The organism is Halomonas koreensis (assembly GCF_031451675.1).
Lineage (GTDB): Bacteria > Pseudomonadota > Gammaproteobacteria > Pseudomonadales > Halomonadaceae > Halomonas > Halomonas koreensis.
The window spans coordinates 1-112,329 of the sequence record NZ_JARWAK010000008.1; the positions used below are offsets into that span (position 1 = coordinate 1).

Below are 112,329 nucleotides of genomic sequence, written 5' to 3' on the forward strand. Positions count from 1 at the left end.
GGGTCGCGGCCGATAACAAAGGCAGGCGCTCCCGAGAGCCGCCTAGTAGTTGGGCCAGACCCCTGGCGTGGCCAGTTCCAGCAGATGGCCGTCGGGGTCGCGGCCGATAACAAAGGCAGGCGCTCCCGAGAGCCGCCTAGTAGTTGGGCCAGACCCCTGGCGTGGCCAGTTCCAGCAGATGGCCGTCGGGGTCGCGGAAGTACAGGCTCTCCCCACCCCGGGGCCAGTGCGTGCGGCCCTCTATCTCGATGCCGTGGTCGCGCAGCTGGGCCTCCCAGGCGCCCAGCTCGGCGGCGGCGATGGCGAAGGCCATGTGCACCCGGCCGGCCCCGTCATGCGGCGGGATGGTGCCCATGCCGTCGGGCAGGGTCACGGTCTCCAGGGTCTCGCCGCGCAGGAACAGCAGCAGCACCGAGCCGGCGCCGGCATCGAAGGCGGTGAAGCGGTGGTCCGAGGTGAAGGGCGCCAGCCCCATCACCCCCTCGAAGAAGGCCTGGGCCCGGGACATGTCCTCCACGTAGAGGGCCGTTTCCAGTACGCCGTTGAGTGCGGGCATGCGTCCTCCTCCCTTGGCCGACCTGCCTACAGCCTAGCAGCCGGGGCTCGGCTAGCCGCTGCCCCAGAACCACCAGGCGATCAGGACGATCAGCGTCAGGCCGGCGAGGTTGACGATCCAGCTCATGAGGTGGCCTCCCGGGTGTCGTCGTCGGCGAGGGCGCCGGTGTCGGCGCTGGTCTCGCCGCGGGTCTTGAACAGCCGCAGCCGGTTGGCATTGCTGACCACGGTGATCGAGGACAGCGACATGGCCGCCCCGGCGATCATCGGCGACAGCAGGGTGCCGGTGGCGGGGTAGAGCACCCCGGCGGCGATGGGGATGCCCAGCACGTTGTAGCCGAAGGCCCCCACCAGGTTCTGCTTGATGTTGGCCAGGGTGGCCCGGCTGATCTCGATGGCGTCGGCGACGCCGTGCAGCGAGCCGCGCACCAGGGTGATGCCGGCGCTCTCGATGGCCACGTCGGTGCCCTGGCCGATGGCGAAGCCGACGTCGGCCCGGGCCAGGGCCGGGGCATCGTTGATGCCGTCGCCGACCATGCCGACCACCTCGCCGTCGCGCTGGCGGCGCTCGATCTCGCCATGCTTGTCCTCGGGCAGCAACCCCGCCCGGACCTCGTCGATGCCGACCTCGGCGGCGATGGCGGCCGCGGTGTGGGTGTTGTCGCCGGTGAGCATCACCACCCGCAGCCCGTCGGCCTGCAGCCGCGCCACGGCCTCGACGGTGTCCCCGCGCAGCGGGTCGCTGACGCCGAAGACCGCGCTCAAGCGGCCGCCGACCGCCAGATGGACCACGGTGCGGGCCTGGCGCTCCAGTTCGTCGGCGATCTCCCGGCCCGCGGCCAGGTCCACCCCGGCCTCCTCCAGCAGGCGGGCATTGCCCAGCAGCAGTGCCCGGCCCTCGGCGTCGGTCGCCCGGACGCCGCCGCCGGTGACGGTGTCGAAATCGCGAATCTCGCCGGCCTCGGCGCCGCGCGCCTCCGCATGGGCCATCAGGGCGGCGGCCAGCGGGTGCTCCGAGCCGCGCTCCAGGGCGGCCACCAGCGCCAGCGCCTCGCGCTCGTCGCCGGCCAGCACCTTCGCCTCGGTGACCCGGGGCCGGCCCTCGGTGAGGGTGCCGGTCTTGTCCACCACCAGGGTGGTGAGGTGGCTGGCGGTCTGCAGGGCGTCGCCGCTCCTCACCAGCACGCCGTGCTCGGCGGCCTTGCCGACCCCGATCATGGTCGAGATGGGCGTGGCCAGCCCCAGGGCGCAGGGGCAGGCGATGATCAGCACCGTGGTGGCGGTGACCAGCATATGCAGCACCCGGGGCTCGGCGCCGACATTGAACCAGACCAGGGCGGTGATCACGGCGATGATCATCACCGAGGGCACGAAGACGCTGGACACCCGGTCGGCCAGGGCGCCGATGGGCGGCCGCGAGGCCTGGGCGCTGGCCACCTGCTCGGTGATCCGGCCCAGCCGGGTGTCGGCGCCGACGCGGGTGGCGCGATAGACCAGTCCGCCCTTGCCGTTCACCGTGCCGGCGCTGACCTCGTCCCCCGCGGCCTTGGCCACGGGCACCGGCTCGCCGGTGAGCATGGACTCGTCGATATGGCTGTTGCCCTCGGTGACCTCGCCGTCCACCGGCAGGCGCTCGCCGGGACGCACGCGAATGTGGTCGCCCTCCCGGACCTCGTCGATATCCACCTCGCGCTCCTCGCCGTCGCGGATCACCCGTGCGGTGCGGCTCTGCAGGTCGAGCAGACGCTTGAGGGCCTCGCTGGTGCGGCCCCGGGCGCGCAGTTCCAGGGCATTGCCCAGCAGCACCAGGCCGATGACCATGGCCGAGGCCTCGAAGTAGATGCCGCGCGCCACCTCCGGCAGCCAGGGCCCGAGGGCCACCACCGCCATCGAGTAGCCCCAGGCGGTGCCGGTGCCCATGGCGATCAGGGTGTCCATGTTGGCCTGGTGGTGGCGCAGGTTCTTCCAGGCGTTGACGAAGAAGTGGCGGCCGGGGAAGGCCATCACCGCCAGGGTCAGCAGGCCGATCGCCAGCCAGTACAGGCGGCCGCCGCCCTCCGGCGCCGGGTGGAAGACGAACATGCTGGCCATCAGCGGCACCGCGAGCGCCAGCGACCAGGCGCTGCCGCGCAGCCGCTGGCGGTAGGTGCGGGCGTCCTGCTCGGCGCGGGCGGCCTCGGCCTGGCGCAGGTCGACGATGGGCTCGGCGCCGTAGCCCACGTCCTTCACCGCGCGCACCAGGGCGTCGGCGTCGGCCTCGCCGTGGACCCGGGCGGTGCGGGTGCCGAAGTTGACCGAGGCCGAGATCACGCCCTCGGTGCCCTCGAGGGCCTGCTGGACGCTCCTGACGCAGCTGGCGCAGGTCATGCCGCTGATCGACAGCCGCCGGGTCGTGCCGCCGGCAGGCGACTCGGCCGGCGCCTCGGCGGGGCGCGTGCGAAGGGCGTCGTCGGTCTCGCCCTCGTCGCCCGGGACGCCGGGGGGATAGCCCGCCTCGCGCAGGGCCGCGTCCACGGCAGCCTCGCCGAGGGCGGTGGTGATCTCCAGCCGCTTCTCGCCCGGGGCGCCGACGACCTCGGCCTCGGGATCCTCGGCCTGGATGGCGCGGCGCATGGTCGTCACGCAGCCCTGACAGTTCATGTCGGGGATATGGCGTTCCCAGCGGTGTCTGGCGTTCATCGGGCCTCCTCCCCGGCATCGGGGGCGCTATCCAGGGGGGCGGGAAAGCTCTCGATCAGCCGGCACAGGCTGTGCCCGTCCGGGGTGCCGTCGGGCATCTCGGCCCAGGCGTCCAGGGCCCGTTCCATGCGCTCGGCCAGGGCCTCCAGCTCGGCGATCCGCTCGCGTATGCGGGGCAATCGCTCGGCCAGCAGGTCGCGGACCATGGGGCAGGGCGAGTCGCCCTGGTCGGCATGCTCGAGGATCTCGCGGATTTCCGCCACGCCGAAGCCCAGGGTCCGGGCGCGCTGGATGAAGCGCAGGCGATGCAGCTCGTGCTGGTCGTAGAGCTGGTAGCCGTTGTCCGGGTGGCGCTCCGGGCGCAGCAGGCCCTCCCGGGTGTAGTGTCGCACGGTCTCGGCGGTGACGCCGGCCTGGCGGGCGAGTTCGCTGACCTTCATTCCACGGCTCCTGCGGCGGGGATCCCCGGCAGTGTAAAACCTGCGTGTTACCCAAGGGTCAAGTCGGCGCGGGGCATCGCCGGGGATGGGCAAAGCAAGTGATTGAAAGCTCGGGGAATCGAACGGCCGTGCGACTAAAGCATTAGAAAAAACCGCATTAAAACGAACGTTTGGCCTTGATCGCGGCGGGGGATTCTGCAAACACTGTCGGCACTAGCCCGCACGACAACAACAGCCATCGAGAAAGGATGCCCCGCGCCATGCACAACAAGTTCAACCCCGTTACCGTCGCCGTCGCGCTGGCCTCGGCCGCGCTGATCTCCAGCCAGGCCGCCGCCTCCGGCTTCCAGGTGCGCGAGCAGAGCGCCAAGACCCTGGCCAACGCCCTCTCCAACGCCACCGCGGGCGCCGAGGACGCCAGCTTCATGGCCTACAACCCGGCCGCCATCGGCAACCTCGACGGCACCCAGGTCGCCGCCGGGGTGGCCTATATCGACGCCACCTTCAAGCTGCACGATGCCCAGGCCTCCAGTGCCAACGGGCTGGTCGACTACGACCGCGGCGGCTCCCGGGAGGGCGGCGAATCCGCCGTGGTGCCGAGCTTCGCCGCCAAGACCCGGCTGAACGAGCGCTGGGACCTGGGGCTGGCGATCTACTCGCCCTATGGCCTGGCCACCGAGTACGACGAGGACTGGATCGGGCGCTATCACGCCATCGAGACCGAGCTGAAGACGATCGACTTCCAGCCGACCCTCAACTACCGGGCCACCGAGCGGCTCAACCTGGCCGTGGGGCTGCGGGCCCAGTACGCCGATGCCACCCTGTCCAATGCCAGCGACTTCGGCTCCCTGGCGGCCCAGCAGGGAAGCCCGGTGGCCACGCCGGGGCAGAACGATGTGATCGGTGAGCTGACCGGCGACGACTGGGGCTACGGCTATACCCTCGGCGCGCTCTTCCAGGCGACCGAGCGCACCCGCTTCGGGGTCAGCTATCGCTCGGAGGTCGACCTGACCCTGGAGGGGGATCTCGACGTCAAGGGCACCGACCCGGTGTCCGATGGGGCCGTCGCCTCCGGCCAGGTCTCCGACATGGGCGGCTCCGCCGACCTGACCACCCCGGCCAGCCTGAACCTGGGCGTCCATCACCAGCTGACCGATCGCCTGACCGTGATGGCCAACGCCGAGTGGACCGAGTGGAGCAGCTTCGACGAGCTGGTGGTGGAGTTCGAGGACGGCTCCGACAGCACCACCACCGAGAACTGGGACGATACCTGGGCCTTCTCGGTGGGCGCCAACTATGCGCTGAACCCGCAGTGGCTGCTGCGCGCCGGCCTGGGCTTCGACGAGACGCCGGTGCCGGATGCCCAGCACCGCACCCCGCGGGTGCCGGATGCCGATCGCCGCTGGGCGACCCTGGGGGCCACCTGGATGCCCACCCCCGAGCTGGGCATCACCGCCGGCTACATGCACGTCTTCGGCGATGACGTGGACATCGATCAGGATGGCGCCAAGCCCGAGAACGCCGAGCGCGGCAACCTCTCCGGGGAGTACGAGGTGGAGGCCGATGTCTTCGCCCTCTCGGTGGACTATCGCTTCTGAGCCGGCCTGCAGCAGGCCTCTCACGCGAAACCCCGGCCACTGGCCGGGGTTTTTTCGTGGCGCCGGGGCGTGGCCCTCAGGCCGCCTCGTCGAGGAAGGCCGCGCGCATCAGCTCGCGGGTGTAGGTTTCCCGCGGGGCCTCGAACAGGGCCTCGGTCTCGCCTTGCTCGACCACCGCGCCCTCCTTCATCACCAGCACGGTATCGGCCAGGGCCCGGACCACGGCAAGGTCGTGGCTGATGAACAGGTAGGTGAGGTCGTGCTTCTTCTGCAGGTCGCGCAGCAGCTCGATCACCGTGGCCTGCACCGAGCGATCCAGGGCCGAGGTGGGCTCGTCGAGCAGCAGGAACTCGGGCTTGAGCACCAGGGCGCGGGCGATGGCGATGCGCTGGCGCTGGCCCCCGGAGAACTCGTGGGGGTAGCGGCGGCGCATCGCCGGGTCCAGGGCGACCTCGCGCAGCGCCTCCTGGACCCGATCATCGCGCTCGCGTCGGCCCAGTTCGGGGGCATGCACCCGCAGGCCCTCGCCGACGATCTCGCCCACCGTCATGCGCGGCGACAGCGAGCCGAAGGGATCCTGGAAGACCACTTGCATCCGCGAGCGCAGCGGCCGCATGCCGCCGCTGTCCAGGCCGTCCAGGGCGGTGTCCTCGAAGCGGATGTCGCCCCGGCTGTCGAGCAGGCGCAGCAGGGCGCGCCCCAGGGTCGACTTGCCGGAGCCGGACTCGCCGACGATGCCCACCGTCTGGCCGCGGCGGATCGCCAGGTCGATGCCGCGCACCGCCTCGAAGTACGCCGAGGGCCGGAGGAGCCGCTTCTTGAGGGGGAAGCGCACCCGCAGGTCACGGGCCTCGAGCAGCATCGGCGAATCCGCCGGCACCGGCGGCTTGCTTCCATGGGGCTCGGCGTCGATCAGCATCCGCGTGTAGGCGTGCCGGGGCGCGGCGAACAGCGCCCGCGTCTCGCCGCTCTCCACCAGCTCGCCGCGGCGCATCACGCAGACTCGGTCGGCGAAGTGGCGAACGATGCCCAGGTCGTGGGTGATGAACAGGATCGCCATGCCGTAGCGGCGCTGCAGGTCCTTGAGCAAGGCCAGGATCTGCGCCTGGACGGTGACGTCCAGCGCCGTGGTCGGCTCGTCGGCGATCAGCAGCTTGGGCTCGCAGGCCAGCGCCATGGCGATCATCACCCGCTGGCGCTGGCCGCCGGAGAGCTCGTGGGGGTAGCTGTCGAGGCGTCGAGCCGGCTCGGGGATGCCGACCTGCTCGAGCAGTTCTCGCACCCTCTCCCGAGCGGCCCGGCCCTTGAGGCCGCGGTGGCGCTCGAGCACCTCGGCGATCTGCCGGCCGATGCGATGCAGTGGATTGAGCGAGGTCATCGGCTCCTGGAAGATCATCGCGATGTCGTTACCGCGCAGCCGGCGCAGGCGCTTCGGGGTGGCGGCGAGCAGGTCCTCGCCCTCGAAGCGGATGGCGCCGCGGGTGCGGGCCAGGTCCGGCAGCAGGCCCATGGCGGCGGTGGAAGACACCGACTTGCCGGAGCCGGACTCGCCGACCAGGGCCAGGGTCTCGCCGGCCCCGAGGTGGAAGCTGACATGCTTGACGGCGGGAACGGTGCCGTCGGGCAGGGCGAAGTCGACGCACAGGTCGTCGACCTCAAGCAATGGTTTGCGCATCGTTGGGCTCCTCCTGGTGGGCTCTTAGCGCGTCTTGGGGTCCAGGGCATCCCTCAGCCCATCGCCCAGGAAGTTGAGGCAGAACAGCGTCAGCGCCAGGAACACCGAGGGCACCAGCAGCATCCAGGGGGCGGTCTGCATCATGTCGGTGCCCTCGCTGATCAGCACCCCCCAGCTGGTCAGCGGTTCCTGCACGCCGAGCCCCAGGAACGACAGGAAGCTCTCCAGCAGGATCACCTTGGGCACGGTGAGGGTGACGTAGACGATCACCGGGCCGATGGCGTTGGGGATCAGGTGGCGGGTGACGATCTTGCGGTCCCTGACGCCCAGCGCATGGGCGGCCTCGATGAACTCGCGACGCTTGAGCGCCAGGGTCTGGCCGCGCACGATGCGCGCCATGTCCAGCCATTCCACCGCGCCGATGGCGGCGTAGATCAGCAGGATGTTGCGTCCGAACACCACCATCAGCAGGATCACCAGGAACATGAAGGGCAGCGAGTACATGATGTCGACGAAGCGCATCATCAGGTTGTCGACGCGGCCGCCCAGGTAGCCGGCGACGGCGCCGTACAGGACGCCGATCACCAGGCTGACCAGGGTCGCCACCAGCGCCACCGACAGCGAGACGCGTCCGCCGTAGAGCGTGCGGGTGAGCAGGTCGCGGCCGTTGGCGTCGGTGCCCAGCCAGTGGCCGCCCTCCAGGGTCGGGGCGGCGCCGAAGGCGTTCCAGTCGACGTCGGCCAGCCCCCAGGGCGTCAGCCAGGGGCCGGCCACGCAGACCAGGGTGATCGTGCCGAGCAGCCACAGGCTGGCCATGGCGGCCTTGTTTTGCTTGAGCCGGCGCCAGGCCTCGCGGGCCAGGCTGTCGCCGGTCACGCCGGCATCGGCGTCGGCGGGCAGGGTGCGTGAGGTCATGGCATTAGTCGTCATAGCGAATCTGCGGGTCGAGGGCGGAATAGATCAGGTCGACGATCAGGTTCAGCAGCACGATCAGCGCGCCGTAGAATACCACCGTGCCCATCACCAGGGTGTAGTCGCGGTTGAGCGCGCCCTGCACGAAGTAGCGGCCGATGCCGGGGATGCCGAAGATCTGCTCGATCACCACCGATCCGGTGATGATCCCGGCGATCGCCGGGCCCAGGTAGGAGACCACCGGCAGCAGCGCCGGGCGGATGGCGTGACGCCACACCACCAGCCGCTCGCTGAGCCCCTTGGCTCGGGCGGTGCGGATGTAGTGGCTGCCCAGCACCTCGATCATGCTGGCGCGCATCATCCGCGCGATGTAGGCGATCTGCTGGATCGACAGCGCCACCACCGGCAGCACCAGGTTGGGCAGGGCGCCATCGTTCCAGCCGCCGGCGGGCAGCCAGCCGAGCAGGACCCCGAAGACCAGCGCCAGCAGCGGGGCGACCACGAAGTTGGGGACCGCGATGCCGGCCAGGGCGGTGCCCATCACCGCGTAGTCGATGGCGCTGTTGCGCCGCAGGGCGGCGGCGATACCCAGCGGCAGGCCGAGGGCCAGCGCCAGCAGGATGGCCAGGCCGCCGATCTCCAGGCTGACCGGAAAGCCCTGCAGGATCAGTTCGGTGACGCTGAAGTCCTTGTACTTGAAGGAGGGGCCGAAATCCCCCTGCAGCAGGTTGCCGAGATAGCGCAGGTACTGCTGGGGCAGCGGCTCGTCGAGGTGGTAGGCGGCCATCAGGTTGGCCTCGATCTCCGGCGGCAGGGCGCGCTCGCCGTCGAAGGGGCCGCCGGGGGCCACCCGCATCAGGAAGAAGGCGATGGTGATGACGATCAGCATCGTCGGGATCGCCTGCAGCAGGCGCTTGAGGGAGTAGCTCAGCATGGCGGCAGGCTCCGGGAACGGTGTCGGGGGCGAACGGGCATGGGGCGTCTCCTCCTGTGGCGCACGTCACAGGGCATGCGGGCCTAGGCAATGTCTGAAGAGTGCTTGCGCTCGGCTATACGGCGTTAAAAATCGGCTCGTGCGCGAGCCCGGTCAAAGTACTCATTTGCTACCTGTAAACTCCGTCTTTTCACCGATTTTTGCCTTGTCTAGCCTTCGCTCACCGACTTTTCAGACAAAGCCTAGCGGGAGCGTCAGGCCGGGGCGGCGGGGCCGTCCCCGGCGACGGCGGGCTAGTCGGCGAAACGGATCCAGCGCGAGGGGTGGTCGTCCTCGATGTTGTCCTGCCAGCCCGCCAGGTCCGGGTTCACCAGGTTGCGCGAGACGTAGTAGAGCATCGGGATCAGCGCATCGTCTTCCAGGGCCAGGGCCTCGGCCTGCTGGAGCAGCCGCTGGCGCTCGTCGAGGTCCAGGGTCTCGGCGGCCCGGTCGAGCAGGGCGTCGTATTGCGGATTGGAGTAGGCGCCGTAGTTGTTGCCGACCCCGGTATGCAGCAGGGTGAGGAAGTTCTCGGCGTCGTTGTAGTCGGCGATCCAGCCGGCCCGGGCGATGTCGAAGTCGCCCTCGGCGATGGTCTGGTAGTGCACGGTGGCCTCGGCGTTGATCATCTCGACCTCGACGCCCAGCGGACGCCACATGGCCGCCATGGCGACGGCGATCTTCTTGTGCTCGTCGGTGGTGTTGTAGCGCAGGCGCAGGCGCAGCGGATTGTCGGGGCCGTAGCCGGCCGCCTCGAGCAGCTCGCGGGCGCGAGCCAGGCGGGCGTCCATATCGCCCTCGAGGGCCATCTCCTGGACGTCGTAGTGGGCGATCCCGTCGGGCACGAAGGATCGCGCCGGCTGGAAGGTGCCGTCCATGATCTGCTCGGAGATCACCTGGCGGCGGGCCGCCAGGTTGAGCGCCTCGCGCACCCGCGGGTCGGTGGTGGGGTGGCCCTCGCGGTGGTTGAAGACGTAATAGTAGCTGCCGAGGTAGGTGCTCATGTGGGTGGCCTCGGGCAACTCCTCCTCGAGCAGGTCGTACATGCTCGAGGAGTACTCGCGCATGATGTCGAGCTCCCCGGCGCGGAAGCGCGAGACCCCGGCGTTGCGATCCTCGATGGTGTGGTAGGTCACGCCGTCGAGCGTCACCGCGTCGGCGTCGTAGTACGCGGGGTTGGGGCGCACGTCGATGTGCGACTGGGACACCCACTCCACGGGCGTGAAGGCGCCGTTGGTGACGATGTTGTCGAGCTTGACCCAGTCGTCGCCGTAGCGCTCATGGGTGTGCTGGGGCGCCGGATAGGCGGTGTAATGGGTCAGCTGCTGCAGGAAGTAGGGGGTCGGGGCCTCGAGGGTGACCCGGAAGGTGCGGCCGTCGTCGAGGGAGGCCACGCCCAGTGCCTCGGGGGGTCGCTCGCCGATGTTGACCGCCTCGGCCCCCGCCACCGGGTAGAGCATGTAGGCGTACTTGGAGGCGTTGGCCGGGTCGAGCAGGTGGCGCCAGCCGAACACGAAGTCCTCGGCGGTCACCGGCTCGCCGTCGGACCAGGCCGCGTCCTCGCGTAGGTGGAAGGTATAGGTCAGGCCATCCTCGGAGACCTCCCAGGATTCGGCCATGCCGGGCAGCAGCTCGCCGTCCGGGGCCTTCTTCACCAGGCCTTCGTAGACATCCATCAGGATCTGGGACTCCCAGATGCCGCCGGAGACCTGGGAGGTGTCGAAGGAGGCGAGTTCGCCGGTGACGCCGATGTCGAGGGTCGCGGCGAAGGCGGAGGGGGCGAGGCAGGTCGAGGCCAGCAGCAGGCTGCCGGCGAAACGGCGCGTCTTGCGCATGGTGCACTCCTTGGCTTGTGATTGTTGGAGTCGTTTGGATGCTAAACGGCTGGACCTCACCATCGCCGAGACCCCAGGCGTGGTCCATTAGAAATTGCGCATGACGCCATCCAGGAATTCGATATTCCCGGCCTGCGGCGCCGGACGGGATGGCCGCAGGCGCCGCGGTTCGCTACAATGCCCGTCTTTTCTCCGCCGCCGGCCGGGTCGGCCGGCGCGCGCCGCATTCCTTTCAGATTCAGGCGAATGCCATGCTGGAAACCAATCCGATCAACCACCTCATCAAGGACCTGTCTGAGCGGACAGATGTCCTGAGGGGGTACCTTTGACTATGCCGAGAAGAAGGACCGGCTAGAGGAAGTCACCCGCGAGCTCGAGGATCCCGACGTCTGGAGCGATCCGGACTATGCCCAGAAGCTGGGCAAGGAGCGGGCGACCCTGGAGACGATCGTGTCCACCATCGACGAGCTGGAGCAGGGGCTGGCCGACAGCGCCGACCTGCTGGAGCTGGCCGAGATGGAGGAGGACGCGGGGACCGTCGAGGAGGTCCAGCGCGAGCTGGACGGCCTGCAGGCCAGCCTCGAGAAGCTCGAGTTCCGGCGCATGTTCTCCGGCGAGATGGACGAGAACAACGCCTATCTCGATATCCAGGCGGGCTCCGGCGGCACCGAGGCCCAGGACTGGGCCAACATGCTGCTGCGCATGTACCTGCGCTGGGCCGAGCACCACGGCTTCAAGGCCGAGATTACCGAGCTCTCCGCCGGCGAGGTCGCGGGCATCAAGTCGGCCTCGGTGCACGTCCAGGGCGAGTACGCCTTCGGCTGGCTGCGCACCGAGACCGGGGTGCACCGCCTGGTGCGCAAGAGCCCCTTCGATTCCGGCGGCCGCCGCCACACCTCCTTCGCCTCGGTGTTCCTGTCGCCGGAGGTGGACGACAGCTTCGAGATCGAGATCAACCCCTCGGATCTGCGGGTGGATACCTACCGCTCCAGCGGGGCCGGCGGCCAGCACGTCAACACCACCGACTCGGCGGTGCGGATCACCCACGAGCCCACCGGGATCGTGGTGGCCTGCCAGAGCCAGCGCAGCCAGCACGCCAACCGCGACTTCGCCATGAAGCAGCTCAGGGCGAAGCTGTGGGAACACGAGATGGAGAAGCGCAACGCCGCCAAGCAGGCCGCCGAGGACTCCAAGGCCGACATCGGCTGGGGCAGCCAGATCCGTTCCTATGTGCTGGACGACCAGCGTATCAAGGACCTGCGCACCGGCGTGCAGTCGAGCAGCTGCGACAAGGTGCTGGACGGGGATCTGGATCAGTTCATCGAGGCCAGCCTCAAGCAGGGCCTCTAGCCTCTCGCGGCGGGCGACGCGTCGCGAGCGACGGGCCAGGCGCCCGTGTCCCACGCTCGCGGCGCGTCGCGCGTTGTCCGTAGCCCATTTTCACAGGTAGCGACATGGCCAACCAGGACACTTCCCAGGACGAGAATCGCCTGATCGCCGAGCGGCGCGGCAAGCTGGCCGAGCGCCGCGAGCGGGCCGCCGGCGGCGGCGACAGCGCCTTCCCCAACGACTTCCGTCGCGACAGCACCGCCGCGGAGCTGATCGAGGAGCTGGGCGACAAGGACAAGCCCGAGCTCGAGGCGCTGGCCCGCCCCGCCGCCGTGGCCGGGCGCATCATGCGCAAGCGCGGCCCCTTCATCGTCATCCAGGACGCCAGCGGCCAGATCCAGCTCTACGTCGACAAGAAGGGCCTGCCGGCCGAGGTGCTCGAGGACATCAAGGGCTGGGACATCGGCGATATCGTCGCCGGCCGCGGCCCGGTGCACAAGTCGGGCAAGGGCGACCTCTACGTGATGATGGAGGAGGCCCGGCTGCTGACCAAGAGCCTGCGGCCGCTGCCCGACAAGTTCCACGGCCTGACCGACATGGAGGCGCGCTACCGCCAGCGCTACGTGGACCTGATCATGAACCCCGAGTCGCGGGACGTCTTCAAGGCCCGCGCCGGGGTGATCAGCGCCATGCGCCGCTTCTTCGAGGATCACGGCTTCATGGAGGTCGAGACGCCGATGCTGCAGCCAATTCCCGGCGGCGCCACGGCCCGACCCTTCGTGACCCACCACAACGCGCTGGGCATCGACATGTACCTGCGCATCGCCCCGGAGCTGTACCTCAAGCGGCTGGTAGTGGGCGGCTTCGAGCGGGTCTTCGAGATCAACCGCAACTTCCGCAACGAGGGGCTGTCGACCCGGCACAACCCCGAGTTCACCATGATCGAGTTCTATCAGGCCTATGCCGATTATCAGGACCTGATGGACCTCACCGAGGCCATGCTGCGCGAGGTCACCCGGCGGGTGCTGGGCACCACCACCGTGACCAACACGGTGCGCGACGCCGAGGGCGAGGTGCTGGAGACCTACGAGTACGACTTCGGCCAGCCGCTGCGCCGGCTCAGCGTGTTCGACGCCATTCTCGAGTACAACCCGGACATCCACGCCGAGGCGCTGGCCGACGAGACCGCCGCTCGGCAGATCGCCGAGCGCCTGGACATCGACGTCAAGGACGGCTGGGGCCTGGGCAAGGTGCAGATCGAGATCTTCGAGAAGACCGTCGAGCACCGCCTCCAGCAGCCGACCTTCATCACCGACTACCCGACCGAGGTCAGCCCGCTGGCCCGGCGCAAGGACAGCGATCCCTTCGTCACCGAGCGTTTCGAGTTCTTCGTCGGCGGCCGAGAGATCGCCAACGGCTTCTCGGAGCTCAACGACGCTGAGGACCAGGCCGAGCGCTTCGCCGCCCAGGTGGCCGAGAAGGAGGCCGGCGACGACGAGGCCATGTACTACGACGCCGACTATGTCCGCGCCCTGGAGTACGGCCTGCCGCCCACCGCCGGCGAGGGCATCGGCATCGACCGGCTGGTGATGCTGCTCACCGACAGCGCCTCGATCCGGGATGTGCTGCTGTTCCCGGCCATGCGCCCTTCTGGAGACTGAAGGCGCTGCGCGTCGGCCAGGCGGCGTTGCGCGGGGACTCGCTTTGCTCATGTACAAACGTGTACATTCCGCCAGCGAATCCCCGTGCGCCTAGCCTGGGCCTAGCTCGCCGCCTTCCGCTGGCTTCGCGGGTGACCGCTTAGCCCCACATCCGGCAGGTTGGTCGGGAAGTGTTGGTAAGGGGCGCCCCGAGCGCCCATAATGGCAGCGTTTCGACGTCGAGGAGACCGTGATGAAACTGCTCAACCGCTCCGCCCTGAGCGTCAGGCCGACCCAGCATTTCGTCGACTGGATCAACGCCCTGGAACCCACCGTGGGTGATGACGACCTCTCGCTCGCCGATGTCGAACGGGAAAGCACCATCTACCTGATTCCCGAGATGGATGCCCCCGAGGCCCTCGAGGCCTTCGTGAGGGAGCGCTACCTGGAGATCCTCGAGACCGAGCTGCGGGCCTGGGAGGAAGACGAGCGCCAGTGGCCCGAGACCCTCGACTGGGCGCTGTTCCAGCGCTTCCTGCACTTCGAGCACAGCTACCTGGCGATCGACCTGGACGACGAGGCGGCCCTGGAGGTCGCCGAGGTCGACGACAGCCTGCTGCTGGAGACCGACCAGGACTGAGCGTGGCGCCCCGCCCTCCGTCCCCCAGAAACCGGCCGCGGCCGGTTTTCTTTTGCATCGCGATTGCCCATGAGCCGACTCTTCTCGACCCGCCCCGGCGATGACGGCCTGCCGGGCCCGGAACGCCGCCTGGCCGTCATGGCGCTGATCCTGGGCACCACCATGGCGGTGGTGGACACCACCATGGTCAACCTGGCCCTGCCCGCCATCGCCGCCGACCTCCGAGTGCCGGCGGCCGAGGCGGTGTGGGTGACCAACCTCTTCCAGGTGACCTGCGCCGCCTTCCTGCTGGTCTTCGCCGCCCTGAGCGAGCTGGTCGGCCGGCGGCGGCTGTACGCGGCGGGGCTGGCGCTGTTCGCGGTGGCCGCCCTGGGCAGCGCCCTGTCGCGCAGCCTCGAGACCCTGCTGGCGTTCCGCGCCCTCCAGGGCGTGGCGGCGGCGGCCACCCTGTCCATCGGCCCGTCGCTGTACCGGGCCATCTTCCCCTCGCGGCTGCTGGGCAGCGCCCTGGGGCTGAGCTCGCTGGTGGTGGCCACCGGCTATGCCGCCGGGCCGGCCCTGGGCGGCACGCTGCTGTCGGTGGCCAGCTGGCCCTGGCTGTTCGCCCTGCCGGTGCCCCTCGGGGCCGGCGCCGTGATCCTGGCCTGGCGGGCGTTGCCCCGGGAGCCGCGGCGCTCGGGAGGCTTCGACGGCTGGGGCGCGCTCTGCGCCATGGCCGCCCTGGCGAGCCTCTTCCTGGCCCTGGATGGCGCCGGGCGGGCGGCGGGCGGCGGAGGCTGGGCCTGGCTGGCCGTCGCCCTGGTCGCCGGGGCCGCCTTCATCGCCCGCCAGCGCCGGGCGGCGTACCCGCTGCTGCCGCTGTCGCTGTTCCGCGAGCGGCGCTTCAGCCTGGCGGTCGCGGCCCAGGGGCTGGCCTTCGTCGGCCAGGGCCTGGCCTTCGTCGCCCTGTCCTTCCTCTACCAGCGGGAGATGGGCTTCACGCCGCTGGAGACCGCCTGGCTGTTCACCCCCTGGCCGCTGACCATCATGGTGGCGGGGCCCCTGGCCGGCCGGCTGGCCGACCGGCTCAACCCCAGCCTGCTGAGCTCGGCGGGGTTGGTGCTGCTGATGGCGGGGCTGGCCAGCCTGGCCCGGCTCGAGGCCGAGGCCGGGGTGATCGACGGCCTGTGGCGCACCGCCCTGTGCGGCCTGGGTTTCGGGCTCTTCCAGCCGCCCAACAATCGCGAGCTGATGGCCAGCGTGCCCGCCGAGCGCAGCGCCAGCGCCTCGGGCGTGATGAGCACCACCCGCACCATGGGCCAGTCGCTGGGCGTGGCGCTGGTCGGCGCCGGCCTGGCCGCCGGGGCGCCCGTCCAGCTCACGCTCTGGGCGGGCGTGGCGGCCACGGCGCTGTCGCTGCTGGCCAGCCTGGCCCGGGTCCCGCTGGCCGGCGAGGCGCTGCGCGCCCGTCGTCGCGCCGCGGCCGAACGCGTACAATGAGGCCGTCACTCACCAGCGGAACGCCGAGATGAGCATCCAGTCGACCATCGAGCACAAGCTCCAGGCCCTCGAGCCCGTCCATCTGGCGGTGGAGAACGAGAGCCACCGGCACAACGTGCCGCCGAACTCCGAGACCCACTTCAAGGTGACCCTGGTGTCGTCGCGCTTCGCCGGCATGATGCCGGTCAAGCGCCACCAGCAGATCTATGCCCTGCTGGCCGACGAGCTGGCCGGCCCCGTGCATGCCCTGGCGCTGCACCCCTACACCCCCGAGGAGTGGCAGGCCCGCGGCGAGGGGCGGCCGGACTCCCCGGACTGTCGGGGCGGCGGCGGCTCGTGACCACCGAGCCCCAGCGGCTGCAATACCTGGAGGCCATGGGCCTGACGGCCTGGACGGCCCGCTATCGCCTGCCCAATGCCCGGGAAACCGAGGCCTGCGAATGGGCGCTGCCCGAGCCCGAGGCGTCGGCTCGCCAGGCGCCCGGCGAGCGCCTGCATGCCCTGCTCGACGAGCCGGGCGAGGCTCCCGCGCCCGCGGAGCCGGAGCCCCGTGCCCAGGCGCCGGCGGGCCCCCGCAAGGCGCGCGCCCTGCTGGGCGACCTGGTGCCCGAGGAGGCCCCGGCGGCCGACCCCGAGCCCGCCTCCGAGGCGCCGACGGCCGTGGCCGCGCCCGGCGAGGCGCTGCGTTTCACCCTGCAGGTGGCCTGCCTGGACGGTCGCTGGCTGCTGATGGTGCCGGGGGAGGCGCCGCCCTCCCGGCAGGCGCAGCGGCTGCTGGTCAACCTGCTGCGCGCCGCCGGGGTGACGCCCGAGGCGCCGCCGGCCTTCGAGGCCTTCCACTGGCCCCAGGTCGAGGGGCTGCCGGTCCAGGCGCCGCTGGACGAGGCGCGTCAGGGGCTGCAGGCGTTCCTCGCCGGCCGGGCGCGCCGCGGCTGGGCCGCGGAGCGGCTGCTGGTGTTCGGCGAGGACCAGGCCCTGGCGTCGGTGCTGGCCATCGAGGCCGAGCGCAGCTCGGCGCTGGGGCTGCCGGCCTGGCAGGGGCCCGACCTCGAGGCGCTGGCCGGCAGCGCCGAAGCCAAGCGGGCGCTGTGGCCCTGCCTGGCCGGCTGGCGCGAGGCCTGGCATGGCGGCGGCGATGAGGCCTAAGGGGCGGCTGCGCCGCCTCGGCGTCGGCGACCTCGAGGCCCTGGTGGCCCTGGAAGCGGCGGGCCAGGCCCAGCCCTGGTCGCCCGCCCAGCTCCGGGCGGCGCTGGCGTCGCCGGATCATGCCGTCTTCGGCGTGGAGGCGGGGGGCGAGCTGGTGGCCCATGCGGTGGTGGCGCGCGGCCCCTTCGACGCCGAGCTGGAGGCCATCCTGGTGGCGCCGGCGCGGCGCGGGGAAGGGCTGGCGACCCGGCTGATGGACGAGGCGAAGGCCGAGGCGCGGCGCTGGGGCAGCGAGCGACTGCTGCTCGAGGTGCGGGGAGGCAATGCCCCGGCGATCGCCCTCTATCGGCGGGCGGGGCTCCGGGTCGACGGGCGCCGGCGCGGCTACTACCCGCCGCAGGCCGGCGCCGACCGGGAGGATGCGTTGCTGATGTCCGGCCCCCCGGGGGGCTGAGGCGTCAGCCGGGCTGGTGTTCGGCTTCCCCGGCGCCGGTCTCGACCTCGTCGAACTTGCTCAGCAGGCCGGACAGGCGTCGCTCCCAGTCCTCGCGCTCCTGCTTCAGGCGAGCGTTTTCCTCGCGCAGCTCCTCGGCTTCCATCTTCATCAATTCCAGGGCCTCGACGGCGCTGGTCACCTTCTGTTCGAGCTGGTTGAAGAGTTCGATGCTCATCCGTTTCTCCTGACGATGTCCGGCGGGGCCCGTGATGGGCGTCCTGCAGCGGCAGCGTAACGCCGCCGTGGGGGCTCAGCAAGCGTCGCCGTCGGGCGACTCCCCGGGCGTGCTGCGACGGCGATAGAGCCGTCCCGTGCTGTCCCCGGCGCGGACCTCGCGATGCAGCGACCAGCCGGCCGGCACCTCGGGGTCGAGCTCGCTTTCCGTCTCCACGTAGATCCAGGCCTCGTCGTCCAGCCAGCCGGCCTCCAGGGCCTCGCAGCAGGGCCCGGCCAGGCCCTGGCGGAAGGGCGGGTCGACGAAGGCCAGGGTCGCCGCGCGGGGCGGGCCGGCGAGATGGCGCAGGGCGTCGTCCACCACCACCTCGGCGCGGGTGATGTCCAGGGTCGCCAGGTTGTCGACCAGCGCTCTGGCCACCCGGGCATCGCGCTCCACCAGCACGGCGCCGGCGGCGCCCCGGGACAGCGCCTCCAGCCCCAGTGCGCCGGTGCCGGCGAACAGATCCAGCACCCGGGCGCCGGGCGTCACGCCGGAGAGCCAGTTGAACAGGGTCTCGCGGACGCGGTCGGGGGTGGGGCGCAGGCCGGGGCTGTCCAGCACGGGCAGCCGCCGGCGGCGGTGCTCGCCGCCGATCAGGCGCAGTTGGCCGGGGCGGCGGGCGGGTTTCTTCGGGGCTCGGGAGGCGGGGCGTCGTCGGCTCATGGGGGCCGATTGTAGCGGGCGCCTTGTCCACAGTCATGGTGCGCGATGGTAGGATGTGGCGATTCGTTCACCCGCGAGGCTGAATCCCCCCATGTTCGGTTTTTTCAAGCGCAAGAAGAAGCAGGAAGAGCAGCAGCAGGACCCCGAGGCGACGCCGGACGTCCCGGCCGAGGACGCGCAGGGGGAGGCGGCCGACGACGCCGAGGCGCCGGCGGCCGAGACGCCGCCGGCGCAGGACGATACGCTTGCCGAGCCGGAGCCGGAGCCGGAGCCGGAGCCGGAGCCGGAGCCGGAGCCGGAGCCGGAGCCGGAGCCGACGCCAGAGCCAGAGCCAGAGCCAGAGCCAGAGCCAGAGCCAGAGCCAGAGCCAGAGCCAGAGCCGGAGCCCGAGCCGACGCCCGAGCCGACGCCCGAGCCAGAGCCGGAACCCCGGGCGAGCGTCGAGGCGCCCCCCACGCCGGCGAAACGCGCGCCCCGGGAGAAGCCCAAGGCCGAGAAGAAGGGCTGGTTCGCCCGCATGCGCGAGGGCCTGGGCAAGACCCGCTCCAACCTGACCGAGGGGCTCGCCGGCCTCTTCCTGGGCCGCAAGCAGATCGACGACGACCTGATGGAGGAACTCGAGACCCAGCTGCTGATGGCGGACGTGGGCATCGAGGCCACCACCGAGATCATCGATCGGCTCACCGAGCGGGTCTCGCGCAAGGAGCTCAAGGACCCCCAGGCCCTCTACGGCGCCCTGCAGGACGAGCTGGCGACCCTGCTCGAGGGCGTCACCCGGCCCCTCGAGCTGCCCCCCAAGGGCCAGGGGCCCTTCGTGATCCTGGTGGTCGGCGTCAACGGCGTCGGCAAGACCACCACCATCGGCAAGCTCACCCAGCGCTTCCAGCGCGAGGGGCGCAGCGTGATGCTGGCCGCCGGCGATACCTTCCGCGCCGCCGCCGTGGAGCAGCTCAAGGTCTGGGGCGAGCGCAACGAGGTCCCGGTGGTCGCCCAGCACACCGGCGCCGACAGCGCCTCGGTGGTCTATGACGCCCTGGCCGCGGCTCGGGCGCGCGGCGTCGACGTGCTGATCGCCGACACCGCCGGCCGGCTGCACAACAAGGCTCACCTGATGGAAGAGCTCAAGAAGGTGCGCCGGGTGATGGCCAAGCTCGACGACCAGGCGCCCCACGAGGTGATGCTGGTGCTCGATGCCGGCACCGGCCAGAACGCGCTGTCCCAGGCCGCCACCTTCAACGAGGCGGTGCCGGTCAGCGGCATCACCCTGACCAAGCTCGACGGCACCGCCAAGGGCGGCATCATCTTCGCCCTGGCCCAGCAACTGGCCACGCCGATCCGCTTCATCGGCGTCGGCGAGACCCTCGACGACCTGCGGCCCTTCGAGGCCCGGGAGTTCGTCGACGCCCTCTTCGATCGGGACGACGCCTCGGCATGATCGCCTTCGAGCACGTGGGCAAGCGCTACGGCGGGCGCTTCGAGGCGCTCGCCAACCTCGACTTCCGCGTGCGTCGCGGCGAGATGGTCTTCCTCACCGGCCATTCCGGCGCCGGCAAGAGCTCCCTGCTGCGGCTGCTGATGCGCCTGGAGCGCCCCAGCCGGGGGCGCATCCTGGTGGCCGGCCACGACATCGATCGCCTGCATGCCAGCCAGGTGCCCTTCTATCGGCGCCAGATCGGCGTGGTCTTCCAGGATCATCAGCTGCTCTTCGACCGCTCCGTGTTCCACAACGTGGCCCTGCCGCTGGAGATCCAGGGCGCCGAGCCCCGCGAGGCGGCGCGTCGGGCCCGGGCGGCGCTGGACAAGGTCGGCCTGCTGCACCGCGAGCAGGCCCTGCCCATCGAGCTGTCCGGCGGCGAGCAGCAGCGGGTGGGCATCGCCCGGGCGGTGGTCAACAAGCCGGCGCTGCTGCTCGCCGACGAGCCCACGGGCAACCTGGATCCTCAGCTCTCCGCGGACATCATGGCGCTGTTCGAGGACTTCCATCGCATCGGCACCACGGTGATGATCGCCAGCCATGACCTGGCGCTGATCGCCCGCCTGCGCCACCGCACCCTGCGCCTCCGGGAGGGACGCCTGGTGGCCGACGAGGAGGCCGCATGAGCCGCGAGACGACCGCCCGGCGCGGCGCCCGGGCCCGGCAGGCCACCGCCGGCGGCCGCGGCCGCGGCTGGCTGCGCCATCACCGAGCCATGGCCCTGGACAGCGCCCGCCGCCTGCTGCGCCACCCGGTGGGCAGCCTGCTGACCATGCTGGCCATCGCCATCGCCCTGGTGCTGCCCGCGGGGCTCTGGCTGGCCCTGGACGGCGCCCGGTTGCTGGATGCCGAGCTCGATCGCAGCGCCAGCCTCACCGTCTACCTGGAGGAGCGCGTCGACGCCGTCGAGGCCGGCCGCATCGAGCAGGCCCTGGCCGCCCGGCCCGGCGTGGCGGAGACCCGCCTGATCTCCGCCGCCGAGGGCATGGCCGAGTTCCAGCGGGCCCTGGGGCTGGAGGAGGCCCTGGCGCGGCTGCCCGACAATCCGCTGCCGGCCAGCGTGGTGCTGCGCCCGGCCGATCCGGAACCGGCGGCGGTCCAGGCCCTGGCCGGGGAGCTCGCGGCCGTCGCCGGCGTCGACGAGGTGCGCCTGGACCTGGCCTGGCTGGAGCGCCTGCGCCACCTGGCCGAGCTGGGGCGCCGGGTGGGGCTGGGGCTCGCCGCGCTGTTCGGTCTGGGGGTGCTGCTGGTGGTGGGCAACACCATTCGCCTGGCGGTGGAGAACCGCCGCCAGGAGATCGAGGTGGTGACCCTGATCGGCGCCACCCACGCCTTCGTGCGTCGTCCCTTCCTCTACAGCGGGGCCTGGTACGGGCTGGGCGGCGGCCTGCTGGCCTGGGGGCTGCTGACGCTGGGCAGCGACTGGCTGGCCGCGCCGATCGCGGCGCTGGCGGCCAGCTACGGCGCCAGCTTCCAGCTGCCCGCCCTGGGGGCGGCGGGGTCGGCAACCCTGCTCGGCTGTAGTACACTGTTGGGCTGGCTGGGTGCCTGGATCGCCGTGAGCCGCCACCTGGCGCAGATCCGGCCCCGCTAGGGCGGCACCCCCGGCGCTCGCGCGCCATGGGTGCTATGCTGGCCGGGCCGCCGAGGCCTCGGCGGCCGGTCAAGGAACCGACACGGTGTTTCGCCGTCTAAGGCGGCGACTGCGGATACCACACACGGGTTTCGATGGAGACATCCTGCACATGAGCACCAGTCTTCTGCCGGTGGGCCACCTTTCCCCGGGCCACGACCTCAATGGCTATATCCAGGCGGTGAACGGCATCCCCATGCTCACCGTCGACGAGGAGCGTGAGCTCGCCCACCGCCTCCACGACGAGGGCGATCTCGAGGCGGCGCGCCGTCTGGTGCTGTCGCATCTGCGCTTCGTGGTGCATATCGCGCGCAGCTACGCCGGCTATGGCCTGCACCAGGCCGACCTCATCCAGGAGGGCAACGTCGGCCTGATGAAGGCGGTCAAGCGCTTCGACCCCCACCAGGGCGTGCGCCTGGTGTCCTTCGCCGTGCACTGGATCAAGGCCGAGATCCACGAGTTCGTGCTGCGCAACTGGCGGATCGTCAAGGTCGCCACCACCAAGGCCCAGCGCAAGCTGTTCTTCAACCTGCGCAGCGCCAAGAAGCGCCTGGCCTGGCTGAACAGCGACGAGGTCGAGGCCATCGCCAAGGATCTCGACGTCAAGCCGGAGGTGGTGCGCGAGATGGAGGGCCGCCTGTCCGCCCACGATGCCGGCTTCGATGCCGCGCCGGGCGACGACGAGGAGTCGGCCTACCAGGCGCCGGTGCACTACCTGGACGACGCCAGCCAGGATCCGGCCACCCAGCTGGAAGACAGCGACTACGAGGCCGATGCCACCCGTCGCCTCCAGCAGGCGCTCGAGGGGCTCGACGAGCGCTCCCGGGACATCCTCCAGCGGCGCTGGCTGAGCGACGACAAGTCGACCCTGCACGAGCTGGCCGACGTCTATGGCGTATCCGCCGAGCGCATCCGCCAGCTCGAGAAGAACGCCATGAAGAAGATTCGCCAGCAGATCGGCGACACCCTGGCTGCCTGACCCCGGGCGCAGGCCCGACAGCGAACGCCCCGGCCCGTCGGCCGGGGCGTTCGCGTTTCCGGCCCCCGCCTCAGGCGGTCTGCGGCGCCTCGCGCAGCAGACCGGCCGAGAGCGCCGGCCACTGGTCGTCCCAGTGCTCGGTGGGGCGGCGGCGGAAGTCGCTGCGCACGTACTGGGCGATGCGCCCCTCGGCCTGGGCGACCAGCAGGTTGGCGGCGGCGGGGATCGGCAGGCCGGGGCGGCGCCCCTCGCGCAGCTCGGCCTCGCGCAGGACCTGCTTGAGCTGGGTCTCCAGGCGCTCGAAGAGCTGGTGGATGCGCTGGCGCAGCCGCGCCGTCTCGCCGGTCAGGACATCGCCGCCCAGCAGCCGCGACAGGCCGGGGTTCTTCTCGGCGAAGGCCAGCACCAGGGTGAGGATCTGGCCGCAGCGGGGCACGGCCTCGGGCACCTCCTCGAGGATGCGGGCGATGCGTTCGAACAGCGTCTGCTCGATGAACTCGATGAGCCCCTCGAACATCCGTGCCTTGCTGGGGAAGTGCCGGTAGAGGGCGGCCTCGGACACGCCGACCTGGCGGGCCAGGGCGGCGATGGTGATGCGCTTGCCGCTGTCCTCCTCCAGCATCAGCGCCAGCCCCTGGAGGATCTGCTCCCGGCGGCTGGGGGTGGGAGTTGCCTGCGTCATAGTGGTTCTTTTCGTGTCGGTCCTTGAAGGCAACCGGTCTCAGCCGGCTGATTCGTCGCTTCTTGCGTTGGTGATCAGGGTGCCCACGCCGGCATTGGTGAAGATCTCCAGCAGGGTGGCGTGGGGCACCCGGCCGTCGACGATATGGGCGCTGGATACGCCGCCCTTCACGGCATCCAGGGCGCAGCGGATCTTGGGCAGCATGCCGCCATGGATGGTGCCATCGGCGATCAGGGCGTCGACTTGAGCGGTGGTCAGGCCGGTGAGCACCTCGCCTTCGGCGTTCATCAGGCCGGCGACGTTGGTCAGCAGCATCAGCTTCTCGGCGTCCAGGGCCTCGGCCACCTTGCCGGCCACCAGGTCGGCGTTGATGTTGTAGCTGCGTCCGGTCTCGTCGACCCCGATGGGGGCGATCACCGGGATGAAGTCCCGGGCGGCGAGCATCTCGATGAGGTCGGTGGAGATGTGCTCCACCTCGCCGACATGGCCGATGTCGATGATCTCCGGGGCGGTCATCTCCGGGCTCTGGTGCTCGACCTTGAGCTGGCGGGCGCGGATCTGGCCGCCGTCCTTGCCGGTCAGGCCGATGGCCTTGCCGCCGCACTGGTTGATCAGGTTGACGATGCCCTTGTTGACCAGTCCGCCCAGCACCATCTCGACCACGTCCATGGTCTCGGCGTCGGTGACCCGCATGCCGTTGACGAAGCGCGACTCGATCTTGAGCTTCTCCAGCAGCTCGCCGATCTGCGGGCCGCCGCCGTGCACCACCACCGGATTGATGCCGACCTCCTTCATCAGCACCATGTCGCGGGCGAAGGAATCGATCAGGGTGTCCTCGGTCATGGCGTTGCCGCCGTACTTGACCACCACGGTCTTGCCGGAGAAGCGCTGGATGTAGGGCAGGGCCTCGGAGAGCACCTCCACCACCTGGCGGGGGTCGCGGGTCTGTTCGGTCATGTCATCTTTCCTTGTTCGGGGCTCGACGGTCGGCTCACAGCGAGATCTCGAGGTCCGGGGCCACCTGGCGCAGGGCGTCGGCGAAGCGTTCGCGGATGCGCGCAAGCGCCGCCCGGGTTTTGCCCTCGAAGCGCAGCACCAGCACCGGCGTGGTGTTGGAGGCGCGGCACAGGCCCCAGCCGTCCGGGTAGTCCACGCGGATGCCGTCCAGGGTGGTCTTGACGCCATCCTCGCCGAAGTCGCCCTCCCGGGCCAGCCGGTCCACCAGGGCGAACTTGGTGTCGTCGGTCACCGTGACGTTGATCTCGGGGGTGCCCAGATCCTGGGGGTAGCGGTCGAAGAAGGCGTCGGCGTCGCCGGCGTCCCGGTCCAGGTGGCGCGACAGCACCTCCAGCAGGCGGGCCGCACCGTAGAGGCCGTCGTCGAAGCCGTACCAGCGCTCCCGGAAGAAGATGTGTCCGCTCATCTCGCCGGCCAGCTGGGCGCCGGTCTCCTTCATGCGCGCCTTGATCAGCGAGTGCCCGGTGCGCCACATCTCCGGGGTGCCGCCGGCCTCCTCGATCACCCGCGCCAGGTTGCCGGTGCACTTGACGTCGAAGATCACCCGGGCGCCCGGCTGGCGCTCGAGTAGGTCCTCGGCGAAGGCCATCATCAGGTGATCCGGATAGATCAGCTCGCCGCGGGGCGTGATCACCCCCAGGCGGTCGCCGTCGCCGTCGAAGGCCAGGCCGATGTCGGCGCCGGTCTCCTGCACGGTGCGGACCAGGTCGCGGAGGTTCTCCGGCTTGCCGGGATCCGGGTGGTGGTTGGGGAAGGTGCCGTCGATCTCGGCGAACAGCGGGATCGTCTCGGCGCCCAGCCGCTCGACGAGCCGGGGGCCGAGCTCGCCGGCCACGCCGTTGCCGCAGTCCACCACGGCCTTGAGCGGGCGCGCGAGGGTCACGTCGCCGAGGATGCGCTCGAGATAGGCCTCGCGGACGTCCTCCTCGATCACCCGGCCCGCGCCCTCGGTCAGGTCGCCCTCCTCGAGTCGGCGGTGCAGGTCGGTGATCGCCTCGCCGGACAGGGTCTCGCCGCCCAGCACGATCTTGAAGCCGTTGTAGTCCGGCGGGTTGTGGCTGCCGGTGACCATGACGCCGGAGGCGGTGCCGTCCAGCAGGTGGGTGGCGAAGTAGAGCACCGGGGTCGGCACCATGCCGATGTCGACCACGTCGCAGCCGCTGGCGTTCAGGCCGCGGGTCAGGGCGGCGAGCAGGCGGGGGCCGGAGAGGCGGCCGTCGCGGGCGACCACCACCCGGGATTCGTCCCGGGCCCGGGCAGCGCTGCCGATGGCGCGGCCGATGCCCTCGACGCCGGCCTCGGTCAGGGTGTCGTCGACGATGCCGCGGATGTCGTAGGCGCGGAAGATGCTGGCGGGGGCGTGGGCTGTAGTCATGGTGTCGTCTTCCTCGTCAGTGGCGGCCGGAGCTGCCGAAGCCGCCGGCGCCGCGGTCGCTGTCGGCGAAGTCGTCGACTACCTCGAGCTCGGCCTGGACCACCGGCACCAGCACGTATTGGGCCAGGCGCTCGAAGGGCGACAGGGTGAAGGCGGTGGTGCCGCGGTTCCATACCGAGACCATCAGCTCGCCCTGGTAGTCGGAGTCGATCAGGCCGACCAGGTTGCCGAGCACGATGCCGTGCTTGTGGCCCAGGCCCGAGCGGGGCAGGATCATGCCCGCCAGGCCCGAGTCGGCGATGTGGATGGCCAGGCCGGTGCGCACCAGCTCGCAGTCGCCGGGCTCGAGCGTCAGGGGCGCGTCGAGCAGGGCGCGCAGGTCCATGCCGGCGGAACCGGTGGTGGCGTAGTGGGGCAGGTGGTCGCGCATCCGCTCGTCGAGCAGCTTGACGGCGAGGCGGGGGCGGTCGGGAAAGGTCGGCATCGGGTGTCTTCCAGGGTATCCAGGGGGAGCGTGTCAGGGGCGGTCGGCGCGCAGCCGCGCCAGGGCGCGGCGCACCACGGCCAGGGCCAGCTGGGCCTTGGGCTGGGGCGGCAGGTCGGCCCGGCCCTCGCCGTCGGCCTCGCGCCACAGCAGCAGGGCGGCGTTGTCGTCGGCGCCGAAGCCCAGGCCGTCGCGGGACACGTCGTTGGCCACCACCATGTCGAGGCCCTTGCGGGCGAGCTTGTCCCGAGCGTAGGTCTCCAGGTCCCGGGTCTCGGCGGCGAAGCCCACCACATAGGGGCGGTCGGGGCGCGCGGCGACGGCGGCGATGATGTCGGGGTTCTTGACCAGGCGCAGGGTGAGGCCGTCCTCGCCCTCGCGCTTCTTGAGCTTGTGCTCGGCGGGGGTCTCGGCGCGATAGTCGGCCACCGCGGCACAGCCGATGAAGAGGTCGCCGTCGGCGGCCAGGCGCTGGACGGCATCGTGCATCTCCCGGGCGCTCTCCACATCGAGGCGTTCCACGCCGGGGGGCGTGGGCAGGGACACGGGGCCGCTGATCAGCCGGACCCGGGCGCCCAGGGAGGCGGCCGCGGCGGCCAGGGCGAAGCCCATCTTGCCGGAGCTGTGGTTGGACAGGTAGCGCACCGGGTCCAGCGGCTCGCGGGTCGGCCCGGCGGTGATCACCACCGTCAGGCCTTCCGCTTCGCGCTCTTCCTCGCGCGCCAGGGCGGTGACGATGGTCTCGGGTTCGAGCATGCGGCCCGGGCCCACGTCGCCGCAGGCCTGGTCGCCGCTGTCCGGGCCCAGCAGCCGCCAGCCGTCCTCGGTGAGGCGCTCGGCGTTGCGGGCCGTGGCCGGGTGACGCCACATGGCCTGGTTCATGGCCGGCGCCATCACCTTCTCGGCGTCGCTGGCCAGGCACAGGGTGGTGAGCAGGTCGTCGGCATGGCCCTGGGCCAGGCGCGCCATCAGGTCGGCGGTGGCCGGGGCGACCAGGATCAGGTCGGCCCAGCGGGCCAGCTCGATATGGCCCATGCCGGCCTCCGCCTCGGGGTCGAGCAGCGAGGTGCGCACGGCCTCTCCCGTCAAGGCTTGTAACGTCAAGGGCGCGATGAAGGCCTGGGCGCCCTCGGTCATCACCACGCGCACCTCGTAGCCCACCTGCTTGAGCAGGCGGGCCAGCTGGGCGCTCTTGTAGGCGGCGATCCCGGCGCTGATGCCGAGCAGGATGCGTCGAGGGGCGAGGCCCCGGAAGCCGGAGGGTGTCGACATGGCGGTATCCGAGCGTGAATCCGGTCGCCTACCTTACCATTCGCCCGCCACCTTGCGTAGCCGAGGCGTCGGCCGCTCGCGACAGGGGCGGCTACACTGAGGCCAGGACGAGCCGGGCGAGGCAAGGAGGCCGAGATGTCGATCCGCGACTGGCCGGAGGGCGAGCGCCCCCGGGAGAAGCTGCTGGCGCTGGGCAGCGAGGCGCTGTCCGATGCCGAGTTGCTGGCGATCTTCCTGCGCGTGGGGGTCACCGGCCGCTCGGCGGTGGACCTGGCCCGGGACCTGCTGTCGGCCTTCGGTGGCTTGCGCGCCCTGCTCGAGGCCGATCGCGCGCGCTTCTGCGCCGAGCGCGGCCTGGGGGAGGCCAAGTACGTACAGCTCCAGGCCGTGCTGGAGCTGTCCCGCCGTCACCTGGCCAGCCGGCTGGATCGCGAGGGGGCGCTGACCTCGCCTTCCCTGGTGCGGGCCTACCTGGCCTCGCGGCTGCGCCACCTGGGGCACGAGGAGTTCGCCGCGCTGTTCCTCGACAGCCAGCACCGGGTGATCCGCTTCGAGTCGCTGTTCCGCGGTACCCTGGACAGTGCCTCGGTGTATCCCCGGGAGGTGGCGCGCCGCGCCCTGGAGCTGGGCGCCGGGGCGCTGATCCTGGCCCATAACCATCCCTCGGGCGTGGCCGAGCCCAGCGACGCCGACCGGCGCATCACCGAACGCCTGCGCGAGGCGCTGGGGCTGTTCGAGATCCGGGTGCTGGACCATTTCGTGGTGGGCGACGGGGAGGTGGTGTCCTTCGCCGAGCGCGGCCTGATATAATGCCGCTCGATCATCGCAGCGACAGTCCCACGCCCGCCTCCGGCCGCCCCCGCGCCGGCGAGGCGCGCGGCTTATCGCTGCGTGTCGCTTGTCTGGCAGCGTTGACTCTGGTATAAAGTGCAGCCTTTGAATTCCCTTGGGTCAAATGACAACGGGGTCGTCCCGGTTTGCCCGACAGGTTTTGAACACTCAGGTATCCCTACCTGGCCAAGCGGTTGGAGGCTCTACATGTCCAAAGTATGTCAGGTTACCGGCAAGCGCCCGGTGACTGGTAACAACGTTTCTCACTCCCAGCGCAAGACGCGTCGTCGTTTCGTGCCCAACCTCCACAGCCACCGTTTCTGGGTGGAGTCCGAGAAGCGCTTCGTCAAGCTGCGCGTCTCCTCCAAGGGCATGCGCATCATCGACAAGAAGGGCATCGAGGCGGTGCTCAGCGATATCCGCAAGCGCGGCGAAGCCGTCTAAGCGACCCCACAGGGAGAAGACTCATGCGTGACAAGATTCGAATGGTGTCCAGCGCCGGTACCGGCCACTTCTACACCACCGACAAGAACAAGCGGAACACTCCGGACAAGCTCGAGATGAAGAAGTACGATCCGGTCGTCCGCAAGCACGTGATGTACAAGGAAGCCAAGATCAAGTAACCGGGATCCCGCGGTTCCCGTGATCGCTTCCGCCGCAGGCCTCGGCCTGTCCGCAAGAACCCGGCCCCCTGGTCGGGTTCTTGCGTGCTGATCGTCCCCGTCAGGTAGCCCCATGCCCGAGTTGCCCGAAGTCGAGACCACCCGGCGCGGCATCGCCCCGCACCTGGAGGGCCGCGAGATCACCGAGGTGATCGTCCGCCAGCCGCGCCTGCGTCGGCCGGTGCCCGAGGACCTGGTCGACCGGCTGGTGGGCGCGCGCATCGGCCCCCTCTCGCGGCGCGCCAAGTACCTGCTGGTCCCGGTCGCCGGCGAGGGCACCCTGCTGTGGCACCTGGGCATGTCCGGCAGCCTGCGCATCGTCCGGCTCGGCGAGCTGCCCAGGAAGCACGATCATGTCGACCTGGTGCTCGACGACGGAGCCGTGCTGCGCTATCACGATCCGCGCCGCTTCGGCTTCGTCGACTGGCTGAGGGGCGGGCTCGAGGAGGATTCCCGCCTCGCCCGCCTGGGCCCCGAGCCGCTGTCCGAGGCCTTCGACGGCGCGCGCCTGTACGCCCTGTCCCGGCGGCGGCGCCTGGCCGTGAAGCCCTTCCTGATGGACAATGCGGTGGTGGTGGGCGTCGGCAACATCTACGCCGCCGAGGCGCTGTTCCTGGCCGGCATCGACCCGCGCCGCGCCGCCGGGCGTATCGGCCGGGAGCGCTACGACCGGCTGGCGATCGCGATCCGCGAGGTGCTGGCCGCCGCCATCACCCAGGGCGGCACCACCCTGCGCGACTTCGTGAGCGGCACCGGCGAGCCGGGCTACTTCGCCCAGCGGCTCAACGTCTATGGTCGCGACGGCGAGCCCTGCCGGCGCTGCGGCGCCGAGCTGCGCCTGGTGACCCTGGGCCAGCGCGCCAGCGTCTTCTGCGGCGAGTGCCAGACCTGAGCGCGCCGCCGCGCCGATTTCGATGCCCCGCCGGCGCACGCGCCGGCGGCATCCCCTGAACGTTCGAGAGTCCCCACATGACCGCCCTACGCTCCCTGCGCCTGAAGAAGAACGCCGATCGCCGCCTCAAGGCCGGCCACCTCTGGCTCTACTCCAACGAGATCGACACCGCGGCCACGCCGCTCAAGGCCTTCGCGCCCGGCGAGCAGGCGGTGGTGGAGGCCGCCAACGGCAAGCCGATGGGCGTGGCCTACGTCAACGCCCACTCGCTGATCTGCGCCCGCCTGGTATCCCGGGAGCCGGCCCAGGGCCTCGATCGCTCGCTGCTGGTGCACCGCCTGAACCAGGCCCTGGCGCTGCGCCAGCGCCTGTTCGACCAGCCGTTCTATCGGCTGGTGCATGGCGAGGGCGACCTGCTGCCGGGGCTGATCATCGATCGCTTCGGCGACGTGGTGGTGATCCAGCTCAACACCGCCGGCATGGAGGCGGTGCTGGAGCCGCTGCTCGACGCCCTGGACAAGGTGCTCGCCCCGAGCGCCGTGGTGCTGCGCAACGATACCGCCGGCCGCCGCCAGGAAGGGCTCGACAGCGAGGTCGAGGTGATCAAGGGCGTGCTGCCCGAGGCGGTGGAGCTCGAGGAGAACGGGGTGCGCTTCGTCGCCCCGGTGCTCGACGGCCAGAAGACCGGCTGGTTCTACGACCACCGCGCCAACCGCGCCTGGCTCAACGGCCTGGTGGCCGGCAAGCGGGTGCTCGACCTGTTCAGCTACGTCGGCGGCTGGGGCGTGCAGGCCGCCGCCCACGGCGCCAGCGAAGTGCTGTGCGTGGACGCCAGCGCCCCGGCGCTGGAGCGGGTCGCCGAGAACGCCGCCCTCAACGGCCTGCACGAGCAGGTGGCGGTGGGCGAGGGCGACGCCTTCGAGGCCCTGGCCGCGCTCAAGGCCGACGGCGAGCAGTTCGACGTGGTGATCCTGGATCCGCCCGCCTTCATCAAGAAGCGCAAGGACATCCCCGCCGGCGAGCGCGCCTACGGCAAGCTCAATCGCGAGGCCATGCGCCTGCTGGGCCGCGACGGCCTGCTGCTCTCCGCCTCCTGCTCCATGCACCTGGCCCCCGAGCGGCTGGTGGATGCGGTCCGCGGGGCGGCCCGCCACCAGGACCGTCACGCCCAGGTCCTCTATCAGGGCCATCAGGGGCCGGACCATCCGGTGCACCCGGCGATCCCCGAGACGGCCTACCTCAAGGCGCTCGGCGTGCGCGTCTTCCGCGACTGATCCCGCTTCCGCGACCGCGGGGCGCGTCGTCCGGCGTGCCCCGCCACGAGCTGCCATGAACGACTTCGCCTTCGTCCGCGTCTTCGCCCACGCCAACCCGCTGCTGGTCGGCCACGTGGCCAACCTGCTGGAGGCGGCCGGCATCCCCGTCGAGCGGCGCAACCTGACCCTGGGCGGCGGCGCCGGCGAGCTGCCGCCGGGGGAGTGCGAGCCCGAGGTCTGGGTGGCGCCCCACAACCGGGCCCGGGCCGAAGCGCTGATCCGCGACGCCCTGGCCGAGGATCGGCGTCCGGCCTGGACCTGCCCGGGCTGCGGCGAGCGGCTCGGCGGGGCCTTCGACGCCTGTTGGCAGTGCGGCCATGCCCGCCCCTGAGCGCGCCGCGCCCCCGGCGCAAGGAGTCCGCCCGTGTCCTGGGACCTGCCCGAGCCCTTTGTGATCGAGATCGAGGTCGAGGCCGCCCACATCGATGCCTTCGGCCATGCCAACAACGCCGAGTACCTGCGCTGGGTGGAGCGCGCCAGCTGGGCCCACTCGGCGAGCCTGGGGCTGACCCTCGAGCGCTATCGCGCCCTCGACCGGGCCATGGCGGTGCATCGCCACGAGCTCGACTACCTGGCCCCGGCCCTCGAGGGCGACCGCCTGCGGCTGGCCACCTGGATCGTGGCCTGCGATGGCCGGTTGAGCCTGACCCGGCGCTTCCAGCTGCGCCGTCCCGCCGACGGCGCCACCCTGCTGCGTGCCCGTACCCGCTTCGCCTGCATCGCCCTGTCCAGCGGTCGCCCCCGCCGATTGCCCGAGGCCTTCCTGTCCGGCTACGGCCGCGCGATGATCGCGGAATGATCGTTTGCCGGATAAAATTCGGTTTTCTTTCTAATTCTCGGTAAATGATCTTGTCGATCAGGCAAATGCTCTAAGGATTTCACGTTTTTGCCGCGTGGATTCATCGTGATTGTTCTGTTGTGCTGTAATGAGGCCGTGAGTCAGCCTCATCCAACAAGCCAGCAGCGGAGGACCTCCCATGCAGATCGCCGTCCCCAAGGAAATCAAGAACCACGAGTATCGCGTCGCCCTGACGCCCAGCGGCGCCCGTGAACTGGTCGGTCGCGGTCACGCGGTGACCGTCCAGGCCGGGGCCGGCGAGGGCGCCGGCTTCAGTGATGCCGACTTCGAGGCCGCCGGCGCGCGCCTCGAGGCGGACGTGGCCAAGGTCTGGAGCGAGGCCGAGCTGATCCTCAAGGTGAAGGAGCCGCAGCCGGAGGAAGTGGCGCGGCTGTCCAAGGGCCAGACGCTGTTCACCTACCTGCACCTGGCCGCCGAGGAAGACCTGACCCGCGGCCTGATGGAGAGCGGCGCCACCTGCATCGCCTACGAGACCATCACCGCGCCCCAGGGCGGGCTGCCGCTGCTGGCGCCGATGAGCACCGTGGCCGGCCGCATGGCGGTCCAGGCCGGCGCCCACAGCCTGGAGAAGGCCCAGGGCGGCGCCGGCGTGCTGCTGCCCGGCGTGCCGGGCGTGGCGCCGGCCAAGGTCACCGTGATCGGCGGCGGCGTGGTCGGCGAGAACGCCGCCCGCATGGCGCTGGGCCTGGGCGCCGAGGTCACCGTGCTGGACAAGTCCATCCCGCGCCTGGAGACCCTGGACGATCGCTACCAGGGCCGCATGAAGACCGTCTTCTCCACCGCCGACGCCCTGGACGAGGCGATCCGTGAGTCCGACCTGATCATCGGCGCCGTGCTGGTGCCGGGCGCCGCCGCGCCCAAGCTGATCACCCGCGCCAAGCTGGCCGAGATGAAGCCGGGCAGCGTGCTGGTGGACGTGGCCATCGATCAGGGCGGCTGCTTCGAGACCAGCCGGCCCACCACCCATGCCGAGCCCACCTACGTGGTCGACGGCGTGGTGCACTACTGCGTCGCCAACATGCCGGGCGCCGTGGCGCGCACCTCCACCCAGGCGCTGACCAACGCCACCCTGCCGTTCGTGGTGGCGCTGGCCGACAAGGGCTGGCAGCAGGCGCTGGCCGACGACGCCCACTTCGCCGAGGGGCTCAACGTCCACGAGGGCCAGGTCACCTACCGGGCCGTGGCCGACGCCTTCGGCCTCGACTACGTGGAGGCCGCCCGGCTGATCGGCTGATCCCCGCCGCCGGTCGCTCTGAGGACGAGTGAGGGAAAGGGGGGAGGTGATAAGTGAGGAGTAAGGCGTAAGGGGACGCATGATCGATCCCGTTCACCTCGCTCCTCGCCCCCTCGCCCCCTTCCTTGCGCCGGTCGCCTTGGCCGGGGCGCCGCGTTACCATAGCGGGCATTCGAGAGTCAGCAGAGTCCCGCCTTCATGACCGTATCATCCGACAAGACCCGTGTGCTCACGGGGATCACCACCACCGGCACGCCCCACCTCGGCAACTACGTCGGCGCCATCAAGCCGGCCATCGAGGCCAGCCAGGACCCCAGCGTCCAGTCCTACTACTTCCTGGCCGACCTGCACGCCCTGATCAAGTGCCAGGATCCCAAGCGCGTTGAGCAGTCGCGCCTGGAGATCGCCGCCACCTGGCTGGCGCTGGGGCTGGATACCGACAACGCCGTCTTCTACCGCCAGTCGGACATCCCCGAGATCCCCGAGCTGACCTGGATGCTGTCCTGCGTCTGCGCCAAAGGGCTGATGAACCGCGCCCATGCCTACAAGGCGGCGGTGGCCGAGAACGAGGAGGCCGGCAACCAGGATCCCGACCGCGGCATCACCATGGGCCTGTTCGGCTATCCGGTGCTGATGGCCGCCGACATCCTGATGTTCAACGCCAACCGGGTGCCGGTGGGGCGCGATCAGATCCAGCACATCGAGATGGCCCGGGACATGGCGGGGCGCTTCAACCATCTCTACAAGGGCCAGTACTTCGCGCTGCCCGAGGCGGCGGTGGACGAGCGGGTCGAGGTGCTGGGGGGCCTGGACGGCCGCAAGATGTCCAAGAGCTACAACAACACCATTCCGCTGTTCGTCTCCGAGAAGAAGCTGCTCAAGCTGGTGCGCAAGATCAAGACCAACTCCCTGGAGCCCGGCGAGCCCAAGGACCCGGACACCTGCACCCTGTTCCAGATCTACTCGGCCTTCGCCGGCGCCGAGGAGGCCGCGGCCCTGCGCACCGAGTATGCCAACGGCATCGGCTGGGGCGAGGCCAAGAACCGGGTCTTCGAGTACCTCAACGCCCACCTGCGCGAGCCGCGGGAACGCTACCAAGCGCTGATGGAGGATCCCGGCCACATCGAGGCGGTGCTGCGCCAGGGGGCCGAGCGCGCCCGCGCCGAGGCCGCCCCCTTCATGGACCGGCTGCGCCAGGCGGCGGGCCTGGGCCGCTTCGTCTGAGCCCCGTCGGGTTCCCTCGTCGGCTCGCGGCGCCCCGTGTCCATGCCCGGGGCGTCGTCGTGGTAGAGTAGCGCCCAAAGGTGCCGGCAGAGCACCACGGCCCGCACACCCGATTCAGCACGAGACGAACCCATGACCAGTGAAGCCAAGCGTCCCCTCTATGTGCCCTATGCCGGCCCGCCCCTGCTCGAGATGCCCCTGCTCAACAAGGGCAGTGCCTTCACCCACGAGGAGCGCCGCGATTTCAACCTGATCGGGCTGCTGCCCCAGAACGTCGAGACCATCGAGGAGCAGGCCGAGCGGGCCTACCGCCAGTATCGCCAGTGCCAGACCGACCTGGATCGCCACATCTACCTGCGGGCCATCCAGGACGACAACGAGACCCTCTACTTCCGCCTGGTCTCCGAGCATCTCGAGGAGATGCTGCCGATCATCTATACCCCCACGGTCGGCAAGGCCTGCGAGGAGTTCTCCAACATCTACCGCAACCACCGCGGGCTGTTCATCTCCTACCCCGACCGGGACTACATGGACGACATCCTGCGCAGCGCCACCAAGGACAAGGTCAAGGTGATCGTGGTCACCGACGGCGAGCGCATCCTCGGCCTGGGCGACCAGGGCATCGGCGGCATGGGCATCCCGATCGGCAAGCTGTCGCTGTACACCGCCTGCGGCGGCATCAGCCCCGCCTACACCCTGCCGATCACCCTGGACGTGGGCACCAACAACCAGGCACTGCTCGACGACCCGATGTACATGGGCTGGCGGCACCCGCGGGTCTCCCAGGAGGAATACGACGCCTTCATGGCCGAGTTCATCGCCGCCGTGAAGCGGCGCTGGCCGAACGTGCTGCTGCAGTTCGAGGACTTCGCCCAGGCCAATGCCCTGCCGCTGCTCGAGCGCTATCGCGACGAGCTGTGCTGCTTCAACGACGACATCCAGGGCACCGCCTCGGTCTGCGTGGGGACCCTGATGGCGGCCTGCCAGGCCCGCCGCGAGGACGTCGCCGACCAGCGGGTGGTGGTCGTGGGCGCGGGCTCCGCCGGCTGCGGCATCGCCGAGCAGATCGTAGTGGCCATGCAGGCCGAGGGGCTGTCCGAGGCCGAGGCCCGCAGGCGGCTGTACATGGTCGATCGCGAGGGCCTGGTTACCGAGGACCAGGACTGGCTGCGCGACTTCCAGCGCCGCCTGGCCCATGATCCGGCGCGGGTCGCCGACTGGGACGGCCAGTCGCTGCTGGAGGTGGTCAAGCGCGTCAAGCCGACCGTGCTGCTCGGGGTCTGCGGCCAGCAGGGCATCTTCACCGAGGAGGTGATCCGCGCCATGCATGCCGGCTGCGACTCGCCGCTGGTGATGCCGCTGTCCAACCCCACCTCCCGCGCCGAGGCGGTGCCGGAGGACGTGATCCGCTGGACCGACGGTCAGGCCATGGTCGCCACCGGCAGCCCCTTCGAGCCGGTGGAGCACCAGGGGCGTCGCTATCCCATCGCCCAGTGCAACAACGCCTACATCTTCCCGGGCATCGGCCTGGGCGTGGTGGCGGCCGGCGCCAGCCGGGTCACCGATGCCATGCTGATGTCCGCCTCCAGGGCCCTGGCCCGCGAGGCGCCGGTGGCCAAGACCGGCCGGGGCGCGGTGCTGCCGGCGCTGTCCGAGATCCGCGAGCTGTCCAAGGCGATCGCCTACGAGGTCGCCGCCCAGGCCCAGCAGGAGGGCGTGGCCCTGCAGACCGACGGCCCGACCCTGCGTGGGGCCATCGAGCGTCATTTCTGGACCCCGGAGTATCGGCGCTATCGCCGCCGGTCGTTCTGAGGATGAGTGAGGGGTAAGAGGTAAGAGGTAAGGGGCAAGGAACGAGGTGCGAGGGGCAAGAGGTAAGGGGGCAAGGAGCGAGGCGCGAGGGGCAAGAGGTAAGGGGGCAAGGAGCGAGGCGCGAGGGGCAAGGAAACCCCTTGGCTCGCTCCCTGTGGGCTCTCATCCTGTCTGCCGAACCTCGAACCTCGAACCTCGAACCTCGAACCTCGAACCTCGAACCTCGAACCTCGAACCTCGAAGCCCAAACCCAGCAGGCCCCGCCGGTCACCCGGCGGGGCCTGTTGCTGCCAGAGCGCTTAGGGCCGTCAGGTCAGGCCGAGCCGATCATCTTGCGCAGCACATAGTGCAGGATGCCGCCGTGGCGGTAGTAGGCCAGCTCGTTGGCGGTGTCGATGCGGCACAGCGCCTCGAGGGTCGTCTCGCCGCCGTCGCCCTCGATGGTCACCTCGACCTTGCCGCCCGGGGTCAGCGCGGAGAGTCCCTTGATGGAGACCCGCTCGTCGCCGGTCAGCCCCAGGGTCTGGCGGGTCTCGCCCTCGGGGAACTGCAGCGGCACCACGCCCATGCCGATCAGGTTGGAGCGGTGGATGCGCTCGAAGGATTCCGCCAGCACGGCGCGCACGCCGAGCAGCCGGGTGCCCTTGGCGGCCCAGTCGCGGCTGGAACCGGTGCCGTATTCCTTGCCGGCGATCACCACCAGCGGCGTGCCTTCCTGCTGGTAGCGCATGGCCGCGTCGTAGATGGCCATCTGCTCGCCGGAGGGCACGTGGCGGGTCTCGCCGCCGACCACCCCGTCGAGCATCTCGTTTCTGATGCGCACGTTGGCGAAGGTGCCGCGCATCATGATCTCGTGGTTACCGCGCCGCGAGCCGTAGGAGTTGAAGTCCACCGGCTTCACGCCGCGCTCCTGCAGGTAGCGTCCGGCCGGGCTGTCCGGCTTGATGGCGCCGGCCGGCGAGATGTGGTCGGTGGTCACCGAGTCGCCGAGCATGGCCAGCACATGGGCGCGGTCCACGTCCTCGACCTCGGCGGGCTCGCGGCCCATGCCCTCGAAGAAGGGCGGGTGCTGGATGTAGGTGGACGCCGCGTTCCACTGGTAGACCTGGCTCTCGGGCACCTCGATGGCCTTCCACACCGCGTCGCCTTCGAAGACCTCGGCGTATTCCTTGCGGAACATCTCGGTCTTGACCTTCTCGACGGCCTCGGCGATCTCGGCCTGGGAGGGCCAGATGTCCTTGAGGGTGACGGGCTGGCCGTGGCGGTCGACCCCGAGCGGGTCCCGGGCGAGGTCCTGCTGGACGTTGCCGGCCAGGGCGTAGGCCACCACCAGGGGCGGGGAGGCCAGCCAGTTGGTCTTGACCAGCGGATGCACGCGACCCTCGAAGTTGCGGTTGCCCGACAGCACCGAGGCCACCGCCAGGTCGCCCTCGGTGATGGCCTGCTCGATGGGCTCGGGCAGCGGGCCGGAGTTGCCGATGCAGGTCGTGCAGCCGTAGCCCACCAGGTGGAAGCCCAGGGCGTCCAGGTCGTCCTGCACGCCGCCGGCGGCCAGGTAGTCGGTGACCACCTTGGAGCCGGGCGCCAGCGAGGTCTTGACCCAGGGCTTGGTGACCAGGCCCTTCTCCCGCGCCTTGCGGGCCAGCAGGCCGGCGGCCATCATCACGCTGGGGTTGGAGGTGTTGGTGCAGGAGGTGATGGCGGCGATCACTACCGCGCCGGGGTCGAGGCGGAAGGCCTGGCCGTCGAGGTCGACCTCCTGGCTGTCATGATGCTCGTAGCTTTCTTCGACGCCCACCGCGGTCTGGCCGCCCTCGGAGAACAGCCGGCCCTTCTCCTCGGACGAGGTCGGGGTCTTGCCGTCGTCGTCCATCACCTTGGCGAAGGCCCGGGGCATGTCCTGCAGGGCGACCCGGTCCTGGGGCCGCTTGGGGCCGGCCAGGCTGGCCTCGACCTCGCTCATGTCGAGGGCCAGGGTGTCGCTGAAGATCGGCTCGTGGCCGGGCTCTCGCCACAGCCCCTGAGCCTTGCAGTAGGCCTCGACCAGGGCGATCTGCGCTTCGTCGCGGCCGGTCAGGCGCATGTAGTGCAGGGTCTCGTCGTCCACCGGGAAGAAGCCGCAGGTGGCGCCGTACTCCGGCGCCATGTTGGCGATGGTGGCGCGATCGGCCAGCGGCAGGTCCGCCAGGCCGTCGCCGTAGAACTCGACGAACTTGCCGACCACGCCCCGGCTGCGCAGCATCTGGGTCACCGTCAGCACCAGGTCGGTGGCGGTGATGCCCTCGCGCAGCTTGCCGGTGAGCTTGAAGCCCACCACCTCGGGGATCAGCATCGACACCGGCTGACCGAGCATCGCCGCCTCGGCCTCGATGCCGCCCACGCCCCAGCCGAGCACGCCCAGGCCGTTGATCATGGTGGTGTGGGAGTCGGTGCCGACCAGGGTGTCCGGGTAGGCGAGCGTCCTGCCGTCCTCCTCCTTGGTCCATACCGCCTTGCCCAGGTATTCCAGGTTGACCTGGTGGCAGATGCCGGTGCCGGGCGGCACCACGCGGAAGTTGTCGAAGGCCTGCTGGCCCCAGCGCAGGAATTCGTAGCGCTCCCGGTTGCGCTCCATCTCGATGGCGACGTTGTCCTGGAAGGCGCTCGCGTCGCCGAAGTGGTCGACCATCACCGAGTGGTCGATCACCAGGTCCACCGGCGACAGGGGGTTGATGCGCGACGGCTCCTCGCCGAGGCGCTCGACGGCGGCGCGCATGGAGGCCAGGTCGACGACCCCCGGCACGCCGGTGAAGTCCTGCATCAGCACCCGGGCCGGGCGATAGCCGATCTCGCGATCGGACGAGGCCGTCTGCTGCCAGTCGACCAGGGCCTGCATGTCCTTTCTGTCGATGCCTTCCCGGTCGGCGAAGCGCAGTTGGTTCTCCAGCAGGATCTTCAGCGTCATCGGCAGCCGGTCGATGTCGCCCAGCGCCTCGGCGGCCTTCGGCAGGCTATGATAGTGGTAGGTGGTGCCGGCGGCCTCGAGGGTCTGCAGGGTAGTCGGCAGGGAGTCGGTGCTCATTGCTGTCCTCCTGTCGCGGGGGAGTGGTCGAACCATCCTGGTCCTGCGGTCTTACATGGTCATGATAGATGGCCTTTTCAATGACCGGTCGCGCCGGGCGATCGCGCCCGCCCTTGATAATGCCTCCGGCCGTCCCCATTTCCCCCGTTCGGCGACATCGGTCCCGGGAGGTTCCGTGAACGAGGAGACGCTCGACAGTCGAGGGGTCCGTTGCCCCTACTGCGATACGGCCTTCGACCTTCAGGTCGACGCCTCCCAGGGCAGCCATGCCACCTGGGAGGACTGCCCGCGATGCTGCGCCCCCATTCAGCTGCGTATCGAGGTGTCGCCGGTCAGCGGCGAGCTCGAGTCGGTCGAGCTGGGCCGCGACGACGACGTGCTGTGAGCCGGTGACCCCGACGGCGGGCGCCGGCGACATCGATAGCGATTGTCTATCCGTGCCATTGATTCGGCCTAATGGCGCGGCGAGAATGCCTGACCTAGGTTAGGCATCTGCTTTCCACTCACCCCGAGTGTTATCCACGACTGCAAGGAGTTTTGCATGAGCGTACTGGTTGGACGTCAAGCCCCCGACTTCGAAGCCGCGGCCGTCCTGGGCAACGGCGAGATCGTCGAGAACTTCAAGCTCTCCAGCGGGCACGGCAAGCTGCGCGTCCTGTTCTTCTGGCCGCTGGACTTCACCTTCGTGTGCCCGTCCGAGATCATCGCCCACAACAATCGCCTGGAGCAGTTCAAGGAACTGGGCGTCGAGGTGATCGGCGTGTCCATCGACTCCCAGTTCACCCACTACGCCTGGCGCCAGACCGCGCCGGAGAAGGGCGGCATCGGTGAAGTCGGCTTCCCGATCGTGGCCGACGTCAAGCACGAGATCACCCAGGCCTACGGCATCGAGCATCCGGAAGCCGGCGTCGCCATGCGCGGCTCCTTCCTGATCGACGAGGACGGCGTCGTCCAGCACCAGGTGGTCAACAACCTGCCGCTGGGCCGCAACGTCGACGAGATGCTGCGCATGGTCAAGGCCCTGAAGTTCCACCAGAAGAACGGCGAAGTCTGCCCGGCCGGCTGGGACGAAGGCCAGGAAGGCATGAAGGACACCGCCGAGGGCGTCGCCAAGTACCTGGAGTCTCACTTCAACGAGCTCTAAGCGACCGCGGTATCGACCGGGGCGGCCTGCGGGCCGCCCCGTCCGGTCCAGGGGGCTGGGCCATGCCGACGGCTCGCCGGCATCGCCGAGCCCGCTTCCTTCCCATCCCATGCACTGCGAGGTCTCCATGAGCGACGCGCGCCACGAACGCCTGATCATCCTCGGCTCCGGCCCGGCCGGCTATACCGCCGCCGTCTACGCGGCCCGGGCGAACCTCAAGCCGCTGTTGATCACCGGCATGCAGGCCGGCGGCCAGCTGACCACCACCACCGACGTGGACAACTGGCCGGGCGACGACACCGGCGTCCAGGGCCCCGAGCTGATGGAGCGCATGAAGCGCCATGCCGAGCGCTTCGACACCGAGGTGCTGTTCGACCATGTCCACGAGGTGGAGCTGCGTGAGCGGCCCTTCACCCTCAAGGGCGACAATGGCACCTACACCTGCGATGCGCTGATCATCGCCACCGGCGCCAGCGCCCGCTACCTGGGCCTGGAGTCCGAGCAGGCGTTCATGGGGCAGGGGGTATCCGCCTGCGCCACCTGCGACGGCTTCTTCTACCGCAACCAGGAGGTCGTGGTGGTGGGCGGCGGCAACACCGCCGTGGAGGAGGCGCTGTACCTGTCCAACATCGCCTCCAAGGTGACCCTGGTGCATCGCCGGGACAGCCTGCGCGCCGAGAAGATCCTCCAGGACAAGCTGTTCGAGAAGGCCGAGCACGGCAACATCGAGCTGGTATGGAACCACACCCTGGACGAGGTGCTGGGCGACAACACCGGCGTCACCGGGGCGCGGCTGAAGTCCACCGAGGACGGCAGCACCCGCGAGATCGGTGCCCCGGGCGTGTTCATCGCCATCGGCCATAGCCCCAACACCGGCCTCTTCGAGGGCCAGCTGGACATGGCCGGGGGCTACATCAAGGTCCGCTCCGGCCTCGAGGGCAACGCCACCGCCACCAGCGTGCCGGGCGTGTTCGCCGCCGGCGACGTCATGGACCATGTCTATCGCCAGGCGGTGACCTCCGCCGGCACCGGCTGCATGGCGGCCCTGGATGCCGAGCGCTTCCTCGACGAGCTGTGACCGGGCTTCGCCCGGAGCTGTAAGCGATAAGCTTTTAAGCGGTAAGACAAACCGTTGCGGTTAGCGAAGCCGTAGCCAGTATCTCGGCTTACGGCTTACGGCTTACGGCTTACGGCTTACGGCTTACGGCTTCAATAGTGCGGCGGCACCTCGTCCTCGGGGCGGGGTGTCGTCGTGTCGGCCTCCCGCAGGGCGCGGTGCTGCTCCCGGAGCTTGCGCTGCATGGCCTCGCCGAGGCGCTCCAGCTGCATCAGCCGCCGTTCCTGGGCGGCGACCGCCCGGTCCAGGGTGTCCAGCCAGTGTTCCTGATGGGCCAGGCGGCTCTCCAGGGCCTCCAGCCTCGCCTCCGCGGCGTCGCGCGGGTCGTCGTCGTGCATGATAGACTCCTGATGTCAGGTCACGCCTCAGGCGTGACGGGCCTGCCCAAGGGCAGTCGGGTCGGGGGCGGCGTCGCGCCGTCGGGTACCTCGGCCCCTTTACACTCCTCCTCAACGACAAGAGAGCATCCGAGATTCATGAATCGTAAGGTCGTGTTACGTTGCAGTATCGTCAGCCTGCTGCTGGCCGCGCCGGCGCCGTTGCTGATCGCCCTGTTCGTCCATCTCACCGGCGGCGTGCTGTCCCGGGAGCTGTTCGCCAGCCTCGAGGTGGGCGGCGTGGCGGCGGTCTATGTCGCCGCGGCCCTGGCGGTCTTCCTGTTGTTGCTGGTCGCCACCCTGGCGATCAACGCCCTGACGCCGCAGCTGGCCAACATCGCCGAGGTCGAGGACGACGATCGCGAGATCGGCGAGGTCAAGTGGTTCAACGTCAACAAGGGCTATGGCTTCATCACCCGCGACAGCGGCGAGGATGTCTTCGTCCATTTCCGGGCGATCCGCGGCCGCGGCCATCGCACCCTGGCCGAGGGCCAGAAGGTCAAGTACCACGTGTCACGCAATGATCGGGGATTACAGGCCGACGATGTCACCGTGATCACTTGAATCGAAGCGGCTGAGCATGAGCGCGGCTACGCCGCTATAAGAAGGAAGTACGGCGCTTCGCGCCTTGAAGAGGGAAGAAGAACCCCTATCCTGGCTTCCCTCTTCCCTCTTCCCTCTTCCCTCTTCCCTCTTCCCTCTTCCCTCTTCCCTCTTCCCTCTTCCCTACTGCCCCGAGTCCGGCCAGTCGATGGTGGCCTCGCTGCCGTCGGCCTTGACCTGCAGGAAGCGGTCGGGGTCGTCGCCGGGCTGCCAGCCACCCAGCGAGCAGCGCACCTCGCAACCCAGGCGGGCGGCCGCCTCCCGGGCGCAGTCCGCGTCGGCGGCCCAGGGGGTCTCGGCGCTGTCGAACCACAGGCTGGCGAAGCCGTCGGCGGCCTTCTCCACCATCAGCACGGGAATCTCGGCCCCGTCATGATAGCCCCGGGTGCGCCAGCGGTGCTTGCCCGCGGCGGCCAGGGGCGGGGCGTCGAGGGCCTCGCCGAGCCAGGCGTCGACGGCGCCCGGCTCGACCCGGGCCAGATAGATCTCGATATCGGGGTAGCGTTCCATGGCGTCCTCAGGGGCGGGCCGTGCCGTCGACGAACAGCCGCGCCAGGATGGTCTCGTAGACCCGGCTGAGGTCGTCGAGGTCGGCGGCGCGCACTCGCTCGTTGACCTTGTGGATGGTGTCGTTGCGCGGCCCCAGTTCCACCACCTGGCTGCCCAGGGTGGCGATGAAGCGGCCGTCGGAGGTGCCGCCCGCCGTGGAGAGGGCCGGCCGATGCCCCAGCGCGTCCTCGACGCCGCCGACCGCGGCGTCCACCAGCTCGCCTTGCGCGGTCAGGAAGGGCTCGCCATTGAGGGTCCAGTCGATGTGGAAGTCCAGCTCGTGGGCGGCGAGGATGGCCTCGGTGCGCCGCTTCAGCGTCTCGTGGTCGAGCTCGGTGGAGTAGCGGAAGTTGAAGACCACCTCGACCTCCCCGGGGATCACGTTGGTGGCCCCGGTGCCCGAGCGGATGTTGGAGACCTGGAAGCTGGTCGCCGGGAAGAAGGCGTTGCCGCCGTCCCAGTGCTCGCGCACCAGGGCGTCCAGGGCCGGCGCCACCTGGTGGATGGGGTTGCGCGCCAGGTGGGGGTAGGCCACGTGGCCCTGCACGCCCCTGACGTGGAGCACCCCGCCCAGCGAGCCGCGGCGGCCGTTCTTGATCACGTCCCCCAGGTACTCGGTGGAGGAGGGCTCGCCGACGATGCAGTAGTCCAGGCGGTCATGGGCCTCGCGCAGGTGCTCGACCACGGCGCGGGTGCCGTCCACCGCCGGGCCCTCCTCGTCGGAGGTGATCAGGAAGGCGAGGCGCCCCGGATGATCGGGGTGGGCGGCCACGAAGCGCTCCACGGCGGTGACCATGGCGGCCAGGCTGCCCTTCATGTCGGCGGCGCCGCGCCCGCACAGCATGCCGTCGTCGTCGATGCGCGGCTCGAAGGGCGGGTATTGCCAGTGCACGTCGGGGCCGCTGGGCACCACGTCGGTGTGGCCGGCGAAGGCCAGCACCGGCCCGTGGTGGCCGCGTACGGCCCAGAAGTTCTCGACGTCGCCGAACGGCAGGCGCTCGACGGCGAAGCCCAGGCGCTCCAGGCGCTCGATCATCAGCGTCTGGCAGCCCAGGTCGTCGGGAGTCACCGAGGGGCGGCGCATGAGCTCCATGGCGAGCTCGAGGGTCGGGGATAGCGAGGAATCGGAAGTGGTCGAGGTCATTCGGGGGTCCGGCGGGCCGGACCCCGGCGCCCGCGGGCGCCGGGGCCAGGCTCAGTTGTGGGCGTGAAGCGCTTCGTTGAGGGCGATGGCGCTCTTGTTGGTCAAACACTCGATGCGGCCGTTCTGGGAGTTGCGGCGCAGCAGCAGGTCGTCCTGGCCGGCCAGCTCGCGGGCGGCCACGGTGTCGGCCACCTGGCCCTGGTCGTCGAGCACGGTGACCTTGGCCCCGGCGGTGATGTAGAGCCCGGCCTCCACGGTGCAGCGGTCGCCCAGCGGGATGCCGATGCCGGCGTTGGCGCCGATCAGGCAGCCCTCGCCGACCTTGATGACGATGTTGCCGCCGCCGGACAGGGTGCCCATGGTCGAGCAGCCGCCGCCCAGGTCGGAGCCCTTGCCGACCATCACCCCGGCGGAGATGCGGCCCTCGATCATGCCCGGGCCTTCGGCGCCGGCGTTGAAGTTGACGAAGCCCTCGTGCATCACGGTGGAGCCCTCGCCGAGATAGGCGCCCAGGCGCACCCGGGCGGTGTCGCCGATGCGCACCCCGGCGGGCACCACGTAGTCGGTCATCTTGGGGAACTTGTCGACGCAGTCCACCGACAGGGGGCGGCCTTCCAGGCGGGCCTTGAGGCGACGCGCCGGCAGCTCCTCGATGTCGATCGCGCCCTCGTTGGTCCAGGCGATGTTGCGCAGCAGGCCGAACATGCCGGTGAGGTCGACGCCGTGGGGCTTGACCAGGCGGTGCGACAGCAGGTGCAGCTTGAGATAGACCTCCGGGGCGCTCTGCGGCGGGGTGTCCTCGGCGATGAAGGTGGCCACCAGCGGGCGCCGGCTGGCCGCCAGGGCCTCGGCGAGTTCCGCCTGGTCGGCGTGACCGGCGGCCTTCAGGGCCTCGGCCAGCTCGGCGCACTGCTCGGGCAGGAAGCTGATCGCGGCATTGCCGGCGGGGGCGTCGAGCACCCTGGCGGCGGCCTCGACCAGGGCGGCGTCCGGGGCCAGCAGCGGCGCCGGGTAGTAGATCTCCAGCCAGTCGCCCTGGGTGTTCTGGGTGCCGATACCGAGTGCAAAGCTGTGCATGATGTGTCCTCTCGCGTCGTGGAAGGGGGCGGGTCTCGGGCCCGCCTAGAGGTTGTCGTAGTCGCCGTCGCGGTAGCCGACGCGGATCTCGTCGCCGGTGTCCAGCAGCGGGCGCTTGAGCAGGGTCGGATGGGCCAGCATCAGGTCCCGGGCGCTGTTGGCGTCGATGTCCGCCTTGTCCTCGTCCGGCAGCTGGCGCCAGGTGGTGCTGCGCTTGTTGAGCAGGGTCAGCACCGGCACCTGCTCGAGGATGTGCTCGAGCAGCGGCGCGGAAAGGCCGTCCTCGCGCAGGTCGTGGAACTGGAAGGGGATGCCCCGGGCGTCCAGGGCCTTGCGGGCCTTGCGGCAGGTGTCGCAGTTCTTGATCCCGAACAGCGTCATCATGGCGTCCGTCTCCCGTCTTGGTGTCGGGTGAAGCGTTCGAGGTGGCGGCGCAGCCGGCGGGCGGCCTCGGCGGTGGCCTCGGGGGTATCCACCAGGGCCAGGCGCAGGCGCCCGGCGCCGGGGTTCGTGCCGTCGGCGCCGGGCCGGCCCATGTAGCGGCCCGGCAGCACGCTGACGTGCTCCTCGGCGTAGAGCGAGCGGGCGAAGGCCTCGTCGTCGCCGCCGGGCACCGCGGGCCACAGGTAGAAGCTGGCCTCGGGGGCGGGGAAGTCCATCACCGGGGCGAGGATCTCGGTCACCGCGGCGAACTTGTCGCGGTAGGCGTCGCGGTTGGCGCGCACGTGGGCCTCGTCCTGCCAGGCGGCGATCGAGGCGTGCTGCAGCGGCAGCGACATGGCGCAGCCGTGATAGGTGCGGTAGCGCCGGAAGGCGGCGATCAGCCCGGCGTCGCCGGCCACGAAGCCGGAGCGCAGGCCGGGCAGGTTGGAGCGCTTGGACAGCGAGTGGAATACCAGGCAGCGCCGGTAGTCGTGGCGGCCCAGCTCGGCGCAGGCCTGCAGCAGCCCCGGCGGCGGGGCGGCCTCGTCCAGGTAGAGCTCGGAATAGCACTCGTCGGCGGCGACGATGAAGTCGTGTTCATCCGCCAGCCGAATCAATTGCTTGAGCTCGTCGAGCGGGGTCACCGCCCCGGTGGGATTGCCCGGCGAGCAGACGAAGACGATCTGCACGTCGCGCCAGGTCTCGGCCGGCACGGCGTCGAGGTCGGGGCGGAAGCCGTGCTCGGCGCGGCAGTCCAGTGTCAGCGGCGTGCCGCCGGCCAGCAGGGTCGCGCCCTCGTAGATCTGGTAGAAGGGGTTGGGCACCGCCACCCGGGCCGGCCGGGTGCGGTCCAGGGCCGCCTGGACGAAGGCGAAGATCGCCTCCCGGGTGCCATTGACCGGCAGCACCTGATGCTCGGCGTCCAGCCCCGCGAGCGCGAAGCGTCGCCGTGCCCAGCTGGCGATGGCCGCGCGCAGCGCGGGCAGGCCCGCGGTGGCCGGGTAGCGGGCCAGCTCGCCCAGATGGTCGCCCAGCGCCGCCAGGGCGCCGGGGTAGGGCGGGTGGCGCGGCTCGCCGATGGTCAGGGCGATGGGCTCGAGGCCCGCGGGCGGGGTCACGCCGTCGCGCAGGGCGGCGAGCTTCTCGAAGGGGTAGGGCTGCAGGGCGTCGAGATCGGGGTTCATGGGCGTCCAGTCGGGCCTTGGCCGGCGTCGTTGTCGTTGCGGGGAAGCGGCGGGCGCTTCCTCCTGTTGTCTGCGGGCAAGACGCCGATTATAGGGAAGCCGGGTGGGGGCCTCAAACGGGCCCTCAGCCGCTGACGTCGAGGACCTCGATCAGCCGTTCGCGCAGCCGGCCCTGGCGCTCGGGATCGGTGAGCGGGCGACCGGCCTTGTCGGTGATGAAGAAGACGTCCTCGACCCGCTCGCCCAGGGTGGCGATCTTGGCCGCCGAGAGGGCGATGTCCTGCTCCATGAAGATGCGCCCGACCCGGGCCAGCAGGCCGGGGCGGTCGGGGGCGGTGAGTTCCAGCAGGGTGCGCTCGTTGGCCGGGTCCTGCTCGATGGTGACCTCGGTGGGCACCCGGAAGTGCTTGAGCTGGCGCGGGGTGTGCCGGGTGACGATCTGCGGGTAGTCGTCCGGGTCGTCGAGCTCCTCGACCAGGTGGCGGCGGATCTCCTCCAGGCGGTTGGCCTCGCGGATGGCGCGGTCGTGGTCGTCCAGCACGATGAAGGTGTTGAGCGTCCAGTCGTTGCTGGAGGTGGCGATGCGGGCGTCGTGGATCGACAGGCCCAGCTGCTCCATGGCCGCCGAGGTGGCGGCGAAGAGGTCGTCCACCGAGCGGGTGTGGATGAACACCTTGGTGCCGCCCTCGGCCATGTCGTCGGTGGGGGCGCTGATCATCACCAGCGGCAGCTCGCTGCCCTGGTGGGCGAGGATGCCCTGGGTCTGCCAGGCGATCTCGCTGGGCGCGTACTGCAGGAAGTAGTCCTCGCCCAGCGACTCCCAGAGGCGGTCCACCCGCGCCATGTCGGCGCCCACCGTGGCCAGCAGGGAATGCGCCTCGCCGCGGGTCTCGCGCACCGAGTCGTCGCGCTCCAGGGGGTTCTCCAGGCCGCGGCGCAGGGCGCGCTTGGTCTCGGCGTGCAGCTGGCGCAGCAGCGAGGCCCGCCAGCCGTTCCACAGCGTCGGGTTGGTGGCGGTGATGTCGGCCACCGTCAGCACGTAGAGGTAGTCGAGCCGCGTCTCGTCGCCCACGCTGCGGGCGAACTCGCTGATCACGTCCGGGTCGCTGATGTCGCGCTTCTGGGCGACCATCGACATCAGCAGGTGATGCTCCACCAGCCAGACCACCAGCCGGGTGTCGCGCTGCGACAGGCCGTGGCGCTCGGCGAAGGCTTCCACGTCCCGGGCGCCGATCAGCGAGTGGTCGCCGCCGCGGCCCTTGCCGATGTCGTGGAAGAGGCCGGCGATCCACAGCAGCTCCAGCTTGGGCAGCTGCTGGATCAGCGCGGCGGCCACCGGATAGCGCTCCTGGGCCTCGGCCTTGCGGAAGCCGTGGATGCACTTCAGCAGCCGCAGGGTGTGGGCATCCACGGTGTAGATGTGGAAGAGGTCGTGCTGCATCAGCCCCACCGCCTGGCCGAAGGCCGGCAGGTACTTGCCGAGCACCCCGTAGCGGTTCATGCGCCGCAGCTGGCGGGCGACGTTGCCGCCGGAGCGCAGCAGCGCCATGAACAGCCGCTGGTGGCGCGGATCCTCCCGGAAGCGGTCGTCGATCAGGTGGCGGTGGTCGCGGATCAGGCGGATGGTGTCGGCGCGCACGCCCTCGATCTCCGGATGCTCGGCCATCAGCAGGAACAGCTCGAGCAGCGCCGAGGGGTGCTCGCGGAACACCGCCCGGGAGCGGGCCTGGATGTAGCCGCCCTTGATGGCGAAGCGATCGTTGAGCGGGGTGGTCTCCAGCGCCTCGCCGCCACGCAGGATGGCCTCGTCGAAATGCTGCAGCAGCATATCGTTGAGCCCGGCGAGCGCGGTGACGTGCCGGTAGTAGCGCTTCATGAACTGCTCGACGGCGAGGCGCTCCGGGGTGTCGTGATAGCCGAACAGCTCGGCGATGGTGCGCTGGTGGTCGAACAGCAGCCGGTCCTCGGCGCGGCCGGTGAGCATGTGCAGGGCGTAGCGCACCATCCACAGGAAGGCCTGGCCCTGGCTGAGGATGCGCAGCTCGGCGTCGTTCATGAAGCCGCCGGCGACCAGGTCCTCGTAGCGCTGGGTGCCGAAGTGGCGCTTGGCCACCCAGCCGATCATCTGGATGTCGCGCAGCCCCCCGGGGGAGCTCTTGATGTTGGGCTCGAGGTGGTACTCGGAGTTGTTGAAGCGGTAATGGCGCTTGATCTGCTCCTGCCACTTGGCCTCGAAGAAGTGGTCCGCCGGCCACAGCCGGTCCGCGGCGATGCGCGTCTTCATGGCCTCGCGCAGGCGCTCCGGCCCGGCCAGGGTGCGCGACTCGAGCAGGTTGGTGATCACCGTGACGTCGGCGGCGGCCTCGCGCTCGCAGTCGGCCAGCGAGCGCACGCTGTGGCCGATCTCCAGGCCGATGTCCCAGAGGAAGGTGATGAACGCGGTCAGCGGTTCGCGGAAGGGCTCGTCGTCGTCGTGCTCGAGCAGCAGCAGCAGGTCGACGTCGGAGTGGGGGTGCAGCTCGCCGCGGCCGTAGCCGCCCACGGCGAGCAGGGCGATGCCCTCGGGCCAGGCGTGCTGCTGCCAGGCGATCGCCAGCAGGTGATCCAGGCACCAGGCGCGCCCGTGCACCAGGTCGCGGATGTCGCCGCCGGCATGGAAGCGCGCGTCCAACCGCGCCTGGATGTCCGCCAGCGCGGCCTTGAACGGCGCGATGGGCGATCGGCTGCCGCTCAGCTCGTCCCGGAAGGCCGCGACGTCGAACAGGGCCTCGTCGGGCGTGAAGGCGTAGTGATGCAGCAGCATGGCGGCCGACTCAGCGGGCGAGGAAGGAGAGGTCTTCGTCGCTGCGCGCGGTGAGCACCTCCACCCCGTCGCCGGTGACCAGCAGGGTGTGCTCCCACTGGGCGCTGAGACGCTTGTCCTTGGTCACGGCGGTCCAGCCATCGCGCAGCACCTTGGTGCGATGGTCGCCGATGTTGATCATCGGCTCGATGGTGAAGCACATGCCTTCCTCCAGGGCGATGTCCGCCTCCGGCGCATAGCCATCGTAGTGCAGCACCTGCGGGTCCTCGTGGAAGCCAGCGCCGATGCCGTGGCCGCAGAAATCGCGCACCACCGAGTAGCCGTTGGCCTCGGCATGCTGCTGGATGACCCGGGCCAGCTCGGAGAGGCGCGCGCCCGGGCGCACCAGGGCGATGCTCTTGTAGAGGCACTCCTGGGTGACCCGACACAGCCGCTCGCCCTGGATGGTCTCGCCGACGATGAACATCACGCTGGAGTCGCCATGGTAGCCGTCGGCGGTCTTGACCGTGACGTCCAGGTTCATGATGTCGCCCTTCTTCAGCTTCTTGCCGTCGTCGGGGATGCCGTGGCAGACCACGTGGTTGATCGAGGTGCAGACCGACTTGGGGAAGCCGTGGTAGTTGAGCGGGGCCGGGGTCGAGCCCAGCTCCTCGACGATGTAGTCGTGGCAGCGCCGGTCGATCTCGCCGGTGGTGATCCCGGCCTGGACGTGGGGGGCGATCATCTCCAGCACGCTGGCGGCCTGGCGGCCCGCCTCGCGCATCTTCTCGATCTCGTCGGGCGTCTTGATGGGTACGTTCATGGGGTCTCGGCAATCAGGGTGGTGTCGCCGCGGTGCGGGAGGGATCGGGCGTCGGCGACTTCATCTCGAAGGGGATCCATGGTATAAAGCTGCGCGCTTTCCTGCAATCGCCGATCCCCGTGCCCCCCAGGGCCCGGCGGAGCCGCGGGCGGGAGGGCCGTTAACCCTAGCAACGCCTTGAAAACACACATGCACCGGCACATGGTCCCGGGTGCCGTCGGCGCGTTCGACGGTCGGATCCATGGGGTGCATGGAGGCCTAACCCGATTTTCCAGGAGTCATCCATGGCACACGTCAACATGCGTGACCTGCTGAAGGCAGGCGCCCACTTCGGTCACCAGACCCGTTACTGGAACCCGAAGATGAGCAAGTACATCTTCGGCGCCCGTAACAAGATCCACATCATCAACCTCGAGCATACCCTCCCGGCCCTCAACGAGGCCATCGAGGTGGTCGAGAAGATGGCGGCCGCGAACAACAAGATCCTGTTCGTGGGCACCAAGCGCAGCGCCAGCAAGATCGTCAAGGAAGAGGCCGGCCGCGTCGGTCAGCACTTCGTCAACCACCGTTGGCTCGGCGGCATGCTGACCAACTACAAGACGATGCGTCAGTCCATCAAGCGTCTGCGCGACCTCGAGGCCATGCACGAGGACGGCACCTTCGAGAAGCTGACCAAGAAGGAAGTCCTGATGGCCACCCGCGAGCAGGACAAGCTCGAGCGGTCCGTGGGCGGCATCAAGAGCATGGGCGGCCTGCCCGACGCGCTGTTCGTGGTCGACGTCGATCACGAGCGCATCGCCATCAACGAGGCGAACAAGCTGGGCATTCCGGTCATCGGCGTGGTGGACACCAACTCCGACCCGGACGGCGTCGACTACGTGATCCCGGGCAACGATGACTCCATCCGCGCCATCCAGATCTACGTCAAGGCCATCGCCGACGCCTGCGCCCGCGCGAAGGAAGGTCGTCCCGACGAGTTCGTCGAGGTCACCGAAGACGACAGCGCCAGCGACGCCGCCGCCGCAGAGTGATCGTCGGCCCGTCCGGCCCGGCGTGACGCCGCCAGCGACTGGCGGCCGGCCGTCGAGCCGACAGGAGGGGGCCGCGGCCCCCTCCTGTGCGACAGGGCGGGCACACGGATTCGCCGGACCCCGATCCGGCGCCTATATTCCAGGTCGAACCATTCAGAGGTAACTACCATGGCAGCTATCAGCGCCTCCCAGGTCAAGGAACTGCGCGAGCGCACCGGGCTCGGCATGATGGAGTGCAAGAAGGCCCTCACCGAGGCCGGCGGCGACATCGACACCGCCATCGAGAACCTGCGCAAGAACTCCGGCCTCAAGGCCGCCAAGAAGGCCGGCCGCACCGCCGCCGAGGGCGCCATCGTCACCCGTGTCGCCGAGGACGGCAGCTACGGCGTGATGGTTGAGGTCAACTCCGAGACCGACTTCGTCGCCCGCGACGACAACTTCACCGCCTTCGCCAGCAAGGTCGCCGACGCCTTCTTCGCCGCCAAGAGCGAGGACGTCGCCGCCATCATGGAAGGCGAGCTGGAAGCCGCCCGCGAGCAGCTGGTGCAGAAGATCGGCGAGAACATCAGCGTGCGTCGCAGCGTCGTCGTCGACGCGCCGGAAGGCGGTCGCGTGGGCGAGTACGTCCACGGCGGCCGCATCGGCGTGCTGACCGTCCTCCAGGGCGGCACCGCCGAGGCCGCCAAGGACGTCGCCATGCACGTCGCCGCCATCAACCCGGCCGTGGCGCTTCCCGAGAACATGCCGCAGGACAAGCTGGACGCCGAGAAGGCGATCATCCTGGCCCAGCCGGACATGGCCGGCAAGCCGGAGAACATCGCCGAGAAGATGGTCCAGGGCCGCCTGAAGAAGTACCTGGCCGAGAACAGCCTGACCGAGCAGGCCTTCGTCAAGGACCCGAACCAGACCGTCGCCGAGTACGTCAAGGCCGCCGGCGGCGAGGTGCTCGGCTTCACCCGCTTCGAGGTGGGCGAGGGCATCGAGAAGGAAGAGGTCGACTTCGCTCAGGAAGTCATGGAACAGGCCAAGCGCAGCTAAGGCCGACGGTTCCAGTGTGAAGATGGCGTGCGCGGAAGCGCACGCCTTCGCGTATCCGGCCGGTGCACCCGGCCATCCAGATTCGTCGAGTTTCCGGGAGACACGCCATGAGCAGTGCCGAGCACGCCCCCCCCAAGTCCGACAAGCCCCGCGCCGAGGTGTCGAAGTACAAGCGCATCCTGCTCAAGCTGTCCGGCGAGGCGCTGACCGGCGATGCCGAATTCGGCATCGATCCCAAGGTGCTGGATCGCATGGCGCTGGAGATCGGCCAGCTGGTCGGCATCGGCGTGCAGGTCGGCATCGTGGTGGGCGGCGGCAACCTGTTCCGCGGCGCCGCCCTGCACGAGGCGGGCATGGAGCGCGTCACCGGCGACCACATGGGCATGCTGGCCACGGTGATGAACGCCCTGGCCATGCGCGATGCCCTGGAACGCTCCAACATCCGCTCGCGGGTCATGTCGGCGATCCCCATGAGCGGCGTGGTGGAGCACTACGACCGTCGTACCGCCATCCGCTACCTGACCTCCGGCGACGTGGTCATCTTCTCCGCCGGCACCGGCAACCCCTTCTTCACCACCGATTCCGCGGCCTGCCTGCGCGGCATCGAGATCGACGGTGACGTGGTGGTCAAGGCCACCAAGGTGGACGGGGTCTACGACAAGGATCCGGTCAAGCATCCCGAGGCGGTCAAGTACGAGCAGCTGTCCTACGACGATGCGCTCGACCAGAAGCTCGGGGTCATGGATTTGACCGCCATCTGCCTGGTGCGGGACCATGACATGCCGGTTCGCGTGTTCAACATGAACAAGCCGGGAGCGCTGCTGAACCTGGTGGTGGGCGGCCGGGAAGGCACGCTGATTGACAGAGGGTGAGATCGTGATTGACGACATCAAGAAGGACGCGGAAACCCGCATGAAGAAGAGCCTCGACGCTCTTCACCACAACCTCAACAAGATCCGCACCGGCCGGGCGCACACCAGCATCCTGGACTCGGTGACCGTCGACTACTACGGCGGCCAGGTGCCGATCAACCAGGTGGCCTCGGTGAACGTCGAGGACGCCCGCACCCTGACCGTGGTGCCCTGGGAGCAGCAGATGGTGCCCAAGGTGGAGAAGGCCATCATGACCGCCGAGCTGGGGCTCAATCCCGCCAGCGCCGGCAACGTCATCCGGGTGCCGATGCCGATGCTCACCGAGGAGACCCGCAAGGGCTACATCAAGCAGGCCCGCCAGGAGGCCGAGAACGCCCGGGTCGCGGTGCGCAACGTGCGGCGTGACGCCAACGGCGACATCAAGGCGCTGCTCAAGGACAAGGACATCTCCGAGGACGAGGCGCGCCAGGGCGAGGACGCCATCCAGAAGCTCACCGACGCCATCGTCGCCGAGATCGACAAGACGCTGGAGTCCAAGGAGCACGACCTGATGCAGGTCTGAGGACGGTGGGGCGGCACCGCCCGGTGCCGCCCTCCATGGAATGATCCCGTCCCACCCGCCACGCGAGACACCATGACGTCACCGCAGCCTCCCGAGCCCCGCGCCGACGGGGATACCCTGCCACGCCACGTGGCCATCATCATGGACGGCAACAACCGCTGGGCCAAGGCCCGCGGCCTGGCCGGCGTGCGTGGCCACCACGCCGGCGTCGAGGCCGTCCGCGCCGTGATCCGGCGCGCCGCCGAGCGCGGCATCGAGACCCTGACGCTGTTCGCCTTCTCCAGCGAGAACTGGAAGCGTCCGCCCGCCGAGGTCAACGCCCTGATGGAGCTGTTCCTGATGGCGCTGAAGCGCGAGGTCAAGAAGCTCCACCAGCACGACATCCGGCTCTCGGTGATCGGTGACCGTGCCGGCTTCTCCGCCGCCATCCAGAAGCATATCGCCGAGGCCGAGGCGCTGACCGCGGAGAATCGCGGCCTGCACCTGGTGATCGCCGCCAATTACGGCGGCCGGGGCGACATCGCCCAGGCCGCCCGCCGGCTCGGCGAGCGGGTCGCCGACGGCGAGCTCGCCCCCGACGCCATCGACGAGGCGGCGCTGGAAGGCGAGCTGGGCCTGGCCGACCCGGTGGACCTGTGCATCCGCACCAGCGGCGAGCGTCGCATCTCCAACTTCCTGCTCTGGCAGCTGGCCTACGCCGAGCTGCATTTCTCGCCGGTGCTGTGGCCCGACTTCGACGGCGAGGCCTTCGACGAGGCCCTGGCCGACTTCGCCGGGCGCAAGCGGCGCTTCGGCATGACCGACGAACAGGTCGAGGCGCGAGGTGCTTAGGCAGCGCATCCTCACCGCCGCCTGGCTGGCGCCCCTGGCGCTGGTCGGCCTGTTCGGCCTGTCCGGCGGGCCCTTCGCCGCCTTCACCGCCTGTGTCGTGCTGCTCGGCGCCTGGGAGTGGGCCAACCTGGCGGGGCTCGCCGAGGGCCCGCCCCGGCTGGCGCCGGTGCTCGGCCTCGGCGCGGTGCTGGCGCTGCTGTTCCTGGCCGACATGACCCAGGCCCAGTGGCCGCTGTGGCTCGGTGCGCTGGGTTGGGCGGTCAACCTCTACTGGGTCGCCGGCTATCCCGGGCGCGTCGCCCAGTGGCAGGCCACCGGCACGCGGCTGGCGATGGGGCTGTGGGTGCTCGCGCCGGCCTGGGTCGGCCTCAACGTGCTGCGCGAGGCCGGGGCGGCCTGGCTGCTGTTCGTGCTGCTGCTGGTCTGGGGCGCGGACATCGGCGCCTACTTCGTCGGCCGGGCCCTGGGGCGGCGCAAGCTGGCGCCCAGCGTCAGTCCCGGCAAGACCTGGGAGGGCGTGGCCGGCGGCCTGGCGGTGACCACGCTGCTGGCCCTGGGCTTCGCCGCCTGGCGGGACCTCGGCGCCGGCGACACCCTGGTGCTGGTGGTCGCGACCCTGGTCGTGACCCTGGCCTCGGTGGTCGGCGACCTGCTCGAGAGCATGCTCAAGCGCCACCGCGGCATCAAGGACTCCAGCCGGCTGCTGCCCGGCCACGGCGGCGTGCTGGACCGCATCGACAGCCTGACCGCCGCGGTGCCGCTGTTCGCCCTGCTGCTCCAGGGAGGGCTGGGCGGATGAGCGAGCGGCCACAGACCGTCACCGTGTTGGGGGCCACCGGCTCCATCGGCACCAGCACCCTGGATGTGCTCGCCCGCCATCCGGAGCGCTATCGAGTCCATGCCCTGACCGCCCACCGCGCCCGGGAGGCCCTGCTGGCCCAGTGCCGGGCGCATCGTCCGGCGCTGGCGGTGATCGATCGCGAGGAGGACGCCGCCTGGCTGCGCGAGCGGCTGCGCGAGGCGGGGCTCGCCACCGAGGTGCGCGCCGGCCCGGAGGCCCTGGTGGAGGTCAGCGAGGCCCCCGAGGTCGACGTGGTCATGGCGGCCATCGTCGGCGCCGCCGGCCTGCTGCCGACGCTGGCCGCGGTGCGTGCCGGCAAGCGGGTGCTGCTGGCCAACAAGGAGGCGCTGGTGATGTCCGGCGGCCTCTTCATGGACGCCGTGGCGCGCTCGGGGGCGACCCTGCTGCCGATCGATTCCGAACACAATGCCATCTACCAGTGTCTACCCGTCGAGCATCGCGGCGGGCTGGCGCGCCACGGCGTCACCCGGCTGCTGCTGACCGCCTCCGGCGGCCCCTTCCGGGGCTGGTCCCGGGAGACGCTGGCGGCGGTGACGCCGGATCAGGCCTGCGCCCACCCCAACTGGTCGATGGGGCGCAAGATCTCGGTGGACAGCGCCACCCTGATGAACAAGGGGCTGGAGCTGATCGAGGCCTGCTGGCTGTTCGACGCCCGCCCCGACCAGGTCCAGGTGGTGGTGCATCCGCAGAGCGTGATCCACTCCATGGCCGCCTACAGCGACGGCTCGGTGCTGGCCCAGCTGGGCAATCCGGACATGCGCACCCCGATCGCCTATGGCCTGGCCTGGCCGGAGCGCATCGCGGCAGGGGTCGAGCCGCTGGACCTGTTCGCCGTGGCGCGCCTGGACTTCGAGGCCCCGGACGAGGAGGCCTTCCCCTGCCTGCGGCTGGCCCGGGAGGCCATGGCCGAGGGGGGTACCGCCCCGGCGGTGCTCAATGCCGCCAACGAGGTGGGCGTGGACGCCTTCCTCGACGGACGCCTCGGCTTCGCCGGCATCGGCGAACTGGTGGCGCGGGTGCGCGAGGCCTGCCCCGTGGAGGCGGCCGGGGAGCTCGAGGGCATCCTCGCCGCCGACGCCCGGGCCCGCCGCGAGGCCCGGGCCTGGCTGGCGCGCCGCTGAGCGCCCGGTGTCGTCAACCTCCAGGAGACTGTCATGGGTCTGATCCAGAACGTGCTGGCCGTCATCGTGGTCCTCGGCCTGTTGATCACCTTCCACGAGTTCGGCCATTTCTGGGTCGCCCGCCGCTGCGGCGTCAAGGTGCTGCGCTTCTCGGTGGGCTTCGGCAAGCCGCTGTGGTCGCGCCTCGATCGCCACGGCACCGAGTTCGCCGTGGCCGCGATTCCCCTGGGCGGCTACGTCAAGATGCTCGACGAACGCGAGGGCGAGGTGCCCGCCGAGGAGCGTCACCGGGCCTTCAACCGCCAGAACGTCTGGGCCCGCATCGCCATCGTCGTCGCCGGGCCCCTGGCCAACTTCCTGCTCGCCCTGGTGGCCTACTGGGTGCTGTTCGTGGCCGGCACCACCACCGTGGTGCCGGTGATCGGCGAGGTGGCGCCCGATTCTCCGGCCGCCCGGGGCGGCCTGGCCGCGGGCCAGGAGATCACCGCGGTCCGCGGCGAGCCGGTGCGCTCCTGGGAGGAGATCAATCTCGAGCTGGTGGCCGCCATCGGCGCCAGCGGCGAGCTGACGGTGAGCGCCCGGGACGAGGGCGACAGTGCCGCCCGCCAGCACCGGCTGCCGGTGGAGGACTGGCTGGTGCGCCAGGATCCGCCCCAGCCCCTGCCGAGCCTGGGCATCACGCCCTGGCGACCGCCCCTGCCCGCCACCCTGGGCCAGGTGGTGGACGGCGAACCGGCCGCCGCCGCGGGCCTGCGGGCCGGCGACGAGATCCTCGCCGTGGACGGCGAGCCGGTGGCCGGCTGGCGCGACTTCGTGGAGCGGGTGCGGGCCCGCCCCGGCGAGCCCCTGGCGCTGAGCGTCCGGCGCGGCGAGCGGCGCCTGTCGCTGAGCCTGACGCCCCGCGCCAATGCCCTGGACGACGGCACCACCATCGGCTATGTGGGCGCCGGCGTCGAGCCGGTTGCCTGGCCCGAGGCGTACCGCCGCGAGATCCGCTACGGCCCCCTGGCCGCCGTCGGCCAGGCGGCCGCCCGCACCGGCGAGATGACGGTGCTGACCCTGGATGCCATCCGCAAGATGGTGGTCGGGCTGATCTCGCCCTCCAACCTCTCCGGGCCCATCACCATCGCCCGCATCGCCGGCGACACCGCGCGCTCCGGGCTGGAGAGCTTCATCAGCTTCATGGCGTACCTGTCGATCAGCCTGGGCGTGCTGAACCTGCTGCCCATTCCGGTCCTCGACGGCGGCCACCTGATGTACTACCTGGTCGAGGCGGTGCGGGGGCGGCCGGTATCCGAGCGGGTCCAGGCGCTGGGCCTGCGCATCGGCCTGGCGCTGGTCGGCACCCTGATGCTGATGGCGCTGTATTTCGACCTCATGCGGCTCTGACCGGCCGCATGCCGGCTTGTCAGTTACCCGTGCGAATGTATAAGGTGCCTGTCTGGACAGGTAGGCAGATCAACGCGAGCGAATCGACTGCATGAAGATCAAGACCATCGGACTGGCGGCGCTGCTGCTCGCCGGTGCCGGCACCGGCACGGCACAGGCGGAAACCTTCGACGTAACGGACATACGAGTGGAGGGCCTGCAGCGCGTGTCGGCCGCCTCCGTCTTCAATGCCTTCCCTGTCAACGCCCCGGATCGCGTCGACGAGCGCGAGCTGGCCGAGGCCGCCCGGGCGCTGTTCGCCACGGGGCTGTTCGAGGACGTGCGCCTGGCCCGCCAGGGCGGCGTGCTGATCATCGAGGTGGAGGAGCGCCCGACCATCACCCGCCTCAACATCGAGGGCAACAGCCAGATCCCCGAGGAGGAGCTGCGCCGCGGCCTGCGCGAGGCGGGGCTCGACGAGGGGCAGGTGCTGGAGCTCTCCACTCTGGAATCGATCCAGCGCGAGCTGTCGGGCGTCTACCAGGCCCAGGGGCGCTACAGCGCCCGCATCGACACCCGGGTCCAGGAGCTCGGCCAGGGCCGCGTCCAGGTCGACATCGACATCGACGAGGGGGCGGTGGCCAAGATCCGCCAGATCAACATCGTCGGCAACCAGGCCTTCGACGACGAGACCCTGCGCGATGTCTTCGAGCTGGAGGATCGCCCGGGCTGGTTCTTCGGCTGGTTCTCCAGCGACGAGTATTCCCGCCAGGCGCTGTCCGGCGACCTGGAACGGCTGCGCTCCCACTACCTGGATCGCGGCTACGTCAACTTCACCATCGACTCCACCCAGGTGGCCATCGCCCCCGACAAGTCGAAGATCTTCGTCACCATCAACGTCACCGAGGGAAGCCGCTATCGCCTCGGCGATATCCGCTTCGCCGGTGATCTGCGCATCCCCGAGCGCGAGGCCCGGGAGCTGCTCGAGGTGGAGCGCGGCGAGACCTTCTCGCGCAGCGACGTCACCGCCTCGGCGGAGGCGCTGCGCTCGCGGCTCGGCGCCGAGGGGTTCGCCTTCGCCAACGTCGACGGCATTCCCGAAACCCGCGACGACGGCGAGACCGTCGACCTGACCTTCCGGGTGGACGCCGGGCGCCGCGCCTACGTGCGTCGCGTCGAGTTCGTCGGCAACACCACCACCCAGGACGAGGTGCTGCGCCGCGAGATGATCCAGATGGAGGGCGCGCCGGCCTCCACCGAGTCGATCAGCCAGTCCCGCGAGCGCCTGCAGCGACTGGGCTTCTTCAAGCAGGTCGAGGTGCAGACCGAGCCGGTCGCCGGCTCCCCGGACCAGCTGGACGTCACCTATACCGTGGAGGAGCAGCCCTCCGGGTCGATCTCGGCGAGCATCGGCTTCTCCCAGAGCGCCGGGGTGATCTATGGTGCCTCGCTGTCCCAGAACAACTTCCTGGGCACCGGCAACCGCGTCAACATCGGCGCCCAGCGCAGCGACACCTACACCAATCTGAACTTCGGCTTCACCGATCCCTACTGGACCCTCGACGGCATCTCCCGGGGCTATAACCTCTTCTACCGGGAGACCGACTACGAGGACTCGGACATCTCGACCTACTCCACCGACGCCTACGGCGGCGGGATCAGCTTCGGCTACCCGATCAACGAGCTCACCCGGCTCAACTTCGGCGCCGACGTCGAGGACCTGACGATCGAGACCTACAGCGACACCGCCTCCGAGATCCAGCGCTACGTCGACGACCAGGGCGACAACGCCCAGGCCTTCAAGCTGTCCGCCAGCTGGACGCGCAACGACCTCAATCGCGGCATCATGCCCACCGCCGGCAACTACCAGCGGCTGTCGCTGGAGACCACGGTGCCCGGCAGCGACGCCGAGTACTACAAGCTGCGCGCCCGGGCCCGGCACTTCTTCCCCTTCGACGAGGAGCAGACCTGGTCGCTCAAGCTGCGCGGCGAGGTGGGCTACGCCGACAGCATCGGCAACGATCCCTACCCGTTCTACGAGAACTTCTTCTCGGGCGGCCTGGGCTCGGTGCGCGGCTTCACCGGCAACACCCTGGGGCCGAACACCACGCCGCCCGTGGACGGCGACGACGACGAGGATCGCACCCTGGGCGGCAACGTCCTGGTCGAGGGCGGCGTCGAGCTGATCTTCCCGATGCCCTTCGTGGAGGACAAGCGTTCCGTGCAGCCCTCGCTGTTCGTCGACGGCGGCAACACCTACCTCACCGACTGCTACGCGGTGCGCGACGACGAGGCCGGCCAGTCCAGCTGCGAGTCGGGCGTCGACCTGGGCGAGCTGCGCTACAGCGTGGGCCTCGGCGTCTCCTGGCTGACGCCGGTGGGCCCGCTGACCTTCAGCATCGCCGAGCCGCTCAACGCCAAGGACGACGACGACACCCAGTTCTTCCAGTTCTCGCTGGGCCAGACCTTCTGACCCGGCCTCGACAAGGAGCATCCCCATGCGCACCCTGACCGCCGCTCTCTGCCTGGGGCTCGCCGGGCTGGTCGCCCTGCCGGCCCAGGCCGCCGAGGTGGCCGTGCTCGACTGGCGCCAGGCCCTGATGGAGACCGAGGCCGCCCAGCGTTCCATGAACCAGTTCCGCAACCGGGTCCACGACCGCCAGCAGGAGGCCGAGGCCCTGGGCCAGGAGCTCCAGGGCATGCAGCAGCGCCTCCAGGAGGAGGGCGAGTTGATGGCCGAGGCCGAGCGACGCAGTACCCTCGAGGCCTTCCGGCAGAAGGGGCAGCGCTTCGAGCAGCTGCGCCAGTCGCTGCTGCAGGAGCGCCAGCAGGCCGAGCAGGCCTTCCTGGAAGAGGCCGAGCCCAAGCTGGACCAGGCGGTCCAGCGCATCATCGAACGCCATGACGTCGAGGTGCTGGTCAACCCCCGGGGCGTGGTGCACGCCGAGGGCGATCTGCCCGACCTGACCGGGGAAGTCACCGAGATCCTCGACTCGCTCTACTGAGCGCCCCCGCCCTGGAGGCGCCGGGGCCGGGAAGGCGCTTGCCGCGCCGCCCCGGCGCCTTCGTAACCGACACCGGGTTCCCCATGACGCAAGACTCTCCTTCTCTGACGCTGGCCGAGATCGCCGCCCGCCTCGGTGCCGTCCTCCAGGGTGACGGCGAGCGGGCCGTGCGTGGCCTGGCGACCCTGCGCGACGCCGGGCCCGATCAGGTGGCCTTCCTGGCCAACCGCGCCTACCTCAAGGACCTGCCCGGCACCCGCGCCGCGGCCGTGCTGCTGCATCCCGATCATGCCGGGACCTGTCCCACCGCCTGCCTGACCCTGGACAACCCCTACCTGGGCTATGCCGAGCTGTCGCGACTCTTCGACCCGCTGGCCGGGCGCGAGGCCCCGGGCGTGCACGCCTCCGCGGTGGTCGCCGAGGACGCGCGGCTGGGGGAGGGCGTGGCCGTCGGCCCCCAGGCGGTCATCGAGGCCGGCGCCGAGCTCGGCGACGGGGTGGTGGTCGGTCCCGGCTGCGTGGTTGGCGCCGACACCCGCATCGGCGAAGGCTCGCGCCTGCATGCCAACGTCACCGTCTACCACGGCGTGGTGATCGGCGCGCGGGTGATCCTGCACAGCGGCTGCGTGATCGGCGCCGACGGCTTCGGTTTCGCCCACGATGGGCGGCGCTGGCACAAGATCGCCCAGCTGGGCGGCGTGGTGATCGGCGACGACGTCGAGGTGGGCAGCGGCTCGAGCATCGACCGCGGCGCCCTGGGCGACACCGTGATCGGCGAGGACGTCAAGATCGACAGCCAGGTGCAGATCGCCCATAACGTCCAGATCGGCGATCACAGCGCCCTGGCCGGCTGCGTGGGCATCGCCGGCTCCACCCGGGTCGGCCGGCACTGCATGCTCGGCGGCGGCGTCGGGCTCTCGGGCCACCTGACGATCTGCGATGGCGTCCAGGTCACCGGCATGAGCCTGGTCACCAACTCGATCCACGAGCCGGGCGTCTACTCCTCCGGCACCGGCGCCATGGACAATGCCCAGTGGCGCCGCAACGCGGTACGCTTCAAGCAGCTCGACGACATCGCCCGCCGCCTGCATCGCCTGGAAAAAGCCGGGCGGGGTGGTTGAGGCCCGGTTGCGGGGCGGTATAATCCCCCGCCCGTCCGTCGGCCCGGCGCCGACGGTCGTGCCCGCGCCGCGGGCATCCTGTCATTTCAGAGGTCGCTACGATGGTAATGGACATCAACGAGATTCGTGAATATCTGCCCCACCGCTACCCCTTCCTGCTGGTGGACAGGGTGACGGAGCTCGCCCTCGGCGAAACCATCGTTGCCTACAAGAATGTCAGCATCAACGAGCCGTTCTTCAACGGCCACTTCCCGCATCATCCGATCATGCCGGGCGTGCTGGTGATCGAGGCCCTGGCCCAGGCCTGCGGCATCCTCGGCTTCAAGACCGTCAACAAGCTGCCCGCCGACGGCTACGTCTACTACCTGGTGGGCAGCGACAACGTGCGCTTCAAGCGCCCGGTGATGCCCGGCGACCAGCTGGAGCTGCGCGCCGACGTGATCCGCGAGAAGCGCGGCATCTGGAAGTTCGCCTGCAAGGCCACCGTGGCCGGCGAGGTGGCCTGCGAGGCCGACATCATCTGTGCCGAGAGGAAGGTCGCTTGATTCATCCCACCGCCATCGTAGACCCCGGGGCGCGCCTGGCCGACGACGTCGAGGTCGGGCCCTTCAGCGTGATCGGCGCCGACGTGGAGATCGGCGCCGGTTCGCGGATCGGGCCGCACGTGGTGATCCAGGGTCCCACGGTGCTCGGCGAGCGCACCCGCATCTTCCAGTTCGCCTCGGTCGGCGAGGAGTGCCAGGACAAGAAGTACGCCGGCGAGCCCACCCGCCTGGTGATGGGCGACGACAACGTCATCCGCGAGGGGGTGACCCTGCACCGCGGCACCGTCCAGGATCGCGGCGAGACCACCATTGGCTCGCGCAACCTGTTCATGGCCTATGTGCACGTCGGCCACGACTGCGTGATCGGCGACGACTGCATCCTGGCCAACCAGGTGACCCTGGCCGGCCACGTCAAGCTGGGCGACTTCGCGATCCTCGGCGGCCTGTCCGCCATCCACCAGTTCTGCCACTTCGGCGACCACGCCATGGCCGGCGGCGGCTCGATCATCACCAAGGACACCCCGGCCTACGTGATGATCAACGGCAACCCCGCCCAGGCTCACGGCCTCAACCTGATCGGCCTGCGCCGCCGCGGCTTCTCCAAGGAGGCGATCCAGGCCCTGGGCGAGGCCTACAAGCTGGTCTATCGCCAGGGCATGACCGTCGAGCAGGCGCTCACCGAGATCCGCACGCGCTACTCGCTGCCCGAGACCGAGGCCTTCGTCGCCTCCATCGAGGCCTCGACCCGCGGCATCGTGCGCTGAGCGGGGCGCGACCATGACGATCGCGCGCGTCTACCTGGTCGCCGGCGAGCTGTCCGGCGATATCCTCGGCGCCGGCCTGATGCGCGAGCTCAGGGCTCGCCACCCCGGCGTCGAGTTCCGCGGCATCGGCGGCCCCCGCATGATCGCGGAGGGCATCGACAGCCGCTTTCCCCTGGAGACCCTGTCGGTCATGGGGCTGGTCGAGGTGCTCAGGCACCTGCCCGGGCTGGTGCGCGTGCGCCGCACCCTGCGCGAGGACGCCCTGGCATGGCGGCCGGACATCGTGATCGGCATCGACGCCCCGGACTTCAACCTGGGCCTGGAACGCCAGCTGCGCGAGGCCGGCCTGACCACTGCCCACTATGTCAGCCCCTCCGTCTGGGCCTGGCGCCAGGGACGGGTCAAGGGCATCGCCCGCTCGGTGGACGCCATGTTGACCTTCCTGCCCTTCGAGGCCGCCTTCTATGCCCGCCACAGGGTGCCGGTGGCCTTCGTCGGCCACCCGCTGGCCGACGAGCTGCCGCTGGTCAACGACCGCGCCGGTGCCCGGGAGGCCCTGGGTCTGCCCGGCGAGGGGCCGCTGCTCGCCGTGCTGCCGGGCTCCCGGGCCAACGAGATCCGCTTCCTGGGCGCGACCTTCCTCGACGCCGCCGAGCGGCTGTGCCGCGCGCGCGCGGCGCTGCGGGTGGTGATCCCCGCCGCCACCCCGGCGCGGCGCGCCGAGCTCGAGGCCCTGCTCGAGGGCCGCGAGGCCCTCGCCGAGCGGGTGATCCTGGTCGACGGCCGGTCGCGGGAGGCCATGGTGGCCGCCGATGCCGTGCTGCTGGCCTCCGGCACCGCTGCCCTGGAGGCCATGCTCTGCCACCGGGCGATGGTGGTGGCCTATCGCATGGCGCCGATGACCCACTGGCTGGCCAGGCGGCTGGTCAGGACCGAGTGGATCTCGCTGCCCAACCTGATCGCCCGGGAGACCCTGGTGCCGGAGCTGATCCAGGACGACGCTCACCCCGAGGCGATCGCCGAGCGGCTCGGCGGGCTGCTCGACGACGCCGAGGACCGCGCCGCCCTGGAGGCACGCTTCGCCGAGATGCACGCCGGCCTGCGGCGGGGCGCCAGCCGCCGCGCCGTCGATGCCGTCGAGGCCCTGGTGGCGGGGCGGGCGCTGCCCGCCTCGGTGGCCCCCGAGGCGGGGGAGGGCGCGTCGTGAAGGGCGAGGACTTTCCGCCGCTGGTCGTCGACTACCGGGGCGAGCGGCTGGCCGGGATCGACGAGGTGGGCCGCGGCCCCCTGGTGGGCCCGGTGGTGGCGGCGGCGGTGATCCTCGATCCGCGCGATCCCATCGACGGGCTCACCGACTCCAAGAAGCTGACCGCCAAGCGCCGCGAGGCCCTGGACGGCGAGATCCGCGCCCGCGCCCTGGCCTTCGCCGTGGCCGAGGCCGGCCCCGAGGAGATCGACGCCCTCAATATCTACCATGCCACCCACCTGGCCATGCGCCGGGCCATCGATGCCCTCGCGCCGGCCCCGGAGCACCTGCTGGTGGACGGCAATCGCCTGCCGGGGCATCATGTGCCCGGCCAGGCGGTGGTCAAGGGCGACCTGCGCCACCCGGCGATCGCCGCCGCCTCGATACTGGCCAAGGTGGCCCGGGACGCCGGCATGCTGGCCCTGGATGCCCGGCACCCCGACTACGGCTTCGCCCGCCACAAGGGCTACCCGACCCGCGAGCACCTGGCCGCCCTGGAGCGCCTCGGCGCGCTGCCCGAGCACCGTCGCTCCTTCGCGCCCGTCAAGCGCCAGCTGAGCCTGCTGTAGTCCCTCGCCCGCGAGCAGCGGGAGGGAGGCCGTTGCTCCGGCCCGCGATCGCGTCGTCTTATCCATCATCACCAAGCCCGAGTCCGCCATGACCACGCCCTTCGTTCATCTCCGCGTCCACAGCGAATTCTCCCTGGTCGACGGCCTGGTGCGTCTCAAGCCGCTGATCAAGACGGCGGTGGCCCAGGGAACCCCGGCGCTGGCGCTCACCGACGAGGCCAACCTCTTCGCCCTGGTCAAGTACTACACCGGCGCCCAGGGCGCCGGGCTCAAGCCGATCATCGGCAGCGACTTCTGGCTGGCCAATCCCCATGACGCGGCGCACCCCTACCGCCTGACCCTGCTGGCGATGAACGACACCGGCTACCGCAACCTCACCGAGCTGATCTCGCGGGGCTGGGTGGAGGGCCAGCGGGACGGCCAGGCGCTGCTCGACAAGGCCTGGGTGCTGGCGCAGAGCGAGGGGCTGATCGCCCTGTCCGGCGGCCACGAGGGCGAGATCGGCCGCCACCTGGTCACCGAGCACCATGCCGAGGCCAGGGCGCTGCTCGAGGAATGGCGGGCCGCCTTCCCGGGGCGCTTCTACCTGGAGCTGAGCCGTGCCGGCCGCCCGCTGGAGGAGGAGTGCGTACACCTCTCGGTGGACCTGGCGGTGGCGACCGGGACCCCGGTGGTGGCCACCAACGACGTGCGCTTCCTCGAGCGCGAGGACTTCTGGGCCCACGAGACCCGGGTGGCCATCGGCGAGGGCAAGGCGCTGGACGACAAGCGCCGCGAGCGCCGCTACACCGAGGAGCAGTACCTCAAGAGCCCCGAGGAGATGGCCGAGCTGTTCTCGGACATCCCCGAGGCGCTGGAGAACAGCGTGATGATCGCCGCGCGCTGCAACGTCGACGTGCGCCTGGGCGAGATTTTCCTGCCGGAGTACGAGATCCCCGAGGGCATGACCCAGGACGAGTTCTTCCGCAAGATCTCCCATGACGGCCTCACCGAGCGCCTCGACTTCCTCTACCCGGCCGACCGCTATCCCCGCGACGGCGCCGAGTATGCCGAGATCGACGCCCGCTACCGCAAGCGGCTCGACTTCGAGCTCGACATCATCGTCCAGATGGGCTTCCCGGGCTACTTCCTGATCGTGATGGACTTCATCCAGTGGGCCAAGGACAACGACGTCCCGGTGGGCCCCGGGCGGGGCTCCGGCGCCGGCTCGCTGGTGGCCTATGCCCAGAAGATCACCGACCTGGATCCGCTCGAGTACGACCTGCTGTTCGAGCGCTTCCTCAACCCGGAGCGGGTCTCGATGCCCGACTTCGACGTCGACTTCTGCATGGAGAAGCGCGACCGGGTGATCGACTACGTGGCCGACCGCTATGGCCGCGATGCCGTCTCGCAGATCGTGACCTTCGGCACCATGGCCGCCAAGGCGGTGGTGCGCGACGTGGCCCGCGCCCAGGGCAAGCCCTACTCGCTGGGCGACAAGCTCTCCAAGCTGATCCCCTTCGAGGTCGGCATGACCCTGGAGAAGGCGATCGAGGACGAGCCCCAGCTCCAGGAGTTCCTCGAGGCCGACGAGGAGGCCCAGGAGATCTGGGACATGGCCAGGAAGCTCGAGGGCATTACCCGGGGCACCGGCAAGCACGCCGGGGGCGTGGTGATCGCCCCCACCAAGCTCACCGACTTCTCGCCGCTGCTCTGCGACGAGGATGGCAGCGGCCTGCGCGTGCAGTACGACAAGAACGACATCGAGGACGCCGGCCTGGTCAAGTTCGACTTCCTGGGCCTGCGCACCCTGACCATCATCGACTGGGCGCTGGAGATGGTCGACAAGGTGCGCGCCGTCGAGGGCCAGGGGCCGCTGAACATCGATGCCATTCCGCTCGACGACGTGCCCACCTTCGACATGCTCAAGAAAGCCGAGACCACGGCGGTCTTCCAGCTCGAATCCCGCGGCATGAAGGAGCTGATCAAGCGCCTGCAGCCGGACTCCCTGGAGGACATGATCGCCCTGGTGGCGCTGTTCCGTCCCGGCCCCCTGCAGTCGGGCATGGTCGACGACTTCATCAACCGCAAGCATGGCCGGGCGGAGATCTCCTATCCCCACCCGGACTATCAGCACGAGCTGCTCAAGCCGGTGCTGGAGCCGACCTACGGCATCATCCTCTACCAGGAGCAGGTGATGCAGATCGCCCAGGTGATGGCCGGCTATAGCCTGGGCCAGGCCGACATGCTGCGTCGCGCCATGGGCAAGAAGAAGCCCGAGGAGATGGCCAAGCAGCGGGTCGGCTTCATGGAGGGCTGCGCCGCCAACGGCATCGACAAGGACCTGGCGGGCAACATCTTCGACCTGGTGGAGAAGTTCGCCGGCTACGGCTTCAACAAGTCCCACTCGGCGGCCTACGGGCTGGTCTCGTACCAGACCGCCTGGCTCAAGGCGCACTATCCCGGCCCCTTCATGGCCGCGGTGATGTCCACCGAGATGGACAACCTCGACAAGGTGGTGCCGCTGATCGAGGAATGCCGCCATATCGGGCTCACGGTGACCCCGCCGGACGTCAACGTCGGCGGCTACAAGTTCACCGTCGACGACGAGGGCCGGGTGGTCTACGGCCTGGGCGCCATCCGCGGCGTGGGCGAGGGGCCGATCGGCGCCATCGTCGAGGCGCGGGGGGAAGGCGGCGCCTTCCGCGACCTGTTCGACTTCTGCAAGCGGGTCGATCCCAAGCGCATGAACAAGCGCACCCTGGAGGCGCTGATCCGCTCCGGGGCGCTGGACACCCTGGGGCCGAGCCGCGCGGTGATGGCCGCCTCCCTGGAGGCGGCCCTGAAGGCCGCGGCGCAGAACCAGGCCAACCAGAACCTCGGCATGATGGACATGTTCGGCGAGGCCTTCGCCGCCTCGGACGAGGAAGAGGCCGCCGACGTCTACGCCGACTATCGCCGGGTGCGCGAGTGGACCGACAAGGAGCGCCTGGCCGGCGAGAAAGACACCCTGGGCCTCTACCTGACCGGCCACCCCATCGACGAGTACGAGGGGGAGCTCGCGCGCTTCGTCTCCACCCGCATCGTCGACCTCAAGCCGTCCCGGGAGCCCCAGCGGGTGGCCGGCCTGGTGGTGGGGCTGCGCACCATGAAGTCCAAGCGCGGCGACACCATGGCCTTCGTCACCCTGGACGATCGCACCGGGCGCATCGAGGCCTCGCTGTTCGGCGAGCTGTTCGAGGCGGTGCGCGGCCGGCTGGACACCGACCAGGTGCTGATCGTCGAGGGCGAGGTCTCCACCGACGACTACTCGGGGGGGCTGCGCCTGCGCGGCAAGGAGATCACGCCCATGGTCGATGCCCGCGCCCGCTACGGCCAGGCGGTGGAGCTGTCTCTGGACGGCGAACGGGTCAACGGCCGGCTGGTGGACAGTCTGCGCGACAGCCTGACGCCCTTCCGGGACGGCGATGGCCTGCCGGTGCGGCTGCGCTATCGGCGCCCCGAGGCGGCGGGCTGGCTGGAGCTGGCCGACGACTGGCGGGTCATGCCCTCCGACGAGCTGCTGATCGCCTTGCGCGAGGTCGAGGGACAGGACGGCGTGCGCCTGCGCTATCGCTGATGACGCCGGCCCGGCCGGGCCGGGAATGTGCACTCGGCCGGCCGCGCCTTGCGTGGCCCTGTCAGGGTGCGATAATGCTCACCATTTGACGCTCCCCCGGTCGTCCCGCGGCCGACGAGAAAGGCTAGCCCATGAATCCCAACTACCTAGACTTCGAACAGCCCATCGCCGAGCTCCAGGCCAAGATCGAGGAGCTGCGTCTGGTCGGCAACGACAGCCAGGTCAATCTCAACGACGAGATCGGCCGGCTCGAGGAGAAGAGCCGCAAGCTGACCGAGTCGATCTTCAAGGACCTGTCCTCCTGGCAGGTGTCCCAGCTGTCGCGCCACCCGCAGCGGCCCTACACCCTGGACTACCTGGAGCACGTCTTCACCGACTTCGACGAGCTGCACGGCGATCGGCGCTTCGCCGACGACGCCGCCATCGTCGGCGGCGTGGCACGCCTGGACGACAAGCCGGTGATGGTCATCGGCCACCAGAAGGGCCGCGACGTCAAGGAGAAGGTGCGCCGCAACTTCGGCATGCCGCGCCCCGAGGGCTACCGCAAGGCCTGCCGGCTGATGGAAATGGCCGAGCGCTTCGGGATGCCGGTGCTGACCTTCATCGACACCCCCGGCGCCTATCCGGGCATCGACGCCGAGGAGCGCGGCCAGTCCGAGGCCATCGCCCACAACCTGGCGGTGATGTCGCGCCTCAAGACCCCGATCGTCGCCACCGTGGTGGGCGAGGGTGGTTCCGGCGGCGCCCTGGCCATCGGCGTCTGCGACGAGCTGGCCATGCTGCAGTATTCCACCTATTCGGTGATCTCCCCGGAGGGCTGTGCCTCCATCCTGTGGAAGAGCGCCGACAAGGCCTCCGAGGCGGCCCAGGCCATGGGCATCACCGCCGAGCGCCTCAAGGAGCTGGGCCTGGTCGACACCCTGATTCCCGAGCCCCTGGGCGGCGCCCATCGCCAGCCGGTGGACACCGCCGAGCGCATCCGCACCGCCCTGACCGAGAGCCTCGATCGCCTGAACGGCATGGACATGGAGACCCTGCTGGAGCGGCGGTACGAGCGCCTGATGAGCTACGGCGCCCCCGTTTGATATCGGGCCTTTCTGCGTTCGATCTGGCAGTGTTGGAGAAGACCTCATCCTGCTCATTTAGCCGCAAGTAAACTCCGCGGCTTCGGTCTTCTCCGCCTAGCCAGATCGTCGCTCGAAGAGGCCGCTGGCTGGGTGGCGATGGCTCTGCCAACTCGATGTCCCAGCGGTCTTCCTGCCCATGAGCCCCGCGTCCTCTTCCCTGCAAGCCGTGATCGACGACGCCCTGGCGGCGACCCCGCCGGGGCGCGCCGTCTGGGTGGCGCTGTCCGGCGGCCTCGATTCCTGCCTGCTGCTGACCCTGGCCGCGGATGCCTGCCGGCGACACCCCCGCCCGCTGCGGGCGTTGCACGTGCACCACGGCCTCCAGGCCGCCGCCGATGACTTCGAGGTCCACTGCCGGCGGCTGTGTAGCCGCCTCGGGGTGCCGCTGTTCGTGGCGCGCGCCGTCGTCGATGCCGCGGCGGGGCGGGGCCTCGAGGGCGAGGCCCGCGCCGCCCGCTATGCGGCCCTGGCTCGCCGGGTCGGCTCGGGCGAGAGCCTGTGGCTGGCCCAGCATCGCGACGACCAGGCCGAGACCTTCCTGCTCGCGGCCCTGCGCGGCGCCGGGCCCCGGGGCCTGGCGGCCATGCCCCGGGAGCGCGGGCTGGCCGGGGCGCGGCTCGCGCGTCCGCTGCTCGCGCACTCCCGCGCCGAGCTGGCGGCCGAGGCGGCCCGCCGGGGCCTGGCCTGGGTGGAGGATCCAACCAATGCCGAGACCGTGCAGGAGCGCAACTACCTGCGCCACCGGGTGCTGCCGACGCTGGCACACCGCTGGCCCCATGTCGGCGACGCCCTGACCCGCAGCGCTCGGCTTTCCGGCGAGGCGGACGACCTGCTCGAGGAATTCGCCGCCGAGGACCTGGCGCGGCTCTCCGGCGACCCCGGGCGCCTGCCCGTCGCCGGCCTGGGGGCGCTGTCGCCCCCGCGCCGGCGCCTGCTGATCCGCCATGGCCTGGATCGTCAGGGGCTGCCGCGGCCGCCCGCCGCCCGGCTGGCGGCGCTGCTCGAGCAGCTCGAGGCGCGCCGCGACGCCGAGGTGCGCGTCGCCTGGGCGGGGGCCGAGGCCCGCGTCTGGCGCGGGGCGCTCTACCTGCTGGCGCCGCCCCGGGCGCTGCCGGATGGCTGGGCGGCCGACTGGGACGGGCGCGCGCCCCTCGAGACCCCGCTGGGGCCTGTCGCGGTCGGGCTCGAGCGGGACGACGGCGCGCCCGCCCGCCTGCGCCTGGCGCCGCGGCAGGGCGGCGAACGGCTGCGACTGGCCGGCCGGGGCGGCCGGGACCTCAAGCGCCTGCTGCAGGAATGGGCGCTGCCGCCCTGGGAGCGGGCCGGCCTGGTGGTGGCCTGGCACCGCGACCGGCCGGTGGCGGTGGGACGGCCCTCGGGCTGGCTGGCCTGCGCCGAGGGCTGGCGGATCAGGCGGTGATCAGCGACAGGTCCAGGTCAGCCGCCTGCTGGTAGGCGACCTCCTGCTCCAGGTCGGTGAGCAGCAGGCTCGGCGCCTCCTCCGCCAGGCGCAGGCGCAGGGCCTCGCCCTTCACCGACAGCTCGGGCAGGGCGGGGGGCTGCTCGGGGCGGGAGTGGTTGAGGATCACCGCCAGCCGCAGCAGGCGGGCCAGGCGGGCGTGGGAGCCGCGCTCCGCGGCGGGCAGGGCCTGCCACTCCTTGATCGGGAACTTGCGGCGATGGGCGCGCACCAGGAAGGCCAGCAGCCGCTGCTCGGGCCGCGAGAAGCCGGCCAGGTCGGAGTGCTCCAGCAGGTAGGCGCCGTGACGGTGGAACTGGCTGTGGGAGATGGCCAGGCCCATCTCGTGCAGCCGGCTGGCCCACTCGAGGAAACGGGCCTGGTCGTCGTCCAGCGACCAGGCGTCGCGGACCTGCGCCAGCAGCCCCAGGGCGGTGGCGGCGACGTTGTCGGCCTGTCGGGCGTCGACGCCATAGGTCCGCTCGAGGCTGGCCAGGGTCTTGAGCCGCGAGTCCTCCGGGCTGTTGCGGCCCGCCATGTCGTAGAGCACCCCCTCGCGCAGGGCGCCATCCGAGTAGCGCATCGCCTCCAGCTCGAAGGCCTCGAAGATGGCGCCGAGGATCGCCACCCCGGCGGGGAAGATCGGTGCCCGGTCGGTCTTGAGGCCTTCCATGGCGATCTTGTCCAGCCGCTTGCACTTGATCAGCCGCTTGCGCAGGTCATGTAGCCCCTTGCGGGTGATCACCCCGGCGGGGCCCTTGCCGGCGGCGGCGATCACCGCGGCGACGGCCTTGATGGTGCCGCTGGAGCCCACCGGGTCGGACCAGCCCAGGGTCTGGAAGGGCCGCTGGATGTTGGCCAGCTCCGAGAGGGCGGCCAGCTCGGCGCGGCGCATGCGCTTCTCGGTGATCTCGCCGGTATCGAAGAAGCGTCGGGTGAAGGTCACGCAGCCCATGCGCAGGCTCTCCAGGGCCAGGGGCTCGAAGCGCTCGCCGACGATGAACTCGGTGGAGCCGCCGCCGATGTCGACGATCAGGCGGCGTCCTTCCTCGGCCACCGCGTGGGCGGCGCCCAGGTAGATCAGGCGCGCCTCCTCGCGGCCGGCGATGATCTCGATGCGCGTGCCCAGCAGGGCCTCGGCCCGGTCGATGAAGTCCTGGCTGTTGTCGGCGTCGCGCAGGGCGTTGGTGCCCACCACCCGCAGGTCCCGCGGCGCGATGCCCTCCAGGAAGGGCGCGAAGCGGGCCAGGCAGTCCAGGGCGCGGGTCATCGCCGCCTCGTCGAGCAGGCCGTCCTCGTCCAGGCCGGCGGCGAGCTGGACCTTGTCGCCCTGGCGGGCGACGACCTGGAGGCGGTCGTCCTGGTAGTTGGCCACCAGCAGGTGGAAGCTGTTGGAGCCGAGGTCGATGGCGGCGAGGCGCCGCGGCGCGGGGGCTTGGTCGACGCTGCCGGGGGGCGGGGCGTGCCGGTCCGTTGAGGCGGTCATGGCGGGTCCTTCGGGATGACTGGCCAAAGGTTGCGGGCGCCTCCCGGCCTTGTCAATCGCGAGGGGCGGGGTGTTGCGTTTCCCGCCGGCCTTGACTAGTATCGGGGCGTTCGCCTGTTCCGAATGCTTCCCGACCGCTCACGGCGACTGCGCCGCGGTCAACTCCAAGTCGTCAGATAGCCCACTGCAATCAGCCCGCAACCCTGGCCGCTGGCCACGAGCCGCTGATTCAGGCGAAATGAACCTGCTCCCTCGCTCCCGAGACTGGCCCGGCATCCCCCACAGTGCGGTTGCCCCCTCGGCCATGATCCGCATCCGACGAGAGGCAGCCTGTCCGGGCTCTGAACGCATCCACGCGGCGTTAATGTCTCGCCTCCTGTCTCATCACGGCGCATGACTTGCCCGGCTTTCACGAGCAACTTCTGAACACACCGATGAATCTTACCGAACTCAAGCAAAAGCCCGTGCCGGAACTCCTGGAGATCGCCCGCGGGATGGGCATCGACAACCTGGCACGCTCCCGCAAGCAGGACATCATCTTCGCCATCCTCAAGAAGCATGCCAAGAGCGGCGAGGCCATCTACGGCGATGGCGTCCTGGAGATCCTGCAGGACGGGTTCGGCTTCCTGCGCAGCGCCGACAGTTCCTACATGGCCGGCCCCGATGACATCTATGTCTCGCCCTCCCAGATCCGGCGCTTCAACCTGCGCAAGGGCGACTCCATCTCCGGCAAGATTCGTCCGCCCAAGGAAGGGGAGCGTTACTTCGCGCTGTTGAAGGTCAGCGAGATCAACTTCGACAAGCCGGAGAACGCCAAGCACAAGATCCTCTTCGAGAACCTCACGCCGCTGTTCCCCCAGGAGCGGCTGCGCATGGAGATCGGCAACGGCTCCACCGAGGATCTCACGGCGCGGATCATCGATCTGACCGCCCCCATCGGCAAGGGCCAGCGCGGCCTGCTCGTCTCGCCCCCCAAGGCGGGCAAGACGCTGATGCTGCAGAACATCGCCACCTCGATCACCCGCAACAATCCCGAGTGCCACCTGATCGTGCTGCTGATCGACGAGCGGCCCGAGGAGGTCACCGAGATGTCGCGGACGGTGCGCGGCGAGGTGGTGGCGTCCACCTTCGACGAGCCGCCGGCCCGTCACGTCCAGGTGGCCGAGATGGTGATCGAGAAGGCCAAGCGCCTGGTCGAGCACAAGAAGGACGTGGTGATCCTGCTCGACTCCATCACCCGCCTGGCCCGGGCCTACAACACCGTGGTGCCGAGCTCCGGCAAGGTGCTGACCGGCGGTGTCGACGCCCATGCCCTGGAGAAGCCCAAGCGCTTCTTCGGCGCGGCGCGCAACATCGAGGAGGGCGGCAGCCTGACCATCATCGCCACGGCGCTGGTCGACACCGGCTCGAAGATGGACGAGGTGATCTTCGAGGAGTTCAAGGGCACCGGCAACATGGAGGCCCACCTGGACCGCAAGCTCGCCGAGAAGCGCGTCTACCCGGCCCTCAACATCCGCCGCTCCGGCACCCGCCGCGAGGACCTGATCGCCTCCGAGGAAGAGATGCAGCGCATGTGGATCCTGCGCAAACTGCTCAACCCCATGGAGGACGTGGCGGCCACCGAGTTCCTGATCGATCGCCTGAAGGATTCCAAGACCAATATCGAGTTCTTCGAGGCCATGAAGCGACGCTGATCGGTGCTATTGCGCTTGCGGATACGGCGTTGAATCCTCGCTCGGCCTGCTCATGTACGGCTCGTACACTCCGCGGCCCTCGCTCGGATTCGCCTTGTCTCCGCTGCGCTCATGACGCGCCGATGGCCAGCTAACCGAGCTCGACAGGTCAGAGGTCGGGCTCATGGCGGCCAGGCGCAGCATCCTCGAGGGGCGGCATGCTATGCTGCCCCTTTCGTCGTTCAGGGAAGCGAGAAACCGCATGAAGTACCGGGACTTGCGCGAGTTCATCGCGGCACTCGAAGCGCAGGGCGAGCTCAGGCGCGTCACCGCCGAGGTGGATCCCTATCTGGAGATCACCGAGATCTGCGATCGCACCCTGCGGGCCGGCGGGCCGGCGCTGCTGTTCGAGAACGTCAAGGGCCACGACATGCCGCTGCTCGGCAACCTCTTCGGCACCCCGAAGCGGGTCGCCCTGGGCATGGGCCAGGAGTCGGTGGATGCCCTGCGCGAGGTGGGCGAGCTGCTGGCCTTCCTCAAGGAGCCGGAGCCGCCCAAGGGCTTCCGCGACGCCCTGGACAAGCTGCCGGTCTACAAGCAGGTGCTGAGCATGGGGCCCAAGACGCTGCGTCGCGCCCCGGTGCAGGAGCTGGTGTTCGAGGGCGACGACGTCGACCTCGACCGCCTGCCGATCCAGCACTGCTGGCCCGGCGATGCCGCGCCGCTGGTCACCTGGCCGCTGGTGATCACCAAGGGCCCGCACAAGAAGCGCCAGAACCTGGGGATCTACCGTCAGCAGAAGCTTTCGCGCAACCGCCTGATCATGCGCTGGCTGTCCCATCGCGGCGGCGCCCTGGACTTCCAGGAGTGGTGCCGCGAGCACCCCGGCGAGCCCTTCCCGGTGGCGGTAGCGCTGGGCGCCGATCCGGCGACCATCCTCGGCGCCGTGACGCCGGTCCCGGACAGCCTCTCCGAGTACGCCTTCGCCGGGCTGCTGCGCGGCTCGCGCACCGAGCTGGTCAAGTGCGGCCACGCCGACCTCCAGGTGCCGGCGTCCGCCGAGATCATCCTCGAGGGCTTCCTCTATCCGGACGACACCGCTCCCGAGGGGCCCTACGGCGACCATACCGGCTACTACAACGAGGTGGAGACCTTCCCGGTGTTCACGGTGACCCGCATGACGATGCGCCGCGACGCCATCTACCACTCCACCTACACCGGCCGCCCGCCCGACGAGCCGGCGGTGCTGGGGCTGGCGCTCAACGAGGTCTTCGTGCCGATCCTGCGGCGCCAGTTCCCGGAGATCGTCGACTTCTACCTGCCCCCGGAAGGCTGCTCCTACCGCATGGCGGTGGTGACCATGAAGAAGCAGTACCCCGGCCACGCCAAGCGGGTGATGATGGGGGTGTGGAGCTTCCTGCGCCAGTTCATGTACACCAAGTTCGTGGTGGTCCTCGACGACGATGTGGACGCCCGGAACTGGCAGGACGTGATCTGGGCCATCACCACCCGCATGGACCCGGCCCGGGATACCGTGCTGGTGGAGAACACCCCCATCGACTACCTGGACTTCGCCTCCCCGGTGGCGGGGCTGGGGTCCAAGATGGGCCTGGATGCGACCAACAAGTGGCCCGGCGAGACCGACCGCGAGTGGGGCGATCCCATCGTCATGGACGCCGCCGTCAAGGCGCGCGTCGGCGAGCGCTGGGCCGAGCTGGGCATCGACACCCCTGACATCGACAAGAGGCATTCATGACGGCAAGGACCCTGACCTGCCAGGTCGTCGAGGTCGAGGACCTCACTCCCGACGTCTTCCGGGTGCGCCTGGAAGGCCGCGCCGAGGCCATGGCCCATGTGCCGGGCCAGTACCTGGAGATGCAGCTGGACCCCGAGACCTGGGTGCCCTTCTCCATCGCCAACGCCCACGGCGGCGACGGCCGGCTCGAGCTGCATATCCAGCACTGGCCGGAGCGGGGCAACTCGGCGAAGCTGCGCGAGCTGCTGGTGGAGGCGCGGCAGCTGACCCTGCGCCTGCCCGGCGGCGACTGCGTGCTCGACCCGGACAGTACCCGGCCGCTGCTGCTGGTGGCCGCCGGCACCGGTTTCGCCCAGATGAAGGCCATCGTCGAGGCGGCGCTGCACGCCGACCCCGAGCGCGAGATCGCCCTGTGGTGGGCGGCCAAGGAGCGCCGCGAGCTCTACCTGGAAAGCCTGGCCCGGGAGTGGGCGGCGACCCATCCCGGCCTGACCTTCCACGGGGTCAGCGAGCAGGGCATGGACGCCTCCTTCGATGCCGAGCGCATCCAGGGGCACCGGGGACGCATCGACGAGGTGCTCGGCGAGTGCCTGGACGACGTGGCCGGCCATGACGTCTATCTCTCCGGCTCGCCGGGCATGGTCTATGCCTGCGTCGACGTCCTGGCCTCGCTGGGGCTCGAGCCGACGCGGGTGTTCTCGGACGTCTTCGCCTACGCCCCCCGGGATCCGCTGGTGCCCACGGTGGGCAGCCTGGTGAAGGAGCGGCGGGCATGAGCGTCTCGCCGATCCTGATCACCGGCGGCGCCCAGCGCCTGGGCCGCCACTGCGCCGAGCGACTCGTCGACGAGGGGCATCCGGTGATCGTCAGCTATCGCCGCGAGCGCGAGGAGCTGGCGGCGCTGCGCGAGCGGGGCATCGTCACCCTGCAGGCCGACTTCGCCGACGAGGCCGGCATCCGCGACTTCCTGGCCCGGCTGCGCGCCGAGACCTCGTCGCTGCGGGCCATCGTCCACAATGCCAGCGACTGGGCGCCGGACTCTGATGCCGAGGACGCCGGGGAGAATTTCGAGCGTCTGTTCCGGGTGCACATGCTGGCGCCCTACCTGATCAACCAGGAGGCCCGCGACCTGCTCGAGGCGTGCACCGAGCCGATGCGCGACATCGTCCACATGACCGACTACGTGGCGCGCCATGGCTCCCGCAAGCACGCCGCCTATGCCGCCACCAAGGCGGGGCTGGAGAGCCTGACCCTGTCCTTCGCGGCGATGTACGCGCCCTCGATCCAGGTCAACGCCATCGCCCCGGCGATGATCATGCTCAACGAGGGCGACGACGCGGCCTACGCCGAGAAGGCGCGCGCCAAGTCGGCCATGGAGCTGATCCCCGGCCCCGGGGTGATCCACCAGAGCCTGCGCTACCTGCTCGACAACCGCTACGTCACCGGCGTCACCCTGCCGGTCGATGGCGGTCGCCATCTTCGCTAGAATGCCGGGATCCTGACGACAACACCGAGAGGACACCTTCCCATGGCAGGACACGACGAGAACTTCAAGGACGACAGCGGCCTGCTGTCGGTCTTCCTGGGCCTGGCGGTGCTGGTGGGCATGAGCGCCCTGCCGGCCACCATCGGCTGGGTGCAGCTGGCCACCGGTTGAGCCCCGCCCTTGCCATCCGGCCCGCGACACGGCAGGATGTCCGGAGACACAGGAGACGACCATGACGCCGACCCCCTTCGCCACAGCGAGCCAGCCTCCCGCCCCCGCGGCGGCGTTCGCCCGTGGCCGCGAGGCGGCCGTCGGCGTGGCATCCTATTGGTACTGGTTTAGCGCCGGCGTGCCGGCGGCTGGCGCCTGACACCGCTCAGGACGACGCCGCGAGGCACGCCCCGACCAGGGTTGCCTCCGACATGCAGAACCCCCGGACGGCAACCCCGCCCGGGGGTTCTGCGTTTCGGCCCCCTGACACAGACGAGGAGATGACCCATGACCGCATTCGACCGCGCCTACGCCGCCTTCCGCCTCTCGGGACGCGACTATTACGGCTATGGTTGGCGATTTAGCGATGCGCGGTCGGGTCAGTGCGCCACCTCCGACCGTGAGCGCAACGGTGGCATGACGCCCAGCCGATGTTCCCGCTCACGGAGTTGATGCCCCATGAACGCCCCCGTATCCCTTGCCTGTTCCACCGAGCCCGCCATGGCGCGCCGGACCGACACCTCCCTGCCCACTCCGGCGGCGCTGCGCGAGGCGCTGCCGCTGTCGCCGGGCCTGAGCCGCCGCATCGCGGTCCAGCGCCAGGCTATCCGCGATATCCTCGCCGGCCGCGACGACCGCCTGCTGGTGGTGGTCGGGCCCTGCTCGATCCATGATCCCGAGGCCGCCCTGGACTATGCCCGCCGCCTGGCCGCCCTGGCGCCGGCCATCGAGGATCGCATCCTGCCGGTGATGCGCGTCTACGTGGAGAAGCCGCGCACCACCGTCGGCTGGAAGGGCCTGGCCTACGACCCCGACCTGGACGGTCGCGGCGACCTGGCCCGGGGCCTGGAGCTCTCGCGCTCGCTGATGCGCGAGATCGCCGAGCTGGGCCTGCCGGTGGCCACCGAGCTGCTGCAGCCGATGCTGGCCCCCTACCTCGACGACCTGCTGAGCTGGGTCGCGATCGGCGCCCGCACCACCGAGTCCCAGTTGCACCGCGAGCTGGCCAGCGGCCTCGAGGCGGTGGTCGGCTTCAAGAACGCCACCAGCGGCGACCTCCAGGTGGCGGTGGACGCCATGCGCGCCGCGGCCCATTCCCACCAGCACTTCGCCATGGCCGCCGACGGCCGCCCCACGGTGCGCGAGACGCCCGGCAACCCCCATACCCATGCGGTGCTGCGCGGCGGCCACGGCGAGCCCAACTACCGGGCGCCCCAGGTGGCGGCGGCCCGCCGGGCCCTCGAGGCGGCCGGCCAGACGCCGCGCCTGATGGTCGACTGCAGCCACGCCAACGCCCGCAAGGATCACCGTCGCCAGAGCGAGGTGATGCTCAATGTCCTCGACCAGCGGCTGGCCGGCGACGCCTCCCTGGTGGGGCTGATGCTCGAGAGCCATCTTCACGAGGGCAAGCAGCCGCTGGCCCCGGGCAAGCTGCGCTACGGCGTCTCGGTCACCGACGCCTGCATCGGCTGGGAGACCACCGAGCACCTGCTGACCAGCGCGGCGGAGCGGCTGCGGGACGTGGACGCCGATCCGAGAGACTAGCGCCCGCGACGGCCAGCGCCGGCTGTACCCGGAGCGGGGATGTCGGGATAATCCCGGCATCCCCCGCCGTCCCGGAGCCGTCGCCGCATGTCCTTCCGCCTGGAATCCCACGACCCCGATACCTACCGCCGCACCTCTCGCCGCGTCGCCCTGGCCATGGCCGGGCAACTGATCGTCTTCGGGCTGGTGTTCACCCAGCTGCTGGCGGCCACGGTCGGCGCCGGCTTCTGGATGAACGCCCTGGGCGTGCTGCTGGGACTGCTGGCGACCAGCCTGGTGGTGATGCTGCTGCGCGACCGTCCCTGGATGGGGCCGGTGCGCTACGGCTGGCAGCTCAAGCAGGCGTTGTCGCGGGTCAGCGGCTACCTGCCGGCGCTGCGCCGGGGCATGGAGGAGGGCGACCCGCGGGCCCTGGCGGTGCTGGCCTTCTATCACCGGGGCATGGCCCAGCTCGCCGAGCTGGAGGGACGCACCCTGGACGACGATGCCGAGCTGCTCGCCGAGCGCCAGCGGGTGCGCCTGGCCCGGCAGGCCCAGGGCCTGCCGGAGCGGGTCGAGGGACTCGAGGACGCGGATCTGGCCGCCTTCAAGCGCGGTTAGTAACCCGGCAAGGTTGTATGTCGGGTTAATCGCGGCACAGGGAAGTGCCGCCGCCGGCCGCCAGGCCGGCGCGGGCGACAATCAAAGAGATCATCCTGATCTCTTTGATTGCCAAGTTAATAGGAGCAGCTAGGCCCGGGCCGCATAGGCATAGAGCAGCGTCTCCTGGGCGCTGATCGGGGCCGCCTCGCCGGGGTTCTGCTTGACGTAGGTGCCGTCGGGACGCAGCAGCCAGCTCTGGCAGTTGTCCACCAGGTAGGTCTCCAGGTCCTTGCGCACCTGGGCCGCGAGCTTCTTGTCCAGCAGCGGGAAGCAGGTCTCCACGCGGTGGAACATGTTGCGGGCCATGAAGTCCGCGCTGGATCCCCAGGTCTCGGGCTTGCCGTCGTTGTGGAAATGGAAGACCCGGGTGTGTTCCAGGAAGCGGCCGATGATCGAGCGCACCCGGATGGTCTCGGAGATGCCCGGGACCCCGGGGCGCAGGCAGCACTGGCCGCGGATGATCAGGTCGCACTCCACGCCGGCCTGGGAGGCCCGGTAAAGGGCCTGGATCAGCTTGGGCTCGGTGAGCGAGTTGCACTTGATGATCAGGTGGGCGCGCTTGCCCTTGCGGGCGTGCTCGGCCTCCCGGTCGATCATCGCCACCAGCCGCTCGTGCAGGGTGAAGGGGGCATGCAGCAGCTTCTCGATCTTGCGCGCCCGGCCCATGCCGGACAGCTGCTGGAAGACCTTGTGCACGTCGGCGCACAGCACCGGATCGGCGGTGAGCAAGCTGTAGTCGGTGTAGAGCTTGGCGGTCTTGGAGTGGTAGTTGCCGGTGCCCAGGTGGGCGTAATGCCGCAGCTGGCCCTTCTCGCGGCGCACCACGTGCATCATCTTGGCGTGGGTCTTGTAGGCCATCACCCCGTAGATGACGATGGCGCCGGCCTCCTGCAGCCGCGAGGCCAGGGCCAGGTTGTCGGCCTCGTCGAAGCGCGCCCGCAGCTCGATCACCACCGTGACTTCCTTGCCGTTGCCGGCGGCCTCCACCAGGGCGTTGACGATCGGCGAGTCGGCGCCGGTGCGGTAGAGGGTCTGCTTGATGGCCAGCACTTCCGGATCCCGGGCCGCCTCGCGCAGCATCTCCTCCACCGGCGAGAAGGAGTGGAAGGGGTGGTGGAGCAGGATGTCGCCCTCGGTCATCGCCTGGAGGACGCTGTCGCGCTTCTTCAGCGCCTTGGGCAGCCCCGGGGTGAAGGCCCGGTAGGTCAGCTCGGGACGATCCGCATCGCCCAGCACCGACATCATCCGGGTCAGGTTCACCGGGCCGTTGACCCGATAGAGGTCGGCTTCCTCGAGCTCGAACTGTCGGAGCAGGAACTCGGCCAGGTCGTCGGGGCAGTTGTCGGCCACCTCCAGGCGCACGCCGCTGCCGTAGCGCCGCGAGAGCAGCTCGCCGCGCAGCGCCGAGGCCAGGTCGGAGACGTCCTCCGGGTCCACCGAGAGGTCGGCGTTGCGGGTCAGGCGGAACTGGTAGCAGCCGCGCACCTTCATGCCGGGGAAGACCTCCTCGGCATGGGCGTGGATCATCGATGACAGGAAGGCGTACTCGGTGAAGCCCGCCTCGCAGAGCTCGCCGGGCAGGGCGATCACCCGGGGCAGCGAGCGCGGGGCCGGCAGGATGGCCAGGCCGCCCTCGCGGCCGAAGGCGTCCTTGCCCTCCAGCTCGACGATGAAGTTGAGGCTCTTGTTGACCAGCCGCGGGAAGGGGTGCGAGGGGTCCAGGCCGATGGGGCTGATCACCGGCATGATCTCGGCCTCGAAGTAGTCGCGCACCCAGGCCTGTTGGGCCTCCGTCCAGTCGCCGCGGCGCCGGAAGCGGATGCCTTGGGCCTCCATGGCGGGGATCAGCGCCTCGTTGAGGATGCGGTACTGGCGTTCCACCTGCTCATGGGCGATCTGGGCGATCTCGGTCAGCACCGAGCGTGGCGAGCGCCCGTCGCTGCCCGGCGTCGCGTCGCCGAGCATCACCTGGTTCTTGAGGCCGGCGACCCGGATCTCGAAGAACTCGTCCATGTTCGACGAGAAGATCAGCAGGAACATCAGCCGGTTGAGCAGCGGGTGAGCCTCGTCAAGGGCCTGCTCCAGCACCCGCACGTTGAACTGCAGGTGCGACAGCTCGCGGTTGAAGTACAGGCCCGGGTCCGTGAGGTCGGCCTCAGGGTCCGGCAGCGCCTTGGGCTTGATCCCGGTGCGCGTCTGGTTCAGCCGCGGCGCCGGCGGCTCGCTGGGGGCCTCCCCAACGGGCAGTGGTTCCCCGCTGACGGGGGTGTCGGGGCTGCGCGATTCGTCCATGGGTGTTCCCTGTCGTCGGCCGGAAGGGGCACCCCGTCCGGCGGTTAGTCCGCGAGCAGTTTCGCCGCTCGCTTGGCGAAATAGGTCAGCACGCCGTCGGCGCCGGCGCGCTTGAAGCACATCAGCGACTCGAGCATCACGGCGTCGGCGTCCAGCCAGCCGTTGTCGAAGGCGGCAATGTGCATGGCGTACTCGCCGCTCACCTGGTAGGCGAAGGTCGGGACCTTGAGTTCGTCCTTGATGCGCCGCACCACGTCCAGGTAGGGCATGCCCGGCTTGACCATCACCATGTCGGCGCCCTCGGCCAGGTCCAGGGCCACCTCGTGCAGCGCCTCCTCGCCGTTGGCCGGATCCATCTGGTAGGTGGACTTGTCGGCGCGGCCGAGGTTCGCCGCGGACCCCACGGCGTCGCGGAAGGGGCCGTAGTAGCGCGAGGCGTACTTGGCGCTGTAGGCCATGATCCGGGTGTTGTGCAGCTGCTCCTGCTCCAGCACCTGGCGGATGGCGCCGATGCGGCCGTCCATCATGTCCGAGGGAGCGACGATGTCGGCGCCGGCCTCGGCGTGGGACAGCGCCTGCTTGAGCAGGGTCTCCACGGTGCGGTCGTTCTGCACGTAGCCGTCCTCGTCGAGGATGCCGTCCTGGCCGTGGCTGGTGTAGGGGTCGAGGGCCACGTCGGTCATGATGCCGAGTTCGGGCACCGCCGCCTTGAGGGCGCGCACGCTGCGCTGGACCAGCCCGCTGGAGTTGTAGGCCTCCTCGGCCAGCTCGCTCTTGCGCGAGGCGTCCACCACCGGGAACAGCGCCAGCACCGGGATACCCAGGTCGCGGGCCTCCTTGGCCTCCTCGATCAGCAGGTCCAGCGACAGGCGCTCCACGCCGGGCATCGAGGGCACCGCCTCGCGCTGGTTCTCGCCCTCGAGCACGAACACCGGCCAGATCAGGTCGGCGGCGGTCAGGGTGTGCTCGCGCATCAGCCGGCGCGAGAAGTCGTCGCGGCGCATGCGGCGCATGCGGGTCGCCGGGTAGTGTCGGGAGGTCGTGAAACTCAAGGCATCTTCTCCGAAGGCGGTGACCGGAGCCGCCAGCTTCGAGTCTGGCGGCCATTGATGACGAAACGATGACAATGGACCGAGTATATCAGGGCACACGGCCCCCGAAAGACGCGCCTTGTCGCACCCCCAGCGACTCTCTACAGTGATGGCTCACCTTTACCCACCCTGCCGCCATGGGCAGGCAGACGCGTTCGAGGAGTACGAGACAATGAGCAAACAGGTGGCGGTCATTCTGTCGGGGTGCGGCGTCCAGGACGGCTCGGAGATCTACGAGACCACCCTGACCCTGCTGCGCCTGGACCAGCTGGGGATCGGGTATCGCTGCTTCGCCCCGGACATCGACCAGCATCATGTGGTGGATCACCGCACCGGCGAGCCGGTGGCGGGGGAGACCCGCAACGTGCTGGTCGAATCGGCGCGGCTGGCCCGCGGCGAGGTCTCGCCGCTGGATGCGCTGGAGGCCGACGAGTTCGATGCCGTCATCCTGCCCGGCGGCTTCGGCGCGGCCAAGAACCTGTCCAACTACGCCCAGGCCGGCGCCGACATGGTCATCCAGGAGCAGCTCGTGGAGGCCGTCTCGGCCTTCCACGAGGATCGCAAGCCCATCGGCCTGATGTGCATCGCCCCGGTGATGGTGCCGCGCCTGCTGGGGCCGGGCATCGCCGTGACCATCGGCCACGACCCGGGGGTGGCCGGGGCGATCAGCAGCATGGGCGGCCTGCATCGCAGCTGCGGCGTGGAGGACATCGTGGTGGACTTCGAGCACCGGGTGGTCACCACCCCGGCCTACATGATGGCGACCCGCCTCGGCGAGGCGGCCAACGGCATCTTCAAGCTGGTGGATCGCATCGACGAGCTGATGGACCTGTAGCCGCGAAGCGGCTCAGGAAGAACGCGGCTGCGCCGCTTCAAGAGGGAAGTACGGCGCTTCGCGCCAGAGGAAGCGCGGCTACGCCGCTATAAGAAGGAAGTACGGCGCTTCGCGCCTTGAAGAGGGAAGAAGAACCACTATTCTGGCTTCCCTCTTCCCTCTTCCCTCTTCCCTCTTCCCTCTTCCCTCTTCCCTCTTCCCTCTTCCCTCTTCCCTCTTATTGCTCGTCCTCGTCGGCGGCATCCCGGTCGCGCTTGCGGCGCACCAGGCGGCCGAACAGCAGGCCGACCTCGTAGAGCAGATACATGGGCACCGCCAGCAGGCTCTGGGAGACCACGTCCGGCGGGGTCATCAGCATGCCCACCACGAAGCAGCCCAGCACCACATAGGGGCGCTTCTTCGACAGGCTCTCCACGCTGGTCGCCCCGGTCAGGATCAGCAGGAAGGTGGCGATGGGGATCTCGAAGGCCACCCCGAAGGCGAAGAACAGCTTGAGGACGAAGTTCAGGTACTGGTTGATGTCGGTCATCACCGCCACGTCCTCGGGCCCGGTCTGGGTGAAGAACTGGAACAGCAGCGGGAAGACCACATAGTAGGCGAAGGCGGCGCCGGCGTAGAACAGCGCCACGCTGGAGGCCAGCAGCGGCATCGCCAGGGCCTTCTCGTTGTCGTACAGCCCCGGGGCGACGAAGGCCCAGGCCTGGTGCAGCACATAGGGCACGGCGATGAACACCGCCACCACCAGGGTCAGCTTGAACGGGGCCAGGAACGGCGAGGCGACCTCGGTGGCGATCATCCGCGAGCCTTCCGGCAGCAGCGCCATCAGCGGCTGGGCCACGAAGGCGTAGATGTCGTTGGCGAAGGCGTAGAGCCCCAGGAAGATCACCAGCACGGCGACCACGGCGCGCAGCAGGCGCGAGCGCAGCTCGACCAGGTGCTCGATCAGCGGGGCCTGGGCCGGTTCGGGGCCCCGGGAATCGTCGGAGTGGCTCATCGGGCGGCGGAGTCCTCGTGGGCGTCGGTATCCGTGTCACCGGGCTGTCGCGCCCGGCTCAGGGCGTCGTCCAGGCGGCGCTCCGGGGTCGGGGCGGCGGTATCCTCGGCGGGCGCGTCCTCGACCGAGCGCTCGACGTCGCGCTTGACCCGGTCGAGTCCCTCGTCCAGCTTCTTCTGCTGCTCGTCGAGCTTCTGGCGAAGCTCCTCCGCCTCGAGCTGGGCGCTGATGTCGCGCTGCATGCCGGACACGGTGCGCTTGATGCGCCCGACCCACAGCCCGGCGGTGCGGGCGGCCCTGGGCAGGCGCTCGGGGCCCAGCACCAGCAGGCCCACCACGCCGAGGATCAGGAGTTCGAGAAAGCCGATGTCGAACATGGCGGCTTACTTGCGTTCTTCCTGTTCCTCAGGCTTGCGCTCCGCCCGGACGTCGTAGGTCTCGCCCTCGTCGTCATGGCGCACCTGCGCCTGGGGCTTGTCGCTCTCCGCCTCCTTGTCGTCCTCGTGCATGGCCTTCTTGAAGCCCTTCACGGCGCCGCCCAGGTCGCCGCCGACGTTGCGCAGCTTCTTGGTGCCGAAGATCAGGATGATGATGCCGAGGACGATCAGGAGTTGCCAGATGCTGATACCGCCTAACATAGGGTGTTCCTCTGGTTGGGGCGCCGGGCGAGGGCCCGGAGGTGCGTCTATCGTTGCCGCGCGGCCTTCTCGTCGTGGCCGGACAGGCCGAAGCGTCGGGACAGCTCGTCGAGGACCTGGGCATGGTCGAGCCCCAGGTGCGAGAGCATCACCAGGCTATGAAACCACAGGTCGGCCGTCTCCGCGATCAGCGCCTGGCGGGCGTCGTCGCCGCCGCGCTCGGCGTCCTTGGCCGCCAGCAGGGTCTCGGTGGCCTCCTCGCCGACCTTCTCGAGTATCTTGTTCAGGCCCCGGTGATGCAAGCTGGCCACGTAGGAGGTCTCGGGATCGGCCTGGCGCCGGCTTTCGAGGACCTCGTCGAGGCGATCGAGTATATCGCTCATATGAGACGGTTCCGTTGCAGAGGGTGATCAGTTCCAGACCAGCAGCAGGCCACCGAGGGCCGCCGCCGCCAGCACCGGCCAGGGCTGTCCGCCTGCCCATTCGACCAGCGGCTGCCAGGCGAGTGCCGTCGCCAGAAGCAGCAGCCCCAGGCGCAGCCGTCGCTGGCCGCCGGCGCGCCGGTCGAGGCGTCGGCGGATCGCGCCGATGGCCTCGCCCTGGCGGCGCTGCTGCTGGTGGCCGTGCTCGGCCCGGGCCAGGGCCTGGTGGGCCAGCACCGGCAGCTCGGGCAGCTGGCGGGAAAGCTCCGGGGCCTGGCGCTTCATGGACTCCCAGAGCCCCCGAGCCCCGGCGCGCTCCTTCATCCACTCTTCCAGGAAGGGCTTGGCGGTGCTCCACAGGTCCAGGTCCGGGTAGAGCTGGCGGCCCAGCCCCTCGATGTTGAGCAGCGTCTTCTGCAGCAGCACCAGCTGGGGCTGGACCTCCATGTTGAAGCGCCGGGCGGTCTGGAACAGGCCCAGCAGCACCTGGCCGAAGGAGATGTCCTTGAGCGGCTTCTCGAGGATCGGCTCGCACACGGTGCGCACCGCGGCGGCGAACTCGTTGGCCCGGGTGTCCTCGCCGACCCAGCCCGACTCGATATGCAGGGCCGCCACCTCGTAGTAGTCCTGGTGGAAGAAGGCCAGCAGGTTGCGCGCCAGGTAGTCCTGGTCCTCCCGGGTCAGGCTGCCGACGATGCCGCAGTCGATGGCGATGTACTGCGGGTTCCAGGGCGCCTCCCGGGAGACGAAGATGTTGCCCGGGTGCATGTCGGCATGGAAGAAGTTGTCGCGGAACACCTGGGTGAAGAAGATCTCGACCCCGCGCTCGGCGAGCTTGCGCAGATCGGTGCCTTGAGCCTCCAGGGCCGCGGTGTCGGCCACCGGCACCCCGTGGATGCGTTCCTGGACCATCACTCGGCGGCGGGTCAGCGACCAGTGGATGGCCGGCACGAACAGCAGCGGCGAGCCCTTGAAGTTGCGCTTGAGCTGGGAGGTGTTGGCGGCCTCCTTGGTCAGGTCCAGCTCGTCGAACAGGGTCGACTCGTAGTCGCGGACCACCTCCACCGGGCGCAGCCGGCGCGCCTCGGGGATGCGCGCCAGCACGGCGGCGAGCCGGTAGAGCAGCGCCATGTCCTGGCGCATCACCCGCTCGATGCCGGGGCGGATGATCTTGACCACCACCTCCTCGCCGCCGGGCAGCCGGGCGGCGTGGACCTGGGCCACCGAGGCCGAGGCCAGCGGCTCGGCGGCGAACTCGGCGAAGGCCTCGGCCAGGGGCATGTCCAGCTCCGCCTCGACCAGGCGCCGGGCCGTCTCGCCGGGGAAGGGCGGCACCTGATCCTGGAGGCGGCGGAGCTCGTCGGCGATGTCCTCGGGGAAGAGGTCGCGCCGAGTGGACAGCACCTGGCCGAACTTGACGAAGATCGGGCCCAGGGTCTCGAGGGCCAGGCGCAGCCGCTGGCCCCTCGGGCGGGGGCCGACGGGCACCAGGCGCAGCGGCGACAGGGCGAGCAGGCCGCGCAGCCACCAGGGCAGCCGCTCCTTGGGGATCAGGGTGTCGAGGCGGTAGCGAGTGACGACCCAGGCGATGCGCGCCAACCGGGGGATCATGCGTCGCCTCCCCGTTCCAGGCGGCGACGCAGGCGCGCCAGGCGCGCCTCGAGGCGGTCGGTGGCCACCTCCAGCTCGGTGAGGTGGTCGCGCAGGCCCTCGAACTGGTGGCGGCCGGGCAGCAGGCGCGCCTCCTCGAAGACGTACTCGGCCACGTCGGCGCACAGCTCCTGGCGGGTGCGCAGCCCCCAGCGCCCCAGGTGGCGGACCCCCTCGGCCAGGCTGTGGGCGGGGACGTCGCCCAGCCAGCGGGCCAGCTCGCCCTCCCAGTCCAGGTCGAGGTCCATCAGCAGGTCCCGGGTCGCTTCCAGCAGGTGGATGCGACCGCGCACCGCCAGCTTGCCCTGGAACATCAGGCGCTCCAGCGGTGCGCCGCCGAGCAGCTCGCCGAGGGTCTCGGCGTCGGCCTCGACCACGGCGTCGAAGGCGGTCTCGGGCTCGTCGTCGGGCCGCAGCAGATCGATCCCCTGGGGGTGGAAGGCCATGGCCAGGGTGAGGGCGGGGCGCTCGAGGCGCAGCAGGATGCGCTGGCCCGCCAGGCGCGCCAGCCGGCCGGGCGCGGCGGGGTCACGGGCGAGCAGGGCGTTCAGGCCGCGTTCGAGGCCGCCCAGCAGCAGGGTCGGTGTCAGCGCCATCATGACCTCACAGCTTGATGCCGCGGTGCAGGGCGACGATGCCCCCGGTCAGGTTGGTGTACTCGACGCGCTCCAGGCCGGCGGCCTGCATCATGCCCTTGAGGGTCTCCTGGTCGGGGTGCATGCGGATCGACTCGGCGAGGTAGCGGTAGCTGTCGGCGTCGCCGGCCACCAGCTGGCCCATGCGCGGCAGCAGATGGAAGGAGTAGTCGTCGTAGGCCCGGTTGAGCAGCGGATTGCCGGGCTTGGAGAACTCCAGCACCAGCAGCCGGCCGCCGGGCTTGAGCACGCGGGCCATGGAGCGCAGGGCGGCGTCCTTGTCGGTGACGTTGCGCAGGCCGAAGGCGATGGTGATGCAGTCGAAGGTGTTGTCCGGGAAGGGCAGCGTCTCGGCGTTGGCCTGGACGTACTCGACATTGCCGCCCACGCCGCGGTCGAGCAGCTTGTCGCGGCCCACGCGCAGCATGGACTCGTTGATGTCGGCCAGCACCACGCGGCCGCGGGGGCCGACCAGGCGCGAGAACTTCGCGGTCAGGTCGCCGGTGCCGCCGGCGATGTCCAGCACGCTGTGGCCCGGCCGCACCCCGGCCCGCTCGATGGTCAGGCGCTTCCACAGCCGGTGGATGCCGAAGGACATCAGGTCGTTCATGACATCGTAGCGGGCGGCCACGGAATGGAAGACGTCGGCCACCCGGGCGGCCTTTTCCTCGACCGGAACGTCCTGGTAGCCGAAGTGCGTGGTGCGCTTGTCGCTGGAGGTCATGCGAGGGTGGCTCCCGAATCCGCTGCACAGTAGGGGCGAGGCCCGGCGGCCTCGCGCGATGGGCCATTGTAGCGTCCCGCGGTGACCCTTGTCTTGACGCCGGTCGGGGCGCACGGGGCCATCGCCTAGAGTTGCTTGATCTCGATGCCCAGCGGCTCACGGGAGGCGCCGGCGTCTTCCAGGCGTTGCAGGTAGTCGGCCCAGTAGGCCTCCCGGTTGACGATCAGCTCGTGCAGGTAGTCCCAGCTGTAGAGGCCGCTGTCGTGGCCGTCGTCGAAGTGCAGCTTGAGCGCATAGCGGCCGGCCGGGGTGATGTTGGCCAGCCCGACGTGCTTCTTGCCGACCTGCAGGGTCTCCTGGCCGCGGCCGTGGCCGCGCACCTCGGCGGAGGGCGAGAAGACCCGCAGGTATTCCACCGACAGCCGGTGACGCTCGCCGTCCTCGTAGGTCAGCTCGAGCTCGCGGGCCTGCTTGTGGTAATGCACCTTGACGGGAATCGGGGCGGACATGGGCACCTCCGGTGAGAGGAAAGGCGGAAGAGGGAAGAGGGAAGAGGGAAGAGGGAAGACAGGCTATGCTCATTCCTTCCCCCTTCAAGGCGCGAAGCGCCGTACTTCACTCTTTTAGCGGCGTAGCCGCGCTTCCTCAGGCGCGAAGCGCCGTTCTTCCGGCTTCGAGCGGCGGAGCCGCGTCTTAGAGAATGTAACGCGACAGGTCCTCGTCCACCGCCAGCTCGCCGAGCTGGGAGTCGACGTAGGCGGCGTCGATGGTCAGCGGGCTGCCGATATCCGAGCCCTGGTAGGAGGCCTCCTCGAGCAGGCGTTCCATCACGGTGTGCAGCCGCCGGGCGCCGATGTTCTCGGTGCCCTCGTTGACCTTCCAGGCGATCTCGGCGATGCGCTCGATGCCGTCCTCGGTGAAGGTCACCTCGAGGCCCTCGGTGGCGAGCAGCGCCGCGTACTGGCGGGTCAGCGCCGCCGACGGCTCGGTGAGGATGCGCTTGAAGTCGTCCGGGGTCAGGGCGTCGAGCTCGACCCGGATCGGCAGCCGGCCTTGCAGCTCGGGGATCAGGTCCGAGGGGCGCGACAGGTGGAAGGCGCCGGAGGCGATGAACAGGATGTGGTCGGTCTTCACCATGCCGTGCTTGGTGGACACGGTGGAGCCCTCGATCAGCGGCAGCAGGTCGCGCTGCACGCCCTCGCGGGACACCTCGCCGCCGCTGGACTGGCCGCCGCCCTTGGCCACCTTGTCGAGCTCGTCGAGGAAGACGATGCCGTGCTGCTCGACCGCCTCGATGGCGCGCTGCTTGATGTCGTCCTCGTTGACCAGCTTGGCCGCCTCCTCGTCGCGCAGCAGCGCGAAGGCGTCCTTGACCGCCACCCGGCGGGTCTCGGTCTTCTGCTTGCCCATGCTGGAGAACAGGTTCTGCAGCTGGCTGGTCATCTCCTCCATGCCCGGCGGGGTCATGATGTCGACGCCCTGGCTCTGGGGCGTGACCTCGATGTCGATTTCCTTGTCGTCCAGCTGGCCCTCGCGGAGCTTCTTGCGGAACGACTGGCGGGTGGCGTTCTCCGTGCGCGGCTCGTTCTCCTGGCCGCGGGGCGGCGGCAGCAGGGCGTCGAGGATGCGGTCCTCGGCGGCGTCCTCGGCGCGATGGGCGACCTCTTCCTTGGCCTGCTCGCGGACCAGCTTGATGGCCGCCTCGGTGAGGTCGCGGACGATCGACTCGACGTCGCGGCCCACGTAGCCCACCTCGGTGAACTTGGTGGCCTCGACCTTGAGGAAGGGGGCCCGGGCCAGCTTGGCCAGCCGGCGAGCGATCTCGGTCTTGCCCACCCCGGTGGGGCCGATCATCAGGATGTTCTTGGGCGTGACTTCCTGGCGCAGCTCCTCGTCGAGCTGGGTCCGCCGCCAGCGGTTGCGCAGGGCCACCGCCACGGCACGCTTGGCGTCCTGCTGCCCGATGATGTACTGGTCCAGGGCGTGGACGATCTCGCGGGGGGTCATCCGGGTCATGATCAGAGCTCTTCCAGCGTGATGTGGTGGTTGGTGTACACGCAGATGTCGCCGGCGATCTCCAGCGACTTCTCGGTGATCTCGCGGGCCGACAGCTCGGTGTTCTCGAGCAGGGCCCGGGCGGAGGCCAGCGCATAGTTGCCGCCGGAGCCGATGGCGATGATGCCGCGTTCGGGCTCCACCACATCGCCGTTGCCGGTGATGATCAGCGAGGCGTGCTTGTCGGCCACCGCCAGCAGCGCCTCCAGGCGGCGCAGGGCGCGGTCGGTGCGCCAGTCCTTGGCCAGCTCCACGGCGGCCTTGACCAGGTTGCCCTGGTACTTCTCGAGCTGGGCCTCGAAGCGCTCGAAGAGGGTGAAGGCGTCGGCGGTGCCGCCGGCGAAGCCGGCCAGCACCTGGCCGCGGTAGAGGCGGCGCACCTTGCTGGCGTTGCCCTTCATCACGGTGTTGCCCAGCGACACCTGGCCGTCGCCGGCCAGCGCCACCTGGTCGCCGCGACGCACGGAAACGATCGTGGTCATGGAGGGGACTCTCCTTGTGGGAGCGCTCGGCTCCCGATGACTTTGGAATGGCGGAGCACGGGGCGCGGGCGAGACAACGCTTGGCTCGCCGAACCGTGCAGCGATTCCCTTTGCGGCGCCGCGGGCGACGCCGTGACATGAGTTTCAGGGGAGGTGCGGGCGGGTGGCCCGGAATTCAAGCGGCGGGCGTCACTGCAGCTGGATCAGCAGCGGCTCGATGCCCTGGGTGGCCATCAGGTCCCGGGCGCGGTCGAGCTCGCGGCGATCGCTGTAGGGGCCCACCTGGACGCGGTGCCAGGTGGCGCCGTCGCCGGTCTGGACCTCGCTGATCTTGGCCAGCAGGCCGAAGTCCTGGAGCCGGCCGGCCAGCTGGCGGGCGTCGCCGGGGGCCCGGAAGGAGGCGGCCTGCAGCACGTAGCGGCCGTCCGCCTCGGCCGTCCGGGGCGCCTCCTCCACCGGGGCGCTGTTGGCGGCGATCACCCGGGCGATGGGATCGTCCGCGGGGGCGGACGGCTCGGCCGGCGCCGCGTCCGCCTCGTCGCGGCGCGGCGGCGGGGTCGCGGTGGAGGCCTGGTCGCCCGGGGCGATCACCTCGGATTCCGGCAGCAGGGTATAGAACTCGAAGGTCGGCATGGGCGGCTCCTCGCGCGCCGGGGGCGCCGCCTCGTCCTCCGCTGGCGGCCTGGCATCGGGCCCGGCCACCGGGGGCGGGGGAGCGGTCTCCGGGCCGTCCTGCCAGGGCGCCGTGCCGTGCTGGTGCTGGGAGATCAGGAAGCCGGCCACCAGGCCGCCAAGCCCCCATAGCCAGCCCGGCAGGCCGCGGCGCGGCGGCTTGGCCGGGCGCTTCCTGCTGCTGGTGGCGCCGCGCTTGCGGTTGGCGGCAGGCTTGCGGCTGGCCATGGCTTACATCTCCTCGGGGGCGCCGACGCCCATCAGGTCCAGGCCGTTGCGCAGCACCTGGCGGGCGGCCAGGAACAGCGCCATGCGGGCGTTGCGCAGGGCGTCGTCCTCGACCATCACCTTCACGGCGTTGTAGCAGGAGTGGAACTCCGCGGCCAGGTCCAGCAGGTACTGGGCGATCTGCTGGGGCTCCCGGGTGGCGGCGGCGTGCTCGACGACCTCCGGATAGCGGGCCAGGCGGTTCATCAGCGCCTTCTCCTGCTCGGCCTCCAGCCGGCCCAGGCTGTCCGTCGCCAGGGCGGCCTCGAAGGGCTGGCCGGCGGCCTCGGCGCGGCGCAGCATGCTGCACACCCGGGCATGGGCGTACTGCACGTAGTAGACCGGGTTGTCGTTGGACTGCGAACGCGCCAGGTCGATGTCGAAGGTCAGCTGGGAGTCGGCGCGGCGCGCGGCCAGGAAGAAGCGGGTGGCGTCGCGGCCGACCTCGTCGATCAGGTCGCGCACGGTGACGTAGCTGCCGGCGCGCTTGGAGAGCTTCACCTCCACCCCGGAGCGGGTGACCATCACCATCTGGTGCAGCACGTAGTCCGGCCAGCCCTGGGGGATGCCGGCCTCCAGGGCCTGCAGGCCGGCGCGGACCCGGGTCACCGTGGAGTGGTGGTCGGCGCCCTGCTCGTTGATCACGGTGGTGAAGCCGCGCTGCCACTTGTCCAGGTGATAGGCCACGTCGGGCAGGAAGTAGGTGAAGTCGCCGTCGGACTTGCGCATCACCCGGTCCTTGTCGTCGCCGAAGTCGGTGGTGCGCAGCCAGGTGGCGCCGTCCTGCTCGTAGGTGTGGCCCTGCTCGGCCAGGCGCGCGGCGGTGGCCTCGACCTTGCCGTCGCGGTACAGCGAGGACTCCAGGAAGTAGACGTCGAACTCCACGCCGAAGGCGCGCAGGTCCAGGTCCTGCTCGCGGCGCAGGTAGGCCACGGCGAAGTCGCGGATGGCGTCCAGGTCCTCCGGGTCGCCCTTGGCGGTGACGTGACGGTCGTCGGCGTGCACCGCCTCCCGGGCCAGGTAGGCGTTGGCCACGTCGATGATGTAGCCGCCCCGGTAGCCATCCGCCGGCCAGCCCTCGTCCTCGGGGTCGATGCCCTTGGCCCGGGCCTGGACGGACAGCGCCAGGTTGGTGATCTGGGCGCCGGCGTCGTTGTAGTAGAACTCCCGGGTGACGTCGTGGCCGGTGGCCTCGAGCAGGCGGCAGAGGCAGTCGCCGATCGCCGCGCCGCGGCCGTGGCCGACGTGCAGGGGGCCGGTGGGGTTGGCGGAGACGAACTCTACCTGCACCTTCCGGCCCTGGCCGGTGAGGCTGCGGCCGAAGGCGTCGCCGGCGTCCAGCACCTGGCGCACGACCTGGGCGGCGGCGTCGGTGGCGGCGAAGAAGTTGACGAAGCCGGGACCGGCGATCTCGACCCTGGCCACGGCGTCGCTCTCCGGCAGCGCCGCGACCAGGGCCTCGGCCAGCTCGCGGGGCTTCTTGCCGGCGGGCTTGGCGAGCATCAGCGCCAGGTTGGTGGCGTAGTCGCCGTGGGCCTTGTCCTTGGTGGGGTCGACCTTGATGGTCGGGGCGAGGTCGGCGGGCAGCACGTCCTGGCGCTTGAGCTCGGCCAGGGCGCCTTCCAGCAGGGAGATGATGGTGTCTTTCATGGGGAATCTGATGTCCTGTGGCGCGGGCGGGTCAGTCGCCCGTCGGCGGGCATTTGGCCGCATATTATCGACAATCGGGCGCGGGCTTTAAACCCCGACCCCGCCTCGGCTTCGCCGGGGCGGGGAGCTGTAAGCCACGAGCCGTAAGCGGCAAGCAAGACCTCGGAGCGGGGCTTGTGAAAAGAAGGATGGCCTCGAGGCTGCCCCTCGCCCCTCGCCCCTCGCCCCTCGCCCCTCGCCCCTCGCCCCTGTCAGGCCAGCGTCTGCGGATCGATATCCAGCGACCAGCGCACCCGGCGCGCCGCCGGGTCGGCCTCCAGCCAGGCGACCAGCCAGGCGCCGGCCTCGTGCAGCCGGCTGCGGCGGTCGGCGCCGAGCATGACCTGCAGGTGGTAGCGGTTCTGGCGCCGCTCCATGGGGGCGGGGACCGGCCCCAGGCAGTCGACGTCCAGCCCGCGCGCGTCGAGGTGGGCGCGCAGGGCCTCGGCGGCGCGCCGGCCCAGGTCGTTGACGGCCTCCTCCGCGGGCGCCTCGAGGCGCAGCAGGGCCAGGAAGCGAAAGGGGGGCAGGGCGGCGGCGCGGCGCTCCTCCAGCAGGCGCTCGGCCAGGGCGTCGTAGCCTCGGGCCGCCAGCAGCCGCAGGTTGGGGTCGTCGGCATGCAGGGTCTGCACCAGCACCCGGCCGGGATGGGCGGCGCGTCCGGCGCGTCCGGCGACCTGCTCGAGCAGCTGGGCGCTGTGCTCCAGGGCGCGGAAGTCGCTGGAGTAGAGGCCGGCGTCGGCGTTGACCACCACCACCAGGGTCACGTGGGGCAGGTGATGGCCCTTGGCCAGCATCTGGGTGCCCACCAGCAGGCAGGGCTCGCCGCGGCGGACCTCGGCGAGGGTCTGTTCCAGGGCGTCCCGCCGCCGGGTGCTGTCGCGGTCGATGCGGTGCACCGGGGTCTCGGGGAAGCGTTCGGCCAGGGTCTCCTCGGTGCGCTCGGTGCCGCTGCCCAGGGGGCGCAGGTCGCCGCTGCCGCACTCGGGGCAGGCGTCGGGCAGGCCGCGCCGCCGGTCGCAGTGGTGGCAGGCCAGCAGCGGCGGCTGGCGATGCAGGGTGAGCCGGGCGTCGCAGTGGTCGCACTCGGCCATCCAGCCGCAGGCGTGGCAGCTCAGGGTCGGCGCGAAGCCGCGCCGATTGATGAACACCAGCACCTGGTGCCCGGCGGTCAGCGTCGCCTCGATGGCCTCGATCACCGGCGGGATCAGCCCGCCCCGGCGGGGCCGGCCGCGCAGGTCGACCAGCTCCAGGCGGGCCGGCGCATGGCGGCTGGCCCGCTGGGTCAGGCGCAGGTGCCGGTAGTCGCCGGACAGGGCGCGCTGCAGGCTCTCCAGCGACGGGGTGGCGCTGCCCAGCACCAGCGGCACGCCGTGATGGTGGGCGCGGGCCACCGCCAGGTCCCGGGCGTGATAGCGCAGCCCTTCCTGCTGCTTGAAGGAGCCGTCGTGCTCCTCGTCGACGATGATCGCCCCGGGCCGGGCCAGGGGGGTGAAGATCGCCGAGCGGGTGCCGATGACGATCGGCGCCCGGCCGCTGGCCGCCGCCTCCCAGGCATCCAGGCGCTCGTGGTCGGTGAGGCCGGAATGCAGGGCCACCACGGGCACCCGGAAGCGGCGCCGGAAGCGGGCCAGGGTCTGCGGGGTCAGGCCGATCTCGGGCACCAGCACCAGGGCCTGGCGGCCGCGATCGACGACCGCCTCGATCAGCTGCAGGTAGACCTCGGTCTTGCCGCTGCCGGTGACGCCGTGGAGCAGGCAGGGGTGGAAGGCGTCCAGGCCCTCGTGGAGGGCGGCCAGGGCGGCGGCCTGCTCCCGGTTGAGCGGCAACGCCGGCTCGGCCAGCCGCGCGGCCGAGGTCGTGTCGCCGGCGGTGCGTGGCTCCTCGTGGCGCTCGGCCAGGCCCTTGGCCGCCAGCGCCCGCAGCTGGTCGCGGGTGAACGACTGGGCGAGGATCGCCTGGGTGACCAGCCCGTGGGGGTGCTGGCGCAGCATGCTCAGCAGCTCGGCCTGGCGGGGCGCCCGGGTCAGGCTCGCCGGCGCCTCGTCCCGCCCCGCCGGCGTGATGCGCCAGCGTTCCCGGGTGCGGGGTTCCAGGGCGCGCCCCTGGCGCAGCAGCACCGGCATCGCCTGATGCAGGGTGTCCCCCGGCGCGTGCTGGTAGTAGCGGGCGGTGAAACGGCACAGCCACAGCCAGTCCGGGGGCAGCGGGGTCTCGTCGAGGCGCTCGTCGATCGGCTTCAGCCGCGACAGCGGCAGGTCGCTGGCTTCGCGGCACTCGAGGACCACGCCCACCACCCGGCGGCGGCCGAAGGGCACCCGAACCCGCAGCCCCGGCTGCCAGCCCCCCGCCGGGGGCGCGCCGGCGGGGCGGTAGTCGAACAGGCGGCGCAGCGGCGAGGGCACGGCGATGCCCAGCACCGCGGGCGCCGGGGGGGAATCGGACAATTGGCCTCCGGGGACGGCTCTGCTAGAATGCTCGGCCGCCGCGTCACCCTGGGTGGGGCGGCGCCCGGTTTGAACGTTCAGACAACCCGTATGCGGTGCCTGGCACGGGATCAGGTGGCGGCATACAGCGCAACGAGGCTCAAGATGAAACAAGGTATCCATCCGAATTACAAGACGGTCAGCGCGACCTGTTCCTGCGGCGCCACCTTCGAGGTCGGCTCCACCGCCGATCAGGACCTGTACCTGGACGTCTGCTCGCAGTGCCACCCCTTCTACACCGGCAAGCAGAAGCAGGCGACCACCGGTGGCCGCGTCGAGCGCTTCAACAAGCGCTTCGGTGCCGCGCTCAAGCGCTGATGCGTGCGCCGGCGGTCGGCCGCCGGCCCCGACATCGCTCGAACGAAGAACCCGCCCCTCGTGGCGGGTTCTTTGTTGGTGCCCGGTGTGTCGATAAGGGATTGTTTATACCTATCGCCTTGAGCATAAGTTTTGGCAAATAGTATCGAACGTCGGCAAACGGGCGTCTTCCGTGGCGTAATCTTACTAAGTTGAGAAATGGAAGTTTTTTTTATATTCTGGATTTTCTCAACATCACTCGAGACCGGATCCTGAGCATGACTGACGCGAAGAGACAGGCGGCACTGGACTATCACGCGAAGCCCATCCCCGGGAAGCTGTCGGTGGAGCTGACCAAGCCCACCGCCACCTCTCGAGATCTCGCCCTGGCCTACAGCCCGGGCGTGGCGGAGCCGGTTCGCGAGATCGCCCGTGACCCGGAGCATGCCTATCTCTATACCGGCAAGGGCAACCTGGTGGCCGTGATCTCCGACGGCAGCGCCATCCTTGGCCTGGGCAACCTGGGCGCGCTGGCGAGCAAGCCGGTGATGGAAGGCAAGGGCGTGCTGTTCAAGCGCTTCGCCGGCATCAACTCCACCGACCTGGAGGTCAACGCCGAGAGCCCCCAGGCCTTCATCGACACCGTGGCCCGCATCGCCGACACCTGGGGCGGGATCAATCTCGAGGACATCAAGGCGCCGGAGTGCTTCGAGATCGAGCGCGCCCTGGTCGAGCAGTGCAACATCCCGGTGTTCCATGACGACCAGCACGGCACGGCCATCGTCACCGCGGCCGGCATGCTCAACGCCCTGGACATCGCCGGCAAGTCGCTCGAGGACGCCCGGATCGTCTGCCTGGGCGCCGGGGCGGCGGCCATCGCCTGCATGAAGCTGCTGGTCTCCTGCGGCGCCAAGGCCGAGAACCTGGTGATGCTGGATCGCAAGGGGGTGATCCACAGCGGCCGCGAGGACCTCAACCAGTACAAGGCGATGTTTGCCGTCGATACCGACAAGCGGACCCTGGACGATGCCATCGAGGGCGCCGACGTCTTCGTCGGCCTGTCCGGACCGGGCCTGATGACCCCCGACCACATCCGCAAGATGGCCGACAATCCGGTGGTCTTCGCCTGCACCAACCCGGATCCGGAGATCCATCCGGACCTGGCCCGGGAGGCCCGGCCCGACGTGATCATGGCCACCGGTCGCTCCGATTATCCCAACCAGGTCAACAACGTGCTGGGCTTCCCCTTCATCTTCCGCGGCGCCCTGGACGTGCGCGCCACGCGCATCAACGAGGAGATGAAGGTCGCGGCGGTGCACGCCCTGAAGGACCTGGCCCGGGAGCCGGTTCCCCAGGCGGTGCTGGACGCCTACGAGAAGGAGAGCATGACCTTCGGGCGCGACTACATCATTCCCACCCCGGTGGATGTGCGGCTGCTGGAGCGCGTCTCCTCGGCGGTGGCCCAGGCGGCGGTGGACTCCGGCGTGGCCCGCAAGCCCTATCCGTCCCACTACCCGCTGAAGACCGTGGACGACGTCTATGGCGGCTGATCGCCTCGGCTTCGCGACCGCTGACGACGCCGGCCCTCGGGCCGGCGTCGTCGCGTCCGGACTACCAGTCGTAGTGCAGCGAGACGCCGGTCACGCGGTCCGCCTTGGCCGTGGCCTCCGCCGGCGGGTGCGAGGTGTACTCGATCTCGTGGGATAGCTTCAGGGCCAGGTGATCGCCGAGCGGCGCGCGGATCGAGGTCTGGCTGCGCACCGTGAGGTTGGCCTCGGTCTGCTCCAGGGCCAGCTCCTGGCCGAGCGTCGCCGCCTCGTTGAGCCGGCGGCGATAGTCCAGGGCGCCGTAGAGCACGCCCAGGCGCCGGTCCGCTTCGTCGATCACCGCGTCGTGGCGATAGCCGGGGCCCGCCTCCAGGGACAGTTCCTGGTCATCGCCGCTCAGCAGGCGGCGGCCGTAGCCGGCGATCGCCGCGAGCTGGTGGTCGTAGCCGCCGAAGCGGTCCTTGTCCCAGCGGGCGAAGCCGAAGGCGTAGTGGGGGCCGTCGATGTCGTAGCGCTCCCGCGCCACCAGGCGGTATCGCTCGGTTCGGGTCCGGTCGTCTTGCGTCACGTGCCGGACCTGGCCGCCGAGGCTGTGGGTCAGGTCGCCGGTCAGCCAGGTGAGCTTGCCCTTGGCCGCCAAGGTACGGCTGTCGGTGTTGCCGGCCAGGCGGGTGAAGCCGAGCTCGGCCTCGCCGCCCCAGGCCGGGGCGTCGGCCTCGGGGGCCGGCGGCGCGTAGAACGGGGAGGCCTGAGCCTGAAGGGCCGGCGCCAGCAGGCCCGACAGGACGCAGGCCGCGAGCCTTGCCTCGAGACGCATGGCGTTCCTCTCGCGGGTGTCGGGGCGTGGGCGACGCGGGGTGACCGGCGGCCACCCCGCGGGCGCTGGGGTCAGAAGATGGCTTCGTAGGCGGCGGTGCCCTGGGAGCCGCTCTCCTGCTCGACGGCCGAGTCGGCGCGCCGAGGCTGGTAGCCGGGCAGGTGGTCGGCGCGGAACAGTTCCTGGATGCCGCCGGGCTGACCGTCGTGCAGCAGCCGGCCGGTGTCCGGGTCGACGCGGCGGGCCACCACGCCCTCGGGGCGTTCGGGCCAGTGCTCCGGCCGGTCGGCCAGGGCGCGCCCCATGAAGTCGATCCAGATCGGCAGCGCCGCCTGGGAGCCGTACTCCGCGATGGAGGTGTTGTCGTCCATGCCGACCCAGACGGTGGTCGCCAGGTCGGTGTTGAAGCCGGCGAACCAGGCGTCGCGCTGGTCGTTGGTGGTGCCGGTCTTGCCGACGATGTCGTCGCGGCCGAGGGCCAGGGCGCGTCGTGCGGTGCCGTGCTCGACCACGTCGCGGAGCATGTCGCGCAGCAGGTAGACCGCCGCCGGATCGGCGACCCGCGGGGCCACCCGGTAGGTGGTGCCGTCGCGCTCCACGGTGTCCTGGTCGGGGGCGCACTCGCGGCAGGCCACCCGGGGGTCGGCCTCCTCGACCGGGGCGCCTTCCTCGCCGCGGGTGATGCGCTGGATCAGCCAGGGCTCCACGGCGAAGCCGCCGTTGGCCAGGACCGCATAGCCGCGGGTCATCTCCAGCGGCGTCAGGCTGGTGCTGCCCAGGGCCAACGCCAGGCCGTGGGGCAGGCGCTCGGGGTGGAAGCCGAAGTCCTCGAGGAAGCCGATGGTCCGCTCCAGGCCCATGGTCTTGAGCAGGCGGATGGTCACCAGGTTGCGGGAGCGGGCCAGGCCGACCCGGGCGCGGGTCGGGCCCAGGAAGTCGCCGCTCGAGTTGTTGGGCCGCCACAGCTCGTCGCTGCCGTCCTCCATGACCACCGGGGCGTCGTTGATCACGCTGGCGGGGTTGATCTCGCCGCTGTCGAGGCCCGCCAGGTAGATGAACGGCTTGAAGATGGAGCCGGCCTGGCGGCGTGCCTGGGTCGCGCGGTTGAACTTGCTGGCATCGAAGTCGAAGCCGGCCTGGAGGGCCAGGATGGCGCCGGTGCGGGGCGCCATGACCACCAGCGAGCCCTGGGCCTGGGGCTGCTGGGACAGCCGCCAGTCGCCTTCCTCGCGCTGCAGGATGCGCACCAGGTCGCCGGGGCTGGCGATATCGGCGGCCGAGCTCGGCGCGGCGCCACGGTAGCGGGCGTTGCGGTAGGGCTGGGCCCAGTCGAGGCCGTCCCAGGCCAGGGTCCGGACCTCGCCGCCGCGCGCCAGGACGCGCATCTCGCGGCCCTCGGTGGCGACCACGATGGCCGGCTCCAGCGGCCCCAGCACCGGGGTGCGCTCCAGCACCTGGAGCCAGTTGCTGACGTCGCCCTCGATGCCCTCGACCTCGGTCTGACTGCGCTCGGCCGCCCGGCGGGCGGTGGCCATCACCTCCGGCGACTCGGCCAGTTCCTCCTCGAGCCCCGTCCGGTCCGTGCGCTCCTGGGCCTCGGCCAGGCTGCGCGGGATATCGGTCTGCTCCGGTCCCCGCCAGCCGTGGCGGGTGTCATAGGCGATCAGCCCCTCGGCCAGGGCGCGGCGGGCCTTGGGCTGCAGCGCGCTGTCCAGGGTGGTGGTGATGCGATAGCCGCCGGTGTAGGCGTCGTCGAAGCGCTCGACCGCGTACTGGCGGGCCATCTCGGCGACATAGTCGGCCTGGACCTCGGCCTTGGCCACATGGCGGCGGGCGGTGATCGGCGCCTGGACGGCCGCGTCGTAGGCGTCGCCGTCGATGAAGCCCAGCTCGCGCATGCGGAACAGGATCCAGTTGCGGCGGATCAGGGCTCGCTCGGCGTTGGCCAGCGGGTTGAAGGCGGAGGGGGCCTTGGGCAGGCCGGCGATCATCGCCTGCTCGGCCAGGGTCAGCTCCGCCAGCGGGCGGTCGTAGTAGACCTCGGCGGCGGCGGCGATGCCGTAGGCCCGGTGGCCGAGGAAGATCTTGTTGACGTAGAGCTCGAGGATCTCCTCCTTGCTCAGTATCTGTTCCATCTCCAGGGCCAGCAGGATCTCGCGGATCTTGCGGGTGAAGGTCCGGTCCAGGGTCAGCAGGTAGTTGCGCGCCACCTGCATGGTGATGGTGGAGCCGCCGGACTGGATGTCCCCGCCGCTGGCCGCCAGCTCGACGGCCGCCCGGATCAGCCCCTTGGGATCGACCCCGTGGTGGTCGAAGTAGGCGGCGTCCTCGGCGGCCAGCAGGGCCTTGACCATGCCTTCGGGGATCTCGTCGAACGCCACCGGCATCCGGCGTTCCTCGCCGAACTCGCCGATCAGCTTGCCGTCGCGGGTGAAGATGCGCAGCGGCGTCTGCAGCTCGAAATCCTGCAGCTGGCGCACGTCCGGCAGCCCGGGGGCGAAGTAGAGGGCGGCGCCCACCACGGCCAGCAGCGAGGCGGACGACAGCGAGACCAGCAGCCAGAATGCCGAGAAGACCAGGGTGCGGAAGAACTTCATGAAAAGGCGGTATCCATGCTGAGAGCGGGAGCGAAGTCGAGGCGACGGAGCGGGTCGGCGACGCGACGGCCATTATAGGAACCCGCTTGCGTGACCACCAGCGTTGACGCCCGGCGACACCCGCTTCGTGTGAGATCAGGCAATATCATGTAACCTCGAATTACAGGATCCGGACGAGGCGGCTTGCTACCTCCGACCGGGTCGACGTGGGGGATGAAAAGAGCGGCTTACCGCCAGGATCAGTCGGGGGCATGACCTAGATGCGATTTGGGGCGTCCGGTAAGGGGCTCATCGGCGTCGATATCACGTCGGCGACCGTCAAGCTCATCGAACTCAAGCGGGCCGGCGGCGGCTATCAGGTCGAGAGCTACGCCGTCAGGCCACTCCGGGAAGGCGCCGTGGTCGAGCGGCGCATCCGCGACATGGGGGAGGTGGTCGATGCCCTCAAGCGCGCCGTCGACCATGCACGGCCCTCGAGCCGGCGGGTCTCGGTGGCGGTGCCGGCCAGCGCGGCGATCACCAAGACCCTGACCCTGCCGGCCTCGCTGGCCGACGAGGAGATCGAGACGCGCATCCAGCTCGACTCCGACAAGCATATTCCCTTCGCGTTCAGTGAAGTGGCCTTCGATTTCCAGCGACTGGGGCTCAACGCCCGCTACGGCGACCAGCAGGACGTGCTGCTGGTCGCCTGTCGCCAGCAGGACGTCAGCCAGCTCACCGAGGCCGTTCGCCAGGCCGGGCTGACGCCGGCGATGGTCGACGTCGAGACCTTCGCCATGGAGCGCGCCTACACCGAGCTGGCCTCCCAGCTGCCGGCGGCGGCCGGCGAGGAGGACTGTGTGGCCCTGGTGGACATCGGCGCCAACATGAACGCCTTCCACGTGTTGCGCGACGGGCGCATCACCTACAGCCGGGACACCGTCTTCGGCGGTCGGGCGCTGACCGAGGAGATCCGCGATCGCTATGGCCTGAGCCTCGAGGAGGCCGGGCTGGCCAAGAAGCGCGGCGGGCTGCCGGAGGACTACCAGCGCAGCGTGCTGGATCCCTTCCTCGATACCTTGGTCCAGCAGGTCGGGCGCTCGCTGCAGCTCTATTACACGGCCGGGCGCAAGCAGGAAGTGCGGCGCATGATCCTGGCCGGGGGCACCAGCGTGCTGCCGGGGCTGGCGGACCGCCTCGCCGAGGAGAGCGGCATGGAGGTGGTGATCGCCAACCCCTTCCGGCGCATGAAGGTGAATCCGCGGATCGACGTCCAGACCCTGGCCGGCGACGCCCCGGCCATGCTGACCGCCTGCGGGCTGGCGATGAGGGTGCGCTCATGACCATCGAGATCAATCTCCTGCCCTGGCGCGAGGAGCAGCGCCAGCGGCGCAGCAAGCGCTTCTACGTGGCTCTCGTGCTGGTGGCCCTGGTCGGGCTGGGCGGCGGCTACGGCGCGACCTGGTACTACGACCAGCAGCTGGTGGCCCAGCAGGAGCGCCACCGGCTGATTCGCGACCGCATCGCCCAGCTCGATCGCGACATCCGTGCCGTCAGCGACTACGAGGCGCAGATCGCCACGCTCAAGCGACGCATCGGCGTCTTCCAGCGCCTCCAGGCCGAGCGCCCCCAGACCGTGCACGTCTTCAATGCCCTGGCCGCCAGCCTCGAGGAGGGGGTGCACTACGCCAACCTGGTGCGCCAGGGCGACCGGCTCAGGCTGACGGGGCTGGCCGAGGACAACCGTCGGGTCTCCGATCAGCTGCGCTCCCTGGAGGCCTCGCCGGTGTTCGACGTGCCGGTGCTGTCCGAGGTCGAGTCCACCGGGGAGCGGCGGCGCTTCAACCTCAGCGTCGGCCAGCACATGCCCGCGGCCCGCAAGAAGGAGGTGGCGCCATGAGCCTGTCGACCGAGCTGCGTCGCCTGAAGGAACTGGACTGGGGCGAGCTGGACATCAAGGAGGCCGGCGGCTGGCCGCTGCTGCTGCAGGTCTTCTGCTGCCTGCTGGCCCTGGGGCTGACCTTCGCCGGCATGTACTGGTACCTGGCCGCGCCCAAGGCCGAGGAGCTGGGTCAGGCGCGCCAGGAGGAGCAGCGCCTGCTGCGCGACTTCCGCAGCAAGGCGGCCCAGGCGGCCAACCTGCCGGCCCTGCGCGAGCAGGTGGAGGAACTGGACGGTCGCCTGGAGAGCCTGGTGACCATGCTGCCCAGCGGGCCGGAGATTCCGTCGCTGATCGACGACATCAGCGAGTCCGCCATCGACAACCAGCTGAGCATCGACTTCATCCGGCTGCGCAGCCCCGCCAGCCAGGAGTTCTACGTGGAGCGGCCCTTCGATATCCGGGTCCGCGGCGACTACCATCGGATCGGCTCCTTCATCGCCGCCGTCGCCGATCTGCCACGCATCGTCACCCAGCATGATTTCGAGCTGAAGCCCGCCTCCAACGGTCGCCTGGCGTTGTCGATGCTGGCCCGCACCTACAGCTATCGGCCGCCGGAGGCGACGCCGGAGCAGGAGGGCGCGCAATGAACACCTGGCTTCGCATCGGGGCCGTGCTGCCCCTGGCGCTGTGGCTCGCGGCCTGCCGCGACCACGACATCGACGGCCTGGAACGGGAGCTGGCCCGCCTGCGGGCCGATCCCGGCGAGCTCACGCTCGAGCCGCTGCCGCCGATGCCCGTCTATCGCTCGGTGGACTATCGCTTCGCCGACCAGCGCAGCCCCTTCCGGGCCCGGGTCCCGGAGGCGCGCGCCCTGCCCGTGGGCGACGCCGGCCTGGCGCCGGACGATTCGCGGCCTAAGGAGCCCCTGGAGGCCTACGACCTGGGGCGCCTCGACCTGGTGGGCACCCTGACCGTGGGTGGCCAGCCCTCGGCGCTGATCAAGGCACCGGACGGGACCGTGCATCGCCTGCGGGTCGGCGACCACATGGGGACCGATCACGGCCGCATCGTCGGCATCACCGGCGCCTCGGTGCAACTGGTGGAGATCGTGCCCACCGGCCGGGGCGGCTGGATCGAACGCAGCACCCGCCTGTCGCTCGACGGCGAGGCCTAGACAACGACGAAGCCGCGCCCGGTACCCGAGGCGCGGCGGTTCGAGGGGAGAGGGGAACCATGAAATCGATGACACGTGCGCTCGCGGCCCTGGCCATGCTGATGGTGTCCGCCTCCGTCATGGCGGCCTCGACGCTGACCGACCTGTCCTTCCGCCAGGGCACCGGCGGCGAGCTGGAAGTCGACCTCGCCTTCGACGGCCCGGTGCCCGAGGTGCGCGGCTATCGGCTCGACGATCCGGCGCGCCTGACCATCGACCTGATGGAGACCGCCAGCGCCCTGGAGCGGCGTCGCCAGGAGCTGGGCATCGGCGGCGTCCAGCGGGTCACCGCCCTGGAGGCGGGCCAGCGGACCCGCCTGGTCTTCGATCTCGATGGGCCCCTGCCCTACGACACCGCCCAGCGGGGCGGTGGGCTGCGCCTGTCGATCGGCGGCGCCGTCGCCGCGCCGTCGACGCCCGCGGCCGAGTCGGGCGGGACGTCCTCCCGCCAGCCGGCGGCCGGGCCCAGCGTCACCGACATCGACTTCCGTCGCGGCGAGGGCGGCGCGGGGCGCCTGGTGGTCACCTTCGACCGCACCGGGGTGGACGCCCGGGTCCGCGAGCGCGGCCGCGAGGATATCGTCGCCCGCCTCGACGGCGTGAGCCTGCCGGCCGACCTCGACCAGGTCTACGATGTCACCGACTTCGGGACGCCCCTGCGGCGCATCACCCCCCGCGTCGGCCGCGACGGCGTGACCCTGGAGATCGAGGGCAGCGGCGATTTCGCCATGCTCTCCACCCAGACCGGGCGCCAGCTGACGATCTCGGCCCAGCCGGTCAGCCGCGAGGAGCGCGAGGCGCAGGTGCGCGAGCAGTTCCCCTACACCGGCGAGCGCATCACCCTGAACTTCCAGGACATCGAGGTGCGCTCGGTGCTGGCGATCATCGCCGACTTCACCGGCCTCAACCTGGTGGCCAGCGACAGCGTGTCCGGGCGGGTGACCCTGAACCTCCAGGAGGTGCCCTGGGACCAGGCGCTGGACCTGGTGCTCAAGAGCCATGGCCTGGCCAGCCGCCAGGAGGGCAATGTCATCGTGGTGGCGCCGGCGGAGGAGCTGGCCCGCCGCGAGCAGCTCGAGCTGCAGACCCGCGAGCAGCTCGAGGAGCTGGCGCCGCTGGAGACCGAATACATCCAGGTCAAGTACGCCAAGGCCTCGGACCTGGCCGGGCTGATCCGCGGGGAGGGCGGCTTCGGCCTGCTCACCGAGCGGGGGCGCGTCGCCGTGGATCCGCGCACCAACACCCTGCTGGTGCAGGACACCGCCGAGCAGATCGATTCCCTGATGGAGACCCTGGAGCGCCTCGACGTGGCGGTCCGCCAGGTGCAGATCGAGGCGCGCATCGTCATCGCCCGGGACAGCGCCACCCGCGAACTGGGCGTCAGCTGGGGGCTGTCCAACAACGAGGGCGACCCGGCCAATGGCCTCAACGCCGGCGGCGCGTCCAGCGGCATCGCCGACAACGGCGGGCTGGCGGTTGATCTGGGCGAGGCCGAGAACGCGGCCACCGCCTTCAGCTTCGGCTACCTGTCGGGCGATGTGCTGCTCGACCTGGAGCTGCGCGCCCTGGAGAGCGAGGGCAAGAGCCAGACCATCTCCCAGCCGCGGGTGATCACCGCCAACCAGAGCACGGCGCTGATCAAGCAGGGCCAGGAGCGGGCCTTCCAGGAGGCGACCTCCAGCGGGGCCACCAACGTGGAGTTCAAGGAAGCGGTGCTGTCGCTGGAGGTGACGCCCCAGATCACCCCGGACAACCGCATCATCATGGACCTGGCCATCACCAACGACACCTTCGGCTCGATTCCCGAGGGGGGCGGCGAGCCGCCCATCGACACCAACGAGATCGAGACCCAGGTGCTGGTCGACAACGGCGAGACCGTGGTGCTGGGCGGCATCCTGACCACCGAGCAGGTGCGCAGCCTGTTCAAGACCCCCTTCCTCGGCGACCTGCCGGTGCTGGGGAATCTCTTCCGCTATACCGAGGACACCAACGATAAGGTAGAGTTGCTGGTATTCATCACGCCCCGAATACTGGATGACAACCTGGCGATTCGCTGATGCCGGCAATACCCAACCTGATACTGATCGGCCCCATGGGGGCCGGGAAGAGCACCATCGGCCGCCTCCTGGCGGCCGAGCTGTCACGAGACTTCTTCGACAGCGACCACGAGATCCAGGATCGCTGCGGCGCGGACATCCCCTGGATCTTCGACGTCGAGGGCGAGGCGGGCTTCCGCGACCGCGAGACCCAGATGATCCGCGAGCTGGCCGCCCGGGAGGGCGTGGTCATCGCCACCGGCGGCGGCGCCGTGCTCCGCGAGGAGAACCGCCGGGTGCTGCGCGACAGCGGCACGGTGATCTATCTCTTCACCACCGTGGAGCAGCAGCTCAAGCGCACCGCCAAGGATCGCAACCGCCCGCTGCTGCAGCGCGACGATCGCGACCAGGTCCTCGAGCGCATGTTCGACGAGCGCGATCCCCTCTACCGGGCGACCGCCGACATCGTGGTGCGCACCGACCGTCGCGGCCCCCGCTCCGTGGTCAACGAGATCGTCCGCCGCGTCGAGCGGATGGTCGACCCCCTCCACTGCAAGGCCTGATCCATGACCCGACCCGATGATGCCCTGAGCACGCTCAGCGTGGCCCTGGGCGAGCGCAGCTATCCCATCCACATCGGCCCCGGCCTGCTGGGCGATCCCCAATGGCTGACGCCGCACCTCGCCGGTCGCCAGGTGATGGTGGTCACCAACGAGACGGTGGCACCGCTGTACCTGGAGCGGCTCAAGGCCGGCCTGCCCGAGGAGCTGACGGTGCGCGAGCTGGTGCTGCCGGACGGCGAGGCGACCAAGACGCTGGCCAGCGTCGAGCGGATCTGGGACGCCCTGCTGGAGGCCGGCTTCAACCGTCGCTGCACCCTGGTGGCCCTGGGCGGCGGGGTGATCGGCGACATGGTCGGCTTCGCCGCCGCCTGCTACCAGCGGGGCGTGGCCTTCATCCAGGTGCCCACCACCCTGCTGTCCCAGGTGGACTCCTCGGTGGGCGGCAAGACCGGGGTCAACCATCCCCGCGGCAAGAACATGATCGGCGCCTTCTGGCAGCCGCGGGCCGTACTGATCGATACCGACACCCTCTCCACCCTGCCGCCCCGGGAGCTCTCCGCCGGCCTGGCCGAGGTGATCAAGTACGGCCTGATCCGCGACGCGAACTTCCTGACCTGGCTGGAGGCGAACATGACGGCGCTGCGCGGCCTCGAGGCCGCCGCCCTGACCCGTGCCATCGAGCGCAGCTGCAGCCTCAAGGCCGAGATCGTCGCCGAGGACGAGACCGAGCAGGGGGTGCGGGCGCTGCTCAATCTCGGCCACACCTTCGGGCATGCCATCGAGACCCATCAGGGCTATGGCCGCTGGCTGCACGGCGAGGCCGTGGGCACCGGCATGCTGATGGCCGCGGAGCTCTCCCGGCGGCTCGGCTGGCTCGGTGCGGCGGAGGTGCGGCGCACCCGCGCGCTGCTCGAGGCCGCCGCCTTGCCCCTCGAGGCGCCGGCCGACATGACCGCCGACGACTTCCTGTCGCTGATGCGGCTGGACAAGAAGAACCTCGACGGCCGCCTGCGGCTGATCCTGCTGGAGGCCCTGGGGCGCGCCTGCGTCCACGACGGGACGCCCGCGGAGCGCCTCGCGGCCCTGCTCGAGGACTTCCCCCGCCGCTGACGCTCCCCGTCCCGTTCCCGGCTCCCCCCCCGACGCCCGCTGCTCGCAGCGGGCGTCGTCGTTTGCGGCCCTTGCCCGGATGGTCGAGGCGGCGCCTGGGGTGTCAAGAATTCTGGGATTTGCATGCCATATGCAGCATCGGTATGGGGGTGAGCCGCTTATCGCGACTAAAGTCTAGTGCCGTCGGGCGGCGGCCTCGTCGGCTCGAGGGGCGATCGCAAACCCTTGAGATAAAGCGGATTTTTTATTGAATGTCTCGCCAAGTCTCGGATTTGACGACGCTTTTCGGGGGCGGGTGGCGTCGTGAGCATTGCGCGGCGTGCCGGGGGGTGGCTATGCTGGAAAACCTTTTGCCGTGCAGTCCCGACGCCCGAATCGAGGCGTCAAGTGAAAAGAAAAACTTTTCAATATACCAAAAATAACTGCGAATAACACCCTTTTGAAACCTGAGGCACGCCCATGAACCAAGGTCTTCACCAACCCGGAGAGTTCCGTGACAACTGCGGGTTCGGCCTGATCGCCCATATGGAGGGTCAGGCCAGCCACGACCTGCTGCAGACCGCCATCGAGTCTCTGACCTGCATGACCCATCGCGGCGGCATCGCCGCCGACGGCAAGACCGGCGACGGCTGCGGCCTGCTGCTGAAGATGCCCGAGGCCTTCATGCGCGAGGTGGCCCGGGAGTCGCTGGGCGTGGAGCTCGGCGAGCGCTTCGCGGTGGGCGCGATCTTCCTGCCCGACGACGACGCCCGCGAGGCCCATGCCCGCGACACCCTGGAGGCCGAGCTGCGGGCCAGGGGCCTCGAGGTGCTGGGCTGGCGCGAGGTGCCGGTGGATGCCGGCGTCTGCGGCCCGATGGCGCTGGAGTGCCTGCCGCGGATCCGCCAGCTGTTCGTCGCCCCCGGCGAGGCCGGCGCCGAGACCTTCGACGTCGACCTCTTCATGGCCCGGCGCCGCGCCGAGCAGGCCCTGCGCGACGACGAGGACTTCTACGTCTGCTCGCTGTCCGCCGAGGTGGTCTCCTACAAGGGGCTGGTGATGCCGGTGGACCTGCCGGCCTTCTACCGGGACCTGGGCGATCCGCGCCTGGAGACCGCCATCTGCGTCTTCCACCAGCGCTTCTCCACCAACACCGCGCCGCGCTGGCCGCTGGCCCAGCCGTTCCGGCTGATGGCCCACAACGGCGAGATCAACACCATCCAGGCCAACCGCGGCTGGGCCAACTCGCGCAAGGAGAACTTCGCCAGCGAGCGCCTGCCGGACATCGCCGAGCTCGACGAGATCGTCAACACCACCGGTTCCGACTCCTCGAGCATGGACAACATGCTCGAGGTGCTGCTCACCGGCGGCATGGACCTGCACCGGGCGGTACGCATGATGGTGCCGCCGGCCTGGCAGAACGTCGAGATCATGGACGGCGACCTGCGCGCCTTCTACGAGTACAACTCCATGCACGTGGAGCCCTGGGACGGTCCCGCCGGGGTGGTCATGACCGACGGCCGCCAGGCGCTGTGCATGCTCGACCGCAACGGCCTGCGCCCGGCGCGCTGGGTGATCACCCGCAACGGCTACATCACCCTGGCCTCCGAGATCGGCACCTACGACTACAAGCCCGAGGACGTGGTGGCCAAGGGCCGCGTCGGCCCGGGGCAGATCCTGGCCGTGGACACCGAGACCGGCGAGGTGCTGCACACCGAGGACATCGACTCGCGCCTCAAGTCCGCCTACCCCTACAAGCGCTGGCTCAAGCAGGAGGCCAGCTACCTGGAGTCCGCGCTCACCGAGCTGGCGCGCTTCCAGAACATGGATGCCGACGCCCTGGCGGTGCAGCAGAAGATGTTCCAGGTCAGCTTCGAGGAGCGCGACCAGGTGCTGCGCCCGCTGGCCGAGAGCGGCCAGGAGGCGGTGGGCTCCATGGGCGACGACACGCCCATGGCGGTGCTGTCCGGCAAGCACCGGCTGCTGACCGACTACTTCCGCCAGAAGTTCGCCCAGGTCACCAACCCGGCCATCGACCCGTTGCGCGAGTCGATCGTGATGTCGCTGGAGAGCTGCATCGGTGCCGAGCGCAACGTCTTCAAGGCGACGCCGGAGCATGCCCACCGGCTGATCCTGACCACCCCGGTGCTGTCGCCGCGCAAGTTCAGCGCCCTGGTGACCCACGAGGATCCGGCCTTTGTCAGCCACACCCTGTCGCTGGCCTACGACCCCGAGGTCACCGGCCTCAAGGGCGCCCTCCAGGCGCTGTGCGCCGAGGCCGAGCAGGCCGCCCGCGACGGCAAGGTGCTGCTGGTGCTCTCCGACGCCGAGTTGCAGAAGGGGCAGCTGCCCATCCATGCCGCCCTGGCGGTGGGCGCCGTCCACCATCACCTGGGTCGCCTGGCGCTGCGCCCGCGGGTCAACCTGATCGTCGAGACTGGCTATGCCCGGGACGCCCACCAGATGGCGGTGCTGTTCGGCGTGGGCGCCACCGCGGTCTACCCGTGGCTGGCCTACCAGGTCATGGCCGACATGCATCGCACCGGCGAGCTGGTCGGCAACCCGGCCGACGCCCGGGAGAACTACCGCAAGGGCCTGCAGAAGGGGCTGTTCAAGATCCTCTCCAAGATGGGCATCTCGACCCTGGCCTCCTACCGCGGCTCGCAGCTGTTCGAGGCGGTGGGCCTGGCCTCCGAGGTCATGGAGATGTGCTTCACCGGCATGGCCTCGCGCATCGAGGGCACCGGCTTCGCCGAGCTGCAGCTGCAGCAGGAGCTGCTGGCCAAGACGGCCTGGACGCCGCGCAAGGGCATCTCCCACGGCGGCCTGATGAAGTACGTCCACGGCCACGAGTACCACGCCTACAACCCGGACGTGGTCAAGGCTCTGCAGGAGGCGGTGCAGGAGGGCGACTACGCCAAGTGGAAGAAGTTCGCCGCGCTGGTCAACGAGCGCGACCCGGCCACCATCCGCGACCTGCTGCGGCTCAAGCCCGCCGAGACGGCGCTGTCCCTCGACGAGGTGGAGCCCGTGGAGGACCTGCTGCCGCGCTTCGACAGCGCCGGCATGTCCCTGGGCGCCCTGTCGCCGGAGGCTCACGAGGCCCTGGCTCAGGCCATGAACGAGGCCGGCGGTCGCTCCAACTCCGGCGAG

General features: G+C 70.2%; 105 protein-coding genes (1 of these 105 only partly in view). 64 read left to right on the forward strand and 41 right to left on the reverse strand.

Features of this window, described 5'->3' with window-relative positions; translation table 11 throughout:
• Positions 1–136: 136 nt before the first annotated feature.
• From QC818_RS10105 to QC818_RS10115, 3 genes are all read right to left on the reverse strand, one after another.
• Positions 137–556 (reverse strand): VOC family protein, encoded by a 420-nt coding sequence (locus tag QC818_RS10105; RefSeq protein ID WP_309652736.1) that lies wholly within the window; start codon positions 554–556, stop codon positions 137–139.
• A 122-nt stretch (positions 557–678) separates the two neighbouring features.
• Positions 679–3,234, reverse strand: coding sequence for a heavy metal translocating P-type ATPase (locus QC818_RS10110; RefSeq protein ID WP_309652737.1), 2,556 nt, complete (start codon positions 3,232–3,234; stop codon positions 679–681).
• The gene (locus QC818_RS10115) at positions 3,231–3,674 is read right to left on the reverse strand and encodes a MerR family transcriptional regulator (RefSeq protein WP_309652738.1); all 444 of its coding nucleotides are present in this window, start codon (positions 3,672–3,674) and stop codon (positions 3,231–3,233) included. The genes QC818_RS10110 and QC818_RS10115 overlap by 4 nt, the downstream gene beginning before the upstream one ends.
• Positions 3,675–3,934: 260 nt before the next feature.
• On the opposite strand from QC818_RS10115, the gene QC818_RS10120 reads away from it, so the two are divergent.
• Complete coding sequence (locus QC818_RS10120; RefSeq protein ID WP_309652739.1) at positions 3,935–5,272, forward strand: OmpP1/FadL family transporter; 1,338 nt, start codon at positions 3,935–3,937, stop codon at positions 5,270–5,272.
• A 76-nt stretch (positions 5,273–5,348) separates the two neighbouring features.
• On the opposite strand, the gene QC818_RS10125 is transcribed toward QC818_RS10120, so the two are convergent.
• The 4 genes from QC818_RS10125 to QC818_RS10140 form a co-directional block, all read right to left on the reverse strand.
• A complete protein-coding gene (locus QC818_RS10125; RefSeq protein ID WP_309652740.1) occupies positions 5,349–6,947 on the reverse strand; it encodes an ABC transporter ATP-binding protein in 1,599 nt (532 codons plus the stop codon).
• 24 nt (positions 6,948–6,971) lie between these two features.
• Positions 6,972–7,862, reverse strand: a complete 891-nt coding sequence (locus tag QC818_RS10130) for an ABC transporter permease subunit (protein ID WP_309652741.1) — start codon at positions 7,860–7,862, stop codon at positions 6,972–6,974.
• A 4-nt stretch (positions 7,863–7,866) separates the two neighbouring features.
• The gene (gene oppB / locus QC818_RS10135; RefSeq protein WP_309652742.1) at positions 7,867–8,793 is read right to left on the reverse strand and encodes an oligopeptide ABC transporter permease OppB; all 927 of its coding nucleotides are present in this window, start codon (positions 8,791–8,793) and stop codon (positions 7,867–7,869) included.
• 293 nt (positions 8,794–9,086) lie between these two features.
• On the reverse strand, positions 9,087–10,667 hold the full coding sequence (locus tag QC818_RS10140; RefSeq protein WP_309652743.1) for a peptide ABC transporter substrate-binding protein: 1,581 nt from the start codon (positions 10,665–10,667) through the stop codon (positions 9,087–9,089).
• 149 nt (positions 10,668–10,816) lie between these two features.
• Between QC818_RS10140 and QC818_RS10145 the strand changes: the two genes are divergently transcribed.
• The 8 genes from QC818_RS10145 to rimI all read left to right on the forward strand — a co-directional run bounded on the left by QC818_RS10145 (position 10,817) and on the right by rimI (position 17,355).
• Complete coding sequence (locus QC818_RS10145) at positions 10,817–10,996, forward strand: hypothetical protein (protein ID WP_309652930.1); 180 nt, start codon at positions 10,817–10,819, stop codon at positions 10,994–10,996.
• A protein-coding gene (gene prfB / locus QC818_RS10150) for a peptide chain release factor 2 (protein WP_374710080.1) occupies positions 10,919–12,017 on the forward strand; the annotation gives its coding sequence in 2 pieces (ribosomal slippage) (positions 10,919–10,993 and positions 10,995–12,017; 1,098 coding nt in all). The genes QC818_RS10145 and prfB overlap by 78 nt, the downstream gene beginning before the upstream one ends.
• A 104-nt stretch (positions 12,018–12,121) precedes the next feature.
• Positions 12,122–13,657 (forward strand): lysine--tRNA ligase, encoded by a 1,536-nt coding sequence (gene lysS, locus QC818_RS10155; protein ID WP_309652744.1) that lies wholly within the window; start codon positions 12,122–12,124, stop codon positions 13,655–13,657.
• Between the two features lie 232 nt (positions 13,658–13,889).
• Positions 13,890–14,276, forward strand: a complete 387-nt coding sequence (locus QC818_RS10160) for a hypothetical protein (protein ID WP_309652745.1) — start codon at positions 13,890–13,892, stop codon at positions 14,274–14,276.
• 69 nt (positions 14,277–14,345) lie between these two features.
• Complete coding sequence (locus QC818_RS10165; protein ID WP_309652746.1) at positions 14,346–15,755, forward strand: MFS transporter; 1,410 nt, start codon at positions 14,346–14,348, stop codon at positions 15,753–15,755.
• A 28-nt stretch (positions 15,756–15,783) separates the two neighbouring features.
• On the forward strand, positions 15,784–16,095 hold the full coding sequence (locus tag QC818_RS10170) for a BolA family protein (RefSeq protein ID WP_309652747.1): 312 nt from the start codon (positions 15,784–15,786) through the stop codon (positions 16,093–16,095).
• Positions 16,092–16,901 carry a hypothetical protein gene (locus QC818_RS10175; RefSeq protein WP_309652748.1) on the forward strand — a complete coding sequence of 270 codons (810 nt, stop codon included), beginning with the start codon at positions 16,092–16,094 and terminating at the stop codon, positions 16,899–16,901. The genes QC818_RS10170 and QC818_RS10175 overlap by 4 nt, the downstream gene beginning before the upstream one ends.
• Entirely contained in the window at positions 16,891–17,355 is a 465-nt protein-coding gene (gene rimI, locus QC818_RS10180) for a ribosomal protein S18-alanine N-acetyltransferase (protein ID WP_309652749.1), read from the forward strand. The genes QC818_RS10175 and rimI overlap by 11 nt, the downstream gene beginning before the upstream one ends.
• Positions 17,356–17,359: 4 nt before the next feature.
• On the opposite strand, the gene QC818_RS10185 is transcribed toward rimI, so the two are convergent.
• Positions 17,360–17,572, reverse strand: a complete 213-nt coding sequence (locus QC818_RS10185; protein WP_309652750.1) for a cell division protein ZapB — start codon at positions 17,570–17,572, stop codon at positions 17,360–17,362.
• A gap of 75 nt (positions 17,573–17,647) precedes the next feature.
• A complete protein-coding gene (gene rsmD / locus QC818_RS10190; protein WP_309652751.1) occupies positions 17,648–18,277 on the reverse strand; it encodes a 16S rRNA (guanine(966)-N(2))-methyltransferase RsmD in 630 nt (209 codons plus the stop codon).
• A 91-nt stretch (positions 18,278–18,368) separates the two neighbouring features.
• On the opposite strand from rsmD, the gene ftsY reads away from it, so the two are divergent.
• The 4 genes from ftsY to rpoH all read left to right on the forward strand — a co-directional run bounded on the left by ftsY (position 18,369) and on the right by rpoH (position 22,363).
• On the forward strand, positions 18,369–19,712 hold the full coding sequence (gene ftsY / locus QC818_RS10195) for a signal recognition particle-docking protein FtsY (RefSeq protein WP_309652752.1): 1,344 nt from the start codon (positions 18,369–18,371) through the stop codon (positions 19,710–19,712).
• The gene (ftsE, locus tag QC818_RS10200; protein ID WP_309652753.1) at positions 19,709–20,377 is read left to right on the forward strand and encodes a cell division ATP-binding protein FtsE; all 669 of its coding nucleotides are present in this window, start codon (positions 19,709–19,711) and stop codon (positions 20,375–20,377) included. The genes ftsY and ftsE overlap by 4 nt, the downstream gene beginning before the upstream one ends.
• Positions 20,374–21,345, forward strand: coding sequence for a permease-like cell division protein FtsX (ftsX, locus tag QC818_RS10205; protein ID WP_309652754.1), 972 nt, complete (start codon positions 20,374–20,376; stop codon positions 21,343–21,345). The genes ftsE and ftsX overlap by 4 nt, the downstream gene beginning before the upstream one ends.
• A gap of 151 nt (positions 21,346–21,496) precedes the next feature.
• Positions 21,497–22,363, forward strand: coding sequence for an RNA polymerase sigma factor RpoH (rpoH, locus tag QC818_RS10210; protein ID WP_309652755.1), 867 nt, complete (start codon positions 21,497–21,499; stop codon positions 22,361–22,363).
• 70 nt (positions 22,364–22,433) lie between these two features.
• On the opposite strand, the gene slmA is transcribed toward rpoH, so the two are convergent.
• From slmA to coaBC, 5 genes are read right to left on the reverse strand one after another with little or no spacing between them, the layout of a single operon-like run.
• On the reverse strand, positions 22,434–23,045 hold the full coding sequence (slmA, locus tag QC818_RS10215; protein WP_309652756.1) for a nucleoid occlusion factor SlmA: 612 nt from the start codon (positions 23,043–23,045) through the stop codon (positions 22,434–22,436).
• Between the two features lie 39 nt (positions 23,046–23,084).
• Complete coding sequence (gene argB / locus QC818_RS10220) at positions 23,085–24,002, reverse strand: acetylglutamate kinase (RefSeq protein ID WP_309652757.1); 918 nt, start codon at positions 24,000–24,002, stop codon at positions 23,085–23,087.
• A 34-nt stretch (positions 24,003–24,036) separates the two neighbouring features.
• Entirely contained in the window at positions 24,037–25,437 is a 1,401-nt protein-coding gene (locus QC818_RS10225; protein ID WP_309652758.1) for a phosphomannomutase/phosphoglucomutase, read from the reverse strand.
• A 16-nt stretch (positions 25,438–25,453) separates the two neighbouring features.
• Positions 25,454–25,921 carry a dUTP diphosphatase gene (dut, locus tag QC818_RS10230; protein ID WP_309652759.1) on the reverse strand — a complete coding sequence of 156 codons (468 nt, stop codon included), beginning with the start codon at positions 25,919–25,921 and terminating at the stop codon, positions 25,454–25,456.
• Between the two features lie 33 nt (positions 25,922–25,954).
• A complete protein-coding gene (gene coaBC / locus QC818_RS10235) occupies positions 25,955–27,193 on the reverse strand; it encodes a bifunctional phosphopantothenoylcysteine decarboxylase/phosphopantothenate--cysteine ligase CoaBC (RefSeq protein ID WP_309652760.1) in 1,239 nt (412 codons plus the stop codon).
• A gap of 135 nt (positions 27,194–27,328) precedes the next feature.
• Here coaBC and radC point away from each other — a divergent pair, with 135 nt between their 5' ends.
• The 10 genes from radC to QC818_RS10285 all read left to right on the forward strand — a co-directional run bounded on the left by radC (position 27,329) and on the right by QC818_RS10285 (position 36,023).
• Positions 27,329–28,003 (forward strand): RadC family protein, encoded by a 675-nt coding sequence (gene radC, locus QC818_RS10240; RefSeq protein ID WP_309652761.1) that lies wholly within the window; start codon positions 27,329–27,331, stop codon positions 28,001–28,003.
• Between the two features lie 228 nt (positions 28,004–28,231).
• The gene (gene rpmB, locus QC818_RS10245; RefSeq protein WP_097790453.1) at positions 28,232–28,468 is read left to right on the forward strand and encodes a 50S ribosomal protein L28; all 237 of its coding nucleotides are present in this window, start codon (positions 28,232–28,234) and stop codon (positions 28,466–28,468) included.
• Positions 28,469–28,491: 23 nt separating this feature from the next.
• On the forward strand, positions 28,492–28,647 hold the full coding sequence (gene rpmG, locus QC818_RS10250) for a 50S ribosomal protein L33 (protein ID WP_097790452.1): 156 nt from the start codon (positions 28,492–28,494) through the stop codon (positions 28,645–28,647).
• A gap of 112 nt (positions 28,648–28,759) precedes the next feature.
• Positions 28,760–29,578: a bifunctional DNA-formamidopyrimidine glycosylase/DNA-(apurinic or apyrimidinic site) lyase gene (mutM, locus tag QC818_RS10255; protein WP_309652762.1), complete on the forward strand. Its 819-nt coding sequence runs from the start codon at positions 28,760–28,762 to the stop codon at positions 29,576–29,578.
• Between the two features lie 77 nt (positions 29,579–29,655).
• Entirely contained in the window at positions 29,656–30,852 is a 1,197-nt protein-coding gene (locus QC818_RS10260; RefSeq protein WP_309652763.1) for a class I SAM-dependent rRNA methyltransferase, read from the forward strand.
• Positions 30,853–30,907: 55 nt separating this feature from the next.
• Positions 30,908–31,225 carry a putative signal transducing protein gene (locus QC818_RS10265; RefSeq protein WP_309652764.1) on the forward strand — a complete coding sequence of 106 codons (318 nt, stop codon included), beginning with the start codon at positions 30,908–30,910 and terminating at the stop codon, positions 31,223–31,225.
• Between the two features lie 33 nt (positions 31,226–31,258).
• Positions 31,259–31,693: an acyl-CoA thioesterase gene (locus QC818_RS10270; RefSeq protein ID WP_309652765.1), complete on the forward strand. Its 435-nt coding sequence runs from the start codon at positions 31,259–31,261 to the stop codon at positions 31,691–31,693.
• Between the two features lie 178 nt (positions 31,694–31,871).
• Positions 31,872–32,987, forward strand: coding sequence for an alanine dehydrogenase (gene ald / locus QC818_RS10275; RefSeq protein ID WP_309652766.1), 1,116 nt, complete (start codon positions 31,872–31,874; stop codon positions 32,985–32,987).
• Between the two features lie 198 nt (positions 32,988–33,185).
• Positions 33,186–34,211: a tryptophan--tRNA ligase gene (gene trpS, locus QC818_RS10280; protein ID WP_309652767.1), complete on the forward strand. Its 1,026-nt coding sequence runs from the start codon at positions 33,186–33,188 to the stop codon at positions 34,209–34,211.
• A 132-nt stretch (positions 34,212–34,343) separates the two neighbouring features.
• The gene (locus tag QC818_RS10285; protein WP_309652768.1) at positions 34,344–36,023 is read left to right on the forward strand and encodes an NAD-dependent malic enzyme; all 1,680 of its coding nucleotides are present in this window, start codon (positions 34,344–34,346) and stop codon (positions 36,021–36,023) included.
• A 313-nt stretch (positions 36,024–36,336) separates the two neighbouring features.
• Here the strand turns inward: QC818_RS10285 and acnA are convergent, their stop codons facing one another.
• Entirely contained in the window at positions 36,337–39,084 is a 2,748-nt protein-coding gene (gene acnA, locus QC818_RS10290) for an aconitate hydratase AcnA (protein WP_309652769.1), read from the reverse strand.
• 175 nt (positions 39,085–39,259) lie between these two features.
• On the opposite strand from acnA, the gene QC818_RS10295 reads away from it, so the two are divergent.
• The 3 genes from QC818_RS10295 (at position 39,260) to trxB (ending at position 41,306) form a co-directional block, all read left to right on the forward strand.
• The gene (locus QC818_RS10295; RefSeq protein WP_309652770.1) at positions 39,260–39,469 is read left to right on the forward strand and encodes a CPXCG motif-containing cysteine-rich protein; all 210 of its coding nucleotides are present in this window, start codon (positions 39,260–39,262) and stop codon (positions 39,467–39,469) included.
• Between the two features lie 156 nt (positions 39,470–39,625).
• Entirely contained in the window at positions 39,626–40,228 is a 603-nt protein-coding gene (locus QC818_RS10300) for a peroxiredoxin (RefSeq protein ID WP_309652771.1), read from the forward strand.
• A gap of 127 nt (positions 40,229–40,355) precedes the next feature.
• Positions 40,356–41,306, forward strand: coding sequence for a thioredoxin-disulfide reductase (gene trxB, locus QC818_RS10305; protein WP_309652772.1), 951 nt, complete (start codon positions 40,356–40,358; stop codon positions 41,304–41,306).
• A gap of 131 nt (positions 41,307–41,437) precedes the next feature.
• Here trxB and QC818_RS10310 read toward each other — a convergent pair whose 3' ends face one another.
• Positions 41,438–41,683 (reverse strand): SlyX family protein, encoded by a 246-nt coding sequence (locus QC818_RS10310; protein ID WP_309652773.1) that lies wholly within the window; start codon positions 41,681–41,683, stop codon positions 41,438–41,440.
• 138 nt (positions 41,684–41,821) lie between these two features.
• Between QC818_RS10310 and QC818_RS10315 the strand changes: the two genes are divergently transcribed.
• Positions 41,822–42,286 (forward strand): cold-shock protein, encoded by a 465-nt coding sequence (locus QC818_RS10315; protein WP_309652774.1) that lies wholly within the window; start codon positions 41,822–41,824, stop codon positions 42,284–42,286.
• Between the two features lie 162 nt (positions 42,287–42,448).
• Here QC818_RS10315 and QC818_RS10320 read toward each other — a convergent pair whose 3' ends face one another.
• From QC818_RS10320 to map, 7 genes are all read right to left on the reverse strand, one after another.
• Positions 42,449–42,835, reverse strand: a complete 387-nt coding sequence (locus tag QC818_RS10320) for a hypothetical protein (RefSeq protein WP_309652775.1) — start codon at positions 42,833–42,835, stop codon at positions 42,449–42,451.
• A gap of 7 nt (positions 42,836–42,842) precedes the next feature.
• Positions 42,843–44,018 (reverse strand): succinyl-diaminopimelate desuccinylase, encoded by a 1,176-nt coding sequence (gene dapE / locus QC818_RS10325; RefSeq protein WP_309652776.1) that lies wholly within the window; start codon positions 44,016–44,018, stop codon positions 42,843–42,845.
• 51 nt (positions 44,019–44,069) lie between these two features.
• The gene (gene dapD / locus QC818_RS10330) at positions 44,070–45,095 is read right to left on the reverse strand and encodes a 2,3,4,5-tetrahydropyridine-2,6-dicarboxylate N-succinyltransferase (RefSeq protein ID WP_309652777.1); all 1,026 of its coding nucleotides are present in this window, start codon (positions 45,093–45,095) and stop codon (positions 44,070–44,072) included.
• 45 nt (positions 45,096–45,140) lie between these two features.
• Positions 45,141–45,479, reverse strand: coding sequence for an arsenate reductase (locus tag QC818_RS10335; protein ID WP_309652778.1), 339 nt, complete (start codon positions 45,477–45,479; stop codon positions 45,141–45,143).
• A complete protein-coding gene (gene dapC / locus QC818_RS10340) occupies positions 45,476–46,702 on the reverse strand; it encodes a succinyldiaminopimelate transaminase (protein WP_309652779.1) in 1,227 nt (408 codons plus the stop codon). The genes QC818_RS10335 and dapC overlap by 4 nt, the downstream gene beginning before the upstream one ends.
• Positions 46,703–46,826: 124 nt before the next feature.
• Positions 46,827–49,505 (reverse strand): [protein-PII] uridylyltransferase, encoded by a 2,679-nt coding sequence (locus QC818_RS10345; RefSeq protein WP_309652780.1) that lies wholly within the window; start codon positions 49,503–49,505, stop codon positions 46,827–46,829.
• A 10-nt stretch (positions 49,506–49,515) separates the two neighbouring features.
• Complete coding sequence (map, locus tag QC818_RS10350) at positions 49,516–50,307, reverse strand: type I methionyl aminopeptidase (RefSeq protein WP_309652781.1); 792 nt, start codon at positions 50,305–50,307, stop codon at positions 49,516–49,518.
• 284 nt (positions 50,308–50,591) lie between these two features.
• On the opposite strand from map, the gene rpsB reads away from it, so the two are divergent.
• The 18 genes from rpsB (at position 50,592) to tilS (ending at position 71,387) form a co-directional block, all read left to right on the forward strand.
• Entirely contained in the window at positions 50,592–51,338 is a 747-nt protein-coding gene (gene rpsB, locus QC818_RS10355) for a 30S ribosomal protein S2 (protein ID WP_309652782.1), read from the forward strand.
• 168 nt (positions 51,339–51,506) lie between these two features.
• Complete coding sequence (tsf, locus tag QC818_RS10360) at positions 51,507–52,376, forward strand: translation elongation factor Ts (RefSeq protein WP_309652783.1); 870 nt, start codon at positions 51,507–51,509, stop codon at positions 52,374–52,376.
• A 107-nt stretch (positions 52,377–52,483) separates the two neighbouring features.
• Complete coding sequence (gene pyrH, locus QC818_RS10365; RefSeq protein WP_309652784.1) at positions 52,484–53,248, forward strand: UMP kinase; 765 nt, start codon at positions 52,484–52,486, stop codon at positions 53,246–53,248.
• Positions 53,249–53,252: 4 nt separating this feature from the next.
• Positions 53,253–53,810: a ribosome recycling factor gene (frr, locus tag QC818_RS10370; RefSeq protein WP_309652785.1), complete on the forward strand. Its 558-nt coding sequence runs from the start codon at positions 53,253–53,255 to the stop codon at positions 53,808–53,810.
• Between the two features lie 72 nt (positions 53,811–53,882).
• Positions 53,883–54,641 (forward strand): polyprenyl diphosphate synthase, encoded by a 759-nt coding sequence (gene uppS / locus QC818_RS10375; RefSeq protein ID WP_309652786.1) that lies wholly within the window; start codon positions 53,883–53,885, stop codon positions 54,639–54,641.
• Entirely contained in the window at positions 54,634–55,440 is an 807-nt protein-coding gene (locus QC818_RS10380; RefSeq protein ID WP_309652787.1) for a phosphatidate cytidylyltransferase, read from the forward strand. Before uppS ends, QC818_RS10380 begins: the two co-directional genes overlap by 8 nt.
• A complete protein-coding gene (gene ispC, locus QC818_RS10385; RefSeq protein WP_309652788.1) occupies positions 55,437–56,624 on the forward strand; it encodes a 1-deoxy-D-xylulose-5-phosphate reductoisomerase in 1,188 nt (395 codons plus the stop codon). Before QC818_RS10380 ends, ispC begins: the two co-directional genes overlap by 4 nt.
• A 33-nt stretch (positions 56,625–56,657) precedes the next feature.
• Positions 56,658–58,013, forward strand: coding sequence for a sigma E protease regulator RseP (gene rseP, locus QC818_RS10390; RefSeq protein ID WP_309652789.1), 1,356 nt, complete (start codon positions 56,658–56,660; stop codon positions 58,011–58,013).
• 91 nt (positions 58,014–58,104) lie between these two features.
• The gene (gene bamA / locus QC818_RS10395) at positions 58,105–60,465 is read left to right on the forward strand and encodes an outer membrane protein assembly factor BamA (RefSeq protein WP_309652790.1); all 2,361 of its coding nucleotides are present in this window, start codon (positions 58,105–58,107) and stop codon (positions 60,463–60,465) included.
• Between the two features lie 25 nt (positions 60,466–60,490).
• Complete coding sequence (locus QC818_RS10400; protein WP_309652791.1) at positions 60,491–60,997, forward strand: OmpH/Skp family outer membrane protein; 507 nt, start codon at positions 60,491–60,493, stop codon at positions 60,995–60,997.
• 83 nt (positions 60,998–61,080) lie between these two features.
• Positions 61,081–62,118: a UDP-3-O-(3-hydroxymyristoyl)glucosamine N-acyltransferase gene (lpxD, locus tag QC818_RS10405; RefSeq protein WP_309652792.1), complete on the forward strand. Its 1,038-nt coding sequence runs from the start codon at positions 61,081–61,083 to the stop codon at positions 62,116–62,118.
• 101 nt (positions 62,119–62,219) lie between these two features.
• A complete protein-coding gene (gene fabZ / locus QC818_RS10410; RefSeq protein ID WP_309652793.1) occupies positions 62,220–62,663 on the forward strand; it encodes a 3-hydroxyacyl-ACP dehydratase FabZ in 444 nt (147 codons plus the stop codon).
• The gene (lpxA, locus tag QC818_RS10415; protein WP_309652794.1) at positions 62,660–63,427 is read left to right on the forward strand and encodes an acyl-ACP--UDP-N-acetylglucosamine O-acyltransferase; all 768 of its coding nucleotides are present in this window, start codon (positions 62,660–62,662) and stop codon (positions 63,425–63,427) included. Before fabZ ends, lpxA begins: the two co-directional genes overlap by 4 nt.
• 13 nt (positions 63,428–63,440) lie before the next feature.
• Complete coding sequence (lpxB, locus tag QC818_RS10420; RefSeq protein ID WP_309652795.1) at positions 63,441–64,634, forward strand: lipid-A-disaccharide synthase; 1,194 nt, start codon at positions 63,441–63,443, stop codon at positions 64,632–64,634.
• Positions 64,631–65,242: a ribonuclease HII gene (gene rnhB / locus QC818_RS10425; protein WP_309652796.1), complete on the forward strand. Its 612-nt coding sequence runs from the start codon at positions 64,631–64,633 to the stop codon at positions 65,240–65,242. Before lpxB ends, rnhB begins: the two co-directional genes overlap by 4 nt.
• 88 nt (positions 65,243–65,330) lie before the next feature.
• Entirely contained in the window at positions 65,331–68,840 is a 3,510-nt protein-coding gene (gene dnaE, locus QC818_RS10430) for a DNA polymerase III subunit alpha (RefSeq protein ID WP_309652797.1), read from the forward strand.
• Between the two features lie 131 nt (positions 68,841–68,971).
• Positions 68,972–69,925, forward strand: a complete 954-nt coding sequence (locus QC818_RS10435) for an acetyl-CoA carboxylase carboxyltransferase subunit alpha (protein WP_309652798.1) — start codon at positions 68,972–68,974, stop codon at positions 69,923–69,925.
• A gap of 178 nt (positions 69,926–70,103) precedes the next feature.
• A complete protein-coding gene (gene tilS / locus QC818_RS10440) occupies positions 70,104–71,387 on the forward strand; it encodes a tRNA lysidine(34) synthetase TilS (RefSeq protein WP_309652799.1) in 1,284 nt (427 codons plus the stop codon).
• Here tilS and ppx read toward each other — a convergent pair.
• A complete protein-coding gene (gene ppx / locus QC818_RS10445) occupies positions 71,377–72,912 on the reverse strand; it encodes an exopolyphosphatase (protein WP_309652800.1) in 1,536 nt (511 codons plus the stop codon). The genes tilS and ppx overlap by 11 nt on opposite strands.
• Positions 72,913–73,346: 434 nt before the next feature.
• On the opposite strand from ppx, the gene rho reads away from it, so the two are divergent.
• The 8 genes from rho (at position 73,347) to QC818_RS10485 (ending at position 80,182) form a co-directional block, all read left to right on the forward strand.
• Complete coding sequence (rho, locus tag QC818_RS10450; protein WP_309652801.1) at positions 73,347–74,606, forward strand: transcription termination factor Rho; 1,260 nt, start codon at positions 73,347–73,349, stop codon at positions 74,604–74,606.
• 241 nt (positions 74,607–74,847) lie between these two features.
• Positions 74,848–76,341 (forward strand): 4-hydroxy-3-polyprenylbenzoate decarboxylase, encoded by a 1,494-nt coding sequence (gene ubiD, locus QC818_RS10455; protein ID WP_309652802.1) that lies wholly within the window; start codon positions 74,848–74,850, stop codon positions 76,339–76,341.
• Positions 76,338–77,117 carry an NAD(P)H-flavin reductase gene (locus QC818_RS10460; RefSeq protein ID WP_309652803.1) on the forward strand — a complete coding sequence of 260 codons (780 nt, stop codon included), beginning with the start codon at positions 76,338–76,340 and terminating at the stop codon, positions 77,115–77,117. The genes ubiD and QC818_RS10460 overlap by 4 nt, the downstream gene beginning before the upstream one ends.
• Positions 77,114–77,827, forward strand: a complete 714-nt coding sequence (gene folM / locus QC818_RS10465) for a dihydromonapterin reductase (protein ID WP_309652804.1) — start codon at positions 77,114–77,116, stop codon at positions 77,825–77,827. The genes QC818_RS10460 and folM overlap by 4 nt, the downstream gene beginning before the upstream one ends.
• 42 nt (positions 77,828–77,869) lie before the next feature.
• On the forward strand, positions 77,870–77,998 hold the full coding sequence (locus tag QC818_RS10470) for a hypothetical protein (RefSeq protein ID WP_265331673.1): 129 nt from the start codon (positions 77,870–77,872) through the stop codon (positions 77,996–77,998).
• A 327-nt stretch (positions 77,999–78,325) separates the two neighbouring features.
• The gene (locus QC818_RS10475) at positions 78,326–78,490 is read left to right on the forward strand and encodes a hypothetical protein (RefSeq protein WP_309652805.1); all 165 of its coding nucleotides are present in this window, start codon (positions 78,326–78,328) and stop codon (positions 78,488–78,490) included.
• Positions 78,491–78,496: 6 nt separating this feature from the next.
• Positions 78,497–79,582, forward strand: a complete 1,086-nt coding sequence (locus QC818_RS10480) for a 3-deoxy-7-phosphoheptulonate synthase (protein ID WP_309652806.1) — start codon at positions 78,497–78,499, stop codon at positions 79,580–79,582.
• An 87-nt stretch (positions 79,583–79,669) separates the two neighbouring features.
• Positions 79,670–80,182, forward strand: coding sequence for a DUF3087 family protein (locus tag QC818_RS10485; protein WP_309652807.1), 513 nt, complete (start codon positions 79,670–79,672; stop codon positions 80,180–80,182).
• A gap of 129 nt (positions 80,183–80,311) precedes the next feature.
• On the opposite strand, the gene ppk1 is transcribed toward QC818_RS10485, so the two are convergent.
• Together ppk1 and hemB are read right to left on the reverse strand one after the other, a co-directional pair.
• Positions 80,312–82,516 (reverse strand): polyphosphate kinase 1, encoded by a 2,205-nt coding sequence (ppk1, locus tag QC818_RS10490; protein ID WP_309652808.1) that lies wholly within the window; start codon positions 82,514–82,516, stop codon positions 80,312–80,314.
• Positions 82,517–82,560: 44 nt separating this feature from the next.
• A complete protein-coding gene (hemB, locus tag QC818_RS10495; RefSeq protein ID WP_309652809.1) occupies positions 82,561–83,568 on the reverse strand; it encodes a porphobilinogen synthase in 1,008 nt (335 codons plus the stop codon).
• A gap of 211 nt (positions 83,569–83,779) precedes the next feature.
• On the opposite strand from hemB, the gene elbB reads away from it, so the two are divergent.
• Positions 83,780–84,442 carry an isoprenoid biosynthesis glyoxalase ElbB gene (gene elbB / locus QC818_RS10500; protein WP_309652810.1) on the forward strand — a complete coding sequence of 221 codons (663 nt, stop codon included), beginning with the start codon at positions 83,780–83,782 and terminating at the stop codon, positions 84,440–84,442.
• A gap of 217 nt (positions 84,443–84,659) precedes the next feature.
• Here elbB and tatC read toward each other — a convergent pair whose 3' ends face one another.
• The 13 genes from tatC to QC818_RS10565 form a co-directional block, all read right to left on the reverse strand.
• On the reverse strand, positions 84,660–85,436 hold the full coding sequence (tatC, locus tag QC818_RS10505) for a twin-arginine translocase subunit TatC (RefSeq protein ID WP_309652811.1): 777 nt from the start codon (positions 85,434–85,436) through the stop codon (positions 84,660–84,662).
• The gene (gene tatB / locus QC818_RS10510) at positions 85,433–85,813 is read right to left on the reverse strand and encodes a Sec-independent protein translocase protein TatB (protein ID WP_309652812.1); all 381 of its coding nucleotides are present in this window, start codon (positions 85,811–85,813) and stop codon (positions 85,433–85,435) included. The genes tatC and tatB overlap by 4 nt, the downstream gene beginning before the upstream one ends.
• Positions 85,814–85,819: 6 nt before the next feature.
• Positions 85,820–86,074, reverse strand: a complete 255-nt coding sequence (gene tatA / locus QC818_RS10515) for a Sec-independent protein translocase subunit TatA (protein ID WP_309652813.1) — start codon at positions 86,072–86,074, stop codon at positions 85,820–85,822.
• 47 nt (positions 86,075–86,121) lie between these two features.
• A complete protein-coding gene (locus tag QC818_RS10520; RefSeq protein WP_309652814.1) occupies positions 86,122–86,457 on the reverse strand; it encodes a phosphoribosyl-ATP diphosphatase in 336 nt (111 codons plus the stop codon).
• 27 nt (positions 86,458–86,484) lie between these two features.
• Positions 86,485–88,107, reverse strand: a complete 1,623-nt coding sequence (gene ubiB / locus QC818_RS10525) for a ubiquinone biosynthesis regulatory protein kinase UbiB (RefSeq protein WP_309652815.1) — start codon at positions 88,105–88,107, stop codon at positions 86,485–86,487.
• Complete coding sequence (locus QC818_RS10530) at positions 88,104–88,742, reverse strand: ubiquinone biosynthesis accessory factor UbiJ (protein ID WP_309652816.1); 639 nt, start codon at positions 88,740–88,742, stop codon at positions 88,104–88,106. Before QC818_RS10530 ends, ubiB begins: the two co-directional genes overlap by 4 nt.
• A gap of 7 nt (positions 88,743–88,749) precedes the next feature.
• On the reverse strand, positions 88,750–89,505 hold the full coding sequence (gene ubiE, locus QC818_RS10535) for a bifunctional demethylmenaquinone methyltransferase/2-methoxy-6-polyprenyl-1,4-benzoquinol methylase UbiE (RefSeq protein WP_309652817.1): 756 nt from the start codon (positions 89,503–89,505) through the stop codon (positions 88,750–88,752).
• Positions 89,506–89,630: 125 nt separating this feature from the next.
• Positions 89,631–90,014: a gamma-butyrobetaine hydroxylase family protein gene (locus QC818_RS10540; RefSeq protein ID WP_309652818.1), complete on the reverse strand. Its 384-nt coding sequence runs from the start codon at positions 90,012–90,014 to the stop codon at positions 89,631–89,633.
• 184 nt (positions 90,015–90,198) lie between these two features.
• On the reverse strand, positions 90,199–91,521 hold the full coding sequence (gene hslU, locus QC818_RS10545) for an ATP-dependent protease ATPase subunit HslU (protein WP_309652819.1): 1,323 nt from the start codon (positions 91,519–91,521) through the stop codon (positions 90,199–90,201).
• 2 nt (positions 91,522–91,523) lie between these two features.
• Complete coding sequence (gene hslV / locus QC818_RS10550) at positions 91,524–92,042, reverse strand: ATP-dependent protease subunit HslV (protein ID WP_309652820.1); 519 nt, start codon at positions 92,040–92,042, stop codon at positions 91,524–91,526.
• 189 nt (positions 92,043–92,231) lie between these two features.
• A complete protein-coding gene (locus tag QC818_RS10555) occupies positions 92,232–92,942 on the reverse strand; it encodes an SPOR domain-containing protein (RefSeq protein WP_309652821.1) in 711 nt (236 codons plus the stop codon).
• Between the two features lie 3 nt (positions 92,943–92,945).
• Positions 92,946–94,631 carry an arginine--tRNA ligase gene (argS, locus tag QC818_RS10560; RefSeq protein ID WP_309652822.1) on the reverse strand — a complete coding sequence of 562 codons (1,686 nt, stop codon included), beginning with the start codon at positions 94,629–94,631 and terminating at the stop codon, positions 92,946–92,948.
• 251 nt (positions 94,632–94,882) lie between these two features.
• Positions 94,883–97,117 (reverse strand): primosomal protein N', encoded by a 2,235-nt coding sequence (locus tag QC818_RS10565; protein WP_309652823.1) that lies wholly within the window; start codon positions 97,115–97,117, stop codon positions 94,883–94,885.
• Positions 97,118–97,261: 144 nt separating this feature from the next.
• Here QC818_RS10565 and rpmE point away from each other — a divergent pair, with 144 nt between their 5' ends.
• A complete protein-coding gene (gene rpmE, locus QC818_RS10570; protein ID WP_309652824.1) occupies positions 97,262–97,474 on the forward strand; it encodes a 50S ribosomal protein L31 in 213 nt (70 codons plus the stop codon).
• 257 nt (positions 97,475–97,731) lie between these two features.
• Complete coding sequence (locus QC818_RS10575; RefSeq protein WP_309652825.1) at positions 97,732–99,003, forward strand: malic enzyme-like NAD(P)-binding protein; 1,272 nt, start codon at positions 97,732–97,734, stop codon at positions 99,001–99,003.
• Positions 99,004–99,064: 61 nt separating this feature from the next.
• On the opposite strand, the gene QC818_RS10580 is transcribed toward QC818_RS10575, so the two are convergent.
• Positions 99,065–99,817, reverse strand: a complete 753-nt coding sequence (locus QC818_RS10580; protein ID WP_309652826.1) for a DUF481 domain-containing protein — start codon at positions 99,815–99,817, stop codon at positions 99,065–99,067.
• Between the two features lie 71 nt (positions 99,818–99,888).
• Positions 99,889–102,414, reverse strand: a complete 2,526-nt coding sequence (locus QC818_RS10585; RefSeq protein WP_309652827.1) for a penicillin-binding protein 1A — start codon at positions 102,412–102,414, stop codon at positions 99,889–99,891.
• Positions 102,415–102,674: 260 nt separating this feature from the next.
• Between QC818_RS10585 and pilM the strand changes: the two genes are divergently transcribed.
• The 8 genes from pilM to gltB all read left to right on the forward strand — a co-directional run.
• Positions 102,675–103,736 carry a type IV pilus assembly protein PilM gene (pilM, locus tag QC818_RS10590; RefSeq protein WP_309652828.1) on the forward strand — a complete coding sequence of 354 codons (1,062 nt, stop codon included), beginning with the start codon at positions 102,675–102,677 and terminating at the stop codon, positions 103,734–103,736.
• A complete protein-coding gene (locus tag QC818_RS10595; protein ID WP_309652829.1) occupies positions 103,733–104,293 on the forward strand; it encodes a PilN domain-containing protein in 561 nt (186 codons plus the stop codon). Before pilM ends, QC818_RS10595 begins: the two co-directional genes overlap by 4 nt.
• Entirely contained in the window at positions 104,290–104,922 is a 633-nt protein-coding gene (locus QC818_RS10600; RefSeq protein ID WP_309652830.1) for a type IV pilus inner membrane component PilO, read from the forward strand. The genes QC818_RS10595 and QC818_RS10600 overlap by 4 nt, the downstream gene beginning before the upstream one ends.
• Positions 104,919–105,449, forward strand: a complete 531-nt coding sequence (locus QC818_RS10605) for a pilus assembly protein PilP (RefSeq protein WP_309652831.1) — start codon at positions 104,919–104,921, stop codon at positions 105,447–105,449. Before QC818_RS10600 ends, QC818_RS10605 begins: the two co-directional genes overlap by 4 nt.
• A 68-nt stretch (positions 105,450–105,517) precedes the next feature.
• Positions 105,518–107,545 (forward strand): type IV pilus secretin PilQ, encoded by a 2,028-nt coding sequence (gene pilQ, locus QC818_RS10610; RefSeq protein WP_309652927.1) that lies wholly within the window; start codon positions 105,518–105,520, stop codon positions 107,543–107,545.
• A complete protein-coding gene (aroK, locus tag QC818_RS10615) occupies positions 107,545–108,087 on the forward strand; it encodes a shikimate kinase AroK (protein WP_309652832.1) in 543 nt (180 codons plus the stop codon). The genes pilQ and aroK overlap by 1 nt, the downstream gene beginning before the upstream one ends.
• A 3-nt stretch (positions 108,088–108,090) precedes the next feature.
• The gene (gene aroB, locus QC818_RS10620) at positions 108,091–109,197 is read left to right on the forward strand and encodes a 3-dehydroquinate synthase (protein WP_309652833.1); all 1,107 of its coding nucleotides are present in this window, start codon (positions 108,091–108,093) and stop codon (positions 109,195–109,197) included.
• 459 nt (positions 109,198–109,656) lie between these two features.
• Positions 109,657–112,329, forward strand: partial view of a glutamate synthase large subunit gene (gltB, locus tag QC818_RS10625; protein WP_309652834.1) — the 5' portion only. The gene runs 1,776 nt beyond the window's last position; the window shows 2,673 of its 4,449 coding nt (coding positions 1–2,673); it begins with the start codon at positions 109,657–109,659; its stop codon lies off the right edge, out of view.

What these genes read in the sequence shown, in the direction of transcription:
- QC818_RS10105 (WP_309652736.1), bottom strand. Translation starts at nt 556, where the DNA reads ATGCCCGCACTCAACGGCGTACTGGAAACGGCCCTCTACGTGGAGGAC.
- QC818_RS10110 (WP_309652737.1), bottom strand. Translation starts at nt 3,234, where the DNA reads ATGAACGCCAGACACCGCTGGGAACGCCATATCCCCGACATGAACTGT.
- QC818_RS10115 (WP_309652738.1), bottom strand. Translation starts at nt 3,674, where the DNA reads ATGAAGGTCAGCGAACTCGCCCGCCAGGCCGGCGTCACCGCCGAGACC.
- QC818_RS10120 (WP_309652739.1), top strand. Translation starts at nt 3,935, where the DNA reads ATGCACAACAAGTTCAACCCCGTTACCGTCGCCGTCGCGCTGGCCTCG.
- QC818_RS10125 (WP_309652740.1), bottom strand. Translation starts at nt 6,947, where the DNA reads ATGCGCAAACCATTGCTTGAGGTCGACGACCTGTGCGTCGACTTCGCC.
- QC818_RS10130 (WP_309652741.1), bottom strand. Translation starts at nt 7,862, where the DNA reads ATGACCTCACGCACCCTGCCCGCCGACGCCGATGCCGGCGTGACCGGC.
- oppB (WP_309652742.1), bottom strand. Translation starts at nt 8,793, where the DNA reads ATGCTGAGCTACTCCCTCAAGCGCCTGCTGCAGGCGATCCCGACGATG.
- QC818_RS10140 (WP_309652743.1), bottom strand. Translation starts at nt 10,667, where the DNA reads ATGCGCAAGACGCGCCGTTTCGCCGGCAGCCTGCTGCTGGCCTCGACC.
- QC818_RS10145 (WP_309652930.1), top strand. Translation starts at nt 10,817, where the DNA reads ATGGCCGCAGGCGCCGCGGTTCGCTACAATGCCCGTCTTTTCTCCGCC.
- lysS (WP_309652744.1), top strand. Translation starts at nt 12,122, where the DNA reads ATGGCCAACCAGGACACTTCCCAGGACGAGAATCGCCTGATCGCCGAG.
- QC818_RS10160 (WP_309652745.1), top strand. Translation starts at nt 13,890, where the DNA reads ATGAAACTGCTCAACCGCTCCGCCCTGAGCGTCAGGCCGACCCAGCAT.
- QC818_RS10165 (WP_309652746.1), top strand. Translation starts at nt 14,346, where the DNA reads ATGAGCCGACTCTTCTCGACCCGCCCCGGCGATGACGGCCTGCCGGGC.
- QC818_RS10170 (WP_309652747.1), top strand. Translation starts at nt 15,784, where the DNA reads ATGAGCATCCAGTCGACCATCGAGCACAAGCTCCAGGCCCTCGAGCCC.
- rimI (WP_309652749.1), top strand. Translation starts at nt 16,891, where the DNA reads ATGAGGCCTAAGGGGCGGCTGCGCCGCCTCGGCGTCGGCGACCTCGAG.
- QC818_RS10185 (WP_309652750.1), bottom strand. Translation starts at nt 17,572, where the DNA reads ATGAGCATCGAACTCTTCAACCAGCTCGAACAGAAGGTGACCAGCGCC.
- rsmD (WP_309652751.1), bottom strand. Translation starts at nt 18,277, where the DNA reads ATGAGCCGACGACGCCCCGCCTCCCGAGCCCCGAAGAAACCCGCCCGC.
- ftsY (WP_309652752.1), top strand. Translation starts at nt 18,369, where the DNA reads ATGTTCGGTTTTTTCAAGCGCAAGAAGAAGCAGGAAGAGCAGCAGCAG.
- ftsE (WP_309652753.1), top strand. Translation starts at nt 19,709, where the DNA reads ATGATCGCCTTCGAGCACGTGGGCAAGCGCTACGGCGGGCGCTTCGAG.
- ftsX (WP_309652754.1), top strand. Translation starts at nt 20,374, where the DNA reads ATGAGCCGCGAGACGACCGCCCGGCGCGGCGCCCGGGCCCGGCAGGCC.
- rpoH (WP_309652755.1), top strand. Translation starts at nt 21,497, where the DNA reads ATGAGCACCAGTCTTCTGCCGGTGGGCCACCTTTCCCCGGGCCACGAC.
- slmA (WP_309652756.1), bottom strand. Translation starts at nt 23,045, where the DNA reads ATGACGCAGGCAACTCCCACCCCCAGCCGCCGGGAGCAGATCCTCCAG.
- argB (WP_309652757.1), bottom strand. Translation starts at nt 24,002, where the DNA reads ATGACCGAACAGACCCGCGACCCCCGCCAGGTGGTGGAGGTGCTCTCC.
- QC818_RS10225 (WP_309652758.1), bottom strand. Translation starts at nt 25,437, where the DNA reads ATGACTACAGCCCACGCCCCCGCCAGCATCTTCCGCGCCTACGACATC.
- dut (WP_309652759.1), bottom strand. Translation starts at nt 25,921, where the DNA reads ATGCCGACCTTTCCCGACCGCCCCCGCCTCGCCGTCAAGCTGCTCGAC.
- coaBC (WP_309652760.1), bottom strand. Translation starts at nt 27,193, where the DNA reads ATGTCGACACCCTCCGGCTTCCGGGGCCTCGCCCCTCGACGCATCCTG.
- radC (WP_309652761.1), top strand. Translation starts at nt 27,329, where the DNA reads ATGTCGATCCGCGACTGGCCGGAGGGCGAGCGCCCCCGGGAGAAGCTG.
- rpmB (WP_097790453.1), top strand. Translation starts at nt 28,232, where the DNA reads ATGTCCAAAGTATGTCAGGTTACCGGCAAGCGCCCGGTGACTGGTAAC.
- rpmG (WP_097790452.1), top strand. Translation starts at nt 28,492, where the DNA reads ATGCGTGACAAGATTCGAATGGTGTCCAGCGCCGGTACCGGCCACTTC.
- mutM (WP_309652762.1), top strand. Translation starts at nt 28,760, where the DNA reads ATGCCCGAGTTGCCCGAAGTCGAGACCACCCGGCGCGGCATCGCCCCG.
- QC818_RS10260 (WP_309652763.1), top strand. Translation starts at nt 29,656, where the DNA reads ATGACCGCCCTACGCTCCCTGCGCCTGAAGAAGAACGCCGATCGCCGC.
- QC818_RS10265 (WP_309652764.1), top strand. Translation starts at nt 30,908, where the DNA reads ATGAACGACTTCGCCTTCGTCCGCGTCTTCGCCCACGCCAACCCGCTG.
- ald (WP_309652766.1), top strand. Translation starts at nt 31,872, where the DNA reads ATGCAGATCGCCGTCCCCAAGGAAATCAAGAACCACGAGTATCGCGTC.
- trpS (WP_309652767.1), top strand. Translation starts at nt 33,186, where the DNA reads ATGACCGTATCATCCGACAAGACCCGTGTGCTCACGGGGATCACCACC.
- QC818_RS10285 (WP_309652768.1), top strand. Translation starts at nt 34,344, where the DNA reads ATGACCAGTGAAGCCAAGCGTCCCCTCTATGTGCCCTATGCCGGCCCG.
- acnA (WP_309652769.1), bottom strand. Translation starts at nt 39,084, where the DNA reads ATGAGCACCGACTCCCTGCCGACTACCCTGCAGACCCTCGAGGCCGCC.
- QC818_RS10300 (WP_309652771.1), top strand. Translation starts at nt 39,626, where the DNA reads ATGAGCGTACTGGTTGGACGTCAAGCCCCCGACTTCGAAGCCGCGGCC.
- trxB (WP_309652772.1), top strand. Translation starts at nt 40,356, where the DNA reads ATGAGCGACGCGCGCCACGAACGCCTGATCATCCTCGGCTCCGGCCCG.
- QC818_RS10310 (WP_309652773.1), bottom strand. Translation starts at nt 41,683, where the DNA reads ATGCACGACGACGACCCGCGCGACGCCGCGGAGGCGAGGCTGGAGGCC.
- QC818_RS10315 (WP_309652774.1), top strand. Translation starts at nt 41,822, where the DNA reads ATGAATCGTAAGGTCGTGTTACGTTGCAGTATCGTCAGCCTGCTGCTG.
- QC818_RS10320 (WP_309652775.1), bottom strand. Translation starts at nt 42,835, where the DNA reads ATGGAACGCTACCCCGATATCGAGATCTATCTGGCCCGGGTCGAGCCG.
- dapE (WP_309652776.1), bottom strand. Translation starts at nt 44,018, where the DNA reads ATGACCTCGACCACTTCCGATTCCTCGCTATCCCCGACCCTCGAGCTC.
- dapD (WP_309652777.1), bottom strand. Translation starts at nt 45,095, where the DNA reads ATGCACAGCTTTGCACTCGGTATCGGCACCCAGAACACCCAGGGCGAC.
- QC818_RS10335 (WP_309652778.1), bottom strand. Translation starts at nt 45,479, where the DNA reads ATGATGACGCTGTTCGGGATCAAGAACTGCGACACCTGCCGCAAGGCC.
- dapC (WP_309652779.1), bottom strand. Translation starts at nt 46,702, where the DNA reads ATGAACCCCGATCTCGACGCCCTGCAGCCCTACCCCTTCGAGAAGCTC.
- QC818_RS10345 (WP_309652780.1), bottom strand. Translation starts at nt 49,505, where the DNA reads ATGCTGCTGCATCACTACGCCTTCACGCCCGACGAGGCCCTGTTCGAC.
- map (WP_309652781.1), bottom strand. Translation starts at nt 50,307, where the DNA reads ATGAACGTACCCATCAAGACGCCCGACGAGATCGAGAAGATGCGCGAG.
- rpsB (WP_309652782.1), top strand. Translation starts at nt 50,592, where the DNA reads ATGGCACACGTCAACATGCGTGACCTGCTGAAGGCAGGCGCCCACTTC.
- tsf (WP_309652783.1), top strand. Translation starts at nt 51,507, where the DNA reads ATGGCAGCTATCAGCGCCTCCCAGGTCAAGGAACTGCGCGAGCGCACC.
- pyrH (WP_309652784.1), top strand. Translation starts at nt 52,484, where the DNA reads ATGAGCAGTGCCGAGCACGCCCCCCCCAAGTCCGACAAGCCCCGCGCC.
- uppS (WP_309652786.1), top strand. Translation starts at nt 53,883, where the DNA reads ATGACGTCACCGCAGCCTCCCGAGCCCCGCGCCGACGGGGATACCCTG.
- ispC (WP_309652788.1), top strand. Translation starts at nt 55,437, where the DNA reads ATGAGCGAGCGGCCACAGACCGTCACCGTGTTGGGGGCCACCGGCTCC.
- rseP (WP_309652789.1), top strand. Translation starts at nt 56,658, where the DNA reads ATGGGTCTGATCCAGAACGTGCTGGCCGTCATCGTGGTCCTCGGCCTG.
- bamA (WP_309652790.1), top strand. Translation starts at nt 58,105, where the DNA reads ATGAAGATCAAGACCATCGGACTGGCGGCGCTGCTGCTCGCCGGTGCC.
- QC818_RS10400 (WP_309652791.1), top strand. Translation starts at nt 60,491, where the DNA reads ATGCGCACCCTGACCGCCGCTCTCTGCCTGGGGCTCGCCGGGCTGGTC.
- lpxD (WP_309652792.1), top strand. Translation starts at nt 61,081, where the DNA reads ATGACGCAAGACTCTCCTTCTCTGACGCTGGCCGAGATCGCCGCCCGC.
- fabZ (WP_309652793.1), top strand. Translation starts at nt 62,220, where the DNA reads ATGGTAATGGACATCAACGAGATTCGTGAATATCTGCCCCACCGCTAC.
- lpxB (WP_309652795.1), top strand. Translation starts at nt 63,441, where the DNA reads ATGACGATCGCGCGCGTCTACCTGGTCGCCGGCGAGCTGTCCGGCGAT.
- dnaE (WP_309652797.1), top strand. Translation starts at nt 65,331, where the DNA reads ATGACCACGCCCTTCGTTCATCTCCGCGTCCACAGCGAATTCTCCCTG.
- QC818_RS10435 (WP_309652798.1), top strand. Translation starts at nt 68,972, where the DNA reads ATGAATCCCAACTACCTAGACTTCGAACAGCCCATCGCCGAGCTCCAG.
- tilS (WP_309652799.1), top strand. Translation starts at nt 70,104, where the DNA reads ATGAGCCCCGCGTCCTCTTCCCTGCAAGCCGTGATCGACGACGCCCTG.
- ppx (WP_309652800.1), bottom strand. Translation starts at nt 72,912, where the DNA reads ATGACCGCCTCAACGGACCGGCACGCCCCGCCCCCCGGCAGCGTCGAC.
- rho (WP_309652801.1), top strand. Translation starts at nt 73,347, where the DNA reads ATGAATCTTACCGAACTCAAGCAAAAGCCCGTGCCGGAACTCCTGGAG.
- ubiD (WP_309652802.1), top strand. Translation starts at nt 74,848, where the DNA reads ATGAAGTACCGGGACTTGCGCGAGTTCATCGCGGCACTCGAAGCGCAG.
- QC818_RS10460 (WP_309652803.1), top strand. Translation starts at nt 76,338, where the DNA reads ATGACGGCAAGGACCCTGACCTGCCAGGTCGTCGAGGTCGAGGACCTC.
- folM (WP_309652804.1), top strand. Translation starts at nt 77,114, where the DNA reads ATGAGCGTCTCGCCGATCCTGATCACCGGCGGCGCCCAGCGCCTGGGC.
- QC818_RS10470 (WP_265331673.1), top strand. Translation starts at nt 77,870, where the DNA reads ATGGCAGGACACGACGAGAACTTCAAGGACGACAGCGGCCTGCTGTCG.
- QC818_RS10475 (WP_309652805.1), top strand. Translation starts at nt 78,326, where the DNA reads ATGACCGCATTCGACCGCGCCTACGCCGCCTTCCGCCTCTCGGGACGC.
- QC818_RS10480 (WP_309652806.1), top strand. Translation starts at nt 78,497, where the DNA reads ATGAACGCCCCCGTATCCCTTGCCTGTTCCACCGAGCCCGCCATGGCG.
- QC818_RS10485 (WP_309652807.1), top strand. Translation starts at nt 79,670, where the DNA reads ATGTCCTTCCGCCTGGAATCCCACGACCCCGATACCTACCGCCGCACC.
- ppk1 (WP_309652808.1), bottom strand. Translation starts at nt 82,516, where the DNA reads ATGGACGAATCGCGCAGCCCCGACACCCCCGTCAGCGGGGAACCACTG.
- elbB (WP_309652810.1), top strand. Translation starts at nt 83,780, where the DNA reads ATGAGCAAACAGGTGGCGGTCATTCTGTCGGGGTGCGGCGTCCAGGAC.
- tatC (WP_309652811.1), bottom strand. Translation starts at nt 85,436, where the DNA reads ATGAGCCACTCCGACGATTCCCGGGGCCCCGAACCGGCCCAGGCCCCG.
- tatB (WP_309652812.1), bottom strand. Translation starts at nt 85,813, where the DNA reads ATGTTCGACATCGGCTTTCTCGAACTCCTGATCCTCGGCGTGGTGGGC.
- tatA (WP_309652813.1), bottom strand. Translation starts at nt 86,074, where the DNA reads ATGTTAGGCGGTATCAGCATCTGGCAACTCCTGATCGTCCTCGGCATC.
- QC818_RS10520 (WP_309652814.1), bottom strand. Translation starts at nt 86,457, where the DNA reads ATGAGCGATATACTCGATCGCCTCGACGAGGTCCTCGAAAGCCGGCGC.
- ubiB (WP_309652815.1), bottom strand. Translation starts at nt 88,107, where the DNA reads ATGATCCCCCGGTTGGCGCGCATCGCCTGGGTCGTCACTCGCTACCGC.
- QC818_RS10530 (WP_309652816.1), bottom strand. Translation starts at nt 88,742, where the DNA reads ATGGCGCTGACACCGACCCTGCTGCTGGGCGGCCTCGAACGCGGCCTG.
- ubiE (WP_309652817.1), bottom strand. Translation starts at nt 89,505, where the DNA reads ATGACCTCCAGCGACAAGCGCACCACGCACTTCGGCTACCAGGACGTT.
- QC818_RS10540 (WP_309652818.1), bottom strand. Translation starts at nt 90,014, where the DNA reads ATGTCCGCCCCGATTCCCGTCAAGGTGCATTACCACAAGCAGGCCCGC.
- hslU (WP_309652819.1), bottom strand. Translation starts at nt 91,521, where the DNA reads ATGACCCGGATGACCCCCCGCGAGATCGTCCACGCCCTGGACCAGTAC.
- hslV (WP_309652820.1), bottom strand. Translation starts at nt 92,042, where the DNA reads ATGACCACGATCGTTTCCGTGCGTCGCGGCGACCAGGTGGCGCTGGCC.
- QC818_RS10555 (WP_309652821.1), bottom strand. Translation starts at nt 92,942, where the DNA reads ATGGCCAGCCGCAAGCCTGCCGCCAACCGCAAGCGCGGCGCCACCAGC.
- argS (WP_309652822.1), bottom strand. Translation starts at nt 94,631, where the DNA reads ATGAAAGACACCATCATCTCCCTGCTGGAAGGCGCCCTGGCCGAGCTC.
- rpmE (WP_309652824.1), top strand. Translation starts at nt 97,262, where the DNA reads ATGAAACAAGGTATCCATCCGAATTACAAGACGGTCAGCGCGACCTGT.
- QC818_RS10575 (WP_309652825.1), top strand. Translation starts at nt 97,732, where the DNA reads ATGACTGACGCGAAGAGACAGGCGGCACTGGACTATCACGCGAAGCCC.
- QC818_RS10580 (WP_309652826.1), bottom strand. Translation starts at nt 99,817, where the DNA reads ATGCGTCTCGAGGCAAGGCTCGCGGCCTGCGTCCTGTCGGGCCTGCTG.
- QC818_RS10585 (WP_309652827.1), bottom strand. Translation starts at nt 102,414, where the DNA reads ATGAAGTTCTTCCGCACCCTGGTCTTCTCGGCATTCTGGCTGCTGGTC.
- pilM (WP_309652828.1), top strand. Translation starts at nt 102,675, where the DNA reads ATGCGATTTGGGGCGTCCGGTAAGGGGCTCATCGGCGTCGATATCACG.
- QC818_RS10595 (WP_309652829.1), top strand. Translation starts at nt 103,733, where the DNA reads ATGACCATCGAGATCAATCTCCTGCCCTGGCGCGAGGAGCAGCGCCAG.
- QC818_RS10600 (WP_309652830.1), top strand. Translation starts at nt 104,290, where the DNA reads ATGAGCCTGTCGACCGAGCTGCGTCGCCTGAAGGAACTGGACTGGGGC.
- QC818_RS10605 (WP_309652831.1), top strand. Translation starts at nt 104,919, where the DNA reads ATGAACACCTGGCTTCGCATCGGGGCCGTGCTGCCCCTGGCGCTGTGG.
- pilQ (WP_309652927.1), top strand. Translation starts at nt 105,518, where the DNA reads ATGACACGTGCGCTCGCGGCCCTGGCCATGCTGATGGTGTCCGCCTCC.
- aroK (WP_309652832.1), top strand. Translation starts at nt 107,545, where the DNA reads ATGCCGGCAATACCCAACCTGATACTGATCGGCCCCATGGGGGCCGGG.
- aroB (WP_309652833.1), top strand. Translation starts at nt 108,091, where the DNA reads ATGACCCGACCCGATGATGCCCTGAGCACGCTCAGCGTGGCCCTGGGC.